Annotated in this window: 103 protein-coding genes (1 of these 103 running past the window's edge); 53 read left to right on the top strand and 50 right to left on the bottom strand. The window is 63.5% G+C overall.

From position 1 onward, the window contains the following. On the bottom strand, positions 1-576 hold the 5' end (the start) of the coding sequence (gene putA / locus NKI32_RS05850; protein ID WP_353002210.1) for a bifunctional proline dehydrogenase/L-glutamate gamma-semialdehyde dehydrogenase PutA. Its footprint begins 3,033 nt before the window's first position; the window shows 576 of its 3,609 coding nt (coding positions 1-576); the start codon lies at positions 574-576; its stop codon lies off the left edge, out of view. 164 nt (positions 577-740) lie between these two features. Here putA and NKI32_RS05845 point away from each other — a divergent pair, with 164 nt between their 5' ends. After that, positions 741-1,193, top strand: a complete 453-nt coding sequence (locus tag NKI32_RS05845) for an Lrp/AsnC family transcriptional regulator (RefSeq protein WP_023681737.1) — start codon at positions 741-743, stop codon at positions 1,191-1,193. Position 1,194: 1 nt separating this feature from the next. Here NKI32_RS05845 and NKI32_RS05840 read toward each other — a convergent pair whose 3' ends face one another. After that, the gene (locus tag NKI32_RS05840; RefSeq protein ID WP_353002207.1) at positions 1,195-2,394 is read right to left on the bottom strand and encodes a cytochrome-c peroxidase; all 1,200 of its coding nucleotides are present in this window, start codon (positions 2,392-2,394) and stop codon (positions 1,195-1,197) included. A gap of 4 nt (positions 2,395-2,398) precedes the next feature. Further along, positions 2,399-2,842, bottom strand: coding sequence for a FixH family protein (locus NKI32_RS05835; protein WP_023688156.1), 444 nt, complete (start codon positions 2,840-2,842; stop codon positions 2,399-2,401). A gap of 154 nt (positions 2,843-2,996) precedes the next feature. On the opposite strand from NKI32_RS05835, the gene NKI32_RS05830 reads away from it, so the two are divergent. Further along, on the top strand, positions 2,997-3,917 hold the full coding sequence (locus NKI32_RS05830) for a sugar kinase (RefSeq protein ID WP_353002205.1): 921 nt from the start codon (positions 2,997-2,999) through the stop codon (positions 3,915-3,917). Between the two features lie 4 nt (positions 3,918-3,921). Here NKI32_RS05830 and NKI32_RS05825 read toward each other — a convergent pair whose 3' ends face one another. The 3 genes from NKI32_RS05825 to NKI32_RS05815 all read right to left on the bottom strand — a co-directional run bounded on the left by NKI32_RS05825 (position 3,922) and on the right by NKI32_RS05815 (position 7,797). Beyond that, a complete protein-coding gene (locus tag NKI32_RS05825; protein WP_023681740.1) occupies positions 3,922-4,947 on the bottom strand; it encodes an aldose epimerase family protein in 1,026 nt (341 codons plus the stop codon). Between the two features lie 190 nt (positions 4,948-5,137). Next, a complete protein-coding gene (locus tag NKI32_RS05820) occupies positions 5,138-6,595 on the bottom strand; it encodes an NAD-dependent succinate-semialdehyde dehydrogenase (protein WP_023753404.1) in 1,458 nt (485 codons plus the stop codon). A 251-nt stretch (positions 6,596-6,846) separates the two neighbouring features. After that, complete coding sequence (locus tag NKI32_RS05815; RefSeq protein WP_353002203.1) at positions 6,847-7,797, bottom strand: AEC family transporter; 951 nt, start codon at positions 7,795-7,797, stop codon at positions 6,847-6,849. A gap of 145 nt (positions 7,798-7,942) precedes the next feature. On the opposite strand from NKI32_RS05815, the gene NKI32_RS05810 reads away from it, so the two are divergent. The 7 genes from NKI32_RS05810 to NKI32_RS05780 all read left to right on the top strand — a co-directional run bounded on the left by NKI32_RS05810 (position 7,943) and on the right by NKI32_RS05780 (position 16,769). Continuing rightward, positions 7,943-10,993, top strand: a complete 3,051-nt coding sequence (locus tag NKI32_RS05810) for a caspase family protein (protein ID WP_352757966.1) — start codon at positions 7,943-7,945, stop codon at positions 10,991-10,993. A 99-nt stretch (positions 10,994-11,092) separates the two neighbouring features. Next, complete coding sequence (locus NKI32_RS05805; protein ID WP_023753406.1) at positions 11,093-11,641, top strand: histidine phosphatase family protein; 549 nt, start codon at positions 11,093-11,095, stop codon at positions 11,639-11,641. Positions 11,642-11,850: 209 nt separating this feature from the next. Beyond that, on the top strand, positions 11,851-12,132 hold the full coding sequence (locus NKI32_RS05800; protein WP_010909964.1) for an acyl carrier protein: 282 nt from the start codon (positions 11,851-11,853) through the stop codon (positions 12,130-12,132). A gap of 55 nt (positions 12,133-12,187) precedes the next feature. Continuing rightward, positions 12,188-13,378: a beta-ketoacyl-ACP synthase gene (locus NKI32_RS05795; RefSeq protein WP_023821479.1), complete on the top strand. Its 1,191-nt coding sequence runs from the start codon at positions 12,188-12,190 to the stop codon at positions 13,376-13,378. 42 nt (positions 13,379-13,420) lie between these two features. Next, entirely contained in the window at positions 13,421-14,692 is a 1,272-nt protein-coding gene (locus NKI32_RS05790; protein ID WP_023821480.1) for a beta-ketoacyl-ACP synthase, read from the top strand. A gap of 36 nt (positions 14,693-14,728) precedes the next feature. Next, positions 14,729-15,757, top strand: a complete 1,029-nt coding sequence (locus NKI32_RS05785) for a zinc-binding dehydrogenase (RefSeq protein WP_023815478.1) — start codon at positions 14,729-14,731, stop codon at positions 15,755-15,757. Positions 15,758-15,761: 4 nt separating this feature from the next. Beyond that, positions 15,762-16,769 carry a lipid A biosynthesis lauroyl acyltransferase gene (locus NKI32_RS05780; RefSeq protein ID WP_031198189.1) on the top strand — a complete coding sequence of 336 codons (1,008 nt, stop codon included), beginning with the start codon at positions 15,762-15,764 and terminating at the stop codon, positions 16,767-16,769. Between the two features lie 13 nt (positions 16,770-16,782). Here NKI32_RS05780 and NKI32_RS05775 read toward each other — a convergent pair whose 3' ends face one another. Then, positions 16,783-17,214, bottom strand: coding sequence for a L,D-transpeptidase (locus NKI32_RS05775; protein ID WP_023681747.1), 432 nt, complete (start codon positions 17,212-17,214; stop codon positions 16,783-16,785). Positions 17,215-17,437: 223 nt separating this feature from the next. Here NKI32_RS05775 and NKI32_RS05770 point away from each other — a divergent pair, with 223 nt between their 5' ends. The 5 genes from NKI32_RS05770 (at position 17,438) to NKI32_RS05750 (ending at position 24,082) form a co-directional block, all read left to right on the top strand. Then, positions 17,438-18,718 carry an acetylornithine deacetylase/succinyl-diaminopimelate desuccinylase family protein gene (locus NKI32_RS05770; RefSeq protein WP_353002201.1) on the top strand — a complete coding sequence of 427 codons (1,281 nt, stop codon included), beginning with the start codon at positions 17,438-17,440 and terminating at the stop codon, positions 18,716-18,718. A 121-nt stretch (positions 18,719-18,839) separates the two neighbouring features. After that, the gene (locus NKI32_RS05765) at positions 18,840-20,315 is read left to right on the top strand and encodes an ABC transporter substrate-binding protein (protein WP_023830566.1); all 1,476 of its coding nucleotides are present in this window, start codon (positions 18,840-18,842) and stop codon (positions 20,313-20,315) included. A gap of 334 nt (positions 20,316-20,649) precedes the next feature. Continuing rightward, entirely contained in the window at positions 20,650-21,597 is a 948-nt protein-coding gene (locus NKI32_RS05760) for an ABC transporter permease (protein WP_023710755.1), read from the top strand. Beyond that, positions 21,594-22,463 (top strand): ABC transporter permease, encoded by an 870-nt coding sequence (locus NKI32_RS05755; RefSeq protein ID WP_353002200.1) that lies wholly within the window; start codon positions 21,594-21,596, stop codon positions 22,461-22,463. Before NKI32_RS05760 ends, NKI32_RS05755 begins: the two co-directional genes overlap by 4 nt. After that, positions 22,460-24,082 (top strand): ABC transporter ATP-binding protein, encoded by a 1,623-nt coding sequence (locus tag NKI32_RS05750; RefSeq protein WP_023751597.1) that lies wholly within the window; start codon positions 22,460-22,462, stop codon positions 24,080-24,082. The genes NKI32_RS05755 and NKI32_RS05750 overlap by 4 nt, the downstream gene beginning before the upstream one ends. 115 nt (positions 24,083-24,197) lie before the next feature. On the opposite strand, the gene NKI32_RS05745 is transcribed toward NKI32_RS05750, so the two are convergent. Next, a complete protein-coding gene (locus NKI32_RS05745) occupies positions 24,198-24,629 on the bottom strand; it encodes a TerB family tellurite resistance protein (protein WP_023688142.1) in 432 nt (143 codons plus the stop codon). Positions 24,630-24,825: 196 nt separating this feature from the next. On the opposite strand from NKI32_RS05745, the gene NKI32_RS05740 reads away from it, so the two are divergent. Next, the gene (locus tag NKI32_RS05740; protein WP_023707858.1) at positions 24,826-25,611 is read left to right on the top strand and encodes a TSUP family transporter; all 786 of its coding nucleotides are present in this window, start codon (positions 24,826-24,828) and stop codon (positions 25,609-25,611) included. A gap of 52 nt (positions 25,612-25,663) precedes the next feature. Further along, entirely contained in the window at positions 25,664-25,834 is a 171-nt protein-coding gene (locus tag NKI32_RS05735; RefSeq protein WP_023670429.1) for a hypothetical protein, read from the top strand. A gap of 148 nt (positions 25,835-25,982) precedes the next feature. On the opposite strand, the gene NKI32_RS05730 is transcribed toward NKI32_RS05735, so the two are convergent. Further along, on the bottom strand, positions 25,983-27,458 hold the full coding sequence (locus NKI32_RS05730; protein WP_353002199.1) for a cobyric acid synthase: 1,476 nt from the start codon (positions 27,456-27,458) through the stop codon (positions 25,983-25,985). Between the two features lie 2 nt (positions 27,459-27,460). Continuing rightward, positions 27,461-28,069, bottom strand: a complete 609-nt coding sequence (locus NKI32_RS05725; protein ID WP_023670427.1) for a dimethylsulfonioproprionate lyase family protein — start codon at positions 28,067-28,069, stop codon at positions 27,461-27,463. A 148-nt stretch (positions 28,070-28,217) separates the two neighbouring features. Between NKI32_RS05725 and NKI32_RS05720 the strand changes: the two genes are divergently transcribed. The 3 genes from NKI32_RS05720 to mmsB all read left to right on the top strand — a co-directional run bounded on the left by NKI32_RS05720 (position 28,218) and on the right by mmsB (position 30,739). Continuing rightward, positions 28,218-29,387: an isobutyryl-CoA dehydrogenase gene (locus NKI32_RS05720; protein ID WP_353002198.1), complete on the top strand. Its 1,170-nt coding sequence runs from the start codon at positions 28,218-28,220 to the stop codon at positions 29,385-29,387. Between the two features lie 28 nt (positions 29,388-29,415). Beyond that, positions 29,416-29,784: a four helix bundle protein gene (locus NKI32_RS05715; protein WP_353002196.1), complete on the top strand. Its 369-nt coding sequence runs from the start codon at positions 29,416-29,418 to the stop codon at positions 29,782-29,784. A gap of 70 nt (positions 29,785-29,854) precedes the next feature. Continuing rightward, positions 29,855-30,739: a 3-hydroxyisobutyrate dehydrogenase gene (gene mmsB, locus NKI32_RS05710; RefSeq protein ID WP_353002195.1), complete on the top strand. Its 885-nt coding sequence runs from the start codon at positions 29,855-29,857 to the stop codon at positions 30,737-30,739. A 424-nt stretch (positions 30,740-31,163) separates the two neighbouring features. On the opposite strand, the gene NKI32_RS05705 is transcribed toward mmsB, so the two are convergent. The 5 genes from NKI32_RS05705 to NKI32_RS05685 form a co-directional block, all read right to left on the bottom strand. Then, positions 31,164-32,543 carry an aspartate aminotransferase family protein gene (locus NKI32_RS05705; RefSeq protein ID WP_353002193.1) on the bottom strand — a complete coding sequence of 460 codons (1,380 nt, stop codon included), beginning with the start codon at positions 32,541-32,543 and terminating at the stop codon, positions 31,164-31,166. Between the two features lie 52 nt (positions 32,544-32,595). Then, complete coding sequence (locus tag NKI32_RS05700) at positions 32,596-32,709, bottom strand: capsid protein (protein WP_245265757.1); 114 nt, start codon at positions 32,707-32,709, stop codon at positions 32,596-32,598. 41 nt (positions 32,710-32,750) lie between these two features. Continuing rightward, positions 32,751-34,808, bottom strand: a complete 2,058-nt coding sequence (locus NKI32_RS05695) for a prolyl oligopeptidase family serine peptidase (protein WP_502897919.1) — start codon at positions 34,806-34,808, stop codon at positions 32,751-32,753. A 111-nt stretch (positions 34,809-34,919) separates the two neighbouring features. Next, complete coding sequence (locus NKI32_RS05690) at positions 34,920-36,080, bottom strand: MFS transporter (protein WP_502897906.1); 1,161 nt, start codon at positions 36,078-36,080, stop codon at positions 34,920-34,922. Positions 36,081-36,261: 181 nt separating this feature from the next. After that, entirely contained in the window at positions 36,262-37,437 is a 1,176-nt protein-coding gene (locus NKI32_RS05685; RefSeq protein WP_023818058.1) for an MFS transporter, read from the bottom strand. 271 nt (positions 37,438-37,708) lie between these two features. Between NKI32_RS05685 and NKI32_RS05680 the strand changes: the two genes are divergently transcribed. From NKI32_RS05680 to NKI32_RS05665, 4 genes are all read left to right on the top strand, one after another. After that, positions 37,709-39,286 (top strand): trimethylamine methyltransferase family protein, encoded by a 1,578-nt coding sequence (locus NKI32_RS05680; protein WP_353002189.1) that lies wholly within the window; start codon positions 37,709-37,711, stop codon positions 39,284-39,286. 73 nt (positions 39,287-39,359) lie between these two features. Then, positions 39,360-41,930, top strand: a complete 2,571-nt coding sequence (locus NKI32_RS05675; RefSeq protein ID WP_353002188.1) for a GcvT family protein — start codon at positions 39,360-39,362, stop codon at positions 41,928-41,930. 84 nt (positions 41,931-42,014) lie between these two features. Then, positions 42,015-43,544: an ArnT family glycosyltransferase gene (locus NKI32_RS05670; protein WP_023670415.1), complete on the top strand. Its 1,530-nt coding sequence runs from the start codon at positions 42,015-42,017 to the stop codon at positions 43,542-43,544. 55 nt (positions 43,545-43,599) lie between these two features. Then, positions 43,600-44,907, top strand: a complete 1,308-nt coding sequence (locus NKI32_RS05665; RefSeq protein WP_023696460.1) for a M24 family metallopeptidase — start codon at positions 43,600-43,602, stop codon at positions 44,905-44,907. Here the strand turns inward: NKI32_RS05665 and NKI32_RS05660 are convergent. Together NKI32_RS05660 and NKI32_RS05655 are read right to left on the bottom strand one after the other, a co-directional pair. Next, the gene (locus NKI32_RS05660) at positions 44,872-45,699 is read right to left on the bottom strand and encodes a phosphate/phosphite/phosphonate ABC transporter substrate-binding protein (RefSeq protein ID WP_023681766.1); all 828 of its coding nucleotides are present in this window, start codon (positions 45,697-45,699) and stop codon (positions 44,872-44,874) included. The two genes, NKI32_RS05665 and NKI32_RS05660, sit on opposite strands and share 36 nt — an antisense overlap. Before the next feature lie 91 nt (positions 45,700-45,790). After that, positions 45,791-46,801 (bottom strand): fatty acid desaturase, encoded by a 1,011-nt coding sequence (locus NKI32_RS05655; RefSeq protein ID WP_031196653.1) that lies wholly within the window; start codon positions 46,799-46,801, stop codon positions 45,791-45,793. 224 nt (positions 46,802-47,025) lie between these two features. Here NKI32_RS05655 and NKI32_RS05650 point away from each other — a divergent pair, with 224 nt between their 5' ends. Both NKI32_RS05650 and bmt read left to right on the top strand, forming a co-directional pair. Then, positions 47,026-47,883: a helix-turn-helix domain-containing protein gene (locus tag NKI32_RS05650; protein WP_023825772.1), complete on the top strand. Its 858-nt coding sequence runs from the start codon at positions 47,026-47,028 to the stop codon at positions 47,881-47,883. A 114-nt stretch (positions 47,884-47,997) separates the two neighbouring features. After that, positions 47,998-49,020, top strand: a complete 1,023-nt coding sequence (gene bmt / locus NKI32_RS05645; RefSeq protein ID WP_023688124.1) for a betaine--homocysteine S-methyltransferase — start codon at positions 47,998-48,000, stop codon at positions 49,018-49,020. Positions 49,021-49,028: 8 nt separating this feature from the next. On the opposite strand, the gene NKI32_RS05640 is transcribed toward bmt, so the two are convergent. The 7 genes from NKI32_RS05640 to NKI32_RS05610 all read right to left on the bottom strand — a co-directional run bounded on the left by NKI32_RS05640 (position 49,029) and on the right by NKI32_RS05610 (position 56,892). Then, positions 49,029-49,295, bottom strand: coding sequence for a hypothetical protein (locus NKI32_RS05640; RefSeq protein ID WP_023724232.1), 267 nt, complete (start codon positions 49,293-49,295; stop codon positions 49,029-49,031). 240 nt (positions 49,296-49,535) lie between these two features. After that, the gene (locus NKI32_RS05635) at positions 49,536-51,647 is read right to left on the bottom strand and encodes a vWA domain-containing protein (RefSeq protein WP_352807327.1); all 2,112 of its coding nucleotides are present in this window, start codon (positions 51,645-51,647) and stop codon (positions 49,536-49,538) included. A 2-nt stretch (positions 51,648-51,649) separates the two neighbouring features. Further along, positions 51,650-52,210 carry an RNA polymerase sigma factor gene (locus NKI32_RS05630; RefSeq protein ID WP_023696454.1) on the bottom strand — a complete coding sequence of 187 codons (561 nt, stop codon included), beginning with the start codon at positions 52,208-52,210 and terminating at the stop codon, positions 51,650-51,652. A 215-nt stretch (positions 52,211-52,425) separates the two neighbouring features. Beyond that, entirely contained in the window at positions 52,426-53,604 is a 1,179-nt protein-coding gene (locus NKI32_RS05625) for a BaiN/RdsA family NAD(P)/FAD-dependent oxidoreductase (RefSeq protein ID WP_023700323.1), read from the bottom strand. A 95-nt stretch (positions 53,605-53,699) separates the two neighbouring features. Then, on the bottom strand, positions 53,700-54,437 hold the full coding sequence (locus tag NKI32_RS05620) for a dienelactone hydrolase family protein (protein WP_023730692.1): 738 nt from the start codon (positions 54,435-54,437) through the stop codon (positions 53,700-53,702). Positions 54,438-54,541: 104 nt separating this feature from the next. Continuing rightward, positions 54,542-55,228: a hypothetical protein gene (locus NKI32_RS05615; RefSeq protein ID WP_353002185.1), complete on the bottom strand. Its 687-nt coding sequence runs from the start codon at positions 55,226-55,228 to the stop codon at positions 54,542-54,544. 89 nt (positions 55,229-55,317) lie between these two features. Then, the gene (locus tag NKI32_RS05610) at positions 55,318-56,892 is read right to left on the bottom strand and encodes a trimethylamine methyltransferase family protein (protein WP_023670403.1); all 1,575 of its coding nucleotides are present in this window, start codon (positions 56,890-56,892) and stop codon (positions 55,318-55,320) included. Positions 56,893-57,151: 259 nt separating this feature from the next. Between NKI32_RS05610 and NKI32_RS05605 the strand changes: the two genes are divergently transcribed. Then, on the top strand, positions 57,152-57,850 hold the full coding sequence (locus tag NKI32_RS05605) for a cobalamin B12-binding domain-containing protein (RefSeq protein ID WP_023688118.1): 699 nt from the start codon (positions 57,152-57,154) through the stop codon (positions 57,848-57,850). An 88-nt stretch (positions 57,851-57,938) separates the two neighbouring features. On the opposite strand, the gene NKI32_RS05600 is transcribed toward NKI32_RS05605, so the two are convergent. After that, positions 57,939-58,079 (bottom strand): EncA/B family entericidin, encoded by a 141-nt coding sequence (locus NKI32_RS05600; RefSeq protein WP_353002184.1) that lies wholly within the window; start codon positions 58,077-58,079, stop codon positions 57,939-57,941. A 65-nt stretch (positions 58,080-58,144) separates the two neighbouring features. On the opposite strand from NKI32_RS05600, the gene NKI32_RS05595 reads away from it, so the two are divergent. The 10 genes from NKI32_RS05595 (at position 58,145) to NKI32_RS05550 (ending at position 67,257) form a co-directional block, all read left to right on the top strand. Next, complete coding sequence (locus tag NKI32_RS05595) at positions 58,145-58,774, top strand: DUF1638 domain-containing protein (RefSeq protein ID WP_353002183.1); 630 nt, start codon at positions 58,145-58,147, stop codon at positions 58,772-58,774. A 114-nt stretch (positions 58,775-58,888) separates the two neighbouring features. After that, on the top strand, positions 58,889-59,464 hold the full coding sequence (locus tag NKI32_RS05590; RefSeq protein ID WP_023681777.1) for a DUF4893 domain-containing protein: 576 nt from the start codon (positions 58,889-58,891) through the stop codon (positions 59,462-59,464). Positions 59,465-59,574: 110 nt separating this feature from the next. Beyond that, positions 59,575-60,357, top strand: coding sequence for a formyl transferase (locus NKI32_RS05585; RefSeq protein WP_353002181.1), 783 nt, complete (start codon positions 59,575-59,577; stop codon positions 60,355-60,357). A gap of 188 nt (positions 60,358-60,545) precedes the next feature. Next, positions 60,546-60,848, top strand: a complete 303-nt coding sequence (locus tag NKI32_RS05580) for a virulence factor (RefSeq protein ID WP_023670397.1) — start codon at positions 60,546-60,548, stop codon at positions 60,846-60,848. Further along, positions 60,841-61,464 carry a methylenetetrahydrofolate reductase C-terminal domain-containing protein gene (locus NKI32_RS05575; protein WP_023681779.1) on the top strand — a complete coding sequence of 208 codons (624 nt, stop codon included), beginning with the start codon at positions 60,841-60,843 and terminating at the stop codon, positions 61,462-61,464. Before NKI32_RS05580 ends, NKI32_RS05575 begins: the two co-directional genes overlap by 8 nt. Further along, positions 61,461-62,552 carry a methylenetetrahydrofolate reductase gene (locus NKI32_RS05570; protein ID WP_353002179.1) on the top strand — a complete coding sequence of 364 codons (1,092 nt, stop codon included), beginning with the start codon at positions 61,461-61,463 and terminating at the stop codon, positions 62,550-62,552. Before NKI32_RS05575 ends, NKI32_RS05570 begins: the two co-directional genes overlap by 4 nt. An 80-nt stretch (positions 62,553-62,632) precedes the next feature. After that, positions 62,633-63,607 carry a methyltetrahydrofolate cobalamin methyltransferase gene (locus NKI32_RS05565; protein WP_023681781.1) on the top strand — a complete coding sequence of 325 codons (975 nt, stop codon included), beginning with the start codon at positions 62,633-62,635 and terminating at the stop codon, positions 63,605-63,607. Continuing rightward, on the top strand, positions 63,558-65,687 hold the full coding sequence (locus NKI32_RS05560) for an ASKHA domain-containing protein (RefSeq protein WP_032905612.1): 2,130 nt from the start codon (positions 63,558-63,560) through the stop codon (positions 65,685-65,687). The genes NKI32_RS05565 and NKI32_RS05560 overlap by 50 nt, the downstream gene beginning before the upstream one ends. A gap of 186 nt (positions 65,688-65,873) precedes the next feature. Further along, positions 65,874-66,041 carry a hypothetical protein gene (locus NKI32_RS05555; protein WP_196813564.1) on the top strand — a complete coding sequence of 56 codons (168 nt, stop codon included), beginning with the start codon at positions 65,874-65,876 and terminating at the stop codon, positions 66,039-66,041. A gap of 250 nt (positions 66,042-66,291) precedes the next feature. Continuing rightward, positions 66,292-67,257, top strand: coding sequence for an alpha/beta hydrolase (locus NKI32_RS05550; RefSeq protein ID WP_353002178.1), 966 nt, complete (start codon positions 66,292-66,294; stop codon positions 67,255-67,257). A gap of 125 nt (positions 67,258-67,382) precedes the next feature. Here the strand turns inward: NKI32_RS05550 and NKI32_RS05545 are convergent, their stop codons facing one another. Further along, a complete protein-coding gene (locus tag NKI32_RS05545; RefSeq protein WP_023670389.1) occupies positions 67,383-68,282 on the bottom strand; it encodes a LysR substrate-binding domain-containing protein in 900 nt (299 codons plus the stop codon). A 202-nt stretch (positions 68,283-68,484) separates the two neighbouring features. On the opposite strand from NKI32_RS05545, the gene NKI32_RS05540 reads away from it, so the two are divergent. The 3 genes from NKI32_RS05540 (at position 68,485) to NKI32_RS05530 (ending at position 70,456) form a co-directional block, all read left to right on the top strand. Next, complete coding sequence (locus NKI32_RS05540; RefSeq protein ID WP_023681786.1) at positions 68,485-68,670, top strand: hypothetical protein; 186 nt, start codon at positions 68,485-68,487, stop codon at positions 68,668-68,670. A 363-nt stretch (positions 68,671-69,033) separates the two neighbouring features. Then, on the top strand, positions 69,034-69,168 hold the full coding sequence (locus NKI32_RS05535; RefSeq protein ID WP_023681787.1) for a hypothetical protein: 135 nt from the start codon (positions 69,034-69,036) through the stop codon (positions 69,166-69,168). Positions 69,169-69,517: 349 nt separating this feature from the next. Beyond that, positions 69,518-70,456, top strand: a complete 939-nt coding sequence (locus tag NKI32_RS05530; RefSeq protein WP_348524244.1) for a GlxA family transcriptional regulator — start codon at positions 69,518-69,520, stop codon at positions 70,454-70,456. A 13-nt stretch (positions 70,457-70,469) separates the two neighbouring features. Here NKI32_RS05530 and NKI32_RS05525 read toward each other — a convergent pair whose 3' ends face one another. The 14 genes from NKI32_RS05525 to NKI32_RS05460 form a co-directional block, all read right to left on the bottom strand. Further along, positions 70,470-71,267, bottom strand: a complete 798-nt coding sequence (locus NKI32_RS05525) for an ABC transporter ATP-binding protein (RefSeq protein WP_023696446.1) — start codon at positions 71,265-71,267, stop codon at positions 70,470-70,472. Beyond that, on the bottom strand, positions 71,264-72,037 hold the full coding sequence (locus NKI32_RS05520) for an ABC transporter permease (protein ID WP_023688107.1): 774 nt from the start codon (positions 72,035-72,037) through the stop codon (positions 71,264-71,266). The genes NKI32_RS05525 and NKI32_RS05520 overlap by 4 nt, the downstream gene beginning before the upstream one ends. Before the next feature lie 91 nt (positions 72,038-72,128). Next, entirely contained in the window at positions 72,129-73,079 is a 951-nt protein-coding gene (locus tag NKI32_RS05515; protein WP_023688106.1) for an ABC transporter substrate-binding protein, read from the bottom strand. 99 nt (positions 73,080-73,178) lie between these two features. Beyond that, a complete protein-coding gene (locus NKI32_RS05510) occupies positions 73,179-74,024 on the bottom strand; it encodes a DUF1194 domain-containing protein (RefSeq protein ID WP_023691008.1) in 846 nt (281 codons plus the stop codon). 90 nt (positions 74,025-74,114) lie between these two features. Next, complete coding sequence (locus NKI32_RS05505; protein ID WP_353002177.1) at positions 74,115-76,676, bottom strand: GcvT family protein; 2,562 nt, start codon at positions 76,674-76,676, stop codon at positions 74,115-74,117. Between the two features lie 155 nt (positions 76,677-76,831). Then, a complete protein-coding gene (locus NKI32_RS05500; RefSeq protein WP_023691006.1) occupies positions 76,832-77,587 on the bottom strand; it encodes an FkbM family methyltransferase in 756 nt (251 codons plus the stop codon). Further along, positions 77,584-78,810 carry a glycosyltransferase 87 family protein gene (locus NKI32_RS05495; RefSeq protein WP_023739099.1) on the bottom strand — a complete coding sequence of 409 codons (1,227 nt, stop codon included), beginning with the start codon at positions 78,808-78,810 and terminating at the stop codon, positions 77,584-77,586. The genes NKI32_RS05500 and NKI32_RS05495 overlap by 4 nt, the downstream gene beginning before the upstream one ends. 33 nt (positions 78,811-78,843) lie before the next feature. Beyond that, positions 78,844-80,274, bottom strand: coding sequence for an aspartate aminotransferase family protein (locus NKI32_RS05490; RefSeq protein ID WP_353002425.1), 1,431 nt, complete (start codon positions 80,272-80,274; stop codon positions 78,844-78,846). 67 nt (positions 80,275-80,341) lie between these two features. Continuing rightward, complete coding sequence (locus NKI32_RS05485; RefSeq protein WP_023681794.1) at positions 80,342-81,349, bottom strand: NAD-dependent epimerase/dehydratase family protein; 1,008 nt, start codon at positions 81,347-81,349, stop codon at positions 80,342-80,344. Beyond that, positions 81,346-81,795, bottom strand: a complete 450-nt coding sequence (locus tag NKI32_RS05480; protein WP_023670373.1) for an EamA family transporter — start codon at positions 81,793-81,795, stop codon at positions 81,346-81,348. Before NKI32_RS05480 ends, NKI32_RS05485 begins: the two co-directional genes overlap by 4 nt. 124 nt (positions 81,796-81,919) lie before the next feature. Beyond that, positions 81,920-83,272: an FAD-binding oxidoreductase gene (locus NKI32_RS05475; RefSeq protein ID WP_023681795.1), complete on the bottom strand. Its 1,353-nt coding sequence runs from the start codon at positions 83,270-83,272 to the stop codon at positions 81,920-81,922. A gap of 3 nt (positions 83,273-83,275) precedes the next feature. Beyond that, positions 83,276-84,709 (bottom strand): UbiA family prenyltransferase, encoded by a 1,434-nt coding sequence (locus tag NKI32_RS05470; protein WP_023681796.1) that lies wholly within the window; start codon positions 84,707-84,709, stop codon positions 83,276-83,278. Positions 84,710-84,915: 206 nt separating this feature from the next. Further along, positions 84,916-85,179: a hypothetical protein gene (locus NKI32_RS05465; RefSeq protein ID WP_023670370.1), complete on the bottom strand. Its 264-nt coding sequence runs from the start codon at positions 85,177-85,179 to the stop codon at positions 84,916-84,918. A gap of 145 nt (positions 85,180-85,324) precedes the next feature. Then, positions 85,325-87,814, bottom strand: a complete 2,490-nt coding sequence (locus tag NKI32_RS05460) for a mechanosensitive ion channel family protein (protein ID WP_353002174.1) — start codon at positions 87,812-87,814, stop codon at positions 85,325-85,327. A gap of 317 nt (positions 87,815-88,131) precedes the next feature. Between NKI32_RS05460 and NKI32_RS05455 the strand changes: the two genes are divergently transcribed. The 5 genes from NKI32_RS05455 to NKI32_RS05435 all read left to right on the top strand — a co-directional run bounded on the left by NKI32_RS05455 (position 88,132) and on the right by NKI32_RS05435 (position 94,896). Continuing rightward, the gene (locus NKI32_RS05455; RefSeq protein WP_352668874.1) at positions 88,132-89,391 is read left to right on the top strand and encodes a sarcosine oxidase subunit beta family protein; all 1,260 of its coding nucleotides are present in this window, start codon (positions 88,132-88,134) and stop codon (positions 89,389-89,391) included. A gap of 11 nt (positions 89,392-89,402) precedes the next feature. After that, positions 89,403-89,699, top strand: coding sequence for a sarcosine oxidase subunit delta (locus tag NKI32_RS05450; protein WP_353002172.1), 297 nt, complete (start codon positions 89,403-89,405; stop codon positions 89,697-89,699). Beyond that, positions 89,696-92,689 carry a sarcosine oxidase subunit alpha gene (locus tag NKI32_RS05445; protein ID WP_353002170.1) on the top strand — a complete coding sequence of 998 codons (2,994 nt, stop codon included), beginning with the start codon at positions 89,696-89,698 and terminating at the stop codon, positions 92,687-92,689. Before NKI32_RS05450 ends, NKI32_RS05445 begins: the two co-directional genes overlap by 4 nt. Then, entirely contained in the window at positions 92,682-93,299 is a 618-nt protein-coding gene (locus NKI32_RS05440; protein WP_352668881.1) for a sarcosine oxidase subunit gamma, read from the top strand. Before NKI32_RS05445 ends, NKI32_RS05440 begins: the two co-directional genes overlap by 8 nt. A 268-nt stretch (positions 93,300-93,567) precedes the next feature. Continuing rightward, positions 93,568-94,896: an MFS transporter gene (locus NKI32_RS05435; protein WP_353002168.1), complete on the top strand. Its 1,329-nt coding sequence runs from the start codon at positions 93,568-93,570 to the stop codon at positions 94,894-94,896. A gap of 18 nt (positions 94,897-94,914) precedes the next feature. Here NKI32_RS05435 and NKI32_RS05430 read toward each other — a convergent pair whose 3' ends face one another. Then, the gene (locus tag NKI32_RS05430) at positions 94,915-95,619 is read right to left on the bottom strand and encodes a nitroreductase (protein WP_023698305.1); all 705 of its coding nucleotides are present in this window, start codon (positions 95,617-95,619) and stop codon (positions 94,915-94,917) included. 282 nt (positions 95,620-95,901) lie between these two features. Here NKI32_RS05430 and NKI32_RS05425 point away from each other — a divergent pair, with 282 nt between their 5' ends. From NKI32_RS05425 to NKI32_RS05405, 5 genes are read left to right on the top strand one after another with little or no spacing between them, the layout of a single operon-like run. Next, complete coding sequence (locus NKI32_RS05425) at positions 95,902-96,444, top strand: helix-turn-helix domain-containing protein (protein WP_023706106.1); 543 nt, start codon at positions 95,902-95,904, stop codon at positions 96,442-96,444. 16 nt (positions 96,445-96,460) lie between these two features. Next, positions 96,461-98,914 (top strand): GcvT family protein, encoded by a 2,454-nt coding sequence (locus NKI32_RS05420; protein WP_352545379.1) that lies wholly within the window; start codon positions 96,461-96,463, stop codon positions 98,912-98,914. After that, entirely contained in the window at positions 98,911-99,810 is a 900-nt protein-coding gene (locus NKI32_RS05415) for a homocysteine S-methyltransferase family protein (RefSeq protein ID WP_023685239.1), read from the top strand. Before NKI32_RS05420 ends, NKI32_RS05415 begins: the two co-directional genes overlap by 4 nt. Then, entirely contained in the window at positions 99,810-100,991 is a 1,182-nt protein-coding gene (locus NKI32_RS05410; protein ID WP_023670766.1) for a pyridoxal phosphate-dependent aminotransferase, read from the top strand. The genes NKI32_RS05415 and NKI32_RS05410 overlap by 1 nt, the downstream gene beginning before the upstream one ends. Continuing rightward, positions 100,988-103,435, top strand: coding sequence for a GcvT family protein (locus NKI32_RS05405; RefSeq protein ID WP_023685238.1), 2,448 nt, complete (start codon positions 100,988-100,990; stop codon positions 103,433-103,435). Before NKI32_RS05410 ends, NKI32_RS05405 begins: the two co-directional genes overlap by 4 nt. 170 nt (positions 103,436-103,605) lie before the next feature. Here the strand turns inward: NKI32_RS05405 and NKI32_RS05400 are convergent, their stop codons facing one another. From NKI32_RS05400 to NKI32_RS05370, 7 genes are all read right to left on the bottom strand, one after another. Continuing rightward, a complete protein-coding gene (locus NKI32_RS05400; RefSeq protein ID WP_023685237.1) occupies positions 103,606-104,187 on the bottom strand; it encodes an NAD(P)H-dependent oxidoreductase in 582 nt (193 codons plus the stop codon). Continuing rightward, positions 104,187-104,768, bottom strand: a complete 582-nt coding sequence (locus tag NKI32_RS05395; protein ID WP_023685236.1) for an NAD(P)H-dependent oxidoreductase — start codon at positions 104,766-104,768, stop codon at positions 104,187-104,189. Before NKI32_RS05395 ends, NKI32_RS05400 begins: the two co-directional genes overlap by 1 nt. Before the next feature lie 283 nt (positions 104,769-105,051). Further along, positions 105,052-106,455, bottom strand: coding sequence for an FAD-binding oxidoreductase (locus NKI32_RS05390; protein ID WP_031197684.1), 1,404 nt, complete (start codon positions 106,453-106,455; stop codon positions 105,052-105,054). Next, positions 106,455-107,756 (bottom strand): cytosine deaminase, encoded by a 1,302-nt coding sequence (locus NKI32_RS05385; RefSeq protein WP_023685234.1) that lies wholly within the window; start codon positions 107,754-107,756, stop codon positions 106,455-106,457. Before NKI32_RS05385 ends, NKI32_RS05390 begins: the two co-directional genes overlap by 1 nt. A 194-nt stretch (positions 107,757-107,950) precedes the next feature. Continuing rightward, positions 107,951-108,802, bottom strand: a complete 852-nt coding sequence (locus NKI32_RS05380; protein WP_023670772.1) for an ABC transporter permease — start codon at positions 108,800-108,802, stop codon at positions 107,951-107,953. Next, positions 108,789-109,613: an ABC transporter ATP-binding protein gene (locus NKI32_RS05375; RefSeq protein WP_023685233.1), complete on the bottom strand. Its 825-nt coding sequence runs from the start codon at positions 109,611-109,613 to the stop codon at positions 108,789-108,791. Before NKI32_RS05375 ends, NKI32_RS05380 begins: the two co-directional genes overlap by 14 nt. Positions 109,614-109,615: 2 nt before the next feature. Next, positions 109,616-110,620, bottom strand: a complete 1,005-nt coding sequence (locus tag NKI32_RS05370) for an ABC transporter substrate-binding protein (RefSeq protein WP_023670774.1) — start codon at positions 110,618-110,620, stop codon at positions 109,616-109,618. A 255-nt stretch (positions 110,621-110,875) separates the two neighbouring features. Here NKI32_RS05370 and NKI32_RS05365 point away from each other — a divergent pair, with 255 nt between their 5' ends. Both NKI32_RS05365 and NKI32_RS05360 read left to right on the top strand, forming a co-directional pair. After that, the gene (locus NKI32_RS05365; protein ID WP_023670775.1) at positions 110,876-111,259 is read left to right on the top strand and encodes a RidA family protein; all 384 of its coding nucleotides are present in this window, start codon (positions 110,876-110,878) and stop codon (positions 111,257-111,259) included. A gap of 53 nt (positions 111,260-111,312) precedes the next feature. Beyond that, positions 111,313-112,116: a creatininase family protein gene (locus NKI32_RS05360; protein ID WP_023685232.1), complete on the top strand. Its 804-nt coding sequence runs from the start codon at positions 111,313-111,315 to the stop codon at positions 112,114-112,116. Positions 112,117-112,125: 9 nt separating this feature from the next. Here NKI32_RS05360 and NKI32_RS05355 read toward each other — a convergent pair whose 3' ends face one another. Next, entirely contained in the window at positions 112,126-112,635 is a 510-nt protein-coding gene (locus tag NKI32_RS05355; RefSeq protein WP_023685231.1) for a tyrosine phosphatase family protein, read from the bottom strand. Further along, a complete protein-coding gene (gene cobD, locus NKI32_RS05350; RefSeq protein WP_353002422.1) occupies positions 112,632-113,687 on the bottom strand; it encodes a threonine-phosphate decarboxylase CobD in 1,056 nt (351 codons plus the stop codon). The genes NKI32_RS05355 and cobD overlap by 4 nt, the downstream gene beginning before the upstream one ends. On the opposite strand from cobD, the gene cbiB reads away from it, so the two are divergent. Both cbiB and NKI32_RS05340 read left to right on the top strand, forming a co-directional pair. Beyond that, a complete protein-coding gene (cbiB, locus tag NKI32_RS05345) occupies positions 113,686-114,663 on the top strand; it encodes an adenosylcobinamide-phosphate synthase CbiB (protein WP_352513552.1) in 978 nt (325 codons plus the stop codon). The genes cobD and cbiB overlap by 2 nt on opposite strands. 93 nt (positions 114,664-114,756) lie before the next feature. Next, positions 114,757-115,343: transposase (locus tag NKI32_RS05340; protein WP_502897905.1), on the top strand; the 587-nt coding region annotated here is incomplete at its 3' end.

Here is a 115,343-nt window from a genome sequence, read left to right as displayed (position 1 = left end):
ATAGAGATAACCTTTCTGGATCATCGACTTGCCGCGCTTGACGGCTTCCGCAATGGTGCGGCCGAGCACGAACTGCTCGCCCATTTCGCGCATGGCGGCGGCGACCGCCTTGCGGATCACCGGTTCGCCCAGTCGGCGAACCATCGAGCGCAGCGTGCCTTCAATGCCGCCCTCGCCTTCGTCGAGCACACGGCCGGTCAGCATCAGCGCCCAGGTCGAGGCGTTGACGAAGATCGAGCTCGAACCGCCCGAATGCGCCGACCAGTCATGCGGTGCGATCTTGTCGGCGATCAGGTCGTCCATGGTCTCGGTGTCGGGCACGCGCAGCAGTGCCTCGGCCAGGCACATCAGCGCCACGCCTTCCTTGGTGGAGAGGCCGTAGGCCGAGAGAAAAACCTCCATCAGCCGCGGGTCGGACGAGCCGCGCACCGCGCGCACCAGATCCGCGGCACGGGCCGAGACGGCTTTGCGGTCATCGGCCGAAAGTTCTGTCGCGGCAGCCAAGCGCTTCACAGCCGCGTCTTCGTCGGGCAGGTAGTTGGCGCGGATCTGCTGGCGGATGGTGTCGAGCGGCATGGCGGTCCTGCGGAGCAAGCATCTGGGAGCGGGCCGGCGGTCGCCGGACCGAATGGCGCAAGCTAGCACAGAGCCGCATTTTCGGTCGGTCCAAAGAAATCGACATGGCAGTCCGGATGATCTATCATTGCGGCTCAATTGTTATCAGATGGGCTGTGATATCCGTGACAGAAGACCAATTGGACCGCATCGACAGAAACATCCTGTCGGCGCTGGCGCGCGACGGGCGGCTGTCCATGTCGGAACTGGCCGGCAAGGTCGGCCTGTCGAAGACGCCGGTGCAGGCGCGGGTGAAGCGCCTGGAGAAGGACGGCTATATCAGGGGCTATCAGGCGATCATCGATCGCGAGCGCATGGGCGAAGGCCATGTCGCCTTCGTCCAGGTCAAACTGTCGGACACGCGCTCGGCCGCGCTCGATGCTTTCAACCGTGCGGTGCAGGCCGTGCCGGAGATCGAGCAGTGCCACATGATGGCGTCGAGCTTCGATTATCTCCTGAAAGTCCGTACCACCGACATCGCCGCCTATCGCCGCGTGCTTGGCGAGCGCATCTCGGCACTGCCGCATGTTGCGCAGACCTCGACCTTCGTGGCCATGGAGACGGTGAAGGATCGCTAGCTCACTCCGACAGCGTCTTCAAAAACGCCACCAGCGCCGCGCGTTCGCGGTCCGACAGCTGCAGCGGGTGGACCTCGGAGGTGCCCTCGACGCTCGCCTCCGCCTTCGCATAGTGCGCCACCACCTCCTCCAGCGTGGAGAACTGTCCGGCATGCATATAGGGCGGCCGTGTCGCCGCGCCCCTGAGCGACGGCGTCTTGTAGGCACGCATCAGTTCGGGTGCTGCCTTGACGATGAAGCGCAGCTCGCCGCAGGCGCCGGCGTCGCCATCGCGAAAGGCGCCGAAGCAGTTGAATGGGTCGGCCTGAACCTGGGCCACCGCATCGAAACGGCCGCGATCCAATGGCAAATCCCTGACCGGCGGCACGCCGGTGTTGTGGAAAGCGTTGTCGGTGAAGCGCGGGCCGTTATGGCAGGTGACGCAATTGGCCTTGCCGATGAACAGTTTCAGCCCGAGCATCTCCTCCGGCGAAAAGGCATCGTCGGCTTTCGGCTTGGCGCCTGACGCAAGATCAATGGCAAAGCGGTCAAAGCGCGTCTGTGCCGGTTCGACCGACCGTTCGAAGGCGGCGATCGCCTTGCCGATGTTGGAAAAGACGCGGTTGACGTCGTCCATTTGGGCCGCGGTCATTGCCTTCCATGCCGCCTGCTCGGCCTCGTTGCCGAGCGGGCTGGCGTTGGCCGGCACGGCGGAAAGATCCGGCAGTGGCCCGAAGATGCGCTCGTAGCGCGCACCAAAGCGCTTCTGGATGTAATGCGCGAAGGCCGCGCGGTTCCCCGCCTGCTCAAGCGGGTTTTCCAGCGGCGTCAGCGCCTGCGCCCACAGGCTGTCGCGCCGTCCATCCCAGAAGAACCACGGATTGCGGGCAACGCCGGCCAGCGGCATCGAGCGCCTGTTGGTTCGGCCGACGCCGACGGATTGCGGCAGGTCATCCTGGAATTGCCGGTCGATCTTGTGGCAGGTCGAGCAGGATACGTTACCGTCACGGCTCATGCCCTGGTCGAAGAACAGAGTGGAGCCCAAGGCGGCGGCGGCCGGCACGTCGGCGAACCGGTTGGTGGTGTCGGGTTTGAGCGCCGGCAAGGTGTTCAGCGCCAGCGAAGCGATGGTCTTCTTCTCGGCATCGGAAAAATCCGGTTTGCCGCAGCCGGCAACGAGCAAGACCGCCGCCAATGCCAGAAGGCGCAACAGGCGGTTCATCCGCTCACAGCACCACGTTGAAGACGACCGTGTCGGAACCGGCCGCCGCCGAAATGGCGAACCGCAACTGCCACACGCCGCTCATGGTGAATTTCAGCCCCTCGATCCGGTAGCGCCCCTCGCCAAGATAGTCGGTCGCCTGCGGACTGGTCGGCAAGCCGTGATTGTGCTGCGGCATGCCGCCGGACACCGAGATCGCCGCACCTTCCACGGAATCGCCCTTGACCGTCTTCAGGGTCAGCAACCAGGATTGCAGTTCGCCTTGCCGGATAACGCCGCGTTCCGGCTGAATGCTGGCGACAAACAAGCCGTTCGCCGTCTTCTTCGAGCGCGAAATATCCGGGCCCGGCGCCGACTGCGGCGCGGTCAGATAGACGATCGCCAATATGCCAGCCAGCAAGGCGGCCAGACCAACGCCCGCAAGAAGATAACGCCATATCGATGCCAAACCGGTTCCTCTTCTGGGCATAACGTCTCGGGAAGCAATTCGCGTCCCGCCGCTTCTGTGGGAAAACGCTTCTGGCGCAAAAAACCGCCGCCGCCAAGCATGGCGCTGCCGGCCGCAAAAAGCTACAGCAGCGAACTGATCCGGAGACAGATACATGGCAGCAGACGGCGTCGCTTCGATCGGTGAATGCATGCTCGAGCTGTCCGGCCAGGCCGGGCCGAACTGGCGCATGGGCTTTGCCGGCGACACGTTCAACACGTTGTGGGCGCTGCATGCGCTGAGCGGCGAGCGGCCGGCGACCTATGTCTCCGCCTTCGGCGACGATCCCTTCTCGCAGGGCCAGATTTCGTTCTTCGCCGAAAACGGCATCGGCATCGGCGCCAGCCCGGTCATCCCAGGCGCGCGGCCCGGCCTCTACGCCATCACCTTGACCGGCGCCGAACGCGCCTTCACCTATTGGCGCAGCGACGCGGCGGCCAGGCGGCTTGCCTCGGACCCGGCCGTCTTGGCAAAAAGCCTTGAAAACCAGGCGCTTGTGTATTTTTCCGGAATCACTTTGGCAATTCTGGATGCCGCCGCGCGCAAGACGTTGCTGGCAGAAGTGGCCAAGGCGCGGGCTGCTGGTTCGCTCGTCGCTTTCGACCCCAACTACCGGCCGCGCCTGTGGCAGAGCCGCGAGGAGGCGCAAGCCGCGATCCTCGACGCGCTTGCCGTCGCCGACATCGCGCTGCCGACCTTTCCCGACGAGCAGATGCTGTTTGGCGACTCGGCACCGCAAGCGACCGCCGAGCGGTTCGGAAAACTGGTCGGCGAAGTCGTCGTCAAGAATGGCGAGGAACCCGCGCTGATCGCCACTGGCGGAGCCCTGCAGCCGGTTCCGGCCCAGCATGTCGCCACCCCGGTCGACACCACCGGCGCCGGCGATTCCTTTAATGGCGGCTATCTCGCCGCCCGGCTGGCCGGCCATGCCCCGGCGGATGCCGTGCAGCGCGCGCATCGCGTCGCCGCCGCTGTCGTGCAGGTGCGAGGCGCGCTGGCGCCGTTCGAGGTTCTAAGAACCGCTTTCGAGGGCTAAGACCTTAGGGAAGCCTGAAACGATATTCCGTCACCTGATGATAGATCTGGCCCGGCCACAGCGTGGCCTGTGGGAAATAGGGCCGGTTGGGCGCGTCGGGCCAGGTCTGCGCTTCCAGGCAAAAGCCGGAAAACGCCTTGTAGCGCCGTCCGTCCAGGCCGCCTGAGGTTGGCGCGACATACTGGCCGGTGTAAAGCTGCAGGCCGGGCTCTGTGGTCCAGACCTCCATCTCGACGCCGGAATTGGCGCCTTGCGCCCACGCCACCTGGTGAAGCGGGCCCCGGGCTGACGCCAGGCAGAAATTAACGTCGTAGGGAAGCTGCTCGCCTTCCGTTTCCATGCGCAGCGGCCGCGCCTGGCGGAAGTCGAAGGGCGTGCCGTCGACAGGTTTGACGACGCCGGTCGGGATCATCTCGCCATCGACCGGCGTATAGGCGCCGGCATTCAGCATCAGCCGGTGGTCGAGAATGTCACCGGCGCCGCCATCGTCGAGATTGAAATAGGAATGCTGCGCCAGATTGCACAGCGTCGGCTCCTCGCAGGTGGCGGTCAGCTCCATCGAGAGCGTGCCGGGAATCTTCAGCCGGTAGGTGCAGGTGACGTCGAGCGCGCCGGGAAAGCCCATCGTGCCCTCGGGATCGTGCAGGGTCAGGGTGACAAAATCCCGGCCGTGCAGCGAAACCGTCCACGGCCGGTGGAAGAAGCCCTCCGAGCCGCCATGCAGCGTGTGCTTGCCGAGGAAATTGCGCTCGGTCTGGTAGCGCTGGCCGGCAATGGTGAAGCGGCCGTCGCGGATGCGGTTGGCATAGCGGCCGACGACCGCGCCGAAGAAGGCCCGGTCGGTCTCGTAAGGCTCGAAGCGGTCGTAGCCCAGCACCAGCGGCGCGTCGTGCCCGGCGAGCCGCAGATCCTGGATGATTGCGCCGAGCCCGATGATGTTGGCGCTGACGCCGCCGCCCCGGATGGTGAAACGGCGAACGGGTTCGCCTGCCTGCGTCGTGCCGAAGACTTCGCCGTCCTTCATCGCTATGTCCAAATGCTAATTCGTCGATCTATCGACTTAGAGCAATTCCAGGAAAAGTGTGAAACGGTTTTCCGTCCGGAATTGCAAAAAACAAAGAACTGGAGCGGTTCGGCGTTTCCGTGAAACGCTGAACCGCTCCAGTCCGGCTGAATGTCGTCTGGCAAGGGCAGGCGCGCGGCCTGCCCCCGTCAATGATTTAGAGGCCGAGACCCCCGATGCAGACATATTTGGTGTCGAGGTAATCCTCGATGCCCTGGTGTCCGCCTTCCTTGCCGAGGCCCGATTCCTTGACGCCGCCGAACGGCGCTTCCGGCGTGGTGATCAGGCCTTCATTGACGCCGACCATGCCGTATTTCAGGCCTTCCATGACCCGGAAGGCGCGGCCGAGATCGCCGGTATAGAAATAGGCGGCCAGGCCGAACTCGGTGTCGTTGGCGAGTGCAATGGCTTCCTCCTCGGTCTCGAACTTGAACACCGGGGCGATCGGGCCAAAAATCTCTTCCTTCATGAAGCGCATGTCAGGCTTCGCATCGGCGATGACGGTCGGCTGGAAGAATGAGCCGCCAAGCGCGTGGCGCTTGCCGCCGGCAACGACCTTGCCGCCCTTCGACGTGGCGTCGGCGATGAATTCCTCTACCTTCTCGACCGCCTTCACGTCGATCAGCGGTCCCTGCTGCACGCCCTCTTCCAGGCCCGAGCCAACCTTCAGCGCATTGCTGGCAGCGGCCAGCTTCTCGACAAACTTGTCGTAGATGCCGGCCTGCACCAGGAAGCGGTTGGTGCACACGCAGGTCTGGCCTGAATTGCGGTATTTGGCGGTGATGGCGCCGGCGACGGCGCGATCGAGGTCGGCATCGTCGAAGACCACGAACGGCGCATTGCCGCCGAGTTCCATCGAGACCTTCTTGACGGTGACGGACGACTTCTGAATCAGCAGCTTGCCGATCTCGGTCGAGCCGGTGAAGGTGATCTTCGACACCAGCGGATTGGCGCAGATCTCGTCGCCGATTTCGCCGGCAGCACCCGTCAGGATGTTGATGACGCCCTTGGGGAAGCCGACTTCCTCGGCGAGCGCGCCCCATGCAAGGCCGGAATACGGCGTCTGCGAGGCCGGCTTGACCACGGCGGTGCAGCCGGCGGCAAGCGCGGGGCCAAGCTTGCGGGCAAGCATTGAGGAGGGGAAATTCCACGGCGTGATGGCGGCAATGACGCCGACCGGCTCCTTGGTCACCAGGATGCGGCGATCGCCCCATGGCGATGGCACGACATCGCCATAGGTGCGGCGGCCTTCCTCGGCAAACCACATGATATAGGCGGCGGCCGAACCGATCTCGCCCTTGGATTCGGCGAGCGACTTGCCCTGCTCGATGGTGAGCAGTTCGGCCAGCACATCCTGATTGTCCATCATCGCGTCATGCAGCTTGCGCAACAGCTTCGAGCGCTCAAGCGCGGTCGTCTTGCGCCAGGTCTTGAAGGCTTCGCTTGCGGCTTCGATGGCGCGGCGGGTTTCCGCCTTGCCCGACTTCGGCACGGTGCCGATCTTGAGACCGGTGGCCGGGTTGTTGACGTCGACCGTCTGGCCGCTGTCGGCCTGCACCCATTCGCCGTTGATGAGATTGGCCTGGCGCATGAAATGGCTGGTTTTCTGCAGCATGGTCTAGCCTCCGTTCGGCGCACTGACGGGCCGGTTTCCTGGATCTCTTGAACGAGCGTGCACAATGGCGGCGGAGCCGACACGCTGAAGCCAATGCTCTTTACCTAGGGCAAGCCCGGCAAGCAATTGCAAGATGGCATATAGGCTTTGGGCCAGCCCAACGCCAGAGAAAATTCACATGTAAATTAGTTTGGGCCGCAGCCTTGTCAAAGACCAGCCTTGCCAAAGACCAGCCTTACAGAAGACCAAGCCTACCCAAAGACATGCACCACCACCGTCAGCCAAAAGGCGGTTGTAACAACCGCGCTTGCCGTGGCGATGGTCATCTGGTTCGACGCCAGCGCCTGGCCGGTGTTGAACTGCACGGCGATGAGATAGGAATTGATGCCGGACGGCAGCGCCGCCACCACGACCGCAACTTTGGCCGTCAAGGGCGGCAGGCCAAACAGCCAGACCAGGCCGAGCACCAGCGCCGGCATCAGGAACAGTTTCAGCGTCGACAGCGCCAGCGCCGGTCGGATGTTACCGGAAACGCCGAAACGGCGCAGGCTGAGCCCCATGGCGAACAGCGCCACCGGCCCGGCGGTGTTAGCCAGCGCATCGGCCAGTCGCATGGCAAGGTTCGGCAGCGGCGCGCCGGTGAGGCGCCATGCCAGCCCGGCCAGGATGCCGATGATCAACGGATTGGTGAACAGTCTTCTCAGAAAGCTCTGGATGATGCGCAGCGGGTGTACGGGCTCGCTGACGCCGCGGCCAAATATCTCGAACATGATGATCGAAGCCATCATCATGGTCGGCAGATGCACGGAAACGAGCAGCGACAGCACTTCGAATCCGCTGGACCCGAATACGCCGAGAACGAAGGGAATGCCCAGCAACACCACATTCGAGAAGGATGACGACACTCCACCGACGATGCCGGTGCGCGCGTCCCGCCCAAAGATCCGTGTCGTCACCAGATGGCCGGCGGCCCATGTCATTGCAACCGCCGCGAAATAAGCACCCCACAGCGACCAGGGCGCCACGCCGTGGAAATCCGAATTCACCATCGTCCGAAACAGCAGCAGCGGCATCGCGACGTTGATGGCGAATTCGGAGATGCCGTCCCCGCTGGCCGGTTTCAGATAGCCGGTGAGCCCGGTGACATAGCCGAGCGCGACGAGGCTGAAGACGAAAAGAACGGTTTCGGTGAGCGGAGACATTTTTCAGGGATAGGCGAGCCCGGATTCCAGCGCAATCGCCATGATCTTCAGAAACCGCTCCTCGATCCGCCCGGCGCCTGAATTTGATCATGGTCGGGTGGCAGCGCTATACAGGCTTGGGATCATCAGGGCGGACACACAGCGAATGGTTGCGACGCCGAAACAGCGTCATTTCAGACGGGAGTGGCTGGTCAGACAAGTGTGGCTGGTCAGACAGGGGTGGCTTGCGGGTTTCGTCGCTATACTGCTTTGCCTTGGCGTATCTGAGGCCCAGGCCGCCGAGACCAAAAGTCTCAAGGGCGTGGCGCTGATCATCGGCCAGTCGAAATACGAACACATCGCAGCCCTTGCCAACCCGGCCAACGACGCCCGCGACATGGCCAAGATGCTGACCGACCTCGGCTTCGACGCCCGCAACGTCACCGATCGCGATGCCGCCAAGCTGAAGCGCGATCTCGATCGGTTTGTCGAGGACGCCGAAGGCGCCGACGTCGCCTTCATCTATTATTCCGGCCACGGCATCGAGGCGGGCGGCGAGAATTATCTGGTGCCGGTCGATGCCGACGTCTCGTCGTTGAAAAATGCCGGTGAGGCGTTGGTGCCGATTTCAGCCGTCATGGACGAGCTGAAAAAGACCGTGCCGGTGACGATCGTGCTGCTTGACGCCTGCCGCACCAACCCGTTTCCGCCGGACGCGGTCGTGCGCCGCGGGCCGACGGCTTCCGCCGAGCCTGTCGGCGCCGGTGGGCTGGAGCCGGTGCGCGGCGCCAAGGCCCTCGCCGATGCCTCAGTGGATGATGCCAGCCTGGGAACCGTCGTCGGCTTCGCCGCCGAGCCGGGCCGACCCGCGCTTGATGGCGCAGCCGGCGAAAACAGCCCCTACGCCGCCGCCCTGCTGCGCCACCTCACCGCGATGAAAGGCACGGAATTCGGCTCGGTAATGCGCATGGTCACCGAGGAGGTCTATCTCGACACCAAGGCAAAGCAGCGACCTTGGGTCAGCGAGAGCCTGCGTCGCCTGCTCTATTTCGGCGTCGCGCCGCCGGAACCGACCGGCGACGACGGGCTGATCACCGGTGAGCGGCGGCAATTGCTGCTGACCATTTCCGACCTGCCCGATCCCAAGCGGGCTCAGGTGGAGTTGGCTTCTCTGCAGGACGGCGTGCCCCTTGACGCTCTCTACGGCGTGCTCAAGGCGCTCGGCACGGAAAAGATCCCGGAGGACCCGAACGACCTGCAGAAGGTGCTGGACAGCCAGGCCGAGCGTCTGAAGAAGATGATGGCCGAGCGCGCCGCGCTGCGCACCGACGATCCCGAGATCAGTCGCCTCGTCGCATCCGCCGACAAAGCCATCGGCCAGGGCGCCATGGTGACGGCGCGCAAATTCCTCGACGACGCGGTCGGCCGGATCGAGGAAAACAGCGGTGCGGTCGACGAGGCCGAGGACCTGCTCCGGCAAAAGCGCATCGCCGACGCCGCCATCTATGCCAAACGCGCCGACGCCGCCGCGCTGGTCTTCGACTACAAATCCGCCGCCAACGACTATGCCAAGGCGTATTCGCTGGTCGAGAAGTGGGACGAAAAGCTGCGCTGGAACTACAAGAACCAGGAGGCCGAGGCGTTGAACGCTCATGGCTACGCCACCGGCGACCTCGATGCACTACAACAGTCCATCGAGGCCTATCATGTCATCTTGAACTTCATTCCCAATGGCGAACAGAGCCGCGATTGGGCAATCACTCGCAACAACATGGCGGTCGTGCTGCAAACCATCGGCGAACGCGAAACCGAGACCGCGCATCTGGAAGAGGCAGCGCAGATCTTCCGCGGTTCGCTTGCCGTTTTCGAGCGCGAGAAAGATGATCGCAACTGGGCCGCTGCGCAGAACAACCTGGCCAATGTGCTGCTTAAGATCGGCGAACGCGAAAGCGACCCCAAGCGCCTGAACGATGCGGTGGCGGCAATGCGCGCCACGCTGGAGAAGCGCCCGCGCGACAAGCTGCCTTTGGACTGGGCCTCTTCGCAGAACAATCTTGGCCTCGCCCTCTATGCGCTCTCCGAACGCGAACCCACCGGCGAGCATCTGAAGCAGGCCGAAGCCGCCTACCGGCTCGCGCTCGAGGAGTACACGCGCGAAAAAACGCCGGTAGAATGGGCGATGATCGAGAACAATCTCGGCAACACGCTGGTCACGCTTGGCATCCAGCTCAACGACAAGGCCAAGATCAATGAGGCGGCCGACGCTTTCCGCGCCGCGCTGGAAGTGCGAACCCGCGAAACTTTCCCGGTGTCCTGGGCGACCAGCCGCCTCAACCTGGGCAATGCGCTGAGCGGTATCGCCCGCTTCGATATGGGCACGGCTACGCTCGAAGAAGCTGCTGCTGCCTATGACGACGCTCTGACGGTGTTTACCCGCAAGCGCTTCCCGATGGACTGGGCGTCAGCCCAGAACAATCTCGGCTCGATCTATCAGACGCTGGGCCAGCGCACGCGTGATGCGGCCAAGCTGGAACAGTCGGCGGCAGCCTTCCAGGCGGCACGGCAGGTCTATGTCAGGCGGAAGTTCCCGCAGGACTGGGCGATGAGCTACTACAATCTCGGCAACACGCTGCAGCTTCTCGGCGGCGTCACCGACAAGCCCGAGCATTACAGCGAGGCGGTCGACGCCTACGGCAATGCGTTGCGCGAGTACAAGCGCGAGACCAACCCGCGGCAATGGGCAATGGCCCAGGCCGGCCTGGGCTCGACGCTGCACTGGTTGAGCATGAGCAATGGCGATGCCAAGATGCTGCAGGATTCGATTGCGGCGCGGCGGGCAGCGCTCGAAATACTCACCATCGAGGCCGCGCCGGTCGACTGGGCCAACGCTCAAAATGGCCTCGGTATGAGCCTGCTCAATCTCGGCAATCTCCAGCGGACCGACAAATATCTCAACGACGCCGAAGCGGCGTTCACGGCGGCGCTGAAGGTGTTTACGCGCGAAAGTCAGCCGCTGCAGTGGGCCTTCGAGCAGAACAATATCGGCGACGTCCACTGGAACCGCGCCAGCTATGGCGCGGGCAAGCCGGAATATCTCAAGGCGATCGAATTCTTCGAGAACGCCAAGCAGGGCTTCACCGAAGCCGGCTACACGATCCCTATCCCGCTCACCGATCAGAAGATCGAGCTGGCGAAGAAGCAAATGGCGAAAATGTGAAGCGAACCGAGGGTTCGCCTTTCGCTTGTCTTTGTGCCGGCTTTCCGATCCCTATATCAGAATGACCGGAGCCGGCATCCGGCTCCCGGAAAGGTTTCGATGATTCGATTTGTGCTGTCGCTGTTCCTGCTTGCTGTTCCCGCCGTCGCCCACGCGACCGACGCCGGCTGGGCGCTGCTGCGTGACGGCGGGCATGTCGTGCTGCTTCGCCACGCACTGGTCACCGGCACCACCGACCCCGCCAATTTCGTCATCGACAACTGTGCCACCCAGGTCAATCTATCGGCGCGCGGCAAGCAGCAGGCGAGCAAGATCGGCGCGCTGTTCGGCGCCCGCGCCGCCCCCATCGAGCGGGTGCTGTCCAGCCGATATTGCCGCTGCCTCGACACTGCCCGCATCGCCTTCGAAGCGGAGCCGGAGCTTTTTGCGCCGCTCGACCTCCTGAAGAGCGATCCGACCGAGAAGGCCGCGCAGCTCGACGCGGTGATGAAGGAAATCCGCGCCTACACCGGTTCCGACAATCTGGTCATGGTCACGCATCTCGAAAACATCGTCGCGCTGACCGGCGTCTCGCCGCGCGAGGGCGAAGCGGTGGTGGTCGAGCCGCAGGGCGATGGCTTGCGCGTGCTCGGCCGCGTCACGTTCTGAGAAAGCCAGTGGTCAAGCTCCCTAAAAACTGATCTGACGTGACGTCAACTGGAAGGGCCGCCGGCTTGTCGGGCAGCCCTTCTTGTCTTTATGGGAAGGCCATACCATCTGCGCCCCGCGCATCAGGCCTTTTCCTGCCGGGAAAAACCGATTAGACAGCGCCCAAACCAGATGCGGACAGATTCCGCCCGCAACCGAAGGAAGAGCCCTTGTCCACCACGTTCGACAAAGTCGCCAAGATCATTGCCGACACCAGCGAGATCGATATCGACACCATCACTCCCGAGAGCCACACGATCGACGATCTCGGCATCGACAGTCTCGATTTCCTCGATATCGTCTTTGCCATCGACAAGGAATTCGGCATCAAGGTGCCGCTGGAAAAGTGGACCCAGGAAGTCAATGACGGCAAGGCTTCGACCGACGATTACTTCGTCATGAAGAACCTGTGCGCCAAGATCGACGCGCTGGTCGCCGCCAAGACCGCCTGATATCGGCTGGCGCGCGGCCTTGACGGGCTGCGCCGCCTGACCCACAAAGCCGCTCATGAGCAGCCCTCGCGACGTCGTCATCACCGGTATCGGCCTTGTCTCCTCGCTGGGAGAGGGTCCGGATACCCACTGGCAGAAGCTGGCGCAGCCCGGCCTGCAGCCGGTGCTCGAAGCCGCGCGCTTTGCGCCCTACACCGTGCATCCACTGCCGGAGATCGACTGGAACCTGCAGATCGCCAAGCGCGGCGACCAGCGGCAGATGGAAACATGGCAGAGGCTCGGCACCTATGCCGCCGGCATGGCGCTGGACGACGCCGGCATCAAGGGCAATGACGATCTCTGCACGACCATGGACATGGTTGTCGCTGCCGGCGGCGGCGAGCGAGACGAGGCGGTCGATGCCGCCATCCTCGCCGCGTCCGAGAGCCGCAACGACCGCGACGTGCTGCTCAACGAGAAGCTGACCACCGAATTGCGGCCGACGCTTTTCCTGGCCCAGCTCTCCAATCTGCTCGCCGGCAACATCTCCATCGTCCACAAGGTGACGGGATCGTCGAGGACCTTCATGGGCGAGGAAGGTGCCGGCGTCGCCGCCGTCGAGACCGCCGCGGCGCGCATCCGCTCCGGACAGTCGACCCACATACTGGTAGGTGGCGCCTTCCAGACCGAACATTCCGACATGCTGCTCGGCTATGAATTGGCCGGCTATCTGCATCGCGGCCCATGGAAGCCGGTCTGGCAGAGACAGGGCGCCGAGGGCGGCGGCCTGGTCTCCGGCTCCGGTGGCGCCTTCCTGGTGCTGGAGCAGCGCGAACACGCGCAAAGCCGTGGGCGGAAAATCTATGCCGAGCTCGGACCGGTCGTCTCAGGCCGCGCCCGGCGCTCGCGCGGCGAGCTTGACGCCGAGATCGCGGCATTGCTCAAACAGGCGGCTCTCCCGAACGGCAAGTTGCTGGCCCTGTCGGGCGCCTCCGGGGCGCATACCGCAACGTCAGCCGAAAAGTCAGCGCTGGATGCCAATCCGGCGATATCGGCGCGCGGCTTCGCCACGCTGACCGGGCATATCAAGGAAGCGCAGTTTCCATTCGCGGTCGCCCTCGCCGCCCTGGCCGTCGACCGCAAGGCCGCCTACCCCGTATTCGACGCCGCGGCCGAGAAGCCGTTCGAAGGCATTCCCGAAACCGTGCTCGCAACGGCGATCGGCTATCACCAATTCGAGGGCATGGCGCTGGTCAACGCTGCTTGAAGCAGCGCTGCGCGATCATGCTGCAAAGTTAAGAGGTTCCGGATGGCCAATCTCAGAGATCACATGGGCAGGCCGATCGTCGCCGTCACCGGCATCGGCGTGGTAACCTCGCTCGGCGTCGGCAAGGCAGACAATTGGGCGGCACTGACCTCCGGCAAATCGGGCATCCACCCGATCACCCGCTTTCCCGTTGACCACCTCAACACTCGCATCTCCGGCATGGTCGATTTCCTCGACTCAAGCTCGAAAGGCGCCAGCCTGCTGACCTACGAACTGGCCGAAACCGCCGCGAATGAGGCGGTGGCCGAATCCGGCCTCGATTCCTCTGATTTCGGTGGCCCGCTCTTCCTCGCCTCGCCGCCGGTCGAACTCGACTGGCACGACCGCTTCGCGCTCTACAATTCCGACGGCAAAGGCGCCGGCGCCGAAAGGCTGCTCAGGGTGGCGCGCGGGCTGAAGGAAACAGATACGTTCGCAAGCACGCAGTTCGGCGCGATCGCCGACCGGCTGGCCGACCGCTTTGGCACGCGCGGCCTGCCGATCACGCTGTCGACGGCCTGCGCTTCGGGCGCCACCGCCATCCAGCTCGGCGTCGAAGCGATCCGCCGCGGCGAATGCGACCGGGCGCTGTCGATCGGCGCCGACGGTTCGGCAACCGCCGAGGCGCTGATCCGCTTTTCGCTGCTCTCGGCGCTGTCGACCCACAATGACATCCCTGAAAAGGCGTCAAAACCCTTCTCCAAGGACCGCGACGGCTTTGTGCTGGCGGAAGGCTCCGGCGCTCTGGTGCTGGAATCGCTTGAGGCAGCCCTTGCCCGGGGCGCCAGCGTTCTCGGCATCCTGCGCGGCTGCGGTGAAAAGGCCGACGATTTCCATCGCACCCGTTCCAAGCCCGACGGTTCGCCGGCGATCGCAGCAGTCCGCGCCGCCCTTGCCGATGCCGGCTTGAGCAAGGACGAGATCGACTACGTCAACGCTCACGGCACCTCGACACCGGAAAACGACAAGATGGAGCATCTGTCGCTGTCGACCGTGTTCGGCGATCGCATCGGCTCAATGCCGGTCTCGTCCAACAAGTCGATGATCGGCCACACGCTGTCGGCGGCCGGCGCCGTCGAAGCGGCGTTTTCGCTGATGACCATGCGCGAAAGCGTCATTCCGCCGACCATCAACTACGACAATCCCGACCCGGCAATCGTGCTCGACGTGGTGCCCAACAAGAAGCGCAATGCCGAGGTTCGTAGCGTTCTGTCGAACTCGTTCGGCTTCGGCGGCCAGAACACTTGCCTTGTCATGGCGCGGGAACCGGTCTAAGCGACCTTTTTCAGCCAGACTGAACTGACAGGCCCCATGCGCGCACTGCAACTTATCGAGGACCGCCGTCTTGAAACGGTGGACCTGCCGCCCCCGCCGCCCCCCGCATTGGGCGAAGTCACGCTGCGCATCAAGGCGGTGGCGCTGAACCATATCGACGTCTGGGGCTGGCGTGGCATGGCCTTCGCCAAGCGTAAGCTGCCGCTGGTCGTCGGCGCCGAAGCCTCCGGCGAGGTCGAAGCTGTCGGCCCCGGCGTCTCCAGCCTGCTGCCCGGACAATTGCTGTCGATCTACGGCGCGCGCACCTGCGGCCTTTGCCGCGCCTGCCGCGAAGGCCGCGACAATCTCTGCGAACATGTCTCGGGCGTCCACGGCTTCCATCTCGACGGCTTTGCCCAGGAGAAGATCAACCTGCCGGCGCGCCTGCTGGTCCCTGCTCCTCCCGGCGTGACCGATGTCGGCGCGGCTGTCGCCCCCGTCACCTTCGGCACCGTCGAGCACATGCTGTTCGACAATGCCAAGCTGCAGCCCGGCGAAACCATCCTCATCCATGCCGGCGGCTCCGGCATCGGCTCGGCGGCGATCCAGCTGGCCAAGCGCATGGGTTGCACCATCATCACCACGGTCGGTTCCAACGACAAGATCGACAAGGCCAAGGCGCTCGGCGCCGACCATGTCATCAACTACCGCGACGATCGTTTCGAAGGGGTCGTGCGCAAGCTCACCAGGAAGAAGGGCGTCGACGTCGTCTTCGAACATGTCGGCGCCGACACCTTTGCCGCCTCGATGCTGTGCCTCAAGCGCGGCGGCCGCCTGGTCACCTGCGGCTCGACCTCCGGCGTGTCGACGCAGATCAATCTGATGCAGCTGTTCCAGCAGCAGCTGAAGCTGCTCGGGTCCTTCGGCTGCCGCATGGAGAACATGGCCAACGCCATGCAGAAGATGGCGGCGGGACAGGTAGCACCTGTTATCGACACCGAGGTCGGCTTCGACGGCATCGACGCCGCGCTGAAGCGCATGGAAGGCCGCGACGTGTTCGGCAAGATCATCCTGCGCGTTTCTTAGGACTATGGTCGGCAAGGTGTTCAAGAAAGCCCGCCGGGACTTCATGTTCCGCTATGGCAGGCGGCTGCGCCAACTGGAGCACTGGCTGGTTGCGCGTGCGGCGATGACGATCATTTCGCTGCTGCGCCTTTTGCCCGCCGACAGCGCGCTCAATTTTGCCGACCGCGCCGCACGCCGCATCGGTCCGTGGGTCGGGCGCCACCGTGTCGCCATCAACAATCTGCGCCTTGCCTATCCCGAAAAGAGCGATGTCGAGATCGAGGCCATCGCCTCCGACATGTGGGGCAACATGGCCCGGCTCGCCGCCGAATACATCTTTCTTGACGCCCTCTTCGACTATGATCCGAACGCAGCGACGCCCGGCCGCGTCGAAGTCGGTGGCGCCGATCATTTCCATCAGATAGCTGGCGAGGACAAACCGCATATCCTGTTCACCGGCCATCTCGGCAATTTCGAGCTGCTGCCCGTGGCAGCCGCGACGTTCGGCATGAAGATCACGGCGCTGTTTCGTCCCCCGAACAATCCTTACCTCGCCGATTATATCCATTCGACGCGGCGTTCGAGCATGGGCGCCTTGCTGCCGTCTTCGACCGGCGCCTCCTTCGCGCTGGCGTCGATTCTGGAGAGAGGCGGCAATATCGGCGTTTTGGTCGACCAGAAATTCTCCAGCGGGCTGGAGACGATCTTCTTCGGTCGCCCGTGCCAGAGCAATCCGGTTCTGGGCATGCTCGCCCGTCACTATGATTGCGACGTCTATCCGGCGCGATGTGTGCGGCTGCCAGGCAACCGCTTCCGCCTCGAGATCGAGGACAAGCTGACCTTGCCGCGCAATGAAAGCGGCAGCGTCGATGTCGCGGCCACCACCCAACTGCTCGCCGACGTGGTCGAGCGCTGGGTGCGCGAGGATCCGGGACAGTGGATGTGGTTCCACAAAAGGTGGGAAATCTCGGGCCGGCGTCGCCGCCGGCGCGGACAGGCCAACGCCACCGGCCAGGGGCAGCGTCAATCTTAAGTCGTCGAAAGCCTCAGTTCGTCACAACGATCCGCGTATTGCCGAAGCCGACTTCGCGCACCATCGCATAGAACATCGCGGCATTGGCGGTGTGCAGCCGCACGCAGCCATGCGATGCCGGACGCCCTAGCTGCCTGACCGCGCCGGTGCCGTGGATGGCGTAGCCGCCATGGAAGAACACCGAGTAAGGCATTGGCGACATGTGGTATTTCTTCGAATACCACATCCGCGCCGTGCGTTGCGGCCGATAGGTGCCGCGCGGCGTGAAATAGCCGCTGCGGGCGGTCGACACGCTCCAGCGATAAAGCACCTGGCCGTATTGGCTGACGGTCATGGTCTGCGACGAGACGTCGATGCTGGCCACCAGCGAGGCAGCCCTGCTTTCGATGGACGTGCCGAACAGCATCGCCGCAAAAGCAGCTGCCATGAGTACGATTTTAGTCATGAGATCAAACCCCTTTGATGCCCCTTGCCTGCCCTGTCATCACGCGGTTTTTCATCTTTTTAACGACAGGTGAGTGATCTAACACACACTCCTTGATAAATTCGCCAATCTAAAGCAGCGAATTTGAACGATTTTCCCGCCATAGTTGCCGCTGCGACACGAAGTTTCGGCGCCAGTGCCGCGATGCTTGCAAAACCACCCCCTTGCCTGCTCAAATCCGGGAATGAACGAACGACTCTTCAAAGCGATAGACGCCCGTGTTGATGACCTGGTCGCACTGACCGCCGACCTGATCCGCTTCCCGACCATCAACCCGCCTGGCGAAGCCTATCGCCCCTGCGCCGAATATATCGGGGCGCGCCTAGGCAGGCTTGGCTTCGAAACCGAATTCATCCGCGCCGAAGGCACGCCCGGCGATACCGACCGCTATCCCCGCGTCAATGTCGTCGCCCGCTTCGACGGCCGCTCGCCTGGGGCCTGTGTCCATTTCAACTCGCACATCGATGTGGTCGAAGCCGGCGAAGGCTGGAGCGTCGATCCCTTTGCCGGCGTGGTGAAGGACGGCAAGGTCTACGGCCGCGGCGCCTGCGACATGAAAGGGGGCATGGCCGCCTCGATCATCGCGGCGGAAGCCTTCATGGAGGTTTTCCCCGACTTTCCTGGCGCCATCGAAATCTCCGGCACCGTCGATGAAGAGTCCGGCGGCTTCGGCGGCGTCGCCCATCTGGCGAAGCTTGGCTATTTCTCGAAACCCAAGGTCGACCACGTCATCATCCCCGAGCCGCTGAACAAGGATCGCATCTGTCTTGGCCATCGCGGCGTCTGGTGGGCGGAGATCGAGACCAAGGGCGAGATCGCGCATGGCTCGATGCCGTTCCTCGGCGACAATGCGGTGCGCCACATGGGCGCCGTGCTGCAGGCCTTCGAGGATGAACTGTTTCCGGCGCTCGACCGCAAGGTGACGCGCATGCCTGTCGTGCCCGAAGGCGCAAAGCGCTCGACCATGAACATCAACTCGATCCATGGCGGCCAGACCGAGGATTTCCGCCCCGGCCTGCCCTCACCCAACGTGCCCGACGCCTGCCGGCTGACCATCGACCGCCGCTTCCTGCTCGAGGAGGACCTTGCCACGGTCAAGAGCGAGGTGACCGATATCCTCGACCGGCTGAAACGCGGGCGCAATAAGTTCGACTACGAGATTCGCGACCTGATGGAGGTGCTGCCGCTGATGACCGAGCGCGATGCGCCAGTGGTCAAGGCGGTGGCGCAAGGCATCATGGCGATCTTCGACCGCGAGCCGGATTATGTCATTTCACCAGGTACTTACGACCAGAAACACATCGCCCGCATCGGCCACATCTATGATTGCATCGCCTATGGCCCGGGCATTTTGGATCTCGCCCACCGGCCCGACGAATGGGTCGGTATCTCTGATATGGTGGAGTCGGCCAAGGTGATGGCGATCGGGCTCAATGTGCTGCTCAGGGGCACGGCCGCGGGCTGAACCATCGACTTCGCTGAAAAAACATTCCTCCCCGCGTCGCTGCGGAGCACGAAACGCAATTTACTCCACCTCGAAATCACGCTTCTATCGCACAAGGGTTCGAGCATTTGGGAGTTGCACGATGAAATTGTGGAAAACCATTCTTGCCGCCGCGGTGCTGGCACTGGCCGGCAGTCAGGCATTTGCCGCACGCACCGACCTGGTGATCGGCATTCCGCTCGAGCCGCCGCATCTCGATCCGACCGCCGGTGCTGCCGCGGCGATCGACGAAGTGCTCTACGCGAACGTCTTCGAGGGCCTGACCCGCATCGGCCCGAATGGCGAAGTGCTGCCCGACCTTGCCGAGAGCTGGGCCATTTCCGACGATGGCAAGGTCTACACCTTCAAGCTGCACACCGGCGTCAAATTCCATGACGGCAGCGACTTCGACGCCGGCGACGTGAAGTTCTCGCTCGACCGCGCCCGCGCCGACAATTCCGTAAACGCGCAAAAGGCCCTGTTCGCCGCCATCGATACGGTCGAAGTCGTCGATCCGGCAACGGTCAAGGTGACGCTGAAGAACCCGCAAGGGTCGTTCCTTTACAATCTGGGCTGGGGCGACGCCGTGATCGTGGCGCCGGAGAGCGCCGACACCAACAAGGAAAAGCCCATCGGCACCGGCCCGTTCAAATTCCAGAGCTGGGCCAAGGGCTCGTCGATCACGCTGGTGAAATCGGACACTTACTGGGGCGCCCCGGTGTTCCTCGACAAGGCCGAGTTCCGCATCGTTCCCGACGCCGCCGCCGCCGTGCCGGCGCTGCTCTCCGGCGACATCCAGGCTTTCCCTTTCTTCGATCCCGACAGCGTCGCGCAGGTCAAGGACGATCCGCGCTTCAAGGTGGTGATCGGCTCGACCGAGGGCGAGACCATTCTGGCGATCAACAACAAGAAGCCGCCTTTCGACAAGCTCGAGGTGCGGCAGGCAATTGCCTTCGCGCTCGACCGCAAGGCGATCATCGACGGCGCCTCGGCCGGCCTCGGCGTGCCGATCGGCTCGCACATGTCGCCGGCCAGCAAGGCCTATGTCGACCTCACCGGCCTCTATCCGCACAATGTCGACAAGGCCAAGGAGCTGCTGAAGCAGGCCGGCCTGGAGAACGGCTTCAAGGCGATGCTGAAACTGCCGCCGCCTTCCTATGCGCGGCTTGGCGGCGAGATCATCGCTTCGCAGCTGCGCGATGTCGGCATCGACCTGGAAATCATTCCGGTCGAATGGGCGCAGTGGCTGGACCAGGTGTTCACCAAGAAGGATTACGACCTGACCATCGTCTCCCACACCGAGCCCAACGACATCGATATCTACTCGCGCAAGGACTACTACTTCAACTACGACAACCCCGCCTTCGACAAGATCATCGCCGAGCTGAACCTCACCTCCGACGACGCCAAGCGCAACACGCTGCTCGGCGAAGCACAGAAGATCCTGGCCGACGACGCCGTGGTCGGCTTCCTCTATGAACTGCCGAAGGTCGGCGTCTGGGACGCCAAGCTGCAGGGCCTGTGGGAGAATGCGCCGATCCAGGCGAATGATCTGACCAAGGTGAAGTGGACGGATTGAGGCGGCGGGCCAAAGGGCGGCGTTTGCGCTCCGTCACACCCCCCTCTGCCCTGCCGGGCATCTCCCCCGCAAGGGGGGAGATCGGGCTATCATCTCCGCTTTCGCCTATCGCGAACGTTGAACGCTGGTCGACGACACGGAAACTGCTGATCTCCCCCCTTGCGGGGGGTGAGGAGCGGTCCGCGCAGCGGACGGAAAGCCAACTGCTTGGCTTTCCGAACAACGAACGCCCGAAGCGACAGCGAAGGGCCGGGTCCGGCAGGACAGAGGGGGGTGTGACAGAACGCTGCCTTTGTTCAGTCATCGCACTTGGCAACGCACCATTCCCTCCACCATGACCGCCTACCTCCTCAAACGCCTCGCCATCGCCATCGCAACCTTGATCCTGGCCTCGATGGTCGTCTTCGCCGTGCTCGAAATCCTGCCCGGCGATCCGGCGCGGCTGATGCTTGGCCTCAACGCCAGCGCCGAGCAGGTCGAACTCCTGCGCAACCAGATGGGCCTCAACGCGCCGCTTCTCCTGCGCTACCTCCACTGGGTCGGCGGTCTGCTCAGCCTCGATTTCGGCCGCTCCTACACTTATTCAGTGCCGGTCATCGACCTTGTCCGCGAGCGCATGGCGGTTTCCCTGCCGCTGGCGCTGATCGCGCTGGCGCTGTCCACCATCATTGCCATCCCGGTCGGGCTCTATTCCGCCAGCCGGCGCGGGCGGGCCGGCGATACGATCGCCATGGGCGCCGCCCAGCTCGGCGTTGCCATCCCGAACTTCTGGTTCGCGCTGATGCTGATCTACCTCTTTGCCGTCTGGCTGCGGCTGGTGCCGGCCGGCGGCTTTCCCGGCTGGAGCGCCGGCGCCTGGCCGGCGCTGAAATCGCTGCTGCTGCCGGCCATCGCCCTCGCTCTGCCGCAGGCGGCGATCCTGGCGCGCGTTGCCCGCTCGGCGCTGATCGAGGTGCTGAACGAGGACTATATCCGCACCGCCCGCGCCAAGGGCCTGCCTTACCGCGCCGTGCTATGGCGGCACGCGCTGCGCAACGCGATGATCCCGGTTCTGACCATTCTGGGCCTGCAATTCGCCTTCCTGCTCGCCGGCACCATCATCATCGAGAACGTCTTTTATCTCCCCGGCCTCGGACGGCTGGTGTTCCAGGCGATCACTCAGCGCGACCTGATCGTGGTGGAAAGCATCGTCATGCTGCTGGTCGTCGCCGTCATTGCCGTTAACCTCGTCGTCGACGTCTCCTACGCCATCGTCGATCCGCGCCTTCGAGGCCGGCAATGACGCTGCACATCGACATCCCGCAGGAGACGTTGGGCAGCATTCTGGCCAAGGCCTTCCGCAACCGCTCCTTCCTCATCGGCTTCGCCATCACGGTGCTGGTGGCTGCAATAGCGGTCATCTCCTACGTCTGGACGCCCTACGACGTGACCAAACTGGTGATCTCGGACAAGACGCTCGCGCCCTCTGCGGCGCACTGGTTCGGCACCGATCATTTCGGCCGCGACATCCTGTCGATGATCATGGTCGGCGCCCGCAACTCGATCGCCGTGGCGCTGGTCGCGGTCGGCATCGGCATGGGCGTCGGCGTGCCGCTCGGCGCCTTCGCCGCGGCGCGCGGCGGGTTGGTCGACGAGGCGCTGATGCGGCTGAACGACCTCGTCTTCGCCTTCCCGGCGCTGCTGTCGGCGATCATGATCACCGCCATCTTCGGACCGGGCGCGATCAACGCCATCATCGCCATCGGCATCTTCAACATCCCGGTGTTTGCGCGCGTCGCCCGCGCCGGCGCGCTGGCGATCTGGCCACGCGAGTTCATTCTCGCCGCGCGCGCCGCCGGCAAGAGCAAGACGCAGATTACAATCGAGCACGTGCTGCCCAACATCGCCACGCTGCTTCTGGTGCAAGGCACCATCCAGTTCGCGCTCGGCATTTTGGCCGAAGCCGGTCTCTCCTATGTCGGCCTCGGCGCCCAGCCGCCAATGCCGAGCTGGGGCCGCATGCTGTTCGACGCGCAGACGCGCATGGTGGTGGCGCCTTGGATGGCGATCTTCCCCGGCATGGCCATCGTCATCACCGTGCTTGGGCTCAATCTGCTCGGTGACCGCATCGCCGACATACTCGACCCGAAATCGCGGCGGCAGCGATGAGCCTGCTGCAGATCGAGAACCTGTCGCTGGCCGTCGGCGACACGCCGATCCTGAAAGGGGTCGAGCTCTCCGTCGCGCCCGGCGAGGTGATGGGCCTGGTCGGTGAATCCGGTTCCGGCAAATCGATGACGGCGCTGACCATCATGCAGCTTCTGCCGCATGCGGCGCGCGCCGCCGGCCGCGTGACCTTCGACGGCATCGATATTCTGGCCGCAACCGAGGACCAGATGTGCGCGCTGCGCGGCGACGACATCGGCATGGTGTTCCAGGAGCCGATGACGGCGCTCAACCCCGTCAAGACCATCGGCGAGCAGGTCGCCGAAGGCATACGCTGGCACACTAGGGCAAGCCGTGCCGACGCCGAAGACCGCGCGCGCAAAATGCTCGACCGCGTTGGCCTGCCGGAGGCCAAATTCCCGCTGTCGCGCTATCCGCACGAACTGTCGGGCGGCCAGCGCCAGCGCGTCGTCATCGCCATTGCCTGCGCATTGAAACCCAAGCTGCTCATCGCCGACGAGCCGACCACGGCGCTCGACGTGGTGCTGCAGGCGCAGATCCTCGACCTCTTGCGCGGCCTTGTCAGCGAAAACCGAATGGGCCTGCTGTTGATCTCGCACGATCTCGCGGTCGTCACCGAAATGGCCGACCGCATCACCATTCTGCGCCATGGCGAGGTGATGGAAGCCGGCGACACCGCACGCACGCTGTCGGAACAGCTGCATCCCTACACGCGCCAGCTGGCGCTGGCCTCCATGCACGTGCCCGCGCGCGCCAAGGTTCACGCCGCCGGCCAGGGCAAACCGCTGCTTGAGGTCGAAGGCGTGACACGGGACTATCCGGGCCGGCGCACCTCCCTGTTCAAGTCAGCGGCTCCGATCCGCGCCGTCGACGACGTGTCCTTGTCGCTGGCGCCGGGCCAATCGGTGGCGCTGGTCGGCCGCTCCGGCTGCGGCAAGTCAACGCTTGCCCGCATGATCCTGGCGCTCGACAAATCGACATCGGGAACGATCCGCTTTCGCGGCGAGACCATAACCGGCAAAAGCGAGGCGGAGCTCAAAGCCGCGCGGCGCGACATGCAGGTCGTGTTCCAGGATCCCTACGGCTCTTTCGACCCGCGCCAGAAGGTCGTAAAACTGGTCGCCGAGCCGCTGCATGTACTGGAGACGAAGCCGACACCGGCCGAGCGGCGCGAGATGGTGGCGCATGCGCTGCACGAGGTCGGCCTCGGCACCAGCGACATGGACAAATATCCGCATGAGTTTTCCGGCGGCCAGCGCCAGCGCCTGTCGATCGCCCGCGCCATCATCACTAGGCCGAAGCTGGTCGTCGCCGACGAGCCGGTCTCGGCGCTCGACGTCTCGATCCGCGCCCAGATCCTCGATCTGTTCGCAGAGCTCAACCAGAAGCTCGGCATCGGCTATCTCTTCATCACCCACGATTTGACCGTCGCCCGCGCCATCACCGATGAGGTGCTGGTCATGCATGACGGCAGGATCGTCGAGCGCGGCAAGACCGGTGACGTGCTCGATCATCCGCAGTCGGAGGCGGCCAGGGCGCTGGTCGCGGCTGCGCCCGATCTGCATCGGGCGATCGCTCACCGTATGCAGGAACAGGGGTAAGTGACCGGTTCGCGCAGCGAATTCATCGTGCCAGTGGCACGATGAAAGGTCACAAACGCTGGGACGCTGCGAAGCAGCGGGGACCCGGCTGGGCGGCCGTTGCCCCTGGTCTGCCTCACTCCTCCGGCTTCACCACATCGACCGGGCTGATGTCGAGCAAATCGAGCGTGCGGCGCAACAGCCGCACTTCGCTCTCGGCCAGTTTGGAATCGGCTTTGGCGATCTCCGCCATGTGGAGCGCCAGCAACTTGCGCCGTTCGACATCGAGATCGCGGAACAGCGCAATGGCTTGCGAACCGTTGGTCTCGTAGCCGAAATCATTGAGATATTCGATGACCGCGTCGATGCTGGTTTCCGGGATGCCGAAGGCGTCCTTGCAGATGCGCCGGAAGGCGACCATCTCGCTCTCCGAAACCGAGCCGTCGGCCAGGATCATGCGAAACAGCATCAAGAGCTCCGCCGACAGCACAGGGTCGTCGGCAACCTTGCGCACGCCGGGGTCACCATCGAAGATCGAGCGTATCTGGTCGAGCAATGCCATCGCCAACAGTGTCCCTTTCCCGAGCCCGCCCAGCGCACATGACCCAAAACTGCGCAGCGGTACTGAGATAATGACATGCACCACAGGAAATCCAAGCGCAACGCGCTTGGATGGACGTAGCGCGGAATCGGCCTTGCGCAAACCGGATGGCCATGAGAAGGCGCGGCACCACCTTTCCCGCCGGAATGTTCAGAAAATCCCGATGCTCGACCTCGCCACCCAGACCGTCATCATGCTTGCCTTGGCCGCTTTTGCAGCCGGCTTTGTCGATTCGATAGCCGGCGGCGGCGGGCTGATCACCATCCCGGCCCTGCTGCTTGCCGGCTTCCCGCCGGTCGCAGCACTTGGAACCAACAAGCTGCAGGGCATTTTCGGCACCGCTTCGGCGACCATCCACTACGCCATGAATGGCCATGTCGATCTGCGCCGACAGCTGCCATCGGCGCTTCTGGCCCTTGCCGGCAGTGCCGTCGGCGCCTTGCTGGCGGCATTCGTGCCGGGTGATCTCCTGCGAGCGCTGCTGCCGCTGCTTTTGATCGCCATCGCGATCTACTTCGCCGTGAAACCCAACATGAACGATGTCGACCGCGCCGAGCGCCTGTCGCACTTCCTGTTCGGGCTGGTCATCGCCCCTTTGGTCGGCTTCTATGACGGGCTGTTCGGGCCGGGAGCCGGCTCCTTCTATATGCTGGCCTTCGTCAGCCTTGCCGGCTTCGGCGTGCTCAAGGCGACGGCACACACCAAGCTGCTCAATTTCGCCTCCAACATTGGCGGCTTCATCGTCTTTGCCGTCGCCGGCGTCGTCTACTGGAAGATCGGGCTGATGATGGGCGTCGCCCAGTTCCTCGGCGCCCGGCTCGGCGCCAGCCTTGCCATCCGCATCGGCGCCCGGCTGATCAAGCCGCTGCTGGTGATCATCTGCCTGTCGCTGGCGGTGAAGCTGCTGGCCGACCCGGCGAACCCATTGCGCCAGCTGATTGGTGTATAAGCCTCACGCCTGATAGAGTGCCGTTGTACGAATCATGTTGGAGGGACCACACATGAATCTTAGTGCACCCACTCAGCTTGTTTTCATCATATCCCTAGTCATCGCCATCATCGGCGTGCTCGCCGCGCTTGGCGTTCTTGCGTTCATTCCTCTGGCTGCGGTGTGGATTGTCCTCATCGCATACATCGTGCTTGCCGCCGCCTGCCTGATGCGCGGCGCCTAGGCATCCGCGACCTCTGCAATTCGAAGCGCCCGGTCAAAAGCCGGGCGCTTTTGCTTTGGATGCATGGTCTGTTAGGGTCTTCCGCGGAAGGATGGCCATGAAGCGAAGCGGACGCGCAGACCCGAGGATGGCGAAACGGTGGACGGTCCTACCTTGCTAACCCAAAAATCGCATCGCACTCAAGATGGCGCTCCAGCTCGGTGGCGATCTCGTCCAGCGCTTTTTCCACGTCCGCGCGATAGTCGATGCCGCCGCCTTTCACGCCGAGGCTTTCCAGGAATCTCGCCCGGAAAGCGTCGGCGGAAAACAGGCCGTGCAGATAGGTGCCAAAAACCTTGCCGTCGGCGGAAATCGCACCGTCGTCGATGCCGTTGATCACAGCCGACGGCCGCGCCATGTCCGGCCCGGTGGTGCGGCCGAGATGAATTTCGTAGCCCTCGAGCGCCAAGCCGAACGGCACTGAGCGGGCGCTGACATTGCGCACCGTCTTTTCCGGTTCCATTACCGTCTCGATGTCGAGCAGGCCGAGTCCCTCGGCCTCGGTGACACTGCCCTCGATGCCATCGGGATCGCGCACCAGGCGGCCGAGCATCTGGAAACCGCCGCAGATACCGACGATATGGCCGCCGCGTTTGCGGTGCGCGAGGAGATCGCGATCCCAGCCATTCTCGCGGAACTTCATGAGATCCCCGATCGTCGATTTGGAACCGGGAATGACCACCAGGCCGGCATCCTCCGGCAAGCGCTGCCCCGGCGGCACGAACACCACTTCGACCTGCGGCTCGGCCTTGAGCGGGTCGAGGTCGTCGAAATTGGCGATGCGGCCAAGCATCGGCACGGCGACCTTCAACGCCCGCTTCTCGCCCGATGCCAGGCGTTCGAGCACGACCGAATCCTCCGAAGGCAATCGCGCAGCCGCCTTCAGCCACGGCACGACGCCAAAGCAGCGCCAGCCGGTGAAGCTTTCGATCGACCGGATGCCGTCGTCGAACAGCGAGACATCGCCGCGGAACTTGTTGATGAGGTAGCCGACGATCATGCGCCTGTCTTCCTCCGGCAGGATCAGATGCGTGCCGGCGACCGAAGCGATGACGCCACCGCGGTCGATGTCGCCGACCAGGATGACCGGCACGTCGGCGCGCGTGGCAAAGCCCATATTGGCGATGTCGCGGCTGCGCAGGTTGATTTCGGCCGGCGATCCGGCGCCCTCGACGACGACCAGATCGGCGCCCTCACCGACCTTCGTCCAGGACTCCAGCACGGCGTCCATCAGCCCCGCTTTCATTGTCTGGTAGTCGCGCGCTCGCGCCTCGCCGAACACCTTGCCCTGCACGATCACCTGCGAACCGATGTCGCTCTGGGGTTTGAGCAGCACCGGATTCATATGCACAGTCGGCTGAACACCACACGCCAGCGCTTGCAGCCATTGCCCACGGCCAATCTCGCCGCCGCCGGGGCGGTCGTCGCCCGGAATGTCGGCGACGGCAGCATTGTTCGACATGTTCTGCGGCTTGAACGGCCTGACTTTCAGCCCGCGATTCCTGGCCGCGCGGCAGAGCCCCGCCACCAGCACCGTCTTGCCGACATCCGAACCCGTGCCTTGCAGCATGATCGCCTTGGCCATGCTCAGCCCCTGCCCTGCGCGCCGGAAACGGTCGATTTCTGCGCCAGCGGCCCGCCGCGCCAGATGTAGAGCGCCAGCAACGCTTCGCTGCCGGTGCGCATGGCATGGCTGACATTGGAGGCGTGATGGATAATTTCGCCCGCCTGGCGGGTGTGAAAGCCGCCTTCGCCCATGCGCCACTCGGTGCCGCCGGTCAGCGGAATGTAGATCTCCTCGGCAATGTGATGATGGTCGGGATAGGTGATGCCGGGCCCCAGGATCAGCAATCCGGCCGCGACCTCTTCATTGGCGAAATGGCCGCGCGTGCCAAACACCTCCAGCCAGCCGTATTTCTGCAAGAACGCTTCACCAAAATCGCTCGCGTTGTAGGTCTGCCCCCAGCACAGATCGTCACGACGCTCCGCCAGCAGTTGCACCAGAGGCTGCGGGTCCGGCGGCGCCAGTTCGACAATGCGGTCGAGCAGACCAAGGCAAGGCAGCGGATGCGCTTCGAGCACGCGCGCCGTCATATTCCAGCCGATCCGGGTCACGGCGTCCCGCACCAGCGCGTTGTCCACGCCCCGGAGATAGGCATGGAAGCGGTCGAGCAATTCGTCGAAATATGTCGGCACGCAATGCTCCGTTGATCCATTCATGCACAGCGGCTGCGCGGCGAGCCGGGTTGCGCGGCGGCATCATTGGTCTAGATTGAGCGGCGCGCAAAGCCAAAAACAACAGGCCAGCAAGCCAACCCCAGCTGGGGAACACAGGGAGCACGCCATGGACGCCGCGGTCGATGCGAGCACCAGTCAGTTCGAACTCAATGAGGAGCAGCGCGCCATCCAGGAGATGGCACAGGCCTTCGCCGCCGATCGCGTTGCGCCCAATGCGCTCGAATGGGACCGGGCAAGACACTTTCCCGCCGATGTAATCCGCGAGACCGGCCCGCTTGGCCTTGGCGGCATCTATGTCAGGGACGATGTCGGCGGCTCGGCGCTCGGCCGGCTCGACGCCGTGCTGATCTTCGAGGCACTGTCGCACGCCGATCCGGCGTTTTCCTCCTTCATCTCTATCCACAATATGGCGGCGTCGATGATCGACCGCTTCGGCGACGACGAGCAGCGCCAACGCTTCCTGCCGAAGCTGACCTCGATGGAATGGCTGGCGAGCTACTGCCTGACCGAGCCGGGCTCAGGCTCGGATGCCGCGGCGCTGAAGACGCGCGCGGTGAAGAGCGGCGTCGACTATGTGCTTAACGGCGCCAAGCAGTTCATCTCCGGGGCCGGCGACAGCGACCTCTATGTCGTCATGGCGCGCACCGGCGCCGACGGGCCGAAAGGCATTTCCACCTTCGTCGTGCCGAAGGATGCGCCCGGCCTGTCCTTCGGCGCCAACGAGCACAAGATGGGCTGGCACATGCAGTCGACCCGCCAGGTGATCTTCGAGGACTGCAAGGTGCCGGCCGCAAACCTGCTGTCGGGCGAAGGCGCCGGTTTCGGCATCGCAATGGCCGGGCTTGATGGCGGCCGCCTCAACATCGCCGCCTGTTCGCTCGGCGGCGCGCAATCTGCGCTCGACAAGGCGCTGTCCTATACCGCCGAGCGCAAGGCTTTCGGCTCGAAGATCAACCAGTTCCAGGCGCTGCAGTTCAGGTTGGCCGACATGGAGACCGAATTGCAGGCAGCGCGGATCTTTCTCTACGCCGCCGCCTCGAAACTCGACCGCAAGGCGCCGGATGCCGGCAAATGGTCGGCGATGGCCAAGCGCTTCGTCACCGACATCGGCTTCAACGTCGCCAACGAGGCGCTGCAGCTGCATGGCGGTTATGGCTATCTTCATGATTACGGTATCGAAAAACTGGTGCGCGACCTGCGCGTCCACCAGATCCTCGAAGGCACCAACGAGATTATGCGCGTGATTATCGCGCGGGCGTTGATCGGACGGCAGTAGGCAGTAGGCAGTAGGCAGTAGGCAAAGGATGACCGGCAAGATCAACTCGTACAAGGATCTTATCGTATGGCAGCAGGCGATGGATCTGGCTGTCAGCACCTACTCATTGACCAAGACATGGCCCAAAGAGGAATTGTATGGGCTGACCAGCCAAATCCGCCGTTTAGCAACCTCTATCCCTGCAAACATCGCGGAAGGCTATGGCCGAGACAACCGAGGCTCCTATCAGCAATTTCTCAGGACAGCCCAAGGCTCGCTGAAGGAGTTCGAGACACACCTCCAAATCGCTCAACGCATTGGCGTAGCCACGCATGGGCAAGCTGAGCACCTGCTTCTGGCGGCCGAGGCCATCGGAAAGATGCTTCGCCAACTTATTATCAAACTCGCACCCGAATAGGTCGCCCTACTGCCTACTGCCTACTGCCTACTGCCTACTGCCTACTGCCTACTCATCATGGAGCACCGCTATGACCACTGTCGCCTTCATCGGCTTGGGTAATATGGGCAATCCGATGGCTGCCAATCTCGTCAAGGCGGGGCACGCGGTGCACGGCTTTGACCTGATGCCGGAAAACCTCACCGTCGCCCGCGAGCATGGCGTCATTGTCATGGCGAATGCCGTGGCGGCGGTGAAGGACGCCGATGTCGTGATCACCATGCTTCCCGCCGGCAAGCACGTGCTCTCGGTCTACGAGGACATCGCACCCAAGGCCAAACCAGGCGCCCTGTTCATTGATTCCTCGACCATCGATGTCGAGTCGGCCCGCAAGGCGCATGCCGTAGCAAGGAAGCACGGACTGCATTCGATCGACGCCCCGGTCTCTGGCGGCACCGGCGGGGCTGCCGCGGGCACGCTGACCTTCATGGCCGGCGGCACGAAGGACGCCTTCGCAGCGGCCGAACCAATTCTCAAGCCGATGGCCGGCCGCATCGTCCATTGCGGCGACGACGGCGCCGGTCAGGCAGCCAAAATCTGCAACAACATGATGCTCGGCATTTCGATGATCGGCGTCGCAGAGGCCTTCGTGCTGGCCGAAAAGCTCGGCCTCTCGCATCAGGCCCTGTTCGACGTTGCCTCGACCTCGTCGGGCCAGTGCTGGTCGCTGACCACCTATTGCCCGGTGCCAGGTCCCGTGCCGGCCTCACCCGCCAACCGGGATTACAAGCCGGGCTTTGCCGCGGCACTCATGCTGAAGGACCTGAAGCTGGCGCAGGAGGCGGCCCAAAGCGCCGGCGCGGTGACGCCGATGGGGGCCGAAGCGGCCCAGCTTTATGCGCTGTTCAACGCCCAGGGAAATGGCGGATCGGATTTTTCCGGCATCATAAATTTCCTTCGCGGCAGTTCTCTATAAGTTTCGAATTTGGCAGCGCTTTTCTCGATTTTTATTGCGCGGAAAAATTGCAAATTTAGATTTGCTTAAGCTCTCGATAACCCGGCGGTAACGATGTGCCTATATAAGGGATGGCGAGGCGGACATATCGCATCCGCCCGGCGCTCCGGATCAGGTCTCGCGTACCGGAGCCCGTAAGTTTCGCAAGTGTATTGTTGGCGAAATGCCATGCGTATCTGGCAAAGCCGCGTTCCGATGGGGCGCGGTTTTTGCGTTTTGCAGTACTATACTGTTCGGTCTGAATTATATTCCGATTGCAGCGTTCGGAATTGCCTGATGGTCTTCATTGACCAGCACGATCGGTGCGCTGACCCCTTCGACCCTGACGATAAGCAGGCGCACAGTCCGGGCGCCCTGATAGCAAGGCGTCCGGCTGTCGTTCCATCTACTTCTTGCGCAAATCCGCTTGCGCCAGATCCAGCGCTTTGGCGATGCGATCGCAAGCCATGTCGATCGTCGCGCGGGTCCAGATCAGCGGCGGCGACAGGATCATCGTGTCGCCGGTGGCGCGCAGCATCAGGCCTTGGGCGATGGCGTGGTCGCGAATGGTGACGGCGGCACTGCCCGCCGGTAGGAAGCGCTCCTTGGTCGCCTTGTCCTTGACGATCTCGATCGCGCCCATCAGCCCGATCGATCGCACCTCGCCGACCAGTTCGTGGCCGGCAATGCGCTCTTGCAGCGCCTGGGCGAAGTAAGGTCCAGTGTCGTTCCTGACCCTGTCGACCAGGCCTTCTCGCTCTATGATCTCGAGATTCTTCAGCGCCACCGCGCAGGCCACCGGGTGACCCGAATAGGTATAGCCGTGGTAGAATTCGCCGCCCTTTTCGACCAGCGTCGCCGCGATACGGTCGCCGACCAGCAGCGCCGACAGCGGCTGATAGCCAGAGGTCAGTGCCTTGGCCGTGGTGATGGTGTCGGCTTCGACGCCGAAGGTCTGCGCCGCAAACCATTCGCCGGTGCGGCCATAGCCGGTGATGACCTCGTCCAGCATCAAAAGCACATCGTATTTGCGGCAGATTCGCTGCACTTCCGGCCAGTAGCTCATCGGCGGTATCTTCACCCCGCCCGCCCCCATCACCGGCTCGCCGATGAAGGCCGCGACCTTGTCGGCACCGGCTTCGAGGATGGCGTCCTCGACGGCCTTGGCCGCGCGCAGGCCGAAATCATGGTCGCTTTCGCCGGGCAGCGCCAACTCATAAGCATAGGGCATCATGACATGGACGATGTTGGGAACCGCCCCGCCGAGCTGCTTGTGCATCAAATCCATGCCGCCCAGCGACGTCCCGGCGACGGTCGAGCCGTGATAGGCCGACTTGCGCGAGATGATGCGGTTCTTCTCCGGCTTGCCTTCCAGCACCCAATAGTGGCGCACGAGCCGCAGCGCCGTGTCGTTGGCCTCCGAGCCGGAGGAGCCGTAGAAAACCTGGCTGATGCCCTTGGGCGCCAGCTCGGCCAGCTTCTTCGACAGCAGCACGGGCGTCGGCGTCGAGCATTTGAAGAAGGAATTGTAGTAGGGCAATTCCTTCATCTGCGCGTAAGCGGCGTCGGCCAGCTCGTCGCGGCCATAGCCGACATTGACGCACCACAGCCCGGCCATGCCGTCGAGTATTTCGGTGCCGTCGGCATCGTAGATGAACGGGCCGTTGGCGTGGGTGATGATGCGCGAGCCGGTCTCGCGCAATTCCTTGTGGTCGGTGAAGGGATGCAGATGATGCGCGGCGTCAATCTGCTGAAGCTGCTTCAGCGAATAGTTCTGGTAAGTCATGGGTTTGCTCTTTCCTCTGGAATCAAACCGGCAAGCTGCCGGGGCGACTTCGTCAGAGGACGGCGGGCGGCGAATAGCCGATGCGAGCGCACAGCCTGAGCAGTTCGGCGCGCAGCGTGCGCGGCGACGGTGTCACCGCGACCCCGAAGGCGCCGGATGTGCTCATGTAGACCATGGCGGCAGTCTATGCCGCCCGAGGCCCGAAATTCAAGCGGTGCCGCTCAATACCCTTTGCAGGAACACGTATTTCATGGCGGTTTGCGCCGCTTGCGGCCGGCGGTCGCCGCGCCCGCCATGGCCGCCTTCCGTCTCCTCGAAGAACAACGTCTTGCCGTGACCTGCTTCCTGCAGCTTCGCCGCCATCTTGCGGGCATGGCCGGGATGGACGCGGTCGTCGGCGGTTGATGTCGTGAGCAGCACCGGGGGATAGACGGCATCGGCCGAGACATGATGGTACGGCGAATAGGCGGCGAGCCACTTGGCTTCTTCCGGTTTTGCCGGATCGCCATATTCGCCGACCCACGAGGCGCCTGGCGGCAGTTCGGTGTAGCGCAGCATGTCGAGCAGCGGCACCTCGATGATGACGGCGCCGAACAGTTCGGGATGCTGCGTAAGGGAAACGCCGGTAAGCAGGCCGCCATTCGAGCCGCCCTGGATGCCGAGGGAAGCAGCCGTGGCGATGCCGCGCCTGACGACGTCCTGCGCCACCGCGGCGAAATCGTCGAAGGCAGTCTGGCGATTGCCCTTCAGCGCCGCCTGGTGCCAGGCCGGCCCAAACTCACCGCCACCGCGGATGCAGGCCTGCACATAGGCATTGCCCTTCTCCAGCCACAGCCTGCCGCGCACGCCGGCATAGCCGGGCAGCAGCGGTATTTCGAAGCCGCCATAACCATAGAGAAGCGTCGGTACCGGACCCTTCTGGTCGCGCCGCCTGACGACGAAATACGGGATCATGGTGCCGTCCTTCGAGCGCGCCTCGAACTGTTCGGAGACCAGCGGCGCGGCGTCGAACCGCGCCGGCTGCGATTTCACGGTGGCCAGCGTCACCCCGTCATCGTCCGACCAGATGATCGAACTCGGCGTCAGGAAATCGGTGAAGGAGAAGGAGACGCTGGAACCGAAATGCTCGGCATGCGCGATGCCGACATTGCCGTTCTCGGGCAGCGCCACCGGCTTCAGCGACCAGCGGTCGCCGCTGCGCTCGGCGATAACGACCTTGCCGCGCACATTGTCCATCAGATTGATGAACAGCCGGTCCTGAGTGCGGGCAATGCCGGCGACCGAAACACGGTGCGCTGGCGCGAGCATGGTTTCAACAGGGCCCAGGTCGCCGGTGTCGATCCAGTGTTCGAAATCGAAGGAATAGAGGGCGTCCGGCAAGCACTCAGTGCCGCCCGGCGCCGTCCATGGGCTGCGCACCCCGAACACGAACCGGCCCTTGAACAGCGCGGTGTCGGTGACATCGTCCGGCAGCGGGATGCGCCGGTTTTCGCCCGACGGCAGGCGCAGAAAACTGTGCGAGGAGAAGAAGGCGATCGTGCGGGCCAGAAACAAATACTGCCTGTCGCCATCATGCTCGACCCCCGCGCCGGCCGCGAGATCCTGCTTCTCGGCCTCGAAGATCGGCGTCGCCTCCTCCAACCGGGTGCCGCGCTTCCACAGCTTGACGACGCGCGGATAACCGGACTGGGTCTTGTCGTCTTCATTGAAGGCAGCCGAGACAATGACCGTGTCCTTGTCCAGCCAGGAAAAGCCGGATTTCGAGGCGGGAGCGCGGAAGCCGCCCTCGATGAATGATTTGGTCTCGATGTCGAATTCGCGCATCTCGCTGGCATCGCCGCCATCCGGCGACATCGCCACCAGGCAAAGGTTGAAATCGGGGTAAAGGCGGCTGGCGCCGCTGAACACCCACTTCACCCCCTCCTTGGCCGACAGCACGTCGAAGTCGATGATCGTCTCCCACACAGGCTTCTCGGTCTTGTAGGAAGCAACCGTCGTGCGGCGCCAGAGGCCGAGCACATTGGTCTTGTCTTGCCAGAAATTATAGACTTGGCCGTTGAGCGCGGCACCGGCCGCAATGTTGTCCTCGGCCGTCATCAGGTCGAGCGCCGTCTCGAAGGCCGCCTGGTAGGACGGATCGCCCTGTAGTTCGGCCACGGTGATCTCGTTCTGGCGATGCACCCAGTCGAGCGATTCCTTGCTGGTCCGGTCCTCCAGCCAGAGGAACTTGTCCTCCGCGGTGGCATCCGTCTGGCGTTTTGTCATCGATTGGGTCACGCATGGTCTCCAGGCTAGTGGCGGGCAAGCCCTGCCTACATCGCGTTGCAAGCGGTTTTATTCAAGATGGTGACGTCAGGTCATCGGGGGAATGCGGCCTCAAACCATCCGCCGGCGCAGGACCGTGGCCACAGCCAGTGCCAGACAAATCGTGCCCAGCGTGATCGGCAGGCCGGAGGCGCCGATCACATCCATGACGCCACCCGCCAGCGGCGGCACCACGATGCCGCCGATGCCCCACATCAGGGAGAAGGCGGCATTGCCGGCGACCAGCGCCGAGCCGGTAAAGCGCTCGCCGAGCTCGATGATCGACATGGTGTAGATGCCATAGGAGACCGCGCCCCAGATAAAGACGCAAGGCCAGATCAACGGCGTCTCGATCAGCAGCGGCAGCAGCACGCAGCCCAGCACAGTCACCACGACGCAGACGAATCGCACTAGCCGCGCCGTCAGCCGTTCCGCCAGCAAGCCGAGCGGCACCTGCATGGCGATGTTGCCTGCGATCATCACCGACAGCAGCGCCGACATGCGCGCTTCCGCGATGCCATAGTGCGTGCCGTAGACCGGCAGCAGCGCCAGCACGCCCTGTTCGAAACCGGCGGCAACGACCACCGCCGACAGCAGTAGCCATGCCAGTGGCACGAAGCCCATGACCGAAACCCGGCGCCCAGCTTCGTCGACCTTCGGCAGTCGCGGCAGCACCAGCGCGAGGCAGGCGCCGCAAAAGATGAAGGCGGCGATCCCCACCAGGAATGGCGGCCATCCCACGGTGCCGACAGCGAGCAGGCAGAGCGGCCCGGCAGCGAAGCCGGCCGAGATGATGGTTGAATAGACACCCATGACGCGACCGCGGCGCGATGGCGGCGCCAGTGCAATGACCCAGATTTCGCTCAAGACATAGAGCGGATTGGTCACCACCCCGATCAGGAAGCGCAGCGGAAACCACAGATAGACATTCTGCGTCCACCCGATCAGCGCCAGAACGATCGCCGAAAGCGCCGCGCAGGTAAGCGCGGTGCGCCCTGCCCCGAACCGGCGCGCCAGTGCCGGGATCAGCGGCGACGAGACAATGAAGCCGATCGGCGTCATTGCCGCCGAGAGCCCGATGATGGCCGGCGAAACGCCTTGGCGTTGCAGGATGAAGCTCAGCAGCGGATAGGACAGGCCTTGCGCGATGGCGAACACCGAGACGGTCGCGATCACGCCGCTGATCGCCGCCCACTGCATCTTCTCGTTGTCAGCTTCCGCCAGGTTCATCATTGGGACCTAAACCAGATTCAGGACTAGCTTTTCTGTCCGACGCGGGTAAGCCCCGCCCCGGGAAAAACCGTTTGCTCCAGACAAGGCCTGTCAGGAGTTTTTGGGCTTGTCAGGAGTTTTTGGGCCTGTCAGGAGTTTTTGGGCCTGTCAGGAGTTTTGGCCTGTCAGGAGTTTTGGGCCGTCAGGAGTTTTGGCGCTTGAACGATCGATAGAGCGCGAAGCTCACCAGCAGCGCGTCGAGGCCGGCGATCACCACCGGCAGACCGAGCGGACCGATGGTTTGCATCAAGGCACCGGCGCCAGGTGGGCCGACAATGCCGCCGGCGCCCCACATCAATGCGAAGGCGGCGTTGCCGGCGACCAGCACGGTTCCCCTGAAGCGGCTGCCGAGCTCCACCAGCGCCATGGTGTAGACGCCGTAGCCGACAGCGCCCATGACGAGAAGGACGAGCCAGATCGCCGGCGTCGTGATCAGCAACGGCAGCAAAACCGCGCAGGTCGTTGTCGCCAACGCACAGAAGATGATCATCGCCCGCCCGCCGAAACGCTCGGCCAGCAGGCCGAGCGGGATTTGCAGGAAGATGTTTCCCAGCGACAGTGCCATCACCAGGGCCGCCAGCGTCCTTTCGGGCAGGCCATAGGCAGCACCGAAGACCGGCATCAAAGCGTAGGTGCCCTGCTGGACCGCCGCCGAAACCAGCACGGCAAACAACAGCGCCGGCGCCAGCCTGGCGAAACCGAAAAAGCCGCCCGGCAATTGGCCGTCATCCTCGAAGCCGGCGAGGCTTGACGAAACAGCACGAAGGATCGCGGCGCACAGGATGAAGCCGGCCATGCCGACCAGGAAAGGAACCCAGCCCGATATCCCTACCGCGGTCAGGACCAAAGGCCCCGCAGCATAGCCAGCGCCCAGCACGGTGTTGAATGCCCCCATCACCCTGCCGCGGCGCGACGGCGGCGCCAGCGACAGCGCCCATACTTCGCCCAGTATATAGAGCGGGTTGATGACGATACCGATGATGAAGCGGATGACGAACCAGCCCACCCAGTCCTGCAGGTAGCCGATGCCGAGGAAGCACAGCGCCCCAATCAATGAGCAACCCACAGCCAGGTTGCGCGCGCCGACCAGCCGAACGGCTGCCGGCACGAACGAGGCCGAAAGGATCAGACCAAGCGGCATCATCGCTGCCGACAAGCCGATCAGCGCCGGCGACATGCCTTGCTTCTGCATCAGCAGCGTAAACAGCGGCGAGCTCAGCCCTTGCGCCGCACCGAACATCGCGAGGGCGGCAGTTACGCCGGCAAGCGCTGCCCATTGCGTCCCCGCTTCGCCATCGCTCGAACCGGTCGCAGCCATGATGCCTTCCACATGAATTGCCGGCCCATCCAGCGGCAAACCACTGAGCTAGCGGTTCGATTTAGGGAAAGGAAGGGCCGCGCCTGAAATCCCCTTGCGCCAAGAGCCGCAGTGGGCGCGTCCTGTCCGCCAATCCCCGGCAAGGTTGTCAGCTATCGGACTGCCGTTCGGGCATGTCGCTTCCCTCGTCCTAGTGGTCGCCGCCTCCGCAATGGTCGGATAGCCGCCGGTCCATTATGCCGCCCGCTACCAGCATCGTACGAGGACCATCATGACCGCCGCCCTGCATCCAGCCGAACCGCCTTTGGCAACCGACCGTGCCCGTCGCGGTGGCCGTGCGGGCAAGCGCGCCGGCGGCTCGGCCGCCTTCGAACAGCCGGCTTTTCGGCAACTGAGAAATCCGCTGACGCCGACCAAGCTGGTCTCTGACGACGAGCTGGAATCGATCCACCTCACCTCGCTGCGCGTCTTGAGGGAAATAGGCGTCGACGTACTGCATGACGAAGCGCGCCGCATCATGAAGGAAAATGGCGCTGATGTCCGCGAGGGCAGCGAGCGCGTGCGCTTCGACAGCGACATGATCCTCGATCTCATCTCCAACTGCCCGTCGGAATTCACGCTCCATGCCCGCAACCCGGCGCACAATGTGCGCTTCGGCGGCAACAATGTGATCCTGTCGATGATGGCGTCGGCACCGAACTGCTCCGACCTCGATCGCGGCCGCCGTCCGGGCAACCAGCAGGACTACCGCAACTTCCTGCGTCTGGCGCAGATGCACAACATCCTGAACTGCACCGGCGGTTATCCGGTCGAGCCGACCGACATCCATCCTTCCGTGCGCCACCTCGAATGCATCCGCGACCTCGCCACGCTGACCGACAAGGTGTTCCACATCTATTCGCTCGGCAAGGAGCGCAATGTCGACGGCATCGAGATCGCCAGAATCGCCCGCGGCATCAGCCATGAGCAGATGCTCGAAGAGCCATCCGTCTTCACCATCATCAACACCAATTCGCCGCTGAAACTGGATGTGCCGATGATGGAAGGCATCATCCAGATGTCGAGCAAGGGTCAGGTCGTCGTCATCACGCCCTTCACCCTGTCCGGCGCGATGGCGCCGGTGACCATCGCCGGCGCGCTGGTGCAGCAGAATGCCGAGGCGCTGTCCGGCATTGCGTTCGCCCAGATGGTGCGCAAGGGCGCGCCGGTTGGCTATGGCGGCTTCACCTCGAATGTCGACATGAAGTCAGGCTCGCCGGCCTTCGGCACGCCTGAATATATGAAAGCGCAGCTTGTCGGCGGCCAGCTTGCCCGCCGTTACAAAATCCCCTACCGCACCTCCAACACCTGCGCCGCCAACACCGTCGATGCGCAGGCAGCCTATGAAAGCGTGTTCTCGCTGTGGGGCGCCATCCAGGGCGGCGGCAATCTGATGATGCACGGCGCCGGCTGGCTCGAAGGCGGCCTGCGCTGCTCCTATGAGAAGACCATTCTCGACATCGACCTGTTGCAGATGGTGGCCGAATTCCTCACCCCGCTCGACCTGTCCGACGAAGCGCTCGGCTTCGACGCCATCCAGTCGGTCGGCCCCGGCGGCCATTTCTTCGGCACCCAGCACACGCAGGACCGCTACAAGACAGCCTTCTACTCGCCCATCCTCTCCGACTGGCGCAATTTCGAAACCTGGGCCGAAGCCGGATCGCCGACCGCGCTGGAAAAGGCCAACAAGGTCTGGAAGGAGCGGTTGGCATCCTACGAGGAACCCTATATGGACCCGGCGATCCGCGAAGAGCTCAACGACTTCGTCGAAAAGCGCACGTCCGAAGGCGGCGCGCCGACCGATTTTTGATCGGCAAGCAACTGGCGGCATCCTGCCAACCGACACACCTGATTCAATTTACGCAAAAACGGACCTATCTCTCATGAAATCTCACGTTAAAGCGGTTGTCATTGGCGGCGGCGTCGTTGGCTGCTCGGTGCTCTATCACCTGGCCAAGGCCGGCTGGACCGACATCATGCTGATCGAACGGTCCGAGCTCACCTCCGGCTCGTCCTGGCACGCAGCCGGCGGCTTCCACACGCTGAACGGCGATCCCAATGTCGCCAAGCTGCAGGCCTATACGGTGCAGCTCTACAAGGAGATCGAGGAAATCTCCGGCCAGTCCTGCTCGCTGCATCTGACCGGCGGCGTGATGATGGCCGATACGCCCGAGCGCATGGATTTTCTGCGCCTGGCCCACGCCAAGGGCCGCTATCTCGGCATGGACACCGAGCTGATCACGCCCTCCGAAGCCAAGGCGATGTTCCCGCTGATGGACGAGACCAATTTCGTCGGCGCCATGTGGGATCCGGTCGAAGGCCATCTCGATCCCTCCGGCACGACGATCGCCTACTCCAAGGCGGCCAAGAAGCTGGGCGCCGAGATCGTGCTGCGCAACCGTGTCGTCGAGCTGACGCAGGAAGTTGACGGCACCTGGAACGTCGTCACCGAACAGGGCACCGTCCACGCCGAGCATGTCGTCAACTGCGGCGGCCTGTGGGCGCGCGAGATCGGCCGCATGGTCGGCGTCGAACTGCCGGTGCTGGCCATGGAGCACATGTACCTGCTCACCGAGCCGATGCCCGAGGTCGAGGAATTCAACAAATCGACCGGCCGCGAGATGATCGGCGTGCTCGACTTCAAGGGCGAGATCTACACCCGCCAGGAGCGCAACGGCATCCTGCTCGGCACCTATGAAAAGGCCTGCAAGCCATGGTCGCCGGTCAACACGCCGTGGGATTTCGGCCATGAACTGCTGCCGCCGGACCTCGACCGCATCGCGCCGTCGCTGGAGATCGGCTTCAAGCATTTCCCCGGCATCGAGAAAGCCGGCATCAAGCAGATCATCAACGGCCCCTTCACCTTCGCGCTGGACGGAAATCCGCTGGTCGGGCCGGTGCAGGGCCTGACCAATTTCTGGTGCGCCTGCGCCGTCATGGCCGGCTTCAGCCAGGGCGGCGGCGTCGGCCTCGCGCTGTCCAACTGGATGGTGCATGGCGATCCCGGCTTCGACGTCTGGGGCATGGATGTCGCCCGCTTCGGCGAGTGGGCCGGCCTGCGCTACACCAACGCAAAGGTGCGCGAAAACTATTCGCGCCGCTTCTCCATCCGCTTCCCCAATGAAGAGCTGCCGGCTGCGCGTCCGGCGCAGACGACGCCGCTCTACGATACCATGCTCGCCAACAACGCCGTCATGGGCGATAGCTGGGGCCTGGAGACCCCGCTGTGGTTCGCGCCGAAGGGCAAGGAGCCGAAGGACGTCGTCTCCTTCCACCGCTCAAACGATTTCGGTCCTATCGGCGAGGAAGTGCGCGCCACGCGCGAACGCGTCGGCGTCACCGAAATCGCCAACTTCGCCAAATACGAAGTGTCGGGACCTGCGGCTGAGGATTTCCTCAACCGGCTGATGACCAACCGCATGCCGAAGATCGGCCGCATCGTGCTGACGCCAATGATCAACGAATTCGGCAAGCTGATCGGCGACTTCACCATCGCCAAGGCAGGCGAAGACAGATTTATGATCTGGGGCTCTTCCGCCGCGCAGAAATACCACATGCGCTGGTTCGAAAAGCACCTGCCGAAGGATGGTTCGGTGCGCATCCACCGCTTCGATCAGACGCTCGTCGGCCTGTCGATCGCCGGGCCGAAATCGCGCGACCTCTTGCAGAACCTGGTCGATGTCGACATCTCGACGAAAGCTTTCCGCTTCATGGATTTCCGCGAAATGGCGGTCGGCGGCGCGCCCTGCATGGTCAACCGCATCACCTATACCGGCGATCTCGGCTATGAAATCTGGATGGCGCCGGCCTATGAGCGTCTGGTCTACAAGGCGATCAAGGACGCCGGCGAGGAGTTCGGCCTCGTCGATTTCGGCATGCGCGCTTTGCTCTCCATGCGCCTGGAGAAGAACTTCCCGACCTGGTACCGCGAGCTGCGCCCGATCTACGGCCCGTTCGAAGGCGCGATGGACCGCTTCATCAAGCTGGAGAAGAACGACTTCATCGGCCGCGAAGCCGCCGCCAAGGAACAGGCGGAAGGGCCGAAACTGCGCCGTGTTTCCTTCATCGTCGATGCGGCCGACGCCGATGTCATGGGCGACGAGCCGATCTGGGCCAAGGTCGGCAAGGACTATGGCACGGTGGAAAAGCCGCATGGTTATGGCGCGCCGCGCTTCGACATGGCGGGCGAGGAAGTGCGTGGCTCGAAGGCTGCCAAAGGCGCTTCCGCCGTGCGCGGCATCGTCGACGGCGACTGGCGCGTGGTCGGCTGGGTCACCTCGGGCGGTTATGCGCACTATGTACAGAAGTCGATGGCGCAGGGCTATGTGCCGGCGGCACTCGCCGAGGACGAAAGTGCCGGACTGTTCGAGATCGAGATCCTCGGCCACCGGCGTCCGGCGCGCATCAATGTCGAGGCGCCCTTCGACCCCAGCGGCGAGAAGATGCGGACCTGAAAAGGCGACAGGGAGCGTGAGATCGTGTAAGGGGCCTTCGGCAGTTGGCCGCAGGCATTTTCCCTCGATGAGAAGACGATCCCCTTGCAGTATCTAGAGAAATGGACGGACTGGCTCGGCGAAGGCAAGGTCGGTCCCTTCAACGCCGCACTGGTCTGCGTCGCGGTCTATTGCGTCGTCCAGATCGTGGTGATGGCGCTGCTGTCCCATGTCGTAGGAACCGGTGTCGGCGTCGACGATTCCGAACAGCTGATGTACATGCACTACCTCTGGGCTGGCTATGGCGGCTCGCAGCCGCCGCTCTACACCTGGCTTGCCCGCCTCGTCGCCGCCGTGGTCGGAACGAACATCCTGGCGCTCAAGATCGTGAAGTACCTGCTGATCGGAGCGGCGCTGGCGTCGGTTTTCATCGCTGTCCGCCGCCTGGGCTATTCCAGCCGCGCTGGCGCCGCCGCATTGTTCGGCCTGCTGTTGTTTCCGCAGATGGTGTGGGAGATGCAGCACGCCCTCACCCACTCGATCGCCGCTTTCTGTTTTTCAGTGGTGCTGTTTCTTGCGCTCGTTGAACTGGTGCAGCGGCGTTCGCTGGCCACCTATGTGCTGTTTGGCGTGGCGATGGCCGCCGCCATCCTGTCGAAATACAACAACGCGATCTTTCTCGGCGCGCTGATGCTGTCCACCCTGTCGCTGCGCGAAACGCGCGGCGTCATCCTCAACCGCCGGTTTTCGATCAGCCTTGTCGTGGCGGTGCTGCTTTGCCTGCCGACGCTCTACTGGAACCTGACCTACACCGACCAGTTGCTGTCGCACAGCGGCGGCTTCGGCATGGGCAGAGGAGAAAGCGCCATACAAACCGCATTCTACGGAATGCGCGGACTGGGCAAGGCTATCCTGTATTTCGCCGTGTTGCCGGCCGGCATATTCGTCGCGGCTTTGCTCATCGCATGGAAAAAGCCGGCGCCGGCTCTGCAACCGGCGCCATGGACCGAGAAACTGGTGTGGCGCACCATCGCTTTTGCCCTGGCGATGACCATCGTGCTCGTCCTGGCGAGCGGGACGACGCAATTTCGCGATCGCTGGATGCTTCCCATCCTTGTGTTGCTGCCGGTCGCGCTGGCCTTGCGGATGGATGCCAGAGGCGACAAGGGAAGGAAGGTGCAGGACGTCGTCGTCTTTGTCGGCGCAACGCTTGCCATCCTCGTGCTGCCGGTGACCTGGTACACGCACCTCAATGGCGGCGACAGCCGCGGCAGCATCGTGCGTGTCGACTACCAGTCGCTCTATGGCCAGCTGACGGCAAACGGTCCGGTTCGCACGGCGATATCGAGCTGGCACTGGGTGGGAAATCTGCGTCTTGTCGATCCCGATCTGGTCGTGCTCGACGACGAGATGCCGGACTTCGGCCATTTGCTGATCGAGCCGGCGGTGCTCGTGATGGCCAATGACAAGGAACCTCCTGAGGGCATCCTGCGGGCCTTGAGCGAGGCCGGCTATGTCGCTGACGGCTCGCCGCAGCAGTTGGTCGTCCCGATGCTGTTCGACAGCGAGCCGCCCACCCGCACGCTGACGGTCACGCGGCTGAAGAAAGCGGCCGCGGGCGCAGCGCCACAGTAAGTCGGCAGGGAGGCGTCGGGTGGAGAAACAAGGGTTCGGCCGTCACCGCAAGATCATGCCGTTCGAGCCGGGCTCCGTCGAAGCCTTGCGCGACGCCTCGCGCCAGAAAGCGGCGTCGCTGAACCAGCATGTGCTGGGCTATGGCGCGCTGGCTGAAACCGAATGGCAAGCGGCAGGCATCGCCGCGCCCGATCTTGCCGCTATGCGCCAATACCGGCTCGAGCGCATCCGAGCCGAACTGAGGCGCCGAAACTACGCCGGCGCGCTGCTCTACGACCCCGTCAACATCCGCTACGCCACCGATTCGACCAACATGCAGCTGTGGGTCGCGCACAATCCGACCCGCCACTGCTTCATCGCCACTGAGGGACCCGTGGTGCTGTTCGACTATTTCTCCTGCGAGCATCTGTCCGACCATTCCGGCGTCGTTGACGAGGTGCGGCCGGCAGTGTCGTGGATGTACCTCTATGGCGGTGAGCTGACCGAGCACAAAGTCCGCCGCTGGGCGGCCGGCATCGCCGATCTGGTCAAGGAGCATGGCGGCGGCAACAGCCGCATTGCGGTCGACCACATCAACCCGGAAGGCGTCGAGGAACTCGCCCGGCTCGGCATCTCGATTGGCAATGGCGAAGCGGTGATGGAAAATGCGCGGCTGATCAAATCGCCGGACGAGATCCTCGCCATGCGCCGCGCAATCGTCGCTTGCGAAGCGGCGATGGGTGAAATGGAGAAGGCGCTGACGCCGGGCATTTCCGAAAACGAATTGTGGGCCGAACTCCACCGCGGCAACATTGCGCGCGGCGGCGAATGGATCGAAACCCGGCTGCTTGCCTCGGGGCCGCGCACCAATCCGTGGTTCCAGGAATGCTCGTCGCGGGTGATCGAGGAAGGCGACCTCGTCGCCTTCGACACCGACCTGATCGGTCCCTACGGCTTCTGCGCCGATCTCTCGCGCACCTGGCTTTGCGGCGATGCGAGGCCATCGAACGAGCAGCGCGACCTGTTCCGCATCGCCGCCGACCAGATCGCCCACAACACGCAATTGATGCAGCCCGGCATGTCCTTTCGCGACCTGGTCGAACGCTCCGTGGTGCCGCCGGGAGATTGCTTCCCGGCGCGCTACGGCGTGCTCTATCACGGCGTCGGCCTCGCCGACGAGTATCCAACCCTGCCACATGCCAGCGACTGGACGCCGGACACGCCCGATGGCGTGCTGGAGCCGGGAATGGTGCTGTGCGTGGAAAGCTATATCGGCCGTCTCGGCGGCCATGAGGGCGTCAAGATCGAGGAACAGATCCTGATCACCGAGACCGGTAACGAGCAGCTTTCAACCTACCCGTTGGATGCGAGGCTGCTCGGCTGATCCGGCAAGCGCCTCGCGCAGAGCCTTGAGCGTCTTTTCCGGCGTCGTCCTGGCGGTGATGTAGGGCAGGCCTTTGCGCCTTGCCGTCCAGCCGACGACCTTCACGGCGTTTGCCGCAGGTTCGAAACGCTGCGCCAGCGCCCAGCTCTCACAGTCGATGGCAGCTATATCCGCCTTGCCCTCGGCGACCGCGACGATCGAGCCGCGATGGCCACCGCTTTCGCTGCGCGAGGAAAAGATATCCAGGCTTTCGCCGGCGGCCTGCAGATCGCGCGTCAGCGCGATGATGCCCGACATCGAATCGAGGCTGTTGTAGGTAAAACACTTGCCACGCATCAGATCGAGCGGCAGCAAGGCTTTGCCATCCGCGGGCGAGCGAACCTCCGGTCCCTCGCCCGTCCGCATCACCAGCGCGCTCGAATAGAGTTCGCCTTCGCCGCCCTCGTAAGCGTCGTAGCTCGGCTGGCCGACCACCTGCACATGCTTGCTCAGGCCGAGTTCCATCGGCCCCCAGCAGGTCTGCGCGAACAGCAGCGCCGGATGCAGCCAAAGCTGGTGATGGTCGAGTTCGTCCGGCGGCAGTGTCGCCGGATCGGGCGCGATCAGTCTGCCCTCGGCGTCGTGGATACCGCCCGGCACCGGCGGCAGGTCGCCATTGCGGCGCACGATTGTCTGCGGCCCATCGACGCCCTTGTGCCGAAAAGCATCGCGCAACGCTGCCCATTGCGCGTCGACCTCGCCGCGCACTTCGGGCCAGTCATACATCGGCAATGCCGCAACCAAATCACTCATGCCGACACTCAATCATCATGGCTCGGGAAAGGATCGCAAAAACGCGGCGTCCAATCAGAATTGGCCGACACGGGTTCGGGAAGTCCGGGGATTATTCCTTCGGCGGCTCGGCCGGAACCGGCGCGCTGCCAAGCCCGCTGATGCTGCGCGCCCTGATGCGCGGCTTGAACGCCCTGCCCGGCTCGGCCTGGCGGCGCAGCACCGGGTGCACGATCGGCTCCTTGGGCTTGAAGGCGTAGGCTTTGATCAGTGCGAAATAGTTCGGATAGGCGTAGCCATTGTTCATCCGCAGCCACTCGTCGCGGCGGTCGGCAAACAGTTTTGGCAGCCTGTACCAGGCAACGGTCGGGGTCTTGTGGTGAACGAAGTGCAGATTGTTGTTGAGGAACAGGAACGACAGCGGCGAGCGCTCGATGATCACCGTGCGTCCTTCAGGGTGCTCGGACCACTGATGTTCGGCGAAAGTCCGGACCGCGATCAGCGACTGGCCGAGCCAGACCGGCACCAGAATGTAGAGCCATACCGGAATGCCGAAGCCGAACTGCACGATCGGCACCACGATGGCGAGGCCGATCGCATGCAGCAGCCATGCCTTGCCGATCACCTTATCGCCGGCAATCACATGCCTGGCGTCATCGACGAAGAAACCGATGCAGGACAGCCAGGGGCCGAGAAAGAAACGGCCGGCCATGGTGTTGTTGATCTTGAGCAGGAATTTCATCGTCGGCGGCAGATCGTCATGCATCCACAACGCCTGGTAATAGCTCTCGGGATCGTCGAGCGGATCGGTCAGGCGCTCGTCGGCGTGGTGGCGCAAATGGAGCGTCTTGAAGCGACGGAACGGCCAGACCAGGCCGATCGGCAGGAAGACGAAGGCTTCGTTGATGAGCGCGCTGCGCGTCGGATGGCCATGCAGCACTTCGTGCATGATCGACGACTGCAAGGCCAGGATGAAGCCGAGGAGAAGAAGTGCCGGGATCGGATAAGAGGGCCAGAGCAGGAGCCCGGCAGCGAGCCACATTCCGTAACAGAAGAAAGCGAGCACCACGGTCGGCCACTCGATGGCGGCTGCGTCGCGTCGCTTGATGCGCTTGCCTGTCATGCTATCGACCACTGTCCCTCAGTCGCCGGAATTGGTTCCTGACAGCATAGTGTCAGGAGAAGCGATTCCGCTCAACGAGACAAAGTGTACAAAATGTTGCGATTGCGCATTTTCGACCGCAGATGTTATACATTGTAAACAACCCTACGGATTCATTTACGCTGGAAGTGCTGATTCGACGGCTCGGGCGCAAATTTTTCCTAAGAGAGTGCGGAGAACGAACAGTGGACAAACGGGACCTTTCGGCAATCTTCCGGGAGCGCCTGAAGCTGCTCCTGACACGGTCCGATCTCAACCAGTCGGCTTTCGCGTCAGCAGTCGGCATCGACCGGTCGGCGCTGTCGCAACTGATGTCCGGCGCCTCGACGCGCCTGCCACGCGCCGAAACGCTGCTCAACATCGCCGTCGAATTCAAGATCTCGCTGGACTGGCTGCTCGGCCTCTCCCAGGACGAAGGCGTCACCGGCGAAATCCGCGAAAGCCTGGAGATCGAAGAGGCGCCCGACGGCTTCGACCGCACGCTGCTCGCCAAATGGTTCGCGGAAGCCGCAGGCACCAAGATCCGCTATGTGCCGGCCGGCATTCCCGATCTCCTGCGCACACGCCAGCTGGTCGACTACGAAGCCAACATCACCAACCGCAGCCGTCTGGCGCAGGCCAGCGAGACGCAGTACCGCATCGAGTACAACCGGCGCCCTGAGACCGATATGGAGGTCTGCATGCCGCGCCACACGCTGGAGATTTTCGCCCGCGGCCTGGGCGTCTGGGACCGCTTTCCCGAGGCTGACCGCCGGCAGCAGCTTGCCCATATGGCGACGCTGCTTGACGATCTCTACCCCACCTTCCGCCTGTTCCTCTATGACGGCCGCATGCGCTATTCGATCCCGCTGACAATCTTCGGTCCCTACCGCGCCGCCATCTATGTCGGCGACATGTATGTCGTGCTGAATGCCACCCAGCCGGTACAGGCGCTGACCCAGCATTTTGACAATCTGATCCGGGCCGCCGACATCAACCCGCATGAGGCCGCCGCCTACGCGCGCAATCTGGCCGGCGCGTCATTTCCATCGGGTTCTGCCTGACCGCCAACGCCCCGGAAAGGTGAACCGCGCGGCAATTGCAGGTCGCAAACACATTGACTGGACATAAAGACTTCTTTATATCCTTATTCCATTCAAAATCTGAAAGCCGATCCGATGACCGCGAACAATCCCATCGATGCTCTGCTGGCCGAAAAGGGCGTGCTGCTCGCCGATGGCGCCACCGGCACCAATCTGTTCGCCATGGGTCTGGAGGCCGGCGAAGCGCCGGAGTTGCTGAACGAGACAGCGCCCGACACCATCACCAGCCTGCACCAGAATTTCGTCGACGCCGGCGCCGATATCATTCTCACCAACTCGTTCGGCGGCACGCGCCACCGGCTGAAGCTGCACCATGCGCAGGACCGCGTGCATGCGCTGAACAAGCGCGCCGCCGAGATTGCCCGCGCGGTCGCCGACAAGGCCGGCAGGAAAGTCATCGTCGCCGGCTCGGTCGGCCCGACCGGCGAGTTGCTGGTGCCGCTCGGCGCCATGACCTATGACGAAGCAGTCGAGGCTTTTGCCGAGCAGATCGAGGGTCTCAAGGAAGGCGGCGCCGAAGTCGCCTGGATCGAGACCATGTCTGCGCCGGACGAAATCCGCGCCGCGGCGGAGGCCGCCATCCGCGTCGGCCTGCCCTACACCTATACCGGTTCATTCGACACTGCCGGCCGCACCATGATGGGCCTGCTGCCCAGGGATATCCACGGCGTCGTCGACGGACTTTCAGAGACGCCGCTCGGTGTCGGCGCCAATTGCGGTGTCGGCGCTTCCGACATCCTGGCCTCGCTGCTCGACATGACGGAGGCGAAGCCGGAAGCGACGGTGATCGTCAAGGGCAATTGCGGCATTCCCGAATTTCGTGGCACCGAGATCCATTATTCCGGCACGCCGGAGCTGATGGCCGACTATGTCCGGCTGGCGGTGGATGGCGGCGCGAAGATCATCGGCGGCTGCTGCGGCACCTCGTTCCAGCACCTTGCCGCCATGCGCAAGGCGCTCGACGCGCACACCAAATCCGAACGCCCGACCGTCGCGGGGATCGTCGAGCGCATCGGTCCGATGCGCAACAAGGTGGCGACGGAAAACACCGCCGAGACCAGCGAAGCCCGCCGCGAACGCCGCCGCAGCCGCGCCTGATATCGAACTTATTCGCTGTTTTCAGCGTAACGCGATAGCGCCGTCGTGAAATCCAGGGCGGTGCTGTCGGCGCTTTCATTCATCGTCACCAGGTCACCCGACGACTGCGGATTGCCGATCTGCTCCAGCATGACGCGAAAGCGGTCATTGGTCAGCGCCGACTTTGCGGTATTCCGGGCTGCGTCGACGTCATCCATGATGCGCCTGGATTCTGGCGACAGCGTTCCCGACGCCTGCGTGTGTCTCACCGCCGGCGTCGTGTTTCCAATGTTCATGATCTGCAATTCCCGGCTCCCCAAGCCCAGTCCCGACCCCATGCAATAATAGCAGGGCATTGCGATGACGTTCCGGAAAAGCCGCGCAATTTAACGATCAGGCGGATCATCTGTGCGCTTCGGATCAATCGATCCGAAAAAAGGCCGGCAGGGTTTCCCCCGCCGGCCTGCCTCACCCGCCCGTAGCCGGTTCCCCGTATCAGAACGACCCCCGTCTGAAAGGAACCGGCTGTATTGCCACTACCGGTTACCGCCGAGCGCCGAGGCAAGGCGCACAAGCGAAAGGAACTCGGACCTGTACCCAAACGGGTCGGCTCCTCGGGCGGCGGTGGCAATCTCCATGATCTTGTCGTAGCCGAACTTCGCGGTCGCATCCTCGTCGCGCAGCTTCTGGCCGAAGGCGGCGACAGCGATGGAGAAACGCTGGTCGGTGCTGGCCTGGTCGAAGGACGCGACCTCGTTGGCCGACGTCACCGGCGTGGTGATCAGCTTCGAGACGTCTTCGTTCGGCAGCTTGTAGCGGATTTTCACGAAGGCATATTCGTCGGCATTGGCGACACCGCCATTGTTGACCGTCGCCTGGCCGTAGCGCAGCGGATCCATCTGCTCGCCGCCACTGCCCTTCGGCGTGATCTCGTAGATGGCGGTCACCGAATGACCGGAGCCGATATCGCCGGCATCGACGCGATCATTGTTGAAGTCCTCGCGGTTCAAGGCGCGGGTTTCATAGCCGATCAGCCGGTACTCCGAGACCTTGTCCGGATTGAACTCGACCTGGACCTTGACGTCCTTGGCGATGGTGAACAGCGTCGAGGAAGCATCCTCGACCAGAACCTTCTCGGCCTCGGCCAGCGTGTCGATATAGGCGGCGGTGCCGTTGCCGTTCTGGGCGATGGTCTGCATCATCTGGTCGTTCAGATTGCCGCGTCCAAAGCCGAACACCGACAGGAAGACGCCGGTCTTGCGCTCCTGCTCGATCAGTCGCTTCAGATCGTCGTCATCGGTCTGGCCGACATTGAAGTCGCCGTCCGTGGCCAGCATCACACGGTTGATGCCGTCCTTGACGAAGGACTGCTGGGCAAGCTTGTAGGCTTCCTTGATACCCGCCTCGCCGGCCGTCGAGCCGCCCGGCTGCAGATTGTCGATAGCGTTGAGGATCTTGTCCTTCTCGGTGACCTTGGTCGGCATCAGCACGGTGCCGGCGTCACCGGCATAGGTGACGATCGAGATGGTGTCGTCCGCCTTGAGCTTGCTGACCAGCAGCCGGAAAGCCGACTTGAGCAGCGGCAGCTTGTCCGGCTCATCCATCGAACCCGAGACGTCGATCAGGAACACCAGATTGGCCTTCGGCTGCTCGACCGGCTTGATGTCGAAGCCCTTGATGGCGACGTGCATCAGCTTGGTGTGCCCGTTCCACGGCGTCGGCATGACGCTGACGGTCGAGTTGAACGGCGTCGAAGCCGAGTCCGGACCCTTCCAGTCATAGGGGAAGTAATTGACCATCTCCTCGACGCGCACCGTGTCGGCCTGCGGCAGGTAGCCCTGCTTCAGCGAGCCGCGGACGAAGGAATAGGAAGCGGTGTCGACGTCGATCGAGAAGGTCGAGACCGGATCCTGAAGGGCTGCATGCACCGGATTGGTCTTGAAATCCTCGACGCGGTCGCGGTTTGGCTCCTGCGGCGCTATCTGGTCGGCCGGCATCGTCGAAGGCTGCGCCAGGTACTTGGACTCGGTCGCGCCGGCCATGCGGTCGACCCGCGCGCCGCCGGCCGGAGCAGCGGTGCCGTCAAGCGAAAACTCGCGGCTCTCAACTGGCGCAGGCTCGGCCAACACGCCGCGCCCCAGCGCATCCTGCTGCGCAGGGGCGACAGCAACGGTCGATTCGGGCTTCGGCGGCGCGGGCGGCGTAAGCGTCGTAGTGGTGTCGCGGCTTCGCACATCGGCGTCGGCCTTCTTGTCGCCTTCAGGCGCCTGCTTTTCTTTTACCGGCGCGTTGATCGCCGGCCCATTGGTTGCCGGCTTGTCGGCCAGCGTCTCAGTGATCTTCTCGTCGCTACCGAACGGCAACGGCTGTTCCCTCAGGATGTGGAAGGTGGCGTATCCGGCGATCGGCAGGGCGACGAGCCCGGCAATGGCTGGCGTGGCGATGAGTTTCTTTTGCATGATCTCGCTCCAGAGCTTTTGTGCTCGCTCTGTGAGACGAAGCCCGCCGACCGATCCTTGGGTGACGGCAGAAATATTTTCCTGATCATAGGCGCGCATGGCGGCTTCGAAGGCGCGTGTCTTCGCGCTCTCGCCCGGCGCCGGTACTGCTGCGTCGCGCAGCCTGTTGAGTTCGTTGTCGTCGACCATGGTCACACTTCCCCGGCTGAACGCATCAACGTCTTCAGCCGTTTCTTCGCTTCATGGATGTGCCAGGAAACCGTCGTCTCCGAGATTGCCATCGCCTCGGCGGCGGCCGCATGGCTCAAACCTTCGCCATAGACCAGAAGTACTGCATCGCGCTGCTTGTCCGGCAATTGCCGCACCGCTGCCCAGAGCGCCTCAGTCGGATCTTCGGGCTCGGCGGATGCCTCTCCCGATATCATGCTGTAGGCGCCGAAAGCCTCGGTCTTGACGTTTTCGCGCGTCGTCTTGCGCATCATGTCGCGCGCCGCGTTCAGCGTCACGGAATAGAGCCATGTCGTAAACGCGCCGCCGCCGCGGTAGTCGCGGATCGCCTTGCCGAGACGGACACAGACCTCCTGGGCGATGTCTTCGGCATCGGCCTTCTTTCCGCACCAGCGATAGGCGGCGCGATAGACGAAGTCGTAGTGCCGCTCCAGCAATTTGCCGAAGGCACCCCTGTCTCCGCCCTTCGCCCGCCCGATCAATTCGGCGTCGGAGGCTTCGCTTTCATCCAGCATCATCGCCATCATTTGCCTGTTGGACGAAGGCTAATGGCCAATCCTTGGGGTTATGGAAAGATTTTTTTCCGAGGCGACGGATGCACGCGCAACAGGTGCGCTGAGATTCAGGTGAGGCCGAGCCGAAAACGATGGATTTCGAGAACCGGAGCGGAGCGTACTTTTGGTACGCGAGCACCGGAAGCACAGAAAGCCGTCGTTTGCAGGCCGGCCTCACCTGAATATCAGCACACCTGGCCCGAGGCCCAGCCGGACGACCAAGCCCACTGAAAATTATAGCCGCCCAGCCAGCCCGTGACATCGACGACTTCGCCGATGAAAAACAGCCCCGGCACGGATTTCGCCTGCATCGTCTTCTGATCGAGCCCGTTGGTATCGACACCGCCAAGCGTCACTTCCGCCGTGCGGTAACCCTCGGAGCCGGCCGGCTTGATGCGCCAGTCGTTGACGGCGGCTTCGACGGTTTTCATTTGCAGGTCTGTCAAATCAGCGAGATTGCCATCGATCCCACTGCGCTCGGCGACTGCTTGCGCAAGGCGCTTCGGCAAATGGTTTGCAAGCACCGTCTGCACCGCTTGCCTGCCGTTGACGCGCCGGGCGGCGCGAAGCAGTTCCGCCACATCCCTCCCCGGCAGCATGGCGATGCGGATCTCGTCGCCCTCGCGCCAATAGGACGATATTTGCAGGATGGAAGGCCCGCTCAAGCCGCGATGCGTAAACAGCATCGCTTCTGAAAACCGCGTCTTGCCGCAGGCGACTTCGGCATCGACGGCATTGCCGGCCAAAGGCGCCAGCCGCTCCAGCGTTCTTGCGTCGAAGGTAAGCGGCACCAGCGCCGGCCGTGTTTCCACCACCGCAAGGCCGAATTGCGCCGCAAGCTCGTAGCCGAAACCGGACGCGCCCATTTTGGGGATCGACTTGCCCCCGCAAGCCACGACTAACGAGCTGCAAGCGACGCTGCCAGCGGAGAGCGTCAGCACAAACCCGTCCGCGGTCTTGCTGACGTTCCTCACCTCGGTCGACAACGCCAGTTCCACACCCCAATCCTGCATGTCGGAAACCAGCATGTCGATGACCTGGCGCGCCGAGCCGTCGCAAAACAGCTGTCCCAGCGTCTTCTCGTGATAGGCAATGCCATGGCGTTCGACGAGCGCGATGAAGTCGCCTTGCGTGTAGCGGCTGAGCGCCGAAATGCAGAAATGCGGATTGCCGGAGATGAAATTCTTCGGGCTGGTGTGGATGTTGGTGAAATTGCAGCGGCCACCGCCGGAGATGCGGATCTTCTCGCCGGGCTTTGCCGCGTGATCGAGCACCAGGACCGAGCGGCCGCGCTTGCCCGCCTCGATGGCGCACATCATTCCGGCCGCACCGGCGCCGATCACCACGACATCATAGGATTGCATCAGGCTGTTCGTTCCCGCTCGACTGGCGCTGTTTTAACAGGCCGCGCCAATCGTGCAGTCTCTACCCGTTCGTTGCGACTTCAGGCAACGCCTCGTTAGATCAGCGTCTCGGCGAACAGCGTCGTCAGTCGCTTCCAATGACGTTCGGCGCCGGCCGCGTTGAAGACGCTGTGGTCCGACACGCACCAGCCATGCGCCATGCCGGCATAGTTTTCGATGGCGTGGTCGACCTCCGCCACGCGCAGCGCCTCGACCAGCCGCGCCGACTGCTCCGGCGGAAAGCTGCGGTCGACGCCCGATGTCCCGACATAGACGCGCGCCTTGATCATTGCGGCCTTGCGGTGCGGGCTGTCGGCGGCATCGCTGGCCAGATTGCCGCCATGGAAGCTCGCCGCCGCCACGATGCGATCGGGATAGGTTGCAGCCGCATTCAAAGCCCGCGCCCCGCCCATGCAGTATCCGACGACACCGACCGGTCCGGTGACACCTTCAGCGGTAAGCGTGTCGAGGAACGCCCTGCTGTCGCGGATGGTCATGTCCTGTGTCGTGCCGTGGACCAACGCCGTCAGCGCGACCTTGGTCTCCTCGACGACGAAAGCGGTCTTGGGCTCGAACGGCCCGTAGGGTGCTTTGCGATAGAAAAGATCCGGCACCAGCACGGCATAGCCCTCGCCTGCCAGCCGTTCCGCCATTGCGTCGAGCGCCGGTCGCGGACCGAAAGCGTCCATATAGAGAATGATGCCGGCCCTGGACGAGGAAGCGGTCGCCGAGCGGAACAGCCCGGCTTTCGCCACGCCGTCCTCGGTTTTTATCTCAATGTCCTGCTTCGCCATGGCGCGCCCCGTTGATTGTCGTGTGATACATATAAGCAGGCATTGTCAGGGCAAGCCGTTCCCTGACAATCCCGTTCAACACTTTGTGCGGGCTTTCGACCCGGCTACAGGCCGGCAAACGCCGTCATGTGAAAGGCCTGAACCTCAGGCGGATAGCGATGGGCCGTGCCATACGGACAGGCGTTGCGGTCGAGGCAGCCGCCGCCGCGGCATGGTTCGCCCTTCGATCCCCGCACATGCGCCAGGCAAGCCTGATGAGCGAAACCATCCGCGGAATAGGCGTCAACCGGACAGGATTTCAGGCAAGGTTTTGCAACACAGGCGTCGCAAAGGTGAATCGCTTCGCGACGTTCAGGAAGCGCGATCTCATCCTCGAACAGCAACGCGCCGCGATAGGCATGCCAGAGCCCGTACTGCGGATGCATCAGGATGCCCAGCGGCGACGGTCTCAGCCCCTCCGCTCGCATCGCCCATTGCTGGAACGGCAGATAAGGTCTGTCCGAAGGCGAAACGGCGCGCGCGCCGAATTTCTCCGCCACCGCACCGATCACTGCGCGCGACCATGTGTCGAGCGGATTAGCAATGGTTTGCGGTTGCCGGTCGCGCCAGCGCAGTAAATGCGGCCAGGGTGCCGCTCCCGCCTGCCCCACCAACAGCACGGATTTGGCGGGGGCAACTGAAGGGCCATGCGGCGGCGTTTCGCTTGTTGCGAAATTGAAGCCGCCGCGCAGGATGAGGCCGTCGGCGGAAAGCGCGGCCGCTATCTCGTCAGCCCGGCGCCGCGCAATCATCCCTTCTTGTCCGGGTCGGAGAAAGCGCTCCGCCAGACTTCCTTGTGGATGATGTTGGCGACTTTAGCCCCGCCTGACTCGGGCTCCTTTCAGGTGAAGGCGTCAGCCATCGACGCCTTCTTCGTCGCGATGTAGTCCTTCAGCCCGTCGTCGATGCCCGGATCGAGATACGGCGCCTCATAGGTCTCCAGCCAGCGGCGGGCGAGTTCGTTGGCGCGCTGCGGCGCTGTCTTCTCGCCCTCGGCCAGCCACTGCTCGTAGGAATTGTTGTCGGCGATGCTGGAGCGGTAGAAGGCGGTCTGGAAATTGGCCTGGGTGTGGTCGCAGCCGAGATAGTGGCTGCCCGGGCCGACCTGGCGGATGGCGTCCATCGCCTGGCCGTTTTCCGAGAGGTCGACGCCTTCGGAAAACTTTTGCGTCATGCCGAGCTGATCGATGTCCATCATGAATTTTTCGTAGCAGGACGCCAGTCCGCCTTCGAGCCAGCCGGCCGAATGCAGGACGAAATTGGTGCCGGCAAGAATGGTCGAGTTGAGCGTGTTGGCGCTCTCATAGGCGGCCTGCGCGTCCGGAACCTTGGAGGCGCAGAGCGAGCCGCCGGTGCGGAACGGCAGACCGAGCCGGCGGGCAAGCTGTGCGGCGCCGTAGGAAACCAGCGACGGCTCCGGCGTGCCAAAGGTCGGCGCACCAGACTGCATGGAGATCGACGAGGCGAAGGTGCCGAACAGCACCGGCGCGCCGGGACGGATCAACTGCGTGAAAGAGGCGCCGGCCAGCACCTCTGCCAGAACCTGCGTCAGCGTGCCGGCCACCGTGACCGGGCTCATCGCGCCGGCAAGGATGAACGGCGTGACGATGCAAGCCTGGTTGTGGCGCGAATAGACTTTCAGCGCGCCCAGCATGGTTTCGTCGAACACCATCGGCGAATTGGCGTTGATCAGGCTGGTCAGCACGGTGTTGTTTTCGACGAAATCGTCGCCGAACACGATCTTGGCCATGGCGACGGTGTCTTCGGCCCGCTCTGGCGCCGTCACCGAACCCATGAACGGTTTGTCCGAATATTTGATGTGGCTGTAGATCATGTCGAGGTGGCGTTTGTTGACCGGCACATCGACCGGCTCGCACACCGTGCCGCCCGAATGGTGGATCGACGGCGCCATATAGGCGAGCTTCACGAAATTCCGGAAATCCTCGATCGTCGCGTAGCGCCTGACACCGTCGAGATCGCGCACGAAGGGCGGACCATAGACCGGCGCGAAGACCGTGGCGTTGCCGCCGATCTGCACCGAACGTTCGGCGTTGCGCGCATGCTGGGTGTAGATGGGCGGCGCGGTCTTCAGCAGCGAGCGGCAGAGGCCCTTGGGAAAATGCACGCGCTCGCCCTTGACGTCGGCGCCCGCCTCTTTCCAAAGCTGCAGCGCCTCGGCGTCGTCGCGAAAGATGATGCCGATCTCTTCCAGCACCGTATCGGTGTTGTTTTCGATAATCGCCAGGCCTTCCTCGTTGAGGACCTCATAGATGTTGATCTTGCGCTTGATATAGGTGAGCTGGGTGCCCGGTCCGCCGCCCGAGCGCGCCGCCCGCCTTGCAGCCGCGCCGCCGCTGGCAGCACGTCCACGTCGCGCATTGGACGCTTCCTGGTCGACTGACGCGTTTTCACTCATGATCGTTTTTCCCTAAAAACCGTTTGCGGCCGCGTAGGCGGCTTCTCGCCCGGATCGTAGTCATGCACCCTATTCGAAACGGCCCGCCAGCGCCAACGCCTGTCGCAAAATCGACAAGAATTCCAATAGATTTGCGGTCGCTTTCCTTTTGCGGGAAGTCGCAAATCAGCTATGGATACCTGCCCCCGCCGGGTTAGGTATTGACGCGATTATTTTAAGCCGCCGTGATCGCATCCGCGCGGCAAGGAGCCCGAGAAAAATGGCCGACGACGAGATCATCCTCTCCGAGCTTTCCGACGACGAGTTGGTGCAGCAGATGCACGACGATCTCTATGACGGACTGAAGGAAGAGATCGAGGAAGGCACCAACATCCTGCTCGAGCGCGGCTGGGTGCCCTACAAGGTGCTGACCGAAGCTCTGGTCGAAGGCATGCGCATCGTCGGCGAGGACTTTCGCGACGGCATCCTGTTCGTTCCCGAGGTGCTGCTGTCGGCCAACGCGATGAAAGCCGGCATGTTCATCCTGCGCCCGCTGCTGGCCGCCACCGGCGCGCCGAAGCAGGGCAAGATGGTGATCGGCACCGTCAAGGGCGACATCCACGACATCGGCAAGAACCTCGTCGGCATGATGATGGAAGGTGCCGGCTTCGACGTCATCGATCTCGGCATCAACAATGCGGTGGAAAAATACCTCGACGCCATCGAGCAGCACCAGCCCGACATTATCGGCATGTCGGCGCTTTTGACCACGACCATGCCTTACATGAAGGTCGTCATCGACACGATGAAGGAAAAGGGCATCCGCGACGACTATGTCGTCCTGGTCGGCGGCGCGCCGCTAAACGAGGAATTCGGCAAGGCCGTCGGCGCCGATGCCTATTGCCGCGACGCGGCTGTGGCGGTCGAGACCGCCAAGGACTTCATGAAGCGCAAGCATAACGTGCGCGCTTCAGCCTGATCTGTTACGCAAGGCGTCTGGGCCACAATCGAAAGCCGCGCCTTGCAGCGCGGCTTTTTTGTTCCAGCTATTGGAACGGATGGCTGCGTCAGGGTTTGGTGACGGTGTCGTCGACGGCTTTCGCAGTCGATTTGATATCCCGGCCGACACCACGGACGGTGTTGGCACAGGCCGTAAGCGCCAGGATGCAGGCAAGGATTGCAATCGGCGCAACGCGTAACAGTTCCATGGACGGTTTATCCCTCTCTCGATAGATTCGCCCCACAGCAACGAAGGCCGCTTCGACCAGGTTCCATGGCCAGAATGCAAAAAACGAAACCGAATCAGGACGACAGGCTGCTGGTCATCGCCTGCGGAATGATTGCGCGCGAAGTTTTGGCCGTCAAGGAGCAGCTCAAGCTCGACCATCTCGACCTGACCTGCCTGCCGGCGGAGTTCCATTTCTACCCCGACCGCATCGCACCGGCGATGGACAAGGCGATCGAAAAGGCCAAGGCGGAAGGCTATAGCAACATCTTCGTTGGCTATGCCGATTGCGGTACCGGCGGCATGCTCGACCGGGTCCTGGAGAAGCACGGCATCGAGCGCATGGCCGGGCCGCACTGCTTTGCCTTCTACCAGGGCATGGACGCCTATGCGAAGGTCGCCGACGACGACATGATGTCGTTCTACATGACCGATTTCCTGTGCCGCCAGTTCGACGCCTTCTTCATGAAGCCGCTCGGCCTCGACAAGCACCCGGAGCTGATCAAGGACTATTTCGGCAATTACCAGAAGCTGATCTACATCGCCCAGACCGACGATCCGGAACTCGACAAGGTCGCCGAGAAGGCCGCGAAGATGCTTGGCCTCGCCTATGAGCGCCGCTCGACGGGCTATGGCGACCTGACGGCCGGACTGGCGCAGGCCGCCGCCCACGCCTGAAGCGGTTCTTGAGCCGGGACGCTGTCGAGAACAGATGACAGGCCGCCGCGAATGGTTAAGTTGTGAGCAACAAGCAAACAGGCTGATTCAGCCATCCGAACACGGAACGTCCCGATGACCCCTCGCGTCCTGCTCTCCGCCCTTGGCCTCCTCTGCCTCGTCTTGCCCGCTCGCGCCGACGGCGAGGTGCAGAAGATCATCACGCCTGCCGACAAGGTGCGGCTCCACAAATATGGCGAGACCCGCAAGGCGGCGCTGGCCGAGGCAAAAGCGGGAGACCCGGCTGAGGTCAGCCAACTCGACGCGCTGCTGGCAAAGCCGATAGTGGCCTTTTCCGACAAGGACCTGAGCGGCAACTGGCAATGCCGAACCATCAAGGTGGGCCTGACCGGCCCGCTGGTCATCTATGGCTGGTTCAAGTGCAAGGTCACGGACGATGGCTCCGGCTGGCAGCTGGAAAAGGTCAGCGGCTCGCAACGCACTAAGGGCCGTTTCTTCGACGATAGCGAAAAACGCGCGATCTATCTCGGCTCCGGTTATGTCAATGACAACAAGCCAAAACCCTATGGCAGCGGCCCGGAAAGCGACCAGGTCGGCTATGCCTTCCGCACCAGCGCCAATGAATGGCGCATCGAATTCCCGGCGCCCTACTACGAATCGAAACTCGACATCATCGAGTTCAAGCGCTGATCCGTTGGTCTCTCGCTGGCCGGGCGGTCATCAAGATTTAACCTCGCCCGGCACAGAATTGAGCCGGGCAGCGCACGGCAAATGGTTGCGCGCCGGCAAGAAAGCGCGCCATGGCATCAGCGGTTGAAAAAAGTGCTGCGATCGTCATCGTCACCGAAGGCGGGCCGCACATCTGGGCCATCGTCAACGCCATCGCCGACCAGTTCGGTCCTGTCAGCGTCATCCTCGAAAGCCCTGAATCCAAAAAACAATTGCTGCTCGGCCGGGCGCGCCGCCAGGGCTGGTTTTCGGCCATCGGTCAACTCGGCACGATGGTGTTGACGAGGCTCGGCAAGCGCTTCTTCGCTGGCCACGCAGAGCGGCTCATCGCCGATCAGAAGCTTGAGACCGAGCCGAAGCCGGGACAAAAGATCATCCACGTCTCCTCCGCCAACGCAGCCGATTGCCTGCAGGCGATCGCCGACATCCGCCCGGGCGTGGTGCTGCTCGCCGGCTGCCGGCTCTTGTCCCGGCAGACGCTGGCGCAAATGCCCTGCCCGGTGCTCAACTACCACGCCGGCATCGCGCCGAAATACCGCGGCATGAATGGCGGCTACTGGGCGCGGGCCTGCGGCGATCTCCACAATTTCGCCACCACCGGCCATCTGGGCGCCCCCGGCGTCGACACCGGCGGCGTGTTGAAACAGGCGCGCGGCAAGCCGGAGCCCGGCGACACTATTTCGAGCTATGCGTTGCGCCAGGCGGCGTTCTCGCGTGACATCTGCGTCGAGGCGGTCCGCGGGGCCTTGGACGGAAAGTTGGCCACGATCAAGCCGGACCTGCCCTCAAAACAATGGTACCACCCGACGATCTGGTTCTATCTCTGGACCGGCCTGACCAAGCGGGTTTGGTAGCCAGCCTTCCCTCGGAATCTCGCCTTTCTTTTTGCGACGTCCAATAGCGTCGCTTTTGAATGCGCGCGCGTCGTCCCATAACAAGCAGCCCCACTGCGCATCCGGCAATGCTCGCACCTGCTGGACAAAGTGGTGGAGCGTCGTTTCCCTCATGGACGCACGGCGCTCTACAGGGAGTGAGAGAATTCATGGCCGATCTGATCGTCGTCTATTGGCGCGACATCCCCGCCCAGGTCATCGTCAAGAAGGGCCGGCAGAACGCCAAGCGCGAACTGCCGCTGCGCTTCACCGAGGCGATCGATATGTGCGCCATGCGCACCGGCGCCGGCGGCACCGACGATTACCTCGCCGAATGGCGCAAGGCCGATCCGATCCCGGTCGGCGACGACCTCGAAGCCGAGGTCGAGAAGGCATTCAGCGACATCGACGCGAAATACGACCGCGAGCGGCTGGTCGCTCTAGTCAAGGCAGGCGGGAAAGAAAATGTCTGAAACCACTCCTGCCAAAGAAGGGCCAAGGGTTACCCAGCCGTTTACCCAGGCCACGCAGGTCAAGAAGGCAGCGCCGAAATCCGACTACAAGCCGGCCGACGTGTCGCCGCAGCGGCGCGTGCAGCGGTCGTTTGCCATCAGGCTGTGGTCCATTCGGCACTCGCGATTGCTCGAATGGTTCTACTCCAGGTTCGCCGACATGTTCCTGCTTCTTCATCCGCTTTGGAAAGGCCTCGGCTATGGGCGCGTCGAGGCGCCGATCAAGTTTGTCGAAAGGCGCGTCAAGGGCTTCATGTTCGACTGCCGCATGTGCGGCCAGTGCATCCTGTCCTCGACCGGCATGTCGTGCCCGATGAACTGCCCCAAGCAGCTGCGCAACGGCCCTTGCGGCGGTGTGCGCGCCAACGGCAATTGCGAGGTCGAGCCCGATATGCCTTGCGTCTGGGTTAAGGCCTGGGAAGGCTCGCGGAACATGGAGCATGGCGACAGGATCCTGACCGTGCAGAAGCCGGTCGACCAGTCGCTGCGCGAAACCTCGGCCTGGCTGCGGGTGACGGCCCAGTCGGCAGCGGCCCGTGAAGCAGCGGCCAAAGCCAACACTGGAGCGGCCGCGTGATCGGCCGCCAGCGCGATGAAAACCCGGCCGGCATCCATCTGCCGCTCGATCCGCTGCCCGGCCACTCCTCGCGTGGCCGGCTGGAGCGTGTGCTGCGGCGCGGCGAATTCGCGGTCACCACCGAGCTCAACCCGCCCGACAGCGCCGATCCCGAAGACGTCTATAACCGCGCGAAAATCTTCGACGGCTGGGTCGACGCCATCAATGCCGTCGATGCCTCCGGCGCCAACTGCCACATGTCGTCGGTCGGCATCTGCGCGCTTTTGACCCGCATGGGTTACGCGCCGATCATGCAGATCGCCTGCCGCGACAGGAACCGCATCGCGATCCAGGGCGACGTGCTGGGCGGTGCCGCCATGGGCGTCGCCAACATGCTGTGCCTCACCGGCGACGGCGTCCAGGCCGGCGACCAGCCCGGCGCCAAGCCTGTCTTCGACCTCGATTCCATGTCGTTGCTCGAAACCTGCCGCATCATGCGCGACAACGGCAAGTTCCTGTCCGGCCGCAAGTTGACGACGCCGCCGCACATTTTCCTCGGCGCCGCCGTCAACCCCTTCGCGCCACCCTTCGATTTCCGCCCGATCCATCTCGGCAAGAAGATCGCCGCCGGCGCGCAGTTCGTGCAGACGCAATACTGCTTCGACGTGCCGATGTTCAGAACCTTCATGCAGAGGGCGCGGGACTTGGGGCATACGGAAAAAGTTTTCATCCTGTGCGGCGTCGGCCCGCTGGCTTCGGCCAAGACGGCCAAATGGATCCGCTCCAACGTGCCGGGCATTCATATTCCCGACGCCATCATCAAGCGGCTGGAAGGTGCGCAGGACCAGAAGAAGGAAGGCAAGCAGCTCTGCACCGACATCATCAACGAGGTGAAGGAAATTCCTGGTGTCTCCGGCATCCATGTGATGGCCTACCGCCAGGAGGAATATGTCGCCGAGATCGTCGATGAATCGGGTGTGCTGAAAGGCCGCCAGCCATGGAAACGCGAGATCCGCCACGACGATCAGATGGTCGCCGACCGGCTCGAGAGCATACTGCACGACGACATTACCGAAACGCAGGTGGATATGGTGAAGACCGCGCACTGACAGCGCGGACGGCCAGCCATTCGCTTGAATGAAACCAGACAACGATATAAAGAAATCTTTATATCAGGCGGAGAGACTTCATGACCCGGACCATCGTCGCCTCGGCGACACGAGAGATCATCATCGGCTTCGACCAGCCTTTCTGCGTCATCGGCGAGCGCATCAACCCGACCGGCCGCAAGAAGCTGGCCGCCGAGATGATCGCCGGCAATTTCGAGACCGTCGTCAAGGATGCGCTGGAACAGGCCGCCTGCGGCGCCACCATGCTCGACGTCAATGCCGGCGTCACCTCCGTTAATCCGAACGAAACCGAACCCGGCCTGCTCGTGCAGACGCTGGAGATCGTCCAGGGCCTTGTCGACTTGCCGTTGTCGATCGACTCGTCGGTGACCGCCGCCATCGAGGCAGCGCTCAAGGTCGCCAAGGGCCGGCCGCTGGTCAACTCCGTGACCGGCGAAGAGGAAAAGCTCGAAGCCATCCTGCCGCTGGTCAAGAAGTACAACGTTCCGGTCGTCGCCATCTCCAACGACGAGACCGGCATTTCGATGGATCCGGATGTGCGCTTCGCCGTCGCCAAGAAGATCGTGCAGCGCTGCGCCGATTTCGGCATTCCTGCGCATGACGTCGTCGTTGACCCGCTGGTGATGCCGATCGGCGCGCTCGGCGATGCCGGCCGCCAGGTCTTCGCGTTGCTGCGCCGTCTGCGCGAAGAGCTCAAGGTCAACACCACTTGCGGCCTGTCCAACATTTCGTTCGGCCTGCCGCACCGCCACGGCATCAACGCCGCCTTCATCCCGATGGTGATCGGCGCCGGCATGACTAGCGCTATCATGAACCCGGTTCGCCCGCAGGAAATGGAAGCCGTGCGCGGCGCCAATGTGCTCAACGGCACCGACGAGAACTGCACCAACTGGATCCGCACCTACAAGGATTACAAACCGGCCGAAGGCGGCCAGGCGGTCGCAGCGCCCACCGCCGTTAACGCTCCGGGCGAAGGCGGCGGCAATGGCGGTCGCCGGCGCGGCGGCCGTGAAGCCCGCATGGCCAGGGGATAAGCGCGCAATCGTGAATTCGCCTGCAAACATTACCGATCCGCTCGTGCTGTTCATGCCGTCAGGCAAGCGCGGGCGGTTTCCCGTCGGCACACCGGTGCTCGATGCCGCACGTCAGCTCGGCGTCTATGTCGAGAGCGTCTGCGGTGGCCGCGCCACCTGCGGTCGCTGCCAGATCGAAGTGCAGGAAGGCAATTTCGCCAAGCACAAGATCGTCTCGTCCAACGACCACATCTCGCCCAAGGGCGCCAAGGAAGAGCGCTATGAGCGCGTCCGCGGCCTGCCCGAGCGGCGCCGCCTGTCCTGCTCGGCGCAGATTCTCGGCGACCTCGTCATCGACGTGCCGCAGGACACGGTCATCAACGCCCAGACCATCCGCAAGGATGCCGACACGCGCGTCATCGCCCGCGATGCGGCGATCCGCATGTGCTATGTCGAGATCGAAGAGCCCGACATGCACAAGCCGCTGGGCGATCTCGACCGCCTCAAGATCGCCTTGATGAAGGATTGGGGCTTTAAAAACCTCGAATTCGACTTCTACCTGATGCCGCAGGTGCAAGGCATACTGCGCAAGGGTAACTGGACCGCGACCGCGGCCATCCACAAGGATGCCGAAAGCGACATCGCCCGCGTCATAGCACTCTGGCCCGGCCTCAAGAACGAGGCCTATGGACTGGCCTGCGACATCGGCTCGACCACCATCGCCATGCATCTGGTGTCGTTGCTGTCGGGCCGCGTCGCCGCTTCGTCGGGCACCTCCAACCCGCAGATCCGCTTCGGCGAGGATCTGATGAGCCGTGTCTCCTATGTGATGATGAACCCGGACGGCCGCGAAGGCATGACGGTCGCCGTGCGCGAGGCGATCTCGGGCCTGGTCGACAAGGTCTGCGCGGAAGGCAATGTCCAGCGCAACGACATCCTGGATTCCGTCTTTGTCGGCAATCCGATCATGCACCATCTGTTCCTCGGCATCGATCCGACCGAACTCGGCGGCGCGCCCTTCGCGCTCGCCGTCTCGGGCGCCGTGCGCATCAAGGCCTCCGATATCGGCCTGAAGCTCAACCAGGGCGCCCGCCTCTATATGCTGCCCTGTATTGCCGGCCATGTCGGCGCCGATGCGGCGGCGGTGACGCTGTCGGAAGGCCCGCACCGCCAGGACGAGATGATGCTGATCGTCGATGTCGGCACCAATGCCGAGATCGTGCTTGGCAACCGCAAGCGGGTGGTCGCAGCCTCCTCGCCCACCGGCCCGGCCTTCGAGGGCGCCGAAATCTCCGGCGGCCAACGTGCCGCCCCCGGCGCAATCGAGCGCGTGCGCATCGACCCCGATACGCTGGAGCCGAAATACCGCGTCATCGGCTCTGAACTCTGGTCCGACGATCCCGGCTTCCTCGACAGCGTGCAGGCGACCGGCGTCACCGGCATTTGCGGCTCCGGCATCATCGAGATCGTGGCCGAAATGTACCTCGCCGGCATCATCTCCGAGGATGGAGTGATCGACGGGTCGCTGGCCGAGCGGTCGCCGCGCGTCACGGTCAACGGCCGCACCTTCTCTTATGTCTTGAAGGAAGGCGAACCCAAGATCACCATCACCCAGACCGACGTGCGCGCCATCCAGCTTGCCAAGGCCGCGCTCTATGCCGGCACCAAGCTTCTGATGGAAAAGCAGAACACCGAGCACGTCGACCGCATCCATTTCGCCGGCGCCTTCGGCTCGTTCATCGATCCGAAATACGCCATGGTGCTCGGCCTGATCCCGGATTGCGACCTCGACAAGGTCTCGGCCGTCGGCAACGCCGCCGGCGCCGGTGCGCGCATGGCCCTGCTCAATCGCGGCTATCGCCGCGAAATCGAGGATACCGTCAGCCACATCGAGAAGATCGAGACCGCACTGGAGCCGAAATTCCAGGAGCATTTCGTCTACGCGATGGCGCTTCCCAACAAGGTCGATCCGTTCCCGAAACTGTCGGCGGCGGTGAAATTGCCGCCACGCAAGACCGTCAGCGAGGATGGCGTCGCCGGCGACGCCGCCCCGCGACGGCGTTCGCGTGAAGGCCATGCCGCCAGGCGCAGCCGGGAATAAGCCGCCTTACGAAGGCCGCCAATTCGACCAATTTCATTTGTATGCAAATGTTTCCAGATCGCACCGATCTGGAAACCGAAACGCTGTTTTGGCGCAATACGTCCGATACAGACGTGAAGCATTTAACGGACATCGAATGGCGGACCGGACTATTCCGCCGCCACAACGCTCCAAAGGAGAATAGAGATGTTCGAGACCCTCGGCCGTTTTCGTGCGGCCATGAAGAATGCACAGGCCGTGCGCGCCATGAACAACCTGCCACCCGAAATCCAGAAGGACATCGGCTGGCCCGTGTCGCCGCGCATCGACGCCCAGACCAACCTGTCGCGCCTGATCCTGGGCTCGGGCCGCTGATGACCTTCGCCGACAAGTGCAAATTGCTGACTAAGCGCCGGGGCCGCCGCATGGTCCCGGCCGCGACCGACATCAAGCTGCGCGCCGCGCTGCTGCCCCGGCGCTGAGCCGCGCTGCGCAGAGCCGCGGACGTGGCTGATCAAACAACCGTGTTGGCTTGGGCCAGAATCTTGACATTTCGGCTGGAGGTACGATTTTCGGGATAGTGGGGAATTCTCTTAGTCAGCTGCTGCCGAGCTTGTGTACGCGAATGCCCAGTTTCAAAAGCCACCTCGTTTCCTTCATCCTCCGGCACAGCCGCAAGAAGGCATTTGCCAGCCCGGAAAACCTGCAGCGCTGGATCGCCTATGCGCGCAAGACCGAGGATCATCGTCCCGCGGCATTGCTGCGGGAGCGGCTCGATATCACCGAGCGCAGCGTCGATGGCTTCCCTGTCTATGAAATCGCGCCGAAGGCCGGCGAACGCAGGCGCATCCTCTACATGCATGGCGGCGCCTATGTCTTCCAGATCACATCCTATCATTGGGGGTTGGTCGCCGAGGTGGCCGAGCGCTTGGGTTTCGGCATCACCGTGCCGATCTATCCCATCGCGCCGGAGCATGATTTCCACGCCATGTTCGGCATGGTCGGCGACGTCTACCGGCAGATGCTGGATGAGACCGACGCTGAAGACATCGTCTTCATGGGCGATTCCGCGGGCGGCAACATGGCCGTCGTGCTGACCATGATGGCGGCTGAGGAAGGCCTGCCCTTGCCGTCGCGCCACGTGCTGATTTCACCCGGCCTCGACATGTCGCTGTCCAACCCCGAAGTGTTCGAGGCGGAACGCAACGATCCGTGGCTCGGCATTTCCGGCGGGCTGGAAGCGATCCGCATGTACAGTGCCGGCATCGATCGCAGGGACTGGCATATCAGTCCGCTCTATGGCGACCTCTCGGTGCTGCCGCAGACCCTGCTTCTGACCGGCTCGCACGACCTGCTCAGCCCCGACAATCTGATCTTCGCCAAAAAGGCACGCGCTGCCGGCGTCGATATCGACGTCGTCTACGAGGAAGGCATGTTCCACGTCTGGCCGCTGATCGAGATGCCGGAGGCGCGTCGCGCCAGGGACAGCATCGTCGCCTTCCTTGAAGGTGAGCCCACCAAGCGGCGCGCAACTGCGCGGCGCACGGCGCGACCCGCTCTCGCGGCGCGCCCCGCCCAAGCAGCGGAATAGCAGAGCAATTCCAGGAAAAGTGTAAAACGGTTTTCCCGGGAAATGCGTGTAGCGCTTTCCCTTGGGAATTGTGTCAAAACAAGGAGTTAGAGCGGCTCGCCGTTTCCGTGAAACGGTGAACTGCTCTAGAACTTGCCGGTTTCGCGGAACAGCTCGAACGTCGCACGGATATGGTCGGCGACGGCCTTGACCGGCGCGCTGGCGTCCGGCGACACCACCATCGCCAGATTGTAGGTGCCGATATCGGGCATGCCGTCCTTCGGGCAAAGCTCGACCATGTCGTTGCCCAGGAACGATTTCGGCAACGGTGCAACCGCGAGATCCGACATGATGGCGGCGCGCTGGCCGGCCGTGTGGGCGCTCATATAGGCGATGCGGTAATTGCGGCCTTCACGGCTCAGCGCATCGAGCGCGCCGGCCCGCCAGGCGCAGCCCTCTTCCCACAGCGACACCGGCAAAGGCTCGCGCAGATGCGCGCTGCCGCCCTTGGCGCCGGCCCAGACGATCGGCTCGGTGAGCAGCACCTCGGCGCCGAGTGCGCTGGTCTTGTAGGAATTGGTCAGCAGCGTGATGTCGAGCGCCCGGTCGTCCATGCGGCGGCGCAGATTGCTGCTCTGGTCGATGGTGACGTCGACGGCAATCGACGGATGCGACTGCGCGAAACGCTTCAGCACATGCGGCAACACGCGCTCGCCATAGTCGTCCGGCGAGCCGAGCCGCACCACGCCGACGATCTCGGGGATGATGAACTTCGACACCACCTCGCGGTTGATCGACAACAGCCGGCGGGCATAACCGAGCAGCATCTCGCCATCCGTGGTCAGCGTCACCGAGCGCGCATCCCGCGCGAAAACAGAGCGCCCGAGAATGTCCTCGAGCTTCTTGATCTGCATGGAGACCGCCGACGGCGTGCGGAACACCGCATTGGCCGCCGTGGTGAAACTGCCGGTCTCTGCAATGGCCACGAAGGTGCGCAAAACGTCGAGATCGAGCAGCGGCAGCGGATGATTGAGTGGGGCGTTCATCGGGATCGACCTTCAATTTTTCTGATGTGAAGCATCATTCCATTTCGTTTGATTGAACATCAGATTGGGAGGATAGTCAACTCCATCGAAGGCAGGACGTGCCATGGCTCCAACGCTCCTGACACGGAATTGCACTCGATGCGGAATATCCAGGCGACGGAACGCGTTCATGCGGGACGTGCCACAACCAAAGGAGAATGAAATGTCTATCCTGTCATCCATCGGTCGGCTTGCGACCGAATTGAGCGCGGCCCGCGCCCGCTTCCAGACCGAACGTGCGATCCGCTCGCTGCCGATCGAACTGCAGAAGGATATCGGCTGGCCTGAAGCTGCCGACACCAAGACCGGTGCACGCCACGGCGTCGGATCCTGGGCTGGAGCAAAGTAAACCATTGTGTACCTTGTGCTGAAGGCCTGCCGCGCAGACCAGCCCGGCAGGCCTTCTCTATTGGCCCTGCAGGCTTTCTCCAACTTATTTGCACTCAAATGATTTTCAGAGCCGTGTCGCCGCTGCATGGCGCATATGCGTCACTTGCATGGCGCCTCAATGTCGCCGGTAACACACTGTAAGTAATCGTAAATTTTGGGCACCATGCCCAATAATGTCGCAAACGATGTCGCATTTCCATTCAAGCGCTTCGCATTTGCGATTTAGTTTCTGCTCACGCAGGCCTATATCACCGTCAGCAAACGAGCTGCCCCACTCCATCAAGCGAAGGCGACCCGTCTGAGCAACCGATAGGAGATGATGATGAAGCTTTTTGCCCGCCTCTTTGCCCGCCGCGAAATGAACCTGACGACCGCTCTCGAGCGCCAGCGCCTTGCCAATACCATGCCCGGCCAGACCGGTGCCATGAATGCGGTGCGCCTCGGTTTCGTTGCCTGAGATAACGGCTAGCGCTCAGCGCTTCCCTGCCGCTGCCGATAGTCGATAACAGCGCCGCTTCGGCTTGACCGAAGCGGCGTTTCTCATTTTTGGCACCTATGCCGCCGCCACCATGCCCAATCCGTCGGCAGCCCGTGCCTGTCATCCCGGACGATTGCTCATTTGCGACCCATGTCGCAAATATAGTTTCCGCTTAGCCCCCTAGCCGATTGACAGGAATGGTTTTTCCTGATGTCGCTGTGCTGTTCGCGACATCCTGTTCGCGCCATGGCCGCGTGAGGTTCCCTTGAACGCCGTAAAGCATCCGATCAAGCGATCGTTTGTATTCTTCCTTGTCCCGGACTTCACCATGATCGCCTTTGCGACGGCGCTCGACCCGCTGCGCTCGGCCAACCGCATGCTCGGCTATGAGGCCTATCGCTGGCGCCTCGCCAGCATCGACGGCAAGCCGGTGCGCGCCTCCAACGGCGTCGAATGCGCCGTCAACACCTCGCTCGAGGAAGAGCGCAAGAAAATGGCCGGGCCGGATCGGCCGAACATGGCCATCGTCTGCAGCGGCATGAATGTCGAGCGCTACCAGAATAGGTCGGCCTTCGCCTGGCTGCGCGAGGAATACAACAGAGGCGTCGCCGTCGGCGGCCTGTGCACCGGCGCGCATATCCTTGCCGCCGCCGGCCTGCTCTCCAACAAGCGCTGCGCCATCCATTGGGAAAACCTGCCGGGCTTTTCCGAGGCCTTTCCCAAGGCCAACGTCTTTGCCGACCTCTTCGAGATCGACCAGAACATCTACACCTGCGCCGGCGGCACCGCCGCCCTCGACATGATGCTCAAGCTGATCGGCGACGATTTCGACGACAATCTGGTCAACCGCGTGTGCGAGCAGGTGCTGACCGACCGCGTGCGCAGCCCCACCGACCGCCAGCGCCTGCCGCTGCGCGCCCGCCTCGGCGTGCAGAATTCCAAGGTGCTGACCATCATCGAACTGATGGAAGGCAATCTCTCCGAACCGCTGTCGCTGATCGAGATCGCCGACCATGTCGACCTGTCGCGCCGCCAGATCGAGCGCCTGTTCCGCACCGAGATGGGCAGATCCCCTGCCCGCTACTACTTGGAAATCCGCCTCGACCGCGCCCGGCACCTGCTGATCCAGTCCTCGATGCCGGTGGTCGAGGTAGCGGTCGCCTGCGGCTTCGTCTCGGCGTCGCATTTCTCCAAATGCTACCGCGAACTCTATGCCCGCTCGCCGCAGCAGGAGCGCGTCGACCGCAAGCAATTGCTGGCGGCCTGATCCGAAAACGCACTCAGGCTTCGGCGGGCTGCGCCTGTACTGTGCGCATCGCCTCGACGCGGATATCCTCGGTCAGCCGCGCCTTGAGCGCCGAGAACTCCCGGCTGGTCTTCAGCGTATAGTGACGCGGATGCGGCAGGTCGATGGCGACATCCGACTTGATGCGGCCTGGCCGCGCGCTCATCACGATCACCCGCGAAGCCATGAAGATCGCCTCCTCGATGTCGTGGGTGACGAACAGCACTGTCTTCTTGCGCCGCTCCCAGATGCCGAGCAGCAGTTCCTGCATCAGTCCGCGCGTCTGGTTGTCGAGCGCACCGAACGGCTCGTCCAGCAACAGGATTTCGGGGTCGTTGGCCAGCGCCCGGGCGATCGCCGTGCGCTGCTGCATGCCGCCGGACAGCTGCTTTGGCCAATGGTTCTCGAAGCCCTTGAGCCCGACGAGGTCGACATAGGAAGCGACGATCCCGTCTCGCTCCTTTTCGGCCATGCCACGTTCGCGCAGGCCGAAGGCGATATTCTGCGCCACCGTTAGCCACGGAAACAGCGTGTAGGACTGGAACACCATGCCGCGATCCGGTCCCGGCCGCGTCACCGCCTTGCCGTCGAGCAGCACACGGCCTTCGCTCGGCGCTTCCAGGCCGGCAACGATCCTGAGCAGCGTCGACTTCCCGCAGCCGGACGGCCCCAGAATGGTGATGAAGTCGTTGGCCGCGACCGCAAGGTCGACCGGCATCAGCGCCTTGACCGGCTGCCCGCCGCGCACGCCGGCGAAGGTTCGCGAGACGCCTTCGATAAGCAACTTGCTCATGCCAGGCTCCAGGGAAAGAGCCAGCGATTGAACGCCTTGAAGGCGAAGTCGGACAACAGTCCGATCAGCCCGATGACGATGATGCCGAAGATGATCTGCCCTGTCGCCAGCCGCGACTGGCTGTTGATGATCATGTAGCCGATGCCTGAGGACGAACCGATCAGCTCGGCGACGATGACATAGGTCCAGGCCCAGCCGAGCACCAGCCGCAGCGTCTCGGCAATCTCGGGCGCATTGGCCGGCATGATGACCCGTTTGACGATACCGCTGTTGGTCGAGCCCAGCGTATAGGCCGCCTCGACCAGGTCGCGCCGCGTCGAGCCCACCTTGACCGCGACGATCAGGATGATCTGGAACACCGAGCCGACGAAGATGACCAGCAGCTTTTCCAGCTCGCCAATGCCGGCCCACAGGATGAGCAGCGGAATGAAGGCCGAAGCCGGGAGGTAGCGGGCGAAGGAGACGAACGGCTCCAGAAACGCCTCTATTGGTTTCCAGGCGCCCATGGCGATGCCGATCGGCACGGCGACGATCGACGCCAGCAGGAACCCGCCGAAGACCCGCCAGATGGTGATCAATATGTCGAGCCAGAAGCGGTCCTCGACCAGCAGCCGCCAACCATCCCGCAGCATCGACAGCGGGTCGGCGAGGAAGATGCGGTTGACGTGGCCGCCAAGCGTGATCCACGCCCAGAAGGCGACGAACAGCACGAAGAAGGAAATGCCAAGCACGGTTCGAATGCCCGGCGACACCGGATGCAAGGGGCGCATCTTCAGATCGTCCGCATCGTCAAATCATCACTTGTCCAGGAGAGAGCGGCGGCCCTAGGCGCCGCCGCACAATGGTCAAAGGCGAGGCCTGTCAGTTCGCCACCGCGCTGGTGTCGGCCAGCGTGGCAACGTCTGGCGCTTCCTTGATCAACCCCATCTGCAGCAGAAGCTCGCCGGCGGTCTTGGAAAAGTCCTGGAATTCCTTGGTGAAGAACTGCTTGTTCTCCGCCTTGTCGGCCCATTTCAGGTATTTCGCCGAATCCTCGAATTCTTTCGCAGACTGCTTCACGTCGGCGCCCATGATCTCGTAGGATCTCTGCGGATCGCTCTTGATCAGGTCGAGCGCTTCGAAATAGCTGTCGGCCAGCGCCTTGGCGGCGTCGGGATTGGCGGTGAGGAATTCAGGCGTGCAGCCGACCGTGTCGAGCACCATCGGGTAGTCGAGCGTGGTCGCCAATATGTGGCCCTGATCGGACTTGTCGCGCACCGCCGAGATGAACGGCTCATAGGTGACCGCCGCATCGTTCTGGCCGGCGAGGAAGGCTTGCGCCGCCGCATCCGGTTCCAGGTTGACGACGGTCACATCCTTGGTCGACAGGCCGTTCTTGTTCAGCACCCAGGCCAGCATGAAATAGGGCGACGTGCCCGGCGCCGAGGACGCGACATTCTTGCCCTTGAGGTCGGCGACGGTCTTGATGTCGTTGCGCACGACAATGCCGTCGGCGCCATAGGATTTGTCGAGCTGGAAGATCTGCTTGGTGGTGACGCCGCTGGCGTTCCACACCAGCCAGGTCTCGACCGTGGTGGCGGCGCATTGCAGATCGCCGCTGGCGATGGCGAGCGGCCGGCTGGCCTGCGGCACCTTCTTCAGGGTCACGTCGAGGCCATGCTTCTCGAAGATGCCGGCCTGCTTGGCGAGCGTCAGCGGCGCAAAGCCGGTCCATCCGCTGATGCCGATGGTGACCGATGTGGCAGCCTCGGCCGGCACGGATATTGCAGCCGCAAGCGCCAATACCGCGGCAGCGACGATGGTCTTGTTCATGTCGGTTCCCATTGTTTTTTCGGATGCCGAATTGTGTCACAGACGCCCATGGGCTTGTCAATGAAACCGGCCCTTCACGGCAGCGTGATGATGCGAACGCTAACGGGCATCGAACATCCAGCTGCGGTCGCGCCACATCTTTTCGCCGACCTGGCAGTCGGTCGGCCGGTCCTGCGCCAGCACCACCGGCGGATGCCCGGCCTCCTCGCGCGCCCGTTGCGGCGAAGCGGCGCCGGCCAGCTCCAGCACCAGCTTGCGGCGGATGGCTTCGGGAAACTGCGTCCAGTCATTGACCGGGATCATGAAGGATCCGGGACCGCCGATGACGCAGTCGCTGTAGTAGCGGTCGAGATTGTTGACGTCATAGGCGCCGCCGAACCCGCCGCGCGTCATCAGCGGCAGGCCGTTGATGATGATGCCTTGCTTGACCACCGCGTCGCGGGTGATGTCGACGGGCGCGCCCTGGTTGTTGGGCCCGTCGCCGGAAATATCGATGACGCGCTTTGTCCCCTGAAAACCGCTTTCGGCGAACAGATCGCTGCCGAATTCCAGCGCGCCGGAAATCGAGGTGCGCCGGGCGCTGGCCGGCGGATGGGCGGAAAGCTGCGCGGCCACCCGCTCGGCATCGGCCCGGCTGGCGATCACCGTCCACGGCACGACGACCTGCTGCGTGGTCGCTCCCGCCCATTCGACATAGGTGACGGCGACCTTGCCGTAGGCGCCATCGGCGATGGCCTGCAGAACATTGTCGTGCGTCAGCGCAGCAGCATAGCCGTGACGCTGGATTTCAAGTTCGCCCGGCGACATCGACAGCGACACGTCGACGGCCAGCACCAGCTCGACGTCGACCGGCTCGGCGGCTTGAACCGGCGGCACCAGCCAGAGCCCCAGCGCCAGCGCGGCGCTGCCTGAAAGGAAATGTCGTGCGCAAGAAAAAGCAGACATACCCGAAGGTAAGCGAAAACCGGCTGCTGACAAAGCAAAAAGCCCGGCGAGGTGCCGGCTTTTCGATATGTTGGTTGGAACCGATGAAGCTCAACTCCTCGGCTTCAGATTCTCTGGATCGTAGAGCGGCTTGTAGCCGACGGCAGCCACCTCGACCGGGTAGGTCTCGCCGAAATATTCGATGGCAAACTTGCGGCCCTCCTGGGCATGGGCCCAGGGCAGATAGGCGAGGCCGATGTTCTTGCCGATGGTCGGGCCGTAGGCCATCGATGTGGTGAAGGAGCGGCGGCCGAGTTCGTCGACAAGGGTTTCGCCGGTCTTCGGATCCATCACCGGCATGGTGCCGACGGGATAGCGGGCAACACCCTTCGAATCGACGTTTTCCGTCATCACCAGCGTGCACAGGATCGCCGGCTGGTGTTCGCGGGCGCGGTATTCGACATGTTTTGCCTTGCCGCAGAAATCGTTCTCCTTGACCTTCGGTCGGGCAAGGTCGGCCTCGAGCAGATTGTACTCGGTCAACAGGTCGGCGTTCTGCAGGCGCAGGCTCTTTTCCATGCGCCGGGTGTTGGCATAGGTCTCGACGCCGAACGGCATGACCCCGGTCGAGCGCAGCGCGTCCCAAACGGCCAGGCCGTCTTCGTAACGCATATGCAGTTCCCAGCCCTGCTCGCCGACATAAGAGATGCGGAAGGCGGTGACGTCCTTGCCGCCGATCCTGACCGGCTTGATCGCCGCGAAGGGGAAGTTCTCGAGCGAGAGACCATCCGGATTTTCGACCACTTTCTGCAGCGTCGCCCGCGCGTTCGGTCCCCAGATGCCGATGGTGACGTATTTTTCCGTCACGTCGGTGATGGTGACGTCAAAGCCTTTGTCCTGCGCGGTGCGCTCCATGTAGCGGAAGTCGCGCGGACCGGCGTCGGCGCCGTCGATCAGACGGCAGCGGTCGGCCATGCGGATGACGGTGAAGTCGGCGCGCACCATGCCTTCCTCGTCGAGGAAGTGGGTGTAGATACCCTTGCCGATATTGTTGTCGCCACCAATCTTGGCCGCGCACAGCCACTCCAGCAGCGCGACATGGTCCGGCCCTTCGATGTCGTACATCGAGAAATGCGAGAGGTTGACGATGCCGCAATCCTCGCTCATCGCCAGGTGCTCGGCATTGGACACCCGCCAGAAATGGCGGTTGTCCCATTCGTTCTCACGTACGGGAACCCGGTTGCCATACTTCTCCAGCAGATGCTCGTTGGCGGCATAGCCATGCGCGCGCTCCCAACCGCCCAGCTCCATGAAGTAACCGCCAAGCTCCTTCTCGCGCTCCCAGAACGGCGAGCGGCGGATGTTGCGACCTTTGGAGAACGGCTCGCGCGGATGCACCGCTGGATTGTAGACCTTCATCGCCGTCTCGGTGCAGCGATCCCAGATGAACTGCTCTTTCGTCTGGTGCGGATAGAAGCGCGCATAGTCGATGGCGTGATGGTCGATTTCCGTGCGGCCGTCCGTCATCCAGTCGGCGATCAGCTTGCCCATGCCGGGGCCGTCCTTGACCCAGATGGCGACGGCGTACCAGAGGCCCCTCACCTTCTGGCTCTCGCCCATGGACGGGCCGCCATCGGCGGTCACCTGCAACAGGCCGTTGAAGGAATGGCTTTCATTGTAGCCGAGTTCGCCCAGGATCGGCGTCAGCTCCATGGCGCGCTCAAGCGGCGCCAGGATCTGCTCCATGTCGAGATCGCGCTGCGACGGTGACAGCCGCGCCTGATCCTTTTCCAGCAAATCGCGCGGATGGCAAAGACGCGGATTGGTCTCTTCGTAGTAACCCCATTCGATCTGGCCGCCTTCGGCGGTCTTGGGATCGCCGGTGTCGCGCATATAGGCCGAATTGCCTTGGTCGCGCAGCAGCGGCCAGCCGATCTCCTTGCCGGTACCGGCAAACTCATTGTAAGGCCCGAAGAAGGTCAGCGGATGGTCGATCGGCATCACCGGCAGGTCTTCGCCGACCATTTCGGCGATCAGCCGGCCCCAGATGCCGGCGCAGACGATGACATAGTCGGCCATGATCGTGCCGCGGTCGGTGACCACGCCCTTGATGCGGCCTTCCTCGACAATGAGGGATTTGGCCGGCGTGTTGGCGAACGACTTCAACTTGCCCGACGCTTCCGCCTTGTCGACCAGCTTGCCGGCGACGGTCTGCGAGCGCGGGATGACCAGGCCGGCGTCCGGATCCCACAGGCCGCCCTGCACCATAGACTCTTCGATCAGCGGGAATTTTTCCTTGATCTCGGCCGGTTCGATCAGCCGGGCGCGGGTGCCGAAGGATTTGGCCGAGGCGATCTTGCGCTTGATCTCGTCCATGCGGCTGTCGTCGCCGACGCGCGCCACTTCGAGGCCGCCAATGCGGGCGTAGTGGCCCATCTTCTCGTAGAAATCGATGGAGTAGAGCGTCGTCCAGCACGACAGGAAATCATGGCTCGTGGTGTAGCAGAAGTCCGAGGCATGCGCGGTCGAGCCGATATCGGTCGGGATGCCCGACTTGTCGATGCCGACAATGTCGGTCCAGCCGCGCTCGATCAGATGATGCGCGATCGACGCGCCGACAATGCCACCCAGGCCGACGATGACGACCTTCGCCTGTTTCGGAAACTCTGCCATTGCCCGCGACTCCAAGGGGATAAAGCGGGCGCGTCCGCGCCCGTTCGAATGGCGCACAATATGCAGAGGACGTGGATGGAGCTACCGCCTGTTTGCGACACGTCGCAGATGCGACGCGACCCGGCGCGCCGGCGTGCCGCCAGTGGCGATCTATCTCAGGCGAAGGCCCAGATGTCCTCGGCCTGGAAGCCGACCTGATAGCCTGATGTCTTCAGCTTGACCACGACCTGGCCGATTTCGGCGGCCGGCAGCGCGCCGACCTCGACCTTGATCATGCCCGGACGATAGCGCTTGAGATCGAGCTGTTCGAAGACGATCCAGTCGGCGCCCTCGCAATCGACCAGGAAGGCGTCGATATGCGTGATGCCGTTGCGATCGAGCAGCGTCTGCAGCGTTTCCGACGTCACCTCGATATCCCTCACGTGCGGCGCGAACTTGTTGAAATTGGCGTCGTCCTCGCCCCAGGCATTCTTGCCCGACATCAGATTGGTGTCGGTGACCGACGAGCAGCCGATGAACTCGATCGGCAGCGTGCCGGCCTCGAGTGCCGCGGCATCGAAAGTGTGGACGGTGATCGTGCCCTTGGTCTTCGTCACCGCGACCGGTTCGATGACGAAGCGTTCCGTGTCGGGATAGTTGGCCCGCAACCGCTTCTGATTGTACGGGATCGGCTCGACCAGCACGGCCCGCGCCCGCGGAATGCGGTGCAGCCACGGCGTGACGTCGTCGAACAGCGCGCCGTCGCAAGCGCCGACATTGACCATCTGGAAGGCTTGCCCACCGCCAAACCGCGCCTTCAGCGCCGCCTTGGCCAGGAATTTCGTGCCACGCAACGCCGGCCCCCGATCGAGCAGGCCGGCGGGCAGGCCGAGCGAAAGGGCGATGCGCGCCAGCCCGGAAATGGAACTCATGGCTTACCTCCAGGTATGGCGATGGGCCGCCTTCCATTCAGGCTTGCCGACGCCCACAGCGCCATGATCGGGCCGACAAGCAAAAGGTAGGGCGGCAGAAGGTTCGGGAAGTAGATGCGGGTGTCGTGGATCGGAAAGACGGTGAATTTCGCCAGCACGCCGAGCACCAGTGCTGCAAGCAGGATGCCGGCGCGGCGATCGAGCCGGAAGCCGGCGCGGCCGAGCGCAAACCACGCGGCCAGCGCCAGAACCGAGACCCCGACCCAGCTGTTGATGCTGATAGCGCGAATGAAGGATGCGGCAAACGCCTTGAGATAGGCGCCAACCGAGAACGGCGGCTCGAAGCCATCCATATTGTAGTGCTGCTCGATGCTGGAGAACCACAGATGCGGCCACCAGCCGGGATGCTGGGCCCAGTGCGAAATCGCGAAATAGGCGACGAAGGACGCGGCAAAGCCGGCCAGCGCGCCCCACGCCCGCTGCCGGAAGACCAGCAGCAGCACGGCGAAAACGGCCAGGAACACGATGTTGTCCGGCCGCGCCATGAAGGCGAGGAAAAGCAGGACAGCGGTCGCTGCCTCGCGGCCGCGCATATAGGCAAGTAGGCCGCCGAGGAACAGGGCCGAGCACAACAGATCCGGGGTCGAGGCGCGTGCCGCGTCGCCGAAATCGGCCATGATCAGCACCGCGCCGGCCACCGGCGCCAGCGCCAACGCGCCTTCGGTTCGCAACCAGAGCAGCGTGATCATCCCGAACAGCAGCACCGAGACCACCTGCAGCACCCGCATCGCCTCGACCGGCGACATCACCGAACTCATCGTCGACAGCATCTCGGCGTAGAGGAACTTGATCCGGTACATGCCAAGCAGCGAGTGAAAGTCGGCGGCATTTTGCGCCATATGGCTGCGGAAGCCGCCGCCATCGTCTGTCAGCGCCTTGTAGTCGGCGGCCGAAACGCCGGCCTGGACCGTCCTGTAGGCATAGTCATGCAATGCCTGCGCATCGGGGTAAGCGCCCTCCTCGGCGATTGCGAGATAAGGCAGCATGTCCCAATTGGCATCGGGCATCGTCCAGGCGGTAAACGCCGTAAGCAGGATATAGAGCGAAAACGCGATCGCGCCGATTGGCGCGGCCCATCGCGCATAAATCCCCTCGCCCCACGCCAGAGCGGCCGCGGTCAGCCGGTCGAGTGTGTTTTGCGGGGCGGGAGACTTGCTCAGCATTGTCGGACTCGGGACTTCGCTCAACGGACTTCTTTAACGGACCTGGCTTTTGACGAAATCCTTCACGATCCCCACGATGCCGCGCGACAGCAGGCTATCGAAGGCATCGACGAAATGGTCGACATGCTCGCGCTGGCAGATCAGCGGCGGCTCGAGACGGATGACGTTGCGGTTGTATTCGGTGAAGGCGACGAGCACGTCATAGTCGCGCAGCAACAGCGCGCCGACGAAGCCCGACAGCGAGCCCTTCAGCTTGTCGTCGAGGACGCTGACGATCGGACGCAGCACCATCGGCAAGGTCTGCGAGAAGTCGTGGAACTCGAGCCCGACCATAAAGCCTTTGCCGCGCACATCCTTCATGATCTTCGGGTACTTCTGCTTCAGCGCCTGCAGGCGCTGAAGCAGATAGTCGCCGGTAGTGGCGGCGTTGTCGATCAGCCCCTCATCATAGAGCACGTTGATGCCCTCGATCGCGGTGACGCAGGCCTCGCCCATGCCGCCAAAGGTGGCCATGGCATGGATCATCGCCGTCTTCGGCGTGCCATAGGCCTTCATATAGACCTCGCGCCGGGCGATCATCGCGCCGACCGCCGCCTTGCCGGCGCCGAGCGATTTCGCCAGCGCCGCCACATCGGGCACGACGCCATAATGCTCGAAGGCATAGAAGCGTCCCGAACGGCCATAGCCGCACTGCACTTCGTCCGCCACCCACAGCACGCCATACTGGTCGCAGAGCACGCGCAATTTCTGCCAGTATTTGGCCGGCGCCTGGATGATGCCGCCGCCGCCCTGGATTGTCTCAAGCACTATGACGCCGACCTCCGGGTCGGAGCGGAACAGCCGCTCGACCGCTTCGATATCGGCGAACGGAATGCGAACGGTGTTCTCAGCCATCTTGAAGTCCGCGCGGTAGAGCTGGCCATCGGTAATGCCGAGCACGCCCTTGGTCTTGCCGTGGAAGGAATTCTCGGCATAGACGATTTTTGGCCTCTTCGGCCCGGCGGCGCGCTCGGCGAGCTTCACCGCCGCTTCCATCGCTTCCGAACCCGACGAGCCCAGAAACACCATGTCGAGATCGCCGGGCGAGCATTTGGCGATGTTGTGCGCAAGGGCCGATGCATATTGCGACATGAAGGCGATGGCGATTTCCTGGCGCTTCTCCTCCTGGAATTTGCGCCGGGCCTCCAGGATGCGCGGATGGTTGTGGCCGAAGGCCAGCGAACCGAAGCCGCCGAAGAAGTCGAGAATCTTGCGGCCGTTCTGGTCGATGTAGAACATGCCTTCGGCACGCTCGATCTTGATCTTGTGGAAGCCGAGCAGCTTCATGAAATGCAGCTGGCCCGGATTGAGATGCGCCTTGAACAAGTCGGTCATGCGCGCAACATCCATCGCCTTCGCCTGCTCGACGCTGATCAGGTCGGGCTTGGCGATGGCGGTAGGCGACAACGCCGGCGCGCCGACCATGGTGCGCGCGTTCGTCTGCTCAGGCTTGGCCATGACGGTCATTTCGGAGTTCTCCTGGTCGTCCCACCTATTCGGCGGGGACATGATTTGCGGTGACGGCAAGCCCGTCTTTCTTGGCGCGGTATTCGCTGTAGGCGGCGATCAGCATGTCCTCGTCGCGATATTGCGGCACCCAGCCGAGCTGGCGCTCGGCCTTGGATACGTCGAGCACGCACTCCTCATCGGCGATCAGATATTGTTCGGGATCCATGATCGGCATGTTCATGAGATCGAGCAGGTCGAGGGTGCGCTTGACCGCCCAGCCCGGCGTCGGGATCAGCAGCGACTTCGAGCCGGCATGCTTGATCAGGTCGCCCAGCAATTTCTTCACCGGCGGCGGATTGAGGGAGCCCAGATTATAGGCCTGGTTGGGCACGCCTGCCTTCCAGGCCGCGCGGGCAGCTTCCGCGCAATCGAACACCGAGATGAACTGATAGGGGTTCTTGCCCGAGCCGATCATCGGCACAGGAAAATTCCAGTCGATCAGTTTGAACAGCTTTTCCAGGATCCCGAGCCGGCCGGGACCGATGATCAGACGCGGGCGAAACAGCGAGATCGACATGCCGCGCTTGCGCCATTGAGCGGCGAGCTCCTCGGTCTTCTGCTTCGACCAGCCATATTCGCCGAGCGGTGCGACCGGGTGCTCCTCGGTCATCGGCTGGGTGACCGTGTGGCCGTAGATCATGTCCGTGGTGTAGTGGACGAGCTTGGACGCGCCGGCCTTGTCCATCGCCTGCATGATGTGTTCGGTGCCATGGAAATTCACCGGAAAGAAGAAGTCGTGACGCTTGGCCCGCACCTGGATCGGCGACAGCATTTTGGCCGACAGGTTGTAGATCATGTCGTCGGCCTTCAATCCGATGTTAGCCACCGAGGCCGTATCCGTGACATCGCAGGTGACGAAGCGAACGTTGCGATAGTGCGTCAGGTCGCTCTTGACGATGTCGGCAACGACAACCTCTTCACCATCGGCCACAAGCTTCGGGGCAAGATGACGGCCGACGAAGCCGTCGCCGCCGAAAATAACATGTCTCATCGAACGATCTCGTTTGTCTGGATCTTGTCGGGGATGATGGAAGCGGTTTGGTCGTCATGCCCGCGCCCGCCCAAGTCTCGACCGCTTTGCGCGATCAGCACGGTGCCAACGCAGATGAAGGCGATGCCGGCAATGCGCCAGGCATTGAGGTCCTCGCGGAAGATGAAATAGGCGAAGATCGCAACCGCGACATAGGCAAGGCTGAGGAACGGATACGCAAAGCTGAGCTCGACCTTGGACAGCACGTAGAGATGCGAAGCCATCGAGATGACGAAGGTGCACAGGCCGAGAAACACCCATGGGCTGAAAACGACCTGCAACAGCCTCAACAGCGGATTGGTGCCTTCGAACGAAATGGGACCGAGCGACATCATGCCTTGCTTCAGCATCAGCTGCGCGGCGGCATTGGTCATGACCGTGAACAGAATGAAGACGATGTATTTCATATTTTGCACCCGCCACTCGCAACGGTCCTATTACTAACCTGCAAACATTTCGTGAAGTCACGACAATGCTTTGAGTAAACTACGGAACTTACGATCTATTCACCATGACTTATTCGGATTGTACCTATTCAGCTGCCTCGACACGCCTTGGCCGGACGTTGAGCATTTTCGCCGTCCGCAGCCAGAAACTGGACACGAAAGCCGGGTCGCGCAGCGCTTCAAGCCGCTGCCAATTCGGGAAGGAGGCCGCGAAAGTATCAGCGCCCATGCGCGCATCCTTGTACGGGTTGACCGCGCCGCCGGCCGCGACCGTGATGCGGTCGAGTTCGCTGAGCAGGGCCAGCGTCCTGTCGCCGCGATTGGGGAAATCCAGCGTCAACGTGAAGCCTGGCCGCGGAAAGGACAGCAGCCCCGGCGAGCGGATCGAGCCGAAGCGCTTCAACACGGTGAGGAAAGAGCCCTGCCCGGCCCGTCGCGCCGCATCGAGCAGCGCCGGCACGGTCTGACGCGCGACATTTTCCGGCACCAAGCTCTGGTGCTGGTAGAGACCTTTCGGGCCATACAGCCGATTCCAGTCGCCGACACCATCAAGCGGAAAGAAAAAGCCCTGGTAGCCGGTTTGGCTCGGCCCCGGCGAGCGCCCCTTCTTCCACCGATAGGCGGCGTTGAAGGCGGTGAGGAACGGCCGGTTGAGCACATTGAACGGCGGCTGGAACGGCACTGAAAAACGGGAGCCGGCGCGAGACGCCGCATGCGAGCCATACTCGGCATGATTGCCTGTCAACAACAGGCCGCGCCCGCGGCCATGGCCGCCGGCAAGCTGGTCGATCCAGGCGACGGCATATTCATTGGCCTGGTCGGCGGCCTCGGCCAGTTCGAAGAATTCGCCGAGATCGGCAAACCGCGTTACCTTCTCGGCGATGTCGAGCGAATGCACCCGCATCAGCCGGATCGAGGCCGACAGGATCAGGCCGGTCAGCCCCATGCCGCCGATCGTCGCCGCAAACAGCCTTGCATTGTCGGTTGCCGAGCAGGTGTAGGTCCGCCCGTCCGAGCGCAGCAGCGTGAACGACTCGACATGGCAGCCAAAGGTGCCGCGCCGGTGATGGTTCTTGCCATGGACGTCATTGGCGATCGCGCCGCCAAGGGTGACGAACTGGGTGCCTGGGACGACAGTCGGAAAGAAACCGTAAGGTGCAGTGTGCGCAATGATATCGGAGAGGAACACGCCGGCCTCCGCCTCGAGCAGGCCGGTCTCGGCATTGAAGGCGCCGATGCGGTTCAGCGGCCGCATGTCCACGACCGCACCTGGCCCGTTCTGGCAGGAATCACCGTAGGAGCGGCCATTGCCATAGGCGAGCAGAGCGTTCTTTGTCGCCTTGCCGCTTCGCATCAGCGCGATGGCATCGTCGGCCGCGATGGCTCGCTTTGCGGCCGGCGTGGCGAGGCCAAAACTCCGGTACCGTTCGCCGGCCATCCCCTACCAGCCTCCCGCGACCAGAAGGGCGGCGCCGATCACCACGACGATCTGGCTTCGCCAGTCGCGAATGATGAAGATGACCGGATCGTCATTCATCTCGTTGCGGCGCGCCAGGATCCAGACCCGCATGGTCAAATACAGCACGATCGGCGCCAGCGGCCAGACCAGCCAGGGATGCGGATAGAGTTCGCGTACCGCGACGCTGTCCATGTACAGCGCCAGCACCAGCGCCGAGGAGAAGGCCGACGCCATTCCTGCCTGGGCGACGATCTCCTGGTCTTCGATGCGGTAGCCGCGGCCGGCAATGCGCTCGCCCACCGGAATGGCTGTGGTGCGCAGTTCGACATAGCGCTTCACCAGCGCCAGCGACAGGAAGAAGAAAATCGAGAAGGCGAGCAGCCAGAACGAGACTTCGACCCCGGTCGCCGCAGCACCTGCCAGCACACGCACAGTGTATAGCCCCGCCAGCGTCAGTACGTCGGCCAGGAGCATGCGCTTGAACGACAGCGAATAGGCTGTGGTCACCACCAGATAGCCGGCGAGCACGCCCAGGAACTCGATCGGCAACAGAAGCCCGGCGGCAATGCCGATCGCCAGCAGCACCGCCATCGCGCCGAGACCGAACGGGATCGACAAAGCGCCGCTGGCGAAAGGTCGGTTGCGTTTGGTCGGATGCTTGCGGTCGAGCGCAAGGTCGAAGAAATCGTTGAGAATGTAGATGGCGGAAGCCACGGCGCTGAAGGAGACGAACGCCAGCAGGCATTGCCAGATCATGTTGATGTTGAAGTATTCATGCGACAGCACCATCGGCACCGCGATCAGCGAATTCTTCAGCCACTGATGCACGCGCAGCATCTTGACGAATGTCTTCAATGTCCTTTTCGGCGCCGGCATCCTTTCGGCGCTATGCGCGGCCTGCCAGCGCTTCGCATGGCGGTCGGGCGCCACGACGATGGCCTTGCGTGCGGCTCCGAAAACCTTGACGTCGTGCCGGCTGTTGCCGGCATAGTCGAAACCGCCGTCGCCATAGGCGGCGATGAGCGCGTCGCGCTTGCGGCCCGAGGTCATGTTGTGGGGACCGTCGGTCGCCAGCACATAGTCGAAGACGCCCAGATGCGCCGCGATCGCCTCGGCGAACTTGCGTGGCGTACCGGTCGCCAGCACGATCTTGCGTCCGTCGCTATGGTCGGCGAGCAGCCGCTGCAGCAGCGCTTCGCGATAGGGCAGCGAGGCCGGATCGATATCGATGCGGTCGGCGATGGCTTGTTTCAGCCGCGCCGGGCCGGCGGCCAGCCAGTACGGGACCAGGAAAACATAGAGCGGATTCTTCTTGAGCAGGATGAACAGGCCTTCCCAAAGAAGATCGGTCGCAATCAGCGTGCCGTCGAGGTCGACCGCAAGCGGGATTGCGTTCTTGTCCGACCGCGCATCCATGTCCGTTCTGCCCTATTCATAACCGGTTGCGCCGTGTTTCGGCGTCTTCGCACCGGTATAGCGGCGGAACGGCGTATTGAACGTTAAAACGCACGGTTGCAGCCGGTAGGCGCCACGATATTTCCCGCGTCATTGTTAAGCAATCGCTACCGCGAACAATAAAAGGCCGGGCATTGCCCGGCCTTTACTACATCTGCTTGCCGACTTTACTTGATGCGGGCAACGCCACCTGAGATTTCGACCGTTTCCGAGCCGGTCAGGGCCTCGAGGTCACCATTGGGCAAGGTGACGAAACAGCCGTTCGGGCAGAATTCCACGGTTTCGCCGGCGGCCAGCGCCAGCTCCGTCTTGCCGCCGCCTTCCGTCACGATCAGCGTACGGGTCTCAGCATCCTTGTTGACCGCGCTGGCGGCAAAGGCCGAGCCACTCGCTGCGGTAAGAGCGATGGCGACGACGAGCGACTTCCACATTTTGCAATATCGGTGTTTCCACACCGCCTCTGTTGCATTTCGCAAGGCATTCTCGCCTTTGCATGTGAGCTTATAGGAGATGCAAGCTGAACCGCAACTGAATGCCGCATTCATGCCGCAATTGGTTTGGGAGGAGCTTGGGGCCTTAGCTGGGATCGGGTTTGCGGGCCTTGCGACCAGTTTTGGCCAGCCGCTTCGCCTCGGCGGCGGCTCTGGCCTCCGCCTGCTCCTTCTCGGCGAACTCGACCTCGATCTTGTCGTCGTCGATCGGCCATGCGTCGGTCTGCTTGACCTTGACCTCGGCGCGCGGCGTCGAGGGGATTTCTATGTGCTCGGCGTCAAAAGCATCGAGAACGGCAAAGCGGATATCGTTCTGAACGATGGCGCCGTTCAGCACATCGGCCAGGAACACGCGGATCTCGAACTCGAGTGCTGCCGGCCCGAAATTGGTGAACAGGACGAAGGGTTCCGGGTTCTTCAGCACCAGCGCATGGCCGCGCGCAATCTCAAGCAGGACCGCGTGTACCCGCTTGACGTCGCTGCCATATGCGACCCCGACCTTGATCTCCACACGTCCGAGCTTGTTGCGGTGCGTCCAGTTGCCGACGGCGTTGTTGATGAGGTTCGAATTGGGCAGGATCACCGATTGCCGCTGGAAGGTCTCGATTTCGGTGGCGCGCACGCTGATCTTCTTGACCGTGCCTGATGTGTCGCCGGCGACGATCCAGTCGCCGACCTTGAACGGCCGCTCGGCGAGAAGGATCAGGCCGGACACGAAGTTGGACACGACATTCTGCAGGCCAAAGCCGATACCCAGCGAGAGTGCGCCTGCAACGAGCGCCAGGTTGGAGAGATCGATGCCCGCCGCCGAGATGCCGACGAGCCCAGCGAGCGCGACGCCGGCATAGCCGACCGCCAGCCGGATCGAGTTGCGCACGCCGGTATCGACCTTGCCGCGCGCCATTACCGAGCCGTCGAGCCAGCCCTGGAACCAGCGGGTCAGGAAATAGCCTATGATGAAGACGACGATTCCGGTGAGGATGCCGGTGACCGAAATCGTCACCGAACCGACGGTGACGCCTGTCGCCAATTTATAGCCCCAGGCCTGGATATCGCCGGGCTGGAAGCCCCACATCAACAGGATCAGCGGCAGGAACACCAGCACGATCATCAGGTTGATGGCGACGCTGACGACGAGGCCGAGTTGGTCGAGCGCGGTGTCCTCATAGCTGGAATTGGTCTTCAGCCAGCGCCCGATGGACGTGCCGGCGAAACCACCCTCCTCGCCGATCTCGCGTGCCGACAGGAAGCCGATATAGGCGGTGAGCAGGATGGTGCCGGTGACCACGACCTGCAACGAGACGAAGATGGCAAGACCGATATAGCCGAACAGCGCCGCCGCAATCGTGAACAGGCCGAGCGCGACACAGGTGTAGCGCAGCCAGGCCGGCCAGGGGCGCCAGCGCCCGTCGGCATCCTTGTAAGGCTTCAGCAGCGCCATAAGGATCAGGATTACGCCCACGATGACGGTGGCGACAAAACTCCTGGCCACCGTCAGCGACAGGGGCGAGCCCATCTTGTCGTTGACGATCGACAGGAAATTGTTGATGCCGATGACGACTGCCATGGCCGTCGTCAGCCGCACCAGCCAACGCGCCGGGCCGGTCTCGACCTGGATCAGGCGCCAGTTCGGCATGCTGGGCGACAGCGCCGCATTGGTCAGGCGGTTGACACAGAACACTATGGCGATGACGGCTGCCAGAGCATTGAGGAAAACGCCTATGTCGCCGCGCAGCACATTGTAGTAATTGTACAGGAACACCGTCGAGGCGAGGAAGGCGCTGACCGCCAGCGTCGGCAGCAAAGTCGACCAGAACGCCACCGACAGGCGGCTGAGATACGTCGGATCTTCAACCGACGCGTCGGGCTCGAAGATGCGCCCAAACAGGCGGCGCCCGCCGACCAGAAGCACCACGGCCAACGCAAGCGCCATGAGGGTCGCCGCGAGCATCGCCTGGAACTTGAACTTGAAGGCAAAGCTCAGCCACGATGACACCGCCCTGTAGAAGTTGGCGTATTCGTCCCTTGCGTCGGAAAACACCTGCGGGCTCAGTGCATCGGACAGCACATAGCGCTTGGTTAGGCCGCTGCGAAACAGCTCGCTGCGCATATTGCCGATCTTCTCGATCAGCGCATTGATGCGGATCGACAGGTTCTGCGCGCCGGCGATGACGGCGTTGATCTCCGCCTTTTCCGACGCCAGCGCCTGGCGCTCGCCGGTCACGATATCCGGTTCAGGCGGCTGTCCGGCAGCCGGGGGCGCACCAAGCTGCTCAAGCCTCGAATTGATCTCCCCCAGCCGGGACCGGAACGCCAGCGCGCTGTTCAGCGCAGCGCGCGACAGCTCTTCCAGCTGCAGGCGGATCTCGACGAGGGTGGTGTCATCGACGCCGTCCTCCTGGACTTTCTTCTCCAGAGCGTCGGTTTTCGTCGTCAAACCCTGCAGGATTTTCTGCTGGTCGGCGACCAGCCCGGCAGGCGCCTGGCCCAGCCCCTGCGCCATCGCGCCGAACGAATGCGGCGCCAAGGCAACGAGCGCGAGGACCAGGATCAGGCGAAAGAAGCGAAAAAGCATAATGGTGGCGACTCAAAGGGCGGCAAGGCCGCTTCTAAAGCGGTCCTTGATAGAGACGCTCATCCCGTGGGGCAAGTCGTGGCGAAGCATGACAGTTGGGCGCCTTGCGGGAGTCGGCCAGTCGAAAAGCCATGGCGCAATCTTGGCTTTGCGCACGCCGCCTGCTCTATAGTCTGCCGCATCGCACCCGAGCCGGATGGCTTCAGGTCTGTTGGACCTGAAATCATCCGGCTCTAAAAATCAAAGATATAGAGCATGATGTCGTCCGAAAACCGCTTCACACTTTTCGGCATCATGCTCTAGGGATGACATGAAGAATGGCGGAATATTCAGCCCTTTCGCTTCTCACGAACGCGCTCAAGGGAAACAAGGACTGGAAGCCGGCCTGGCGCAAGCCCGACCCCAAGGCTTCCTATGACGTCATCATCATCGGTGGCGGCGGCCACGGCCTGTCGACGGCGTACTATCTGGCCAAGGAGCACGGCATCACCAATGTCGCGGTGCTGGAAAAGGGCTGGCTGGGTTCCGGCAATGTCGGCCGTAACACCACGGCGGTGCGCTCCAACTACCTTTTGCCGTCCAACACCCGCTTCTACGAACATTCGATGAAGATGTGGGAGAACCTTTCGCACGACCTCAACTACAACGTCATGTTCTCGCAGCGCGGCTGCCTGAACCTGGCTCACACGCCGGCCCAGTTCGACGACTTGGCCAGGCGCGGCAACGCCATGCGCCATCTCGGCGTCGATGCCGAGCTGATGAGCACCGCCGAGATCGCGCGCCTGGTCCCGGCGCTGGACATGTCGTCCTCCGCGCGCTTTCCGATCGTCGGCGGCCTGATGCAGCCGCGCGCCGGCACCGCCCGTCACGATGCGGTGGCCTGGGGCTATGCCCGCGGCGCCGACCGACGCGGCGTCGACATCGTCGAGAATTGCGAGGTCACCGGCTTCCTGCGCGACGGCGACCGCATCACCGGCGTGCAAACGACGCGCGGAGAGATCCGCGGCAAGAAAGTTGCCGTGGCCGTTGCCGGCAGCACCGGACGGGTGATGCAGCTTGCCGGCATCGACAGGATGCCGATCGAGAGCCATGTGCTGCAGGCCTTCGTCACCGAATCGCTGAAACCTTTCGTCGACACGGTGCTGACCTTCGGCATGGGTCATTTCTACATGTCGCAGTCCGACAAGGGCGGCCTCGTCTACGGCGGTGACATCGACGGCTACAACAGCTACGCTCAGCGCGGCAACCTGCCCATCGTCGATGAGGTGATGAGCGAGATGCTGGCGCTGTTTCCCGGCCTTGCGCGTGTACGCATGCTGCGCTCATGGGGCGGCGTCTGCGACATGTCGATGGACGGTTCGCCGATCATCACCACCGGCCCGCTGCCGGGCATGTATCTCAATTGCGGCTGGTGCTATGGCGGCTTCAAGGCGACGCCGGCCTCGGGCTGGTGCTTCGCATACACCATCGCCAAGGACGAACCGCACGCGTTCAACGCGCCGTTCACGCTCGACCGTTTTTATCGCGGCCTAGTGATTGACGACAAGGGCCAGGGCGCAACGCCCCGGCTGCATTAGGGTTCAAACAAATGCTTATCACTTGTCCCTATTGCGGCCCGCGCGACGTCATCGAGTTCACCTATCAGGGCGACGGCAACCGCGAGCGCCCGCAGCCCAACTTGCAGGACCTCGACGCCTGGAACGCCTATGTCTACGATCGGCTGAACCCGGCCGGCGACCACAATGAGATCTGGCAGCATTCCGGCGGCTGCCGCACCCATCTGAGGATGGTGCGCAACACGGTCACGCATGAGATTTCCAGCACCGGTTTCGCCCGCGGCGACCACAATGCCGCCGCCCGGCACAAAGCCGGAGGCAAGTCGTGAGCCCGCGCCGCACCGAGACCGGCGGCCGCATCGACCGCCTGCGCACCATCCGCTTCACCTTCGACGGCACGCCTTACACCGGCCATGGCGGCGACACGCTGGCCTCGGCGCTGCTTGCCAACGGCGTGACGCTTTTCGGCCGCTCGTTCAAATACCACCGCCCGCGCGGCCTGCTCTCGGCCGGCGTCGAGGAACCGAACGCGCTGGTGACGGTGCTGCGCGGCGAAGTGCGCGAGCCCAACATCGCCGCAACCATGGTCGAGATCTATGACGGGCTGGTGGCCGTCAGCCAGAACCGCTTTCCCTCGCTCGCCTGGGACATCAACGCCGTCAACCAGCTCGGCGGCAAGATCCTGGCCGCCGGCTTCTACTACAAGACCTTCATGGGCCCTGTCTTCGGCCCCTTGAAAGGCACCCGCTTCTGGATGTTCTGCGAGCATTTCATCCGCCGCGCCGCCGGCCTGGGCCGCGCCGGTATTGCCGCCGACACCTCGCGCTACGAGCGCATGAACGCGTTTTGCGACGTGCTGGTGGTCGGCTCCGGCCCGGCCGGCCTGTCAGCCGCCAAGGCCGCTGCCGACCAGGGCGCGCGCGTCATCCTGGCCGAACTCGAGCCGCGTTTCGGCGGCTCGGCCAACTGGTCCGGCGAGACCATCGACGGCGCGCCGGCCGCCGACTGGGCGGCGCGCACCGTCAGCCAGCTTGAGGGCCATGACACGGTCCGCCTGCTGCCGCGCACCACAGTGTGGGGCTATTACGACGGCAACACGCTGGCGGCACTCGAGCGCGTCACCGACCACAAGGAAACGCCTGGGAAGGGCGAGCCGCGCCATCGCTACTGGGCGATCCGCGCCAAAACGGTGGTGCTGGCCACTGGCTCTTTCGAGCGGCCGCTTGTGTTTCCCGGCAATGACCGGCCGGGCATCATGCTGGCGCATGCCGGCGAGCGCTACGCCAATGATTATGGCGTGCTGCCCGGCGACAGGATCGCGCTGTTCACCAACAATGACAGCGCCTATCGCTCGGCGCTGGCGCTGAGGAAGGCCGGGGCGGCTATTGTCGCCATCGTCGATGTGCGCCCCGAGCTTTCGGCCGAAATGCGCAGCCTCGCCACCGAGGCCGAAGCCGAAATCCTCTCCGGCCATGCCGTGGTCGCCACCGAAGGCGGCAAGGCGCTCTCCGGCCTCAAGGTGCAGCGCTTCGACATGACCTCGGGCGCGCTCAGCGGTGACGCCCGCAGCATCCACGCCGATTGCCTGCTGATGTCGGGTGGCTGGTCGCCGACCATCCATCTCGCCAGCCAGGCCGGTGCCAGAGCCGAATGGAACCCTGCCCGCCAGGCCTTCCTGCCGCCGAAACCGACTCGGCAATGGATTGGCGCCGGCGCTTTCAACGGCAGCTTTTCGACCGTCGAAGCCATCACTGAGGGCCGTGCAGCCGGCCTGTCCGCCGCGGGCGGAGCGGCTGCGCCGGCAGCTTTGCCGGATGTCGAAGCAGCCCCGGGAAACCCCGATCCGGCGCCGGTGTTCGAGATCAAAGCCAAGGGAAAAAGCTTCGTCGACTTCCAGCATGACGTGACTGCCGAAGACGTGCGGCTGGCGCATCGCGAAGGTTTTGTCTCCGTCGAGCATCTGAAGCGCTACACCACGCTCGGCATGGCGACCGACCAGGGCAAGAACTCCAACGTTCCGGGCCTCGCTATCATGGCCGAGGCGTTGGGCAAACCGATCCCCGAAGTCGGAACGACGCGCTTCCGCCCGCCCTATTCCGCGGTGTCGATCGGCTCGCTTGCCGCCGAACGCTTCGGCGATCTGAAACCCGAGCGCCTGACGCCCATGCATGACTGGCACCTCGCCAATGGCGCAACGATGTATTCCGCTGGCCTCTGGTATCGACCAATGATCTACGGCCTTGCCGGCGAGACGGTCGAGCAGGCCTATGTCCGTGAAGCCAGGGCGACGCGCGAAAGCGCCGGCATCGTCGACGTCTCGACGCTGGGCAAGATCGCCGTTCAGGGACCGGATGCGGGCGAATTCCTCGACCGGGTCTACACCAACATGTTTTCCACCCTCCCCGTCGGCAAGGCCCGCTACGGCCTGATGCTGCGCGAGGACGGGCTGGCCTTCGACGACGGCACCACATGGCGGCTCGGCGAACAGGATTTCCTGATGACGACCACCACGGCCAACGCCGGCAAGGTGATGCAGCATCTGGAATATTTCCTCGACGTCATCTGGCCGGAGCTCAAAGTGCACGTCACCTCGGTAACCGACGAATGGGCGGGCGCGGCCATCGGCGGGCCGAAGGCGCGGGCCATCCTCGCCGCCTGTGTCACCGGCACCGCGGTCGACAACACAGCCCTGCCGTTCATGGGCATCGTGCGCGGCGAGATATCAGGCGTGCCGGTGATGATTTGCCGGCTGTCCTTCTCCGGAGAAATGGCCTTCGAGGTCTATTGCGGCGCCGGCTACGGCACCCATGTCTGGGAAGCCCTTATCGAAGCCGGCAAGCCGTTCGGCCTGGTCACCTACGGGCTGGAGGCGTTGGGCACGATGCGCATCGAAAAGGGCCATGTCACCGGCGCGGAGATCGACGGCCGCACCACGGCGCGCGACCTGCATCTCGACTGGATGCTGTCGAAGAAGAAGCCGTTCATCGGCTCGGCGATGATGGACCGCGAAGGCCTGATCGCGCCCGAGCGGCTGCAGCTGGTCGGCCTAGTCTCGCTCGACAATCGGCCGTTCAATGGCGGAGCCCACCTCGTCGAGGAACTGGACGAAGCCAATCCGCACGACTCCATCGGCCATATCACCGCCTGCTGCTACTCGCCGGCGCTGGGCAAGCACATCGCGCTGGCTTTGGTCGAGGGCGGCAAGGCGCGCCATGGCACCCGGGCATTCGTCTCCGATCCGCTGCGCAAGCGGTTCGGGCCGGTCGAAATCGTCTCCAACCATTTCTACGACCCGGACGGGAGCCGCATGCATGGCTGAGCGCCAATCACGTGAACGCCAGCCACCCGAGCGGCTCTCGCCGCTCGAGCCGGTGTTCCATCCGGGTTCGCACGGCAACTTCGAGCATGGCGTCGATGTCATTCTGACCAAAATCAGGCCAGGCTCGATTCTGCAGCTGGCCGCATGGCCCGGCGCGGAAAAGCAGCTGATCGAGGCGATCGGCAAGGTCACCGGCCTCGATTTGCCCGATGGCGCCGGCGGCGGCGTTGCCAAGGACGGCAAGGCCGTGTTTGGTTTCGCGCCTGGAAAATTCACCGTCGTCGACGAGGCCGAGGGCTTGGCGGCGAGTTTTGCCCGGGACGTAACCCCGGTAATCGGCACGATCACCGACCTGTCGCATGGCCGCACCGCTATCCGCATCGCCGGCCCTAAGGCCGAATGGGTGCTGGCGAAATTCTTCGCCATCGACTTCGCCCTGCCTGCCTTCCCCATAGGCGCCGGCCGTTCGACCACCCATCACGACGTCTTTGCGCAGATCCAGCGCACCGGCGCCGACCAGTTCGATATCTATGTCTTCCGCTCCTTCGCCCGCTCGTTCTGGAAGGCGCTCTGCCATGCCAGCGAGGAGGTCGGCTACGAGGTTCAGTAGGGCCGACAGCCGTTCTGGCCTCAAGGCCAGCCGGTTCTGCCGCTAGAGAATGCTCCAATGGAAGCCCATGGTGGGGAACGTGGCCCAACCGGCCCAGGGGATTACAAAGATCCCGTCTCAGAGTCGGCATCGTCATTTGGTTCGAACATCCCCATGACCGCAGAACTATCCGCCGGCGCCACGGATCGCGCCGATGTGTCGGCCAGAGCCTTGCTCCTGCTGCCGCTCACGGTCGCCTGCGGCGTGTTCATGACCAGCCTCGACCAGAATGTCGTGGTCACCGCCCTGCCCCGGCATCAGCGACAGCCTCGGCCGGCCGCCGAGCCAGCTCGGCCTGTTGATCACCGTCTATGTCGCCAGCCTGATCATCTCGATGCCACTCGGCGGCTGGGCCGCCGACCGCTTCGGCCTGCGCAACGTTTACTGCTTCGCCTTGCTGGTGTTCGCCGCGTCATCGGCGCTGTGCGGCCTGTCCAACGACATCTGGACGCTGGTCGGCGCCCGCGCGCTGCAAGGCTTCGGCGGCGCCTTGATGGGGACGCTCGGCCAGGTCGTCATCCTGTCGACCTTCCCGCGCAGCCGCACGCTGAAGATCAACATGTATATTTCGCTGGCCGGCCAGTCCGGACCGCTGGTCGGCCCGCTGGTCGGCGGCGCGCTGACGACTTATATCTCCTGGCGCTGGATCTTCTTCATCAACGTGCCGTTCGCGCTGGCGGCGGCCGTTCTTGCCGCCTCGCTGTTTCCGACTGTTACCAAACCGGTGCGCACGCCGTTCGATTTCCCGGGCTTCCTGCTGGTCGGCAGCGGCATGGTCCTGCTGGTCTTCGGTATGGATTCGCTTGCGGCCAAAGACGCCGCCGGCAGCATGATCGCGGCCGAGCTGACGCTGGCGATCGTCATCCTGACGCTTGCCTCCTTCTACTGCCTGCGCGCCCGCAACCCCTTGCTTGACCTGAAACTCCTGCGCATCCGCACCTTTCGCATCTCCTTCCTCACCGGTGGTGGGCTGGACACGATCGGCCTCAGCTCGGTCGTTTTCCTTTTGCCGCTGATGTTCCAGCTCGGCTTCGGCATGAGCGCGGTGCAGGCGGGATCGCTGACTTTCGTCGCCGCAATCGGCTCGCTGATCATGCGTGTCTTCATGCCGCGCCTGCTCAACCGTTTCGGCTTTCGCCGCGTGCTGGTCGTCAACACGCCGATCGTTGCTGCCTTGGTAGCGGGCTTCGCCTTGATTGAGGCGACCACGCCGGTCTGGATTGTGCTAGCCTATATCTTCGCCTTCGGCGTTCTGCGCTCGGCGCAGTGGGCTTCGACCGGCAACCTCGCCTATTCCGACATCGCGCCCGACCAGCTCGCCCGCTTCAGCGCGCTCTACTACATACTGTGGCAGTTGGGGGTAGCGATCAGCGTCGGCCTGGCGGCGGCGCTGTTGTCGTTCCTGGCTGGCGGCGGGCCGGCGGTGACCAACGATTTCCGCATCCTGTTCGTGGTCGAGGGCGTCATCACGTTGTGCGCGCTGATCGCCTATCTCAGACTGACACCGCAGGACGGTGCCCATGTCAGCGGCCATGGCGCGCAGATGAACGTGGAATAAGGCCCCGGTAGCCGAGGCCTAGCCGCTGAACGTCACCCACTCTTCCAGCGGCACGCGGTCGGTGCGGAAGTCGTTTTCGGGTTTCGACGTATCCTCGAGGCCGAGCGCCATGCCGCAGACGACGATCTCCTCGTCGGGGATGTTGAGCACCGGCCGGATCTGCCGGTGATAGGGCGCGAAGGCGGCCTGCGGGCAGGTGTGCAGGCCCCTGCCTCGCGCCGCCACCATGATGTTCTGCAGGAACATTCCGTAGTCGATCCACGAGCCCTGGTTCAGCCGCCGGTCGATGGTGAAGATCATGCCGACCGGCGCGTCGAAGAAGACGAAGTTGCGGTCGTGCTGGGCGCGCATCTTGTCGACCTCGCGGCGGCCGATGCCGAGTGCCCCATAGAGCCCGAAACCGTTGGCGCGGCGGCGGGTGAGATACGGCTCGAAGAACTGGGTGGGGTAATAGCGATACTCGTCCCAATCGGCCTTTTCGGCCCGGATACCGGAATTCAGGATGGCATCGGTGATCTGCTGCTTGACGTCGCCCTTGACGACATAGACCCGCCAGGGCTGCATATTGGTGCCCGAAGGCGCGCGCGCGGCGACGCCAAGAATGGCTCGGATCGTCTCGTCATCGACCATGTCGGGCAGGAAGGCGCGCACTGAACGGCGCGAGATGATCGCCTCATCGACAACAGCCGCGTTTTGCGCTGCCAGGCCATTTTTTTCCAGCATGGGCCGTCCCTTTGCGCACACTTCGAAAGCCGAACCGGCTATCGGAGAAGACCTTGCGCAGATTTCAATCCTTGGTCGCCGACCCGCATTCCCACACCCGCCGCTCGTGCCAGAGCCTTTGCATGAACCTCCAAAATCGCGCAAGCAAATCTTGTGTGCCCATGAAAATTAGCTTGATTTTTTCACGGACATGAGCTCTCATGAAATTCATTTCCGGATTTTCATCAAGTGAGCGTTTTGCCCCCAGCTATTCCCAAAACATTGCAGGGACCTGACGAGCGCCTGCTGGCGAGCGACATCCGTGCGCTGCGCAAGGCGCGTGGGCTGACGCTGGCTGAGATCGCGCTGAAGCTTGGCCGCTCTGTCGGCTGGGTCAGCCAGGTCGAGCGCGGCCTATCTATCCCTTCACTTGGCGACCTCAGGGCCTTCGCAGACCTGTTCGGCGTGCCGCTCAGCCTGTTCTTCAGCCACGACGTGCCGATCGAGAAGGAGCGCGGCGTTGTCGTGCGCGCCGGCAGCCGGCGCACGCTTGGCACAAGCGAATCCGGCCTGGTGGAGGAGCTTCTGTCGCCCGATCTCGGCGGTAGTTTCGAGATGGTGCGTTCGATCTTCGCGCCGGGCGCCGAGATGAAGAGCGAGCAGCTGCGGCCGACCGAGGAAGCCGGCTACATCGCCTCTGGCATTTTCGAGATCGAGATAGCCGGCGTCTGGCACCGGCTCGGCGAAGGCGATTCCTTCCGCTTCGAGCGCAAGCCGTACCGCTGGCGCAATCCCGGCACCGAGCCGGCCGTGATCATCTGGGTGGTTTCGCCGCCTGTCTACTGAACGAGGGGTTTCTAATATGGCCGGTTTGCCGACCACGGCACGCGTGGTGATCATCGGAGGCGGTGTCGTCGGCACCTCCTCGCTCTATCACCTTTGCAAGGCCGGCTGGACCGACTGCGTGCTTTTGGAAAAGAACGAGCTGACCTCGGGCTCGACCTGGCATGCCGCCGGCAATGTGCCGACCTTCTCGTCGTCCTGGTCGCTGATGAACATGCAGCGCTATTCGACCGAGCTCTATCGCGGCTTGGCTGATGCCGTCGACTATCCCATGAACTACCACATTACCGGCTCGCTGCGGCTCGCCCACACCAAGGAGCGCATGCAGGAGTTCCAGCGCGCCAAGGGCATGGGCCGCTACCAGGGCATGGACATCGACATTGTCGGCCCTGATGAGATCAAGCGCCGCTATCCCTTCATCGAGACGCATGAATTGAAAGGCGCGCTCTACGATCCGAACGACGGCGACATCGACCCCGCGCAGCTGACGCAGGCACTTGCCAAGGGTGCGCGCGACATGGGGGCAAAGATCATCCGCTTCTGCCCAACCACGGGCGTGCGCCGCGAGAACGACGAATGGGTTGTCGAGACGCCGCAAGGCGAGATCCGTTGCGAGATCGTCGTCAACGCCGCCGGCTACCGAGCCGCGGAAGTCGGCAAAATGTTCGGCCGCGACGTCCCGATGATGGTGATGAGCCATCAGTACATCTTGTTCGAGGAAATCCCCGAACTGGTGGCCTGGTCGAAGGAGCAGGGCAAGAAACTGCCGCTGCTGCGCGACGTCGACACCTCCTACTATCTGCGCCAGGAAAAGAACGGCATGAATCTCGGCCCCTATGAGCGCAATTGCCGCGCGCATTGGGCGACCCACAACGACCCGATGCCGGAGGATTTTTCCTTCCAGCTATTCCCCGACGATCTCGACCGTCTCGAGCACTACCTTGCCGATGCCGTCGCCCGCGTGCCGATCCTGGGCACTGCCGGCCTGTCCAAGGTGATCAACGGGCCGATCCCTTACGCGCCGGACGGCAATCCGCTGATCGGTCCGATGCCCGGCGTTCCCAACGCGTTCGAGGCCTGTGTCTTCACCTTCGGCATCGCCCAGGGCGGCGGCGCCGGCAAGGTGCTGGCCGAATGGGTTACGCAGGGCCAGACCGAATGGGACATGTGGTCTTGCGATCCGCGCCGTTTCACCAGCTTTGCGGCCGCCCCCGACTATAGCGTCGCCAAGGGCATGGAGATCTACGGCAACGAATACGCCATCCAGTTCCCGCGCCATGCCTGGCCGGCCGGGCGCGACCGCAAGCTGTCGCCGATTCACGATCGCATCAAGGCGCTCGGCGCCCAGTTCGACGCCTATAATGGCTGGGAGCGTGCCACCTGGTATGCGCAACCCGGTGACGACACGTCGGAAGAAGCAACACTCACCTTCCGCCGCGACGGGCCGTGGCAGCACCGCGTGCGCGAAGAATGCCTGGCGGTGCGCGACGCCGCCGGCATTCTGGACCTGCCCGGCTTCTCGCGCTTCAACCTCGAAGGTCCTGGCGCAGCCGAATGGCTGGCGCTGCAGGTCACCGGCCTGGTGCCCAAGCCCGGCCGCATCGGCCTCGCCTATTTCGCCGACGACAAGGGCCGCATCGTCACCGAGATGTCGGTGGTGCGCCATGGCGAAGAGCAGATGACGCTGATCACCGCGGCGGTAGCGCAGTGGCACGATTTCGAATGGCTGAAGTCGCGCCTGCCGAAGGACGCGGCTTTCACCCTCACTGACAGAACCGAAGACTATTCGACGCAAATCCTCGCCGGCCCCAGTTCGCGCAAGATCCTGGCCGAGGTCTGTGGCGCGGATCTCTCGCTGCCCTGGCTGACGCATCAGGAAACCACCATCGCCGGCCGCTGGGCGAAGCTGGTGCGGGTATCCTTCGCCGGCGAACTCGGCTGGGAAATCCACACCAAGGTGGGAGACACCGCCGCCATCTTCGACGACGTCTGGACGGCGGGACAAAAACACGGTCTGAAACCGTTCGGCATGTACGCGCTGGATTCGCTGCGCCTCGAAAAGGGCTACCGGACCTGGAAGGGCGACCTGTCGACCGACTATACGGTCCTGCAGGGCGGGCTCGAGCGCTTCGTCAAATGGGACAAGCCCGACTTCCGCGGCAAGGCAGCCCTGCAGAACGAAAAGCAGCAAGGCGTGAAGAAGCGCTTCGTCACGCTGGTGGTCGAAAACCCAGGCGATTGCGACGCGCCGTCCGTGTCGACGCTCTGGCATGACGGCAAGATCGTCGGCGAGACGACGTCCGGCGGATGGGGGCATCGCATCGACAAATCGATCGCGCTCGGCATGCTGCGCGCCGACCTGGCTGAACCCGATACCGCGATCGAGATTGAAATTTTTGGCGATCGTTTCAGGGCGGTCGTGCAGAAAGACGAGCCGCTGTGGGATCCGAAAAACGAAAGACTGAGAGCATGAAGAAAGTCATTCTCACCGATGGCGGCATGGGCCAGGAACTGGTCCGCCGCAGCAGCTCCGAGCCGACGCCGCTCTGGTCGGCCAGGGTGCTGATCGACGAGCCGGATCTGGTGCGTGGCCTGCATGCCGAATTCATCCGGGCCGGCGCTCGCGTCATCACCATCAACACCTATTCGGCAACGCCGGAGCGGCTCGCGCGGGAAGGAGCAGAAGATCTCTTCAAGCCCTTGCAGAAGCGCGGCATCGAATTGGCAAGACAGGCACGCGACGAGGCAGGCGATGCAGCGATCGCCGGCTGCCTGTCACCGCTGTTCGGCAGCTATGCGCCGGCGCTGGCCATATCGTTCCAGGAGACGCTGGACATCTATCGCCGCATCGTCGCCGAGCAGGCCGATGGCGTCGACCTGTTCCTGTGCGAGACCATGGCCTCAGCCGAGGAAGGCCGTGCGGCCGTTACCGCTGCGTCGGAAAGCGGCAAACCTGTCTGGGTGTCTTGGACTCTCGCCGATCACGGCGCGCCGCGGCTGCGCAGCGGCGAAACAATAGCGGCAGCGGCGGACGCCCTCGACGGCCTGACGGTTGCAGCGCGCCTGGTGAATTGCTGCCGGCCAGAAGCTATCGCCGCGGCACTGCCCGAATTGATTGCTCTCGGCGGCCCGGTCGGCGCCTATGCCAATGGCTTCACCTCTGTCGAAGCGCTCAAGCATGGCGGAACGGTCGAAGTGCTGCACGCACGCCACGACCTTGATCCGGATGCCTATGCCGACCAGGCGCTCGGCTGGGTCGCCGCTGGCGCCACCATCGTCGGCGGCTGCTGCGAAGTCGGCCCTGCCCACATCGCCGCCTTGCGCGACTGGCTCGAACAGGCCGGCCACGAAATCTCGGGAGTATCCTGATGCCCAGACCGTCATCGCGCATTTCCGGCATCGTGCCTTCGGGCAAGGATGGCTGGGAGGTCCACACCGAGGCATGGGCCCGCAAGGAGGCGGGCCAGGACATCATCATGCTGTCGGTCGGCGACCATGATTTCGATACGCCGAGCCAGACCATCGAAGCCTGCGTGACGGCGGTTCGCGGCAGCAACCACCACTACACCCCGCTTCCCGGCGTTCCGCGCCTGCGCAGGGCGATGGCGGCGGCCTCGACCGCCTGCACCGGGGTCGAGACGAGCCCCGACCAGGTGATCGCCACGCCGGGCGGTCAGGCCGCCCTTTACGCGGCGGTGCAGGCCGTTCTCGACCAGGGCGACCACGCTATCGTGGTGGCGCCCTACTACGCGACTTATCCCAACACCTTCAGCGCCGCCGGCGCCAGCTTCACCGTCGTCGAGACGCCGGCCGGAGACGGTTTCCAGCCGCACGCCGAGATGATCCGCGCGGCGCTCAAGCCCAACACGCGCGCCATTTTGATCAACACGCCGAACAACCCGACCGGCGCCGTCTATTCGCGTGAGCGTCTGGAAGAGCTGGCCGAGATCTGCCGCGAGCACGATCTCTGGCTGCTGTCGGACGAGGTCTACTGGACGCTCGGCGGCGGCGAGCACATCTCGCCGCGCGGCCTGCCCGGCATGGCGGAGCGCACGCTGGTCATCAATTCGATGTCCAAGAGCCATGGCATGACCGGCTGGCGCATGGGCTGGCTGACCGGCCCAGCGCAGATGATCACGCTGTTGACCAATCTCAATCTGGTGACGACCTACGGCCTGCCGGCCTTCATCTCGATCGCCTGCGCCGAGGCGCTGGAGAACCGCTTTGGCGTCAGGGAGATCGCCGAACGCTATGCGGCGCGCCGCACCGTCCTGCTCGACGCCGTGCGCGGCATGAACAATATCAGCGTGCACGGCTCCGAGGGCGGCATGTATGTCATGCTCGACATCTCCGCAGTCGAGCCCGACGACGAGAAATTCGCCTGGGCCTTTCTCGACCAGGAGAGTGTCGGCGTCATGCCGGGTTCCAGCTTCGGCAAGGCCGCTGCCGGCCACATCCGCATCAGCCTCTGCCAACCGGAGCCGGTGCTTCAGGAAGCCGCAAAACGCCTGCGCCGCTTCGCATCCGGCTATCGCCGCGAGGCCGCATGACCAGAAGCATTCCCACCAAGGCCCGCGCGGTTATTATCGGCGGCGGTGTCTCCGGCTGTTCGGTCGCCTACCACCTGGCCAAGCTCGGCTGGACCGACATCGTGCTGCTCGAACGCAAGCAGCTGACCTCGGGTACGACCTGGCACGCCGCCGGCCTGATCGGCCAGCTGCGCGGCTCGCAGAACATGACGCGGCTGGCCAAATATTCGGCCGACCTCTACGTCAAGCTGGAAGCCGAAACGGAAGTCGGCACCGGCATGCGCCAGGTCGGCTCGATCACCGTGGCGCTGACTGAGGAGCGCAAGCACGAGATTTATCGGCAGGCCTCGCTCGCCCGCGCCTTCGATGTCGATGTGCGCGAGATTTCGCCTGGTGAAGTCAAGGAGATGTACCCGCATCTCAACGTGTCCGATGTGGTCGGCGCCGTGCATCTGCCGCTCGACGGCCAGTGCGATCCGGCCAACATCGCCATGGCGCTGGCCAAGGGCGCCCGCCAGCGTGGCGCCGCCATCGTCGAGAATGTGAAGGTCACCAAGGTCCATACCAAGGCCGGTCGCGTCACCGGTGTGTCGTGGGCGCAAGGCGACGACCAGGGCACGATCGAGGCCGACATCGTCGTCAACTGCGCCGGCATGTGGGCGCGCGAGCTCGGCGCCCAGAACGGCGTCACCATCCCGCTGCATGCCTGCGAACATTTTTATCTCGTCACCGAGCCGATCCCCGGGCTCGGTCGTCTACCGGTGCTGCGCGTTCCCGATGAATGCGCCTACTACAAGGAAGACGCCGGCAAGATGATGCTCGGCGCCTTCGAGCCGGTGGCCAAGCCCTGGGGCATGGACGGCATAAGCGAGGATTTCTGCTTCGACCAGTTGCCGGAGGACATGGAGCATTTCGAGCCGATCCTCGAAATGGGCGTCAATCGCATGCCGATGCTGGCAACCGCCGGCATTCACACCTTCTTCAACGGCCCCGAAAGCTTTACCCCCGACGACCGCTACTATCTCGGCGAAGCGCCGGAGCTGTCGGGCTACTGGATGGCGACCGGCTACAATTCCATCGGCATCGTCTCGTCCGGCGGCGCCGGCATGGCGCTGGCGCAGTGGATCAATGACGGCGAAGCGCCCTTCGACCTCTGGGAAGTCGACATCCGCCGCGCCCAGCCATTCCAGAAGAACCGTAGGTATCTCAAGGAGCGGGTCTCCGAGACGCTCGGCCTGCTCTATGCCGACCATTTCCCCTACCGGCAGATGGCAACGTCCAGGAATGTCAGGCGATCGCCCCTGCATGAACACCTGAGGGCGCGCGGCGCGGTCTTCGGCGAAGTCGCCGGCTGGGAGCGCGCCAACTGGTTCGCCCGCGAAGGGCAAGAGCGCGAATACCGCTATTCCTGGAAGCGGCAGAACTGGTTCGACAACCAGCGCGAGGAACACCTGGCGGTCCGCAACAAGGTCGGCCTGTTCGACATGACCTCGTTCGGCAAGATCCGTGTCGAGGGCCGCGATGCCTGCGCGTTCCTGCAAAGGCTCTGCGCCAACGACATGGACGTGGCGCCGGGCAAGATCGTCTACACTCAGATGCTCAACCAGCGCGGCGGCATCGAGAGCGATCTTACCGTGTCGCGGCTGTCGGACACGGCCTATTTCCTCGTCGTACCGGGCGCGACGTTGCAACGCGATCTCGCCTGGCTGCGGCGGCATGTCGGCGAGGAATTCGTTGTCATCACCGATGTGACGGCGGCAGAAAGCGTGCTCTGCCTGATGGGTCCGGATGCGCGAAAGCTGATCCAGAAAGTCAGCCCCAACGATTTCTCCAACGACAACAATCCATTCGGCACCTTCCAGGAGATCGAGATCGGCATGGGCCTCGCCCGCGCCCACCGCGTCACCTATGTCGGCGAACTCGGCTGGGAGCTTTATGTCTCTACCGACCAGGCTGCCCATGTTTTCGAGGCGATCGATGAGGCGGGGGCGGATGTCGGCCTGAAACTTTGCGGCCTGCATACGCTCGATTCCTGTCGCATCGAAAAGGCGTTTCGGCATTTCGGCCACGACATCACCGACGAGGACAATGTGCTGGAGGCCGGCCTCGGCTTTGCGGTCAAAACCGCCAAGGGCGAGTTCATCGGCCGCGATGCGGTGCTGAAGAAAAAAGAAGCCGGCCTGTCGCGCCGGCTGGTGCAGTTCCGGCTGAAGGACCCGCAGCCTCTGCTCTTCCACAACGAGGCGATCCTGCGCGACGGCAAGATCGTCGGCCCGATCACATCGGGGAATTACGGCCACCATCTCGGCGGCGCGATCGGACTGGGCTATGTGCCCTGCCAGGGCGAGAGCGAGGCGGATGTGCTGGCCTCGTCCTACGAGATAGAGATCGCCGGCGAGCGTTTTGCGGCGGAAGCATCGCTGAAGCCGATGTACGATCCCAAGGCGGAACGGACGAGGATGTAGCACCTTTTTACCCTCCCCCTTGTGGGGAGGGTCGGCTCGCAGTCGGAGCGAAGCGGCGATTGCGAGACGGGGTGGGGGTGCGCCCTACGAGACCCCCCACCCCGCTTCGCAAAAGCCGCCTTGCGGCATTTGCTGCGCGACCCTCCCCACAAGGGGGAGGGTGAAGAAGCTCAAAACCGCTCCAGCTTCGCCCGCACCTTCACCAGAAACGCCGCCCTCGTCCTTGGCGTCGAGGCGTCCATCAGGTAGTGCGCCAGGAAAAACGTCCGGCAGCGGCGGGCGCACAGCGCGCGCATACCGCGCAGCAAGGTCTTGCGGCCGGGCTGGCCGACGACGACGCTCCACCAGGTCGGCGCGCCGCAGGGGGTGATGACGCCGACCCTGGTGACATGTGTCATCAGCGACATGATGCGCCCCTTGCCCAGCTTGAAGGCGACATCGGTCGCCCAGACCCGGTCGAGCCAGCCCTTCAGCATGGCCGGCAGCCCGTACCACCAGGTCGGATAGATGAACAGGATCGCCTCAGCCCAGGCGAGATGCTCGAAATGCGGTTTTAGGGCCGGATCCTCCGGCGCCCGCTCATTGTAGGCGCGCCGCTCCTCGCTACCCATCACCGGGTCGAATTTTTCGGCATAGAGGTCGAGCAGCCGTACCTCCCAACCCCGCGCCTTCAGCACGTCGACGGCGGTATCTCTGATCGCGGCGCAAAAACTTTCGGGCACCGGATGGCAATAGACCACCAGCACGCGCATCAGAAGGTATCCATCCCGGCCGCGACCTTGGCCATGAAGGCTGCCCGCGTCTCGTCGGTCGACAGGTTCATCGAATAATGAGCGAGGTAGGACACCGAGGCGCCGGGCCTGATCGTCGCGCGCAGCATCCGCTTGACCAGCCGGCGCGGCGGATCGCCCATCAGCATGGCGCGGAACCGGCTGCCGCCATAGGTGGTGACGGCGGTCAGCTTGCGGATGTTGTGGAGCGAAGGCTGCGCCTTGCCGTCGACCAATTTGAACGACACGCCGGGCAGAAACACGCGGTCGAAAAAGCCTTTCAGGATAGCCGGAAAGCCGTAGTTCCAGACGGGATATGACAGCACCAGCGCCTCGGCCTTGAGCAGCCGCTCGACATAGGGCGCGGCCGGGTCCGCAGGGCTGCGTTGGTTGTGATAATCCAGCCTCTCCCCGCGCGTCAGCCTGGGGTCGAAATCCTCGGCATAGAGATCGCAATCGTCGACCTCATGGCCGGCCGCCGTCAGCCGCTCGACGATCGTGCGGTGCAGGCTGGCATTGAAGCTGGTCTCCACCGGGTGTGCGTAAAGGACGAGGACTTTCATGGGAAATTGCTGGGGTCGGCGCGAGGCACCCCCCTCTGCCCTGCCGGGCATCTCCCCCTCAAGGGGGGAGATCGGACTGCCGCATCGCTTTCACTAATTGTCAGCGTGTCAGATTGGCTGCGGCGTTCAGGCTGCCAATCTCCCCCCTTGCGGGGGGTGAGAAGTGGTCGGCGAAGCCGATGGGAAGCCAATTGCTTGGCTTTCCAAACAACGAACGCCCGAAGCGGCAGCGTAGGGCCTGTGCCGGCAGGACAGAGGGGGGTGCTCAAGCTCAAACCTCTGCTCATTCTGCTTTCTGCAAACCCTTGAACAAAAAAGTCCGGCCGGAGCGATAGTCGTAATCCGGATTTTCCCAGGCGATCATCTTGCCGGGATTGAGCAGGCCTTGCGGATCGGTCTCGCGCTTGAAGGCGAGCTGGATTTCATCCGTCTGCTTCATGCCGCCCTCTTCCAGCGTGTAGCGGTGCGGGTTGAAGATCGGGCAGCCATTCTCCTCATGCAGCCGGATGATTTCGTTGAGCCGCGCCTCGGTGGTGAATTTCACCAGCGGCAGGCCGAAGCAGGTGATGTTGCCGTCGAGGCGCACGAATTCGAGATGCGAAAAGACCTCGTTCGGAAACATCGCGTCCATCTTCTCCACCAGCGCCAGCTGGTTGGGAAACGGATAGAGCGATTGCAGATAGGTGATCGCGGGATCGACCCGCAGTGCCCTGAGCGTGGTGTGGTTCCACGCCAGCTCGAAGCCCGGCGGCAGGCCCTTCTTCTCTTCGTCCGTTGCCGTCGCGGCATTGAAGATGACCTCGCCGCCGGCGCGGCGGGTGAAGGCGAGGAATGCGTCTAGCCCATGCCGGGCAACCATGACGACGCAGATGCTTTGCCCGTCCCGGAAGAACTTCTGGTGTCGCTTGAAATAGAGCTGCGGCACCGGCGCGGCGATCGGCGTGATCAGCTTGGTCAGGATGCCGTCCTGGCGTGCCAGCGCGTTGCCGTAGCGGGCTGCCGGCATGAAAGCGTCGAAGCCGACGATCACGTCGATCCATTCATAGGCTGCAGTCAGCGGCATCTCGACCTCGGTGATGATGCCGTTGGTGCCATAGGCGTGCGTGACTTTGTGCAAATCCTCGCCGGTGAGTTCGAGCGCCTTCGGTTCGGTTTCCATGGTGACGACGCGCAGCCGCAGCACATTGCCGAAATCACGCAGACCGCCGAAATTGATCGAGCCGACGCCGCCCGAGCCGCCAGCGATGAAGCCGCCGATCGAGGCGGTGTTGTAGGTCGACGGCGACAGCCGCAGTTCCTGCCCGGAATGCGCGCGCGTCGCTCTGTCGATGTCGGCGAGGATCGCGCCCGGCCCGGTGACGACGCGGCCCGGCGCTATGGCCTTGATCTCGTTCATCTCGGCAAGGTTCAAAACCACGCCGCCCGATAGCGGCATCGCCTGACCGTAATTGCCGGTGCCGCTGCCGCGCGGCGTCACCGGAACGCCATGACGGTGGCAAGCGGCAAGCACGCGGATCAGTTCGGCCTCGTTCCTGGGCGTCACGATCAGGTCGCCGGTGACGTGGTCGAGCTGCTGCTTCAGCACCGGGCTGTACCAGTAGAAGTCGCGGCTCTTCTGCTGGATGATGGCCGGATTGTCGTCGAGCTTTATCCCGTCGAGATCGCGTTTGAGCGCCGAAACATCCATCATTCCACCATCAGTCCGTCGAGCTCGGCGTAATCGGGCAATTGTCTGTCGATCGCTCGTCCCGCGCGCACGACGATGCGATCCGATTCGGGCCGCGAGAGCAATTCCGTCCAGCTCCGCCCTTTGAAGACGATGAAATCGGCGCTGCCACCGGCTGCCAGTGTCCCGACACCGTCGAGCCGCATCACCTTGGCCGGCGTCGCCGCCACCGTCTGCGGCCAGTCGCCGACCGGATGGTCGAAATGCAGGATGCGCGTCGCCATGCGGTAGACCTCCAGCATGTCGAGATCGCCATAGGCATAGAAAGGATCGCGGGTGTTGTCGGAGGCGACCGCGACCGCAATGCCCCTCGCCTTCATCTCGTGCAGCAAGGTCACGCCGCGCCAGCGTGGCGTGGTCTGGTCGGCGCGCCGGTCCTGCAGATAGAGATTGCACATCGGCAGCGACACCACGGCAAGTTTGGCCTTGGCGACCTTGTCCAGCGTGTCGAGCACGTCGAGGTCCGGCTGGCGCGCCAGCGAGCAGCAATGTCCCACCAGGATGTTGCCCTCAAAACCGTTCCAGAGTGCGGCCTCGGCAATCTTCTTCAGCGAGATCGCCGCGATATCGTCGGTCTCGTCGGCGTGGAAATCGAGATCGAGCCCGTGCTTGTTCGCCTCGGCGAACACCTTGTCGAGAAGCTCTTCGAGATCCGGCACCATATAGGTGACGACGCCGAGCACGCCCTTGGCCGCAGCCACACGCTTGGCCAGCCTCTCGAACCACTTTCTGTCGCGCACGCCTTCGATGCCGAGCAGGCAGGCTGCCTGCAATTCGATGCGGCCGCGCCATTTCTCCCGCATCGCCTCGAACACCGGCCAGGAGATTTCCTCCTGTGGCGGCACGCTGTCGAGATGAGTGCGCAAGGCCTTGGTGCCGTGCGCGTAGGCCGAGCGCAAAGAGAAATCCATGCGCCGCGCCACGTCCTCGGCGCTCCAGCGCGCTGCACGGTCGGCGCTGGTGGCATTGAGCGCGCCCATGAAACTGCCGTCGGGATTGGGTTTGCGCGGCCAGATATGGCCCTTGTCGATGTGGGTGTGGCAATCGACGAAGCACGGCAGGATGATGCGGCCGGCAAGGTCGATGGCGGTGGCTGGCGCTTTTGATTTCTTGTGCGCGGCGATGCTGGAGAGCTTACCGTCGGCGACGGCGATGTCGGCCAGCGCGAAGCCGTCAGTATCGTAAGTGGTGGCAAGACCTGATGTCAGCGACCGGTGAAGGCGGACATTGGTGAGATGGTACGAGCCAGAGGTCGGTATCAAGGACCGCCCCCCTCTGCCCTGCCGGGCATCTCCCCCTCAAGGGGGGAGATTGGCAGCTTTGCCGACGACGTCCAATCTTTGACCTCAACCTTTGGCGAAAACCGATGTGACATCCAATCTCCCCCCTTGAGGGGGAGATGGCCGGCAGGCCAGAGGGGGGTGCTTCGCGCCAACGTCTCGCTCACCTCGTCACCCTACCGCTCCTGCTTCAGCGCGCTCTCGTGCCAGCGGCGCAGGATGAGATGCGACACCAGCGACAGCACCAGGAAGATCAATATGCCGGTGAGCGAGATCAGGATCAGCGCCGCGAAAAGCCTTGGCGCGTTGAGGCGGTAGCCGGCCTCGATGATGCGCGAAGCGAGCCCTGAGGATTGTCCCTGCGCGCCGGCGACGAACTCGGCCACCACGGCGCCGATCAGCGACAGACCGCCGGCGATCTTCAAGCCTCCTAGAAAATACGGCATGGCCGCCGGCAGTCTGAGATAGCGCAATTGCTGCCAGCGCGTCGCGCCGTTGAGCTTGAACATGTCGCGAAGATTGCGGTCGACCGAATTGAGGCCGAGCGTGGTGTTGGACAGGATCGGGAAGAACGCGACGATCCAGGCGCAAAGCAAAAGCTTCACCGTCTGGTTGTCCACATAGATGTTGATGAGCGGGAAGACCGCCACGATCGGTGTTACCTGCAGCACGATGGCGAAGGGAAAGAACGACATCTCCACCCATTTCGATTGCGCAAACAGCACCGCCAGTCCGACGCCGCCGACGACCGCGAGCAGCAGGCTGAGAAAGGTTATGCGCAACGTGACCAGCAGCGCGGAGAACAGGAGCCCGGCATCGCTATAGAGCGTCCACAGCACCACGCCGGGGCGCGGCAGAATATATTGCGGGATCGCGTTCCACACGCAAATGCGGTCCCACAGCCAGATCGCCAGGATCATGATCGCCAAAGGCAAGACCCACCGGCCGATCCGCTCCAGCCGCTCCTGGCGTACGCGGCCCGCCTCTTCCGCGTCGAGCGTTGCGGCATTCTGGTCAATGGCCGTCATGGTGCGGTCCGGCTGATGTGTTGATGGCGTTGACCAGGATGTCCGAGGCCTGGCGGCAGAGCGCGGCATAATCGGGCGAAGTGCGGAAAACCTCGTCTCGCGGATAGGAGGCGTCGATGGCAAGCTCGGCATGGACGCGGCCCGGCCGCGCCGCCATGACGACGACGCGGTTGGACAGGAACACGCTTTCGAAGACGCTGTGGGTGACGAAGACGACGGTGAAGCGCTCGTCCTGCCACAGCTCCAGAAGGTCGTTGTTGAGCTTGAAGCGGGTGATCTCGTCGAGTGCGGCGAACGGCTCGTCCATCAGCAGAATGCGCGGCTTCGTCACCATGGCGCGTGCGATCGAGACGCGCATCTTCATCCCGCCGGAAAGCTCGCGCGGCACGGCGTTCTCGAAGCCGGTCAGGTGCACCCGCTCCAGCATCTCCGTCACCGCCGGCGCCGCCTTGGCGCGCGACACGCCTTTCAGCCTGAGCGGCAGCCAGACATTGTCGAATACATTGGCCCAGGGCAGCAGCGTCGGTTCTTGGAAGACGAAGCCGATATTGGCGCGGTCGATCGAACCGCCCCAGTCGAGCTGACCGGATGTCGGCGTCGACAGGCCCGCGATCAGCCTCAACGCCGTTGACTTGCCGCAGCCGGACGGCCCGAGAAGGCTGACAAAATCGCCCTCGCGGATGGCGAGATCGACGTCGCTCAATGCAGTCACGCCATTGGAAAACACCTTGCCGACATGGCGCAGCGTCAGCAGCATCGGGCCTTCACCCGATGCCGTCATGGGCGCCTGCGCCATCTTTTCCAGCTTCACGACTACTTCTTCAGCTCGATCCCGACACCTTTGTTGATGAAGGCCAGCGTGTAGGCCTTCTTGATATCGATGCCCTCGGGCGTGACCTTGGCCTTGACCATCTTGTCATAGAAGCTCTTGATCCGGTCTTCGTTCATGGCGCCGATGCCGAGCTTTTCGGTGTCGCCGGAATCGGCCAGGCCGAACTTCTTCATCTGCTCGATCGAGAAGGCAATCTGCTCGTCGCTCATGTCGGGGTTGTCTTTCTTGATCATCTCGTTGGCGGCCTTGTTGTCGCCGTAGAGGTAGTTGTACCAGCCCTTGGCCGAGCCATCGACGAAGCACTGGACCACCTCCGGCCGCTTGTCGATCGTGTCCTGCATCACCTCGATCGTCGTCGAATAGGTGTCCCAGCCATAGTCGGCGAGCAGGAACTGGTTGGGCACGAAGCCGCCTTCCTTCTTGACCGCAAAAGGCTCCGAGGTGACGTAACCCTGCTGGATCGACTTCTTGTTGGCCAGGAATGGAGCGGTGTTGTAGGTGTACGGCACGCGCTTGGCGGCATCGAAACCGAGTTCGATGACCATCCACTGGAAGAAGGTCTGGACGCCCTCGTCGCCGAGAATGTACTGGTCGGCGTTCTTCAAATCCTCCCACTTGTCCAGCCCCTGCCCCGGGTGGGACATGATGACTTGAGGGTCCTTCTGGAAATCGGCTGCGACGACGCGCATCGGGATGCCCTGCTGGACGGCGTCGAAGGCCGACAGCAGATTGCCGCCCATGTAGAAATCGAGCTTGCCGGCCAGCAGCAGCGGCCGCCCGCTGACCTGCGGACCTCCCTGCGAAATCGTCACGTCGAGGCCACATGCAGCGTAGGTGCCGTCGGCGACGGCCTGGTAGTAGCCGCCATGCTCGGGCTCGGCCAGCCAGTTGGTGCCGAAGGTGACCTTCTCGTTTGCTGCCGCGCCGAACGTGCCGGCTCCAAGCAGCGCGACCGCAAGCGCTGAAATCTTCTGTTTTCCGTACATCGACACCACCCTTTGTTGGCTCCGGAGCGTCACGCGCCGGGCTCGACACCATTGATCCAAGAAGCAAGACACATGCCACCGCCCGGGCCGCCTGCTTGCGCGGCAGTCACTGCCAACACCGGACGGGTCATGCTGTGCGGGAGGCATCGTGCCTATTTTTTGGACGCCTGTCCACAATCGCCCTCGTGCCATGCACCACATCTTGAACGTACTATCGGTCACGTCTTAGGCTGGTCTCGCAGACAGGAGATTGCCATGTTCAGATACCTCGCGCCGAAGTCGATCAAGCCGCCTTTCGCCCGCTATAGCCACGGCGTCGAGGTGCCGCCAGGCAAGCGGCTGGTTCTGTGCTCCGGTCAGGTCGCCATCACGGCGGACGACCAGATCCCCGAGGATGCCGGCGCGCAGGCCGAGCTCTGCTTTCAAAACATAGCGGCGATTCTGGCTGAAGCCGGGCTGGGGCTAGGCGACATCGTGCGCATAAACGCCTACGTCACCGACCGCGCCTTTCTGCGGCCCTATATGGACGTCCGCGACCGCTTGTTTGCCAGCCCCGCGCCCGCCTCGACGCTGATGATCGTGTCAGGCTTTGCGCGGCCGGAGTTCAAGGTCGAGGTCGAGGCGATTGCGGCTGGGTGATCGACAGGCGACGTTTGGCGCGCTAGGTCTCCCTCACAGTCAAGAGGCATGACATGACCGTTGCAAACAGACGCGTTTGGTGGGGCGACTACCGGACCACCGAATACGCCGCGATCGATCCGGAGGCGACGATTGCCGTGCTGCCGGTGGCGGCGATCGAGCAGCACGGCCCGCATCTGCCTGTATCAACCGATACCTCGATCATGAACGGCATGCTGGAGACGGTCATCGCCCGCCTGCCCGGCGATCTCGACATCCGCATCCTGCCGGTCCAAACGGTCGGCAAGTCGAACGAGCATCTGCAGGCGCCGGGCACGCTCACCCTGCCGGCGGCCACCCTGGTCGATGCCTGGACCGAGCTTGGCCTGTCCGTTGCCCGCGCAGGCGTAAGGAAACTGATCGTCGTCAACTCGCATGGCGGCAATGAAGAGATCATGGGCATCGTCGCGCGCGAGCTGCGCGTGCGTGAGAGGATGCTGGCGGTGAAGACCAGCTGGCAGCGCTTCGGCCGCCCCGCCGGCATGTACACCGAGCTGGAAGACCGCCATGGCATCCATGGCGGCGACGTCGAGACCTCGTTGATGCTGCATTTTCGCCCGGAGTTAGTCGACATGGCCAAGGCCGACAATTTCGCCTCCAAGGTCGCCCGCGCCGAAACCGAATTTGCGCTGCTGCGCCACACCGGAACGCACGCTTTCGCCTGGATCGCTGGGGATCTCAACCCCAACGGCGTGGTCGGCGATGCCAGCATTGCCGCGGCCGAGAAAGGCCGACTGACGGCGGAGCATCAGGCCGACGGCTTCATCACCCTGTTGAAGGATGTGCGCAAGGCGAAGCTTGCCGACTGGCTGGCATAGCGGGCCGCCTTAGCCGTCGATCTTCAACACGAAAGGCGTACCCTCAAAAGCATCGGCGCCGCGTCCGATCGCCTCGATCGCTTCGATCATGCGGCCTTGTCGTGAGAGAAGAGCATCCGCGACGGCGATCAACCGTGGATTGGGTGTCGCCGAGGGCGAAAGCTTCCGCAATGTCTGCGCAAGTTCGACTTCGTCGCGCTTCGGGGCGAGCGCCGCCGCAATGATATAGGCCGAGGCGGTCGAGCGGCTGATGCCGGCATAGCAATGGACGACCATGGGTTTGGCGCGGTCCCATTTCCGGGCGAAATCGAGCAGATTGCGCACATGGCCTTCGCCGGGCATGGTCATGCCGTCCTGCGCCACCGCGATGTCGTGCATGACCAGATGCAGGTGGTTCTCCCTCGATATCGAGGCCGGCCGCGTCACCTCGGTGCCGGCAGCGAGCAGCGACAGCACGCGCTCGGCGCCGCTTTTGGCCACCGTCTCCTCAAGCTTTGCCAGCGAACAGATATGGATCATGGCGCGATCTCCTTCGACCCATCGTCGCGCCGTGCGCGCCAGTCGGCAAGCGCCGATTCGAGCCGCTGCCATTCCTCCTGACGTCCAGGCAGCCCCGCGCGGAGCACCTGGGGACGCTCGAAAAAATGCCTGAGCAATATGCCGCGCTCGCCGAGCGTCGAAAACAGCCCCGGTGCATCGGCAAGCCGGAGATAGCGAAACAGCGTCGTGCCGCCGGCGACAGCAACGCCAAAGCGCGAAAGCAGCGCATCGAGCCGCGCCGCATCCTGCGCCAGCCGCCGCCGCATGTCGGCCTGCCAGCCGCTGTCGGCAAGCGCGCGGATGCCGTATTCGAGCGCTGGGCCGGCGACCGCCCAAGGGCCGAATTGCGTTTCAAGCCTTTCGACCGTCACCGCATCGGAAAGTGCGAAGCCGAGCCGCAGGCCGGCGAGACCGAAGAACTTGCCAAACGAGCGCAGCACGACGATGCCGCCCCGCCCGACATCGCCGGCCAGGCTTTCCGCGTGCGGGCCGACATCCATGAAGGCTTCGTCGACGACCAGCAGACCGCCTATGGCGCGCAATGTCTCGGCAAGCCGAAGCAGCCTTTCCCGCGACACGACTCGCCCGTCGGGATTGTTGGGATTGACGACGATGGCAATTTCGCCTCCGGCAAGCGCCTCGAAATCGTCGACCTCCGCCACCGCATGGCCGGCAATCGCGGCGGCCCTGGCATGCTCGGCATAGGTCGGCCCGAGCACCAGCGCCTTGCCGGGGCTGACCAGCGAGGCGACGCGCGGCAGCAGGATCTGCGTGCCCGGGGCGACCGCCACATTCTCGGCCGAAGGCGCGCCATAGGCGCCGGCCGCGACCCTGGCCAGCTCACGCAGGCGCGCGGCCTCCGGCAATCGTGACAGGGCGGTGGCGGGCAGCTCGAAAAGCGGGTAGGAGTGCGGATTGATACCTGTCGAGAGATCGACGAAAGGTTGTGGCGCGTGAGGGAAGAGCGCCCTCGCCCGGCCAAGGGATCCACCGTGATCCACCACAGTAATCGCTCCATCAGAAAGCTTCATGTCGATCCTGATCGCTTTCCTGTCGCTCGCCATCGAACGCATCCTGGGTTACCCGGACTGGCTGTTCCGTGCCGTCGGGCATCCCGTCACCTGGTTCGGCAGGCTGATAGCCTTTCTCGACCTCAGGCTCAACCGCGACACTGATTCCGACGCGCTGCGTCGCCGCCGCGGCGTGCAGGCGCTGCTGGTGATCGTGCTGGTGCCGGCGGCAATCGCCTTCATCGTGCAAATCCTGCTCTGGCAGCTCTTTCCTGCCGGCATGATCATCACGGCAATCCTGGCCTCGTCGCTGCTGTCGCAAAAGAGCCTTACCGAACATGTCGAGGCGGTGGCCGATTCGCTGGATACCGGCGGGCTGGCGCTCGGCCGCATTGCGGTTGCGCGCATCGTCGGCCGCGATCCCGAGAAGCTCGACCATGCCGGCGTCAGCCGCGCCGCCATCGAAAGCCTGGCCGAGAATTTCTCCGACGGCATCGTTGCGCCCGCCTTCTGGACAGGTGTCTGCGGTCTGGCCGGCGGCGTCGCCTACAAGGCCGCCAACACCGCCGATTCGATGATCGGCCACCGCACCCCGCACCACGAGGCCTTCGGCCGCGCGGCGGCACTCTTCGACGACTGGATCAACCTGCCGGCGTCCCGGCTGACCGCGTTGCTGATCGTTGCCGCCGCCTTTCTCGTTGACGGCGCCGATCCCCGCAACGCCTGGCAAGCAGTGCGGCGCGACGCCAAAAAGCACCGCTCGCCCAATGCCGGCTGGCCGGAAGCGGCAATGGCCGGCGCACTCGGCCTGGCGCTCGCCGGCCCGCGCAGCTATCGCGGCGTTGTCGTCGAGGACGCCTATATGGGCGAAGGCGGTAGGCGCGCGGCGGAAAGCCAGGACATCAGGCAGGCGCTGAAATTGTACCAGGTCGCCGACTATCTGCTGATTGGGCTGTTCGGGTTGCTGTCGGCGGTGCTTATCGCGGTGACGTTCTGAGAGCTTACCGTCGCCCTTCCTCAACCCCGGCGGCTGGGCATAGGCGCTAAGATAGGTATTGCCCTGCGGAATCGGGTGTGATTCTACACTGCGATGACACACGAATCGCTTGTTGATGACGGCTGGGCCGAGACTATTGAGCTTCTGGGCGGCGAAGAGTTGATCGCAGCAAGTGCCCGCGAGACGAAGGCGTTCCTGCGCCCGCGCGGCGTCAGGTCGGCGAGCGACCTGTTGCGCCTGACACTGGCTTACTGCCTTGGCAAGGTTGGCATGCGGGGCGTCGTGGCCTGGGCGGCGGCGAGCGGGATTGCCGACATTTCGGACGTGGCGTTGCTCGGCCGGCTGCGCAATGCAGGACCATGGCTGCAGCAGTTGATTGGGCACCTTTTGAAGCGCGAGGATGCAGGTTTGGCCAAAGGCCGACTGGTTCGCATCCTCGATGCGACAGCGGTTGCCAAGGCCGGTGCGTATGAGAAGAAGAACAATGGTCTTTGGCGCATGCACTGCGCCTTTGAGCTTGAGCGCGAGCAGTTCGACTTCCTCGAGATCACCGACCAGAGCGAAGCCGAGTTGATCGACCGCGTGCCGGTGGTGCCGGGCGAGATCCGCATCGGTGACCGCGCCTATCTGCAGGCCGAGCGGATCGCCAAGGTGATGGCGCAAGGCGGCGATGTTGTTGT

Source organism: Mesorhizobium sp. M0761, assembly GCF_040320205.1.
GTDB lineage: Bacteria > Pseudomonadota > Alphaproteobacteria > Rhizobiales > Rhizobiaceae > Mesorhizobium.
Note: the sequence above shows the minus strand (reverse complement) of the source record. Positions and strands in the feature narration are given on the sequence as shown.

Coding starts and splice junctions, on each gene's coding strand:
- NKI32_RS05755 (WP_353002200.1), top strand. CDS start 21,594: ATGACGCTGCACATCGACATCCCGCAGGAGACGTTGGGCAGCATTCTG.
- NKI32_RS05550 (WP_353002178.1), top strand. CDS start 66,292: ATGCCCAGTTTCAAAAGCCACCTCGTTTCCTTCATCCTCCGGCACAGC.
- NKI32_RS05715 (WP_353002196.1), top strand. CDS start 29,416: ATGACCGGCAAGATCAACTCGTACAAGGATCTTATCGTATGGCAGCAG.
- NKI32_RS05585 (WP_353002181.1), top strand. CDS start 59,575: ATGGCATCAGCGGTTGAAAAAAGTGCTGCGATCGTCATCGTCACCGAA.
- NKI32_RS05365 (WP_023670775.1), top strand. CDS start 110,876: ATGTTCAGATACCTCGCGCCGAAGTCGATCAAGCCGCCTTTCGCCCGC.
- NKI32_RS05635 (WP_352807327.1), bottom strand. CDS start 51,647: ATGGTCGACGACAACGAACTCAACAGGCTGCGCGACGCAGCAGTACCG.
- NKI32_RS05840 (WP_353002207.1), bottom strand. CDS start 2,394: ATGAACCGCCTGTTGCGCCTTCTGGCATTGGCGGCGGTCTTGCTCGTT.
- NKI32_RS05810 (WP_352757966.1), top strand. CDS start 7,943: ATGGTTGCGACGCCGAAACAGCGTCATTTCAGACGGGAGTGGCTGGTC.
- NKI32_RS05760 (WP_023710755.1), top strand. CDS start 20,650: ATGACCGCCTACCTCCTCAAACGCCTCGCCATCGCCATCGCAACCTTG.
- NKI32_RS05685 (WP_023818058.1), bottom strand. CDS start 37,437: ATGGCTGCGACCGGTTCGAGCGATGGCGAAGCGGGGACGCAATGGGCA.
- NKI32_RS05675 (WP_353002188.1), top strand. CDS start 39,360: ATGAAATCTCACGTTAAAGCGGTTGTCATTGGCGGCGGCGTCGTTGGC.
- NKI32_RS05465 (WP_023670370.1), bottom strand. CDS start 85,179: ATGTGGAAGTCGCTCGTCGTCGCCATCGCTCTTACCGCAGCGAGTGGC.
- NKI32_RS05730 (WP_353002199.1), bottom strand. CDS start 27,458: ATGGCCAAGGCGATCATGCTGCAAGGCACGGGTTCGGATGTCGGCAAG.
- NKI32_RS05440 (WP_352668881.1), top strand. CDS start 92,682: ATGGCTGAGCGCCAATCACGTGAACGCCAGCCACCCGAGCGGCTCTCG.
- NKI32_RS05640 (WP_023724232.1), bottom strand. CDS start 49,295: ATGAACATTGGAAACACGACGCCGGCGGTGAGACACACGCAGGCGTCG.
- NKI32_RS05455 (WP_352668874.1), top strand. CDS start 88,132: ATGGCGGAATATTCAGCCCTTTCGCTTCTCACGAACGCGCTCAAGGGA.
- NKI32_RS05580 (WP_023670397.1), top strand. CDS start 60,546: ATGGCCGATCTGATCGTCGTCTATTGGCGCGACATCCCCGCCCAGGTC.
- NKI32_RS05740 (WP_023707858.1), top strand. CDS start 24,826: ATGCTCGACCTCGCCACCCAGACCGTCATCATGCTTGCCTTGGCCGCT.
- NKI32_RS05665 (WP_023696460.1), top strand. CDS start 43,600: ATGCCGTTCGAGCCGGGCTCCGTCGAAGCCTTGCGCGACGCCTCGCGC.
- NKI32_RS05485 (WP_023681794.1), bottom strand. CDS start 81,349: ATGAGACATGTTATTTTCGGCGGCGACGGCTTCGTCGGCCGTCATCTT.
- NKI32_RS05700 (WP_245265757.1), bottom strand. CDS start 32,709: ATGAGCACATCCGGCGCCTTCGGGGTCGCGGTGACACCGTCGCCGCGC.
- NKI32_RS05565 (WP_023681781.1), top strand. CDS start 62,633: ATGACCCGGACCATCGTCGCCTCGGCGACACGAGAGATCATCATCGGC.
- NKI32_RS05415 (WP_023685239.1), top strand. CDS start 98,911: ATGAAGAAAGTCATTCTCACCGATGGCGGCATGGGCCAGGAACTGGTC.
- NKI32_RS05535 (WP_023681787.1), top strand. CDS start 69,034: ATGAAGCTTTTTGCCCGCCTCTTTGCCCGCCGCGAAATGAACCTGACG.
- NKI32_RS05525 (WP_023696446.1), bottom strand. CDS start 71,267: ATGAGCAAGTTGCTTATCGAAGGCGTCTCGCGAACCTTCGCCGGCGTG.
- NKI32_RS05500 (WP_023691006.1), bottom strand. CDS start 77,587: ATGAGTTCCATTTCCGGGCTGGCGCGCATCGCCCTTTCGCTCGGCCTG.
- NKI32_RS05765 (WP_023830566.1), top strand. CDS start 18,840: ATGAAATTGTGGAAAACCATTCTTGCCGCCGCGGTGCTGGCACTGGCC.
- NKI32_RS05615 (WP_353002185.1), bottom strand. CDS start 55,228: ATGATTGCGCGGCGCCGGGCTGACGAGATAGCGGCCGCGCTTTCCGCC.
- NKI32_RS05630 (WP_023696454.1), bottom strand. CDS start 52,210: ATGGCGATGATGCTGGATGAAAGCGAAGCCTCCGACGCCGAATTGATC.
- NKI32_RS05770 (WP_353002201.1), top strand. CDS start 17,438: ATGAACGAACGACTCTTCAAAGCGATAGACGCCCGTGTTGATGACCTG.
- NKI32_RS05775 (WP_023681747.1), bottom strand. CDS start 17,214: ATGACTAAAATCGTACTCATGGCAGCTGCTTTTGCGGCGATGCTGTTC.
- NKI32_RS05695 (WP_502897919.1), bottom strand. CDS start 34,808: ATGACAAAACGCCAGACGGATGCCACCGCGGAGGACAAGTTCCTCTGG.
- NKI32_RS05380 (WP_023670772.1), bottom strand. CDS start 108,802: ATGACGGCCATTGACCAGAATGCCGCAACGCTCGACGCGGAAGAGGCG.
- NKI32_RS05660 (WP_023681766.1), bottom strand. CDS start 45,699: ATGAGTGATTTGGTTGCGGCATTGCCGATGTATGACTGGCCCGAAGTG.
- bmt (WP_023688124.1), top strand. CDS start 47,998: ATGACCGCGAACAATCCCATCGATGCTCTGCTGGCCGAAAAGGGCGTG.
- NKI32_RS05475 (WP_023681795.1), bottom strand. CDS start 83,272: ATGGCCGGCGAACGGTACCGGAGTTTTGGCCTCGCCACGCCGGCCGCA.
- NKI32_RS05510 (WP_023691008.1), bottom strand. CDS start 74,024: ATGTCTGCTTTTTCTTGCGCACGACATTTCCTTTCAGGCAGCGCCGCG.
- NKI32_RS05460 (WP_353002174.1), bottom strand. CDS start 87,814: ATGCTTTTTCGCTTCTTTCGCCTGATCCTGGTCCTCGCGCTCGTTGCC.
- NKI32_RS05590 (WP_023681777.1), top strand. CDS start 58,889: ATGACCCCTCGCGTCCTGCTCTCCGCCCTTGGCCTCCTCTGCCTCGTC.
- NKI32_RS05560 (WP_032905612.1), top strand. CDS start 63,558: ATGGCGGTCGCCGGCGCGGCGGCCGTGAAGCCCGCATGGCCAGGGGAT.
- NKI32_RS05655 (WP_031196653.1), bottom strand. CDS start 46,801: ATGACAGGCAAGCGCATCAAGCGACGCGACGCAGCCGCCATCGAGTGG.
- NKI32_RS05490 (WP_353002425.1), bottom strand. CDS start 80,274: ATGGTCGGCGCGCCGGCGTTGTCGCCTACCGCCATCGCCAAGCCCGAC.
- NKI32_RS05555 (WP_196813564.1), top strand. CDS start 65,874: ATGTTCGAGACCCTCGGCCGTTTTCGTGCGGCCATGAAGAATGCACAG.
- NKI32_RS05790 (WP_023821480.1), top strand. CDS start 13,421: ATGGCCAATCTCAGAGATCACATGGGCAGGCCGATCGTCGCCGTCACC.
- NKI32_RS05830 (WP_353002205.1), top strand. CDS start 2,997: ATGGCAGCAGACGGCGTCGCTTCGATCGGTGAATGCATGCTCGAGCTG.
- NKI32_RS05575 (WP_023681779.1), top strand. CDS start 60,841: ATGTCTGAAACCACTCCTGCCAAAGAAGGGCCAAGGGTTACCCAGCCG.
- NKI32_RS05720 (WP_353002198.1), top strand. CDS start 28,218: ATGGACGCCGCGGTCGATGCGAGCACCAGTCAGTTCGAACTCAATGAG.
- NKI32_RS05400 (WP_023685237.1), bottom strand. CDS start 104,187: ATGCGCGTGCTGGTGGTCTATTGCCATCCGGTGCCCGAAAGTTTTTGC.
- NKI32_RS05795 (WP_023821479.1), top strand. CDS start 12,188: ATGAGCAGCCCTCGCGACGTCGTCATCACCGGTATCGGCCTTGTCTCC.
- NKI32_RS05785 (WP_023815478.1), top strand. CDS start 14,729: ATGCGCGCACTGCAACTTATCGAGGACCGCCGTCTTGAAACGGTGGAC.
- NKI32_RS05690 (WP_502897906.1), bottom strand. CDS start 36,080: ATGATGAACCTGGCGGAAGCTGACAACGAGAAGATGCAGTGGGCGGCG.
- NKI32_RS05610 (WP_023670403.1), bottom strand. CDS start 56,892: ATGAGTGAAAACGCGTCAGTCGACCAGGAAGCGTCCAATGCGCGACGT.
- NKI32_RS05470 (WP_023681796.1), bottom strand. CDS start 84,709: ATGGATGCGCGGTCGGACAAGAACGCAATCCCGCTTGCGGTCGACCTC.
- NKI32_RS05480 (WP_023670373.1), bottom strand. CDS start 81,795: ATGAAATACATCGTCTTCATTCTGTTCACGGTCATGACCAATGCCGCC.
- NKI32_RS05820 (WP_023753404.1), bottom strand. CDS start 6,595: ATGCTGCAGAAAACCAGCCATTTCATGCGCCAGGCCAATCTCATCAAC.
- NKI32_RS05750 (WP_023751597.1), top strand. CDS start 22,460: ATGAGCCTGCTGCAGATCGAGAACCTGTCGCTGGCCGTCGGCGACACG.
- NKI32_RS05370 (WP_023670774.1), bottom strand. CDS start 110,620: ATGTACGGAAAACAGAAGATTTCAGCGCTTGCGGTCGCGCTGCTTGGA.
- NKI32_RS05435 (WP_353002168.1), top strand. CDS start 93,568: ATGTCGTGGTCACCGCCCTGCCCCGGCATCAGCGACAGCCTCGGCCGG.
- NKI32_RS05360 (WP_023685232.1), top strand. CDS start 111,313: ATGACCGTTGCAAACAGACGCGTTTGGTGGGGCGACTACCGGACCACC.
- NKI32_RS05355 (WP_023685231.1), bottom strand. CDS start 112,635: ATGATCCATATCTGTTCGCTGGCAAAGCTTGAGGAGACGGTGGCCAAA.
- NKI32_RS05530 (WP_348524244.1), top strand. CDS start 69,518: ATGATCGCCTTTGCGACGGCGCTCGACCCGCTGCGCTCGGCCAACCGC.
- NKI32_RS05595 (WP_353002183.1), top strand. CDS start 58,145: ATGGCCAGAATGCAAAAAACGAAACCGAATCAGGACGACAGGCTGCTG.
- NKI32_RS05450 (WP_353002172.1), top strand. CDS start 89,403: ATGCTTATCACTTGTCCCTATTGCGGCCCGCGCGACGTCATCGAGTTC.
- cobD (WP_353002422.1), bottom strand. CDS start 113,687: ATGAAGCTTTCTGATGGAGCGATTACTGTGGTGGATCACGGTGGATCC.
- NKI32_RS05540 (WP_023681786.1), top strand. CDS start 68,485: ATGTCTATCCTGTCATCCATCGGTCGGCTTGCGACCGAATTGAGCGCG.
- NKI32_RS05805 (WP_023753406.1), top strand. CDS start 11,093: ATGATTCGATTTGTGCTGTCGCTGTTCCTGCTTGCTGTTCCCGCCGTC.
- NKI32_RS05600 (WP_353002184.1), bottom strand. CDS start 58,079: ATGGAACTGTTACGCGTTGCGCCGATTGCAATCCTTGCCTGCATCCTG.
- NKI32_RS05520 (WP_023688107.1), bottom strand. CDS start 72,037: ATGCGCCCCTTGCATCCGGTGTCGCCGGGCATTCGAACCGTGCTTGGC.
- NKI32_RS05410 (WP_023670766.1), top strand. CDS start 99,810: ATGCCCAGACCGTCATCGCGCATTTCCGGCATCGTGCCTTCGGGCAAG.
- NKI32_RS05735 (WP_023670429.1), top strand. CDS start 25,664: ATGAATCTTAGTGCACCCACTCAGCTTGTTTTCATCATATCCCTAGTC.
- NKI32_RS05420 (WP_352545379.1), top strand. CDS start 96,461: ATGGCCGGTTTGCCGACCACGGCACGCGTGGTGATCATCGGAGGCGGT.
- NKI32_RS05625 (WP_023700323.1), bottom strand. CDS start 53,604: ATGCAATCCTATGATGTCGTGGTGATCGGCGCCGGTGCGGCCGGAATG.
- NKI32_RS05430 (WP_023698305.1), bottom strand. CDS start 95,619: ATGCTGGAAAAAAATGGCCTGGCAGCGCAAAACGCGGCTGTTGTCGAT.
- NKI32_RS05605 (WP_023688118.1), top strand. CDS start 57,152: ATGGCCGACGACGAGATCATCCTCTCCGAGCTTTCCGACGACGAGTTG.
- NKI32_RS05515 (WP_023688106.1), bottom strand. CDS start 73,079: ATGAACAAGACCATCGTCGCTGCCGCGGTATTGGCGCTTGCGGCTGCA.
- mmsB (WP_353002195.1), top strand. CDS start 29,855: ATGACCACTGTCGCCTTCATCGGCTTGGGTAATATGGGCAATCCGATG.
- NKI32_RS05495 (WP_023739099.1), bottom strand. CDS start 78,810: ATGCTGAGCAAGTCTCCCGCCCCGCAAAACACACTCGACCGGCTGACC.
- NKI32_RS05620 (WP_023730692.1), bottom strand. CDS start 54,437: ATGGCGAAGCAGGACATTGAGATAAAAACCGAGGACGGCGTGGCGAAA.
- NKI32_RS05780 (WP_031198189.1), top strand. CDS start 15,762: ATGGTCGGCAAGGTGTTCAAGAAAGCCCGCCGGGACTTCATGTTCCGC.
- NKI32_RS05405 (WP_023685238.1), top strand. CDS start 100,988: ATGACCAGAAGCATTCCCACCAAGGCCCGCGCGGTTATTATCGGCGGC.
- NKI32_RS05815 (WP_353002203.1), bottom strand. CDS start 7,797: ATGTCTCCGCTCACCGAAACCGTTCTTTTCGTCTTCAGCCTCGTCGCG.
- NKI32_RS05505 (WP_353002177.1), bottom strand. CDS start 76,676: ATGGCAGAGTTTCCGAAACAGGCGAAGGTCGTCATCGTCGGCCTGGGT.
- NKI32_RS05545 (WP_023670389.1), bottom strand. CDS start 68,282: ATGAACGCCCCACTCAATCATCCGCTGCCGCTGCTCGATCTCGACGTT.
- cbiB (WP_352513552.1), top strand. CDS start 113,686: ATGTCGATCCTGATCGCTTTCCTGTCGCTCGCCATCGAACGCATCCTG.
- NKI32_RS05680 (WP_353002189.1), top strand. CDS start 37,709: ATGACCGCCGCCCTGCATCCAGCCGAACCGCCTTTGGCAACCGACCGT.
- NKI32_RS05390 (WP_031197684.1), bottom strand. CDS start 106,455: ATGGATGTTTCGGCGCTCAAACGCGATCTCGACGGGATAAAGCTCGAC.
- NKI32_RS05705 (WP_353002193.1), bottom strand. CDS start 32,543: ATGACTTACCAGAACTATTCGCTGAAGCAGCTTCAGCAGATTGACGCC.
- NKI32_RS05395 (WP_023685236.1), bottom strand. CDS start 104,768: ATGAAAGTCCTCGTCCTTTACGCACACCCGGTGGAGACCAGCTTCAAT.